Genomic DNA, 114,510 nt, shown 5'->3' with positions numbered 1-114,510 from the left:
TGTCAGCGGAGGCCGCCACCGCACTGCCGCAGGCAAAGATCAACAAGCCGGCAATGATCACCGGTTTGCGGCCGATGCGATCGGAGAGCATACCGAAGGGGATCTGCAGCACTGCCTGGGTCAGACCGTAGACGCCGATCGCCGCCCCCACCAGCATCGGCGTCACTCCAGCCACGCCCTCCGCATAGAGGGCGAACACTGGTAGGATCAGAAAAAGTCCCATCATGCGCAGCGAGAAAATCCCCGCCAGAGAAAACGCGGCGCGCCGCTCCAGAGGGTTTAGGCCCTGCCCCTCTCCGCTACTCTTTGCCATCTCAGATCCGCTTTGCCTCTACAAATAAAGAGCGCGTATAGTAGCAGGTTCGCCTGAATCGTTGTTGCAAAAGACCGGCTGGAATCGGGGGTAATAGGCGCCGCGCGCCGCCTCCCAGATCGACCGGAAGCCTAACCAGAGAGCTATGGATACCATCCAAATCCGCGGCGCGCGGACCCACAACCTGAAGAATATCGACCTGACCCTGCCGCGCAACAAGCTGATCGTGATCACCGGGCTCTCCGGCTCCGGCAAATCCTCGCTGGCTTTCGACACCATCTATGCGGAGGGGCAGCGACGCTACGTGGAATCGCTCTCCGCCTATGCCCGGCAGTTTCTTTCACTGATGGAGAAGCCCGATGTGGACCACATCGAGGGGCTCTCACCGGCGATCTCCATCGAGCAGAAGACCACCTCCCACAACCCGCGTTCCACCGTCGGCACCATCACCGAGATCCACGACTACCTGCGGCTGCTATTCGCCCGCGCCGGCACGCCACGCTGCCCGGAGCACGACACTCCGCTGGAGGCCCAGACCATCAGTCAGATGGTCGATCTGGTGCTGGCGCTGCCCGAGGGGAGCCGGCTAATGCTGCTGGCGCCGGTGATCTCGGAGCGCAAGGGCGAGCACCATAAACTGCTCACCGAGATGCATGCCCAGGGGTTTATCCGCGCCCGCATCGACGGCGAACTGTTCGAGCTGGATGAGGCCCCCGAGCTTGAGCTGCACAAAAAACACAACATCGAGGTGGTGGTCGACCGTTTCAAGGTACGCCCCGATCTGCAGAGCCGTCTGGCCGAGTCCTTCGAGACCGCGCTCAATCTCGCTGGCGGCCTGGTACGGGTCGCAGCGCTGGATGGCGGCGGCGAGGAGCTTATCTTCTCCTCCCGCTTTGCCTGCCCGCAGTGCGGTTATAGCCTAAGCGAGCTGGAACCCCGGCTGTTCTCCTTCAACAATCCGGTGGGGGCCTGCCCCACCTGCGACGGGCTCGGCGTGGAGCAGTTTTTCGACCCAGACAAGGTAGTCGCGCACCCCGAGCTGTCACTGGCCGGCGGCGCGGTGCGCAGCTGGGACCGGCGCAATACCTACTACTATCAAATGATCAGCTCGCTGGGCAGACACTACGCATTCGATCCCGAAACGCCGTGGCAGGAGCTGCCGCGGCCGGTGCAGAAAAAGATCCTCTACGGCAGTGGCAACGAGTCGATCGAGTTCAGCTACTTTAATGAGCGCGGGCGTTCGACCCGCAAGACACACCCCTTTGAGGGGATCATCCACAACATGTCGCGCCGCTATCGGGAGACCGATTCGAATGCAGTCCGCGAGGAGCTGGCGCACTACATCTCCAGCCAGCCCTGCCCGGAGTGCAAAGGCACCCGCCTCAACCAGGCGGCACGCCATGTGTTTGTCGCGCACAACACCCTGCCTGAGATCAGCGCAATGCCGATCGGCCAGGCGCTGAGTTTTTTTCAGCAGCTAGCGCTGCCCGGCAAACGCGGCAAGATCGCGGACAAAATCGTCAAGGAGATCGATCAGCGTCTCAGCTTTCTGGTCAATGTCGGGCTCGACTACCTCACCCTCGACCGCAGCGCCGAAACCCTCTCCGGCGGCGAGGCGCAGCGCATCCGCCTGGCAAGCCAGATCGGCGCCGGCCTGGTCGGCGTCATGTACGTGCTGGATGAGCCCTCCATCGGGCTGCATCAGCGGGACAACGCGCGACTGCTCAACACCCTCACCTATCTGCGAGATCTGGGCAATACGGTGATCGTGGTGGAGCATGATGAGGATGCGATCCGCAGCGCTGACCATGTGGTCGACATCGGCCCCGGCGCCGGCGAGCATGGCGGCCAGATCATCGCCCAGGGTACCGCCGAAGAGATCACCGCAGTCGAGCACTCGCTCACCGGCCAATATCTCTCCGGTCAGCGCAGCATCGCCGTTCCCACCGAACGCTATGCCGGACGTGACGGCGAGTTTCTGCAGGTAACCGGGGCCTGCGGCCACAACCTGAAGCAGGTGACGCTCAGCATTCCGGTTGGCACCTTCTGTTGTGTTACCGGCGTTTCAGGATCCGGCAAGTCGACCCTGATCAACGACACCCTCTACCCTATCTGCGCCGCCGAACTGAATGGCGCCAATAGCTCACCGGCAGCCTATGAGTCGATCGAAGGGCTGGAGCACTTCGACAAGGTGGTCGATATCGACCAGAGCCCGATCGGTCGCACACCGCGCTCCAACCCGGCCACCTATACCGGGCTGTTCACGCCGATCCGCGAACTGTTTGCCGGCACCCAGGAGTCCCGCACCCGCGGCTACACCCCGGGGCGCTTCTCCTTCAACGTCAAGGGCGGCCGGTGCGAGGCCTGCCGTGGCGATGGCGTGATCAAGGTGGAGATGCACTTTCTGCCCGACGTCTATGTGCAGTGCGATGTCTGCAAGGGCAAGCGTTACAACCGCGAGACCCTGGAGGTGAAGTACAAGGGCAAGTCGATTGACGAGGTACTGGCGATGACGGTGGAGGAGGGGCTGGCCTTTTTCGATGCGGTGCCAGTGATCAAACGCAAGCTACAGACCCTGATGGATGTGGGGCTCTCCTATATCTCCCTCGGGCAAAACGCTACCACCCTCTCCGGCGGCGAGGCGCAGCGAGTCAAGCTCTCCCGGGAACTCTCCAAGCGCGATACCGGCAACACTCTCTACATCCTCGATGAACCGACCACCGGGCTGCACTTCCACGACGTGAATCATCTGCTTGCGGTGCTGCACCGGCTGCGTGACCACGGCAATACGGTGGTGGTGATCGAGCACAATCTCGACGTCATCAAGACAGCTGACTGGATCATCGACCTGGGCCCGGAGGGTGGTAACCGAGGGGGCGAGATTCTGGTAGAGGGCACCCCAGAAACCGTCGCCGCCCACCCCGATTCCTATACTGGGAAGTTTCTTGCCAGCTATTTGTGACACCCCTAGTAATTAGGGGAATCTCGGGCTTCAAATTTCAAGCGCTTAGCCTGACAATGCTGGACTGGAGTCCGCTTTGATCTAGCCTTCACCAACAAGAGTCGAAAGCCGATGCGTGTAGCCCTAATCTGGATGATTGTCGCTTTTTTCAGCGTCTACGCTTGGCGCGACTGGTTCAAGACCCTCTGTTTTCTGGTTGTACTGATGGCCTTTGTCGAGCGTCCGGACATGCCAAAGGCCGTGGCTGGCATCCCCGGCCTCAACCCCTGGAATCTGCTCTTCGCATCGACCTTTCTCGCCTGGTTTTCCGCCCGCGCCAGGGAATGGAAGGCCCCTAAACTTCCCATATCGATCCGTTTCTATCTAGTCTGGTACCTGGCCATCATCGTCGCCTCTTATCTGAGGGGCGCCGGGGATTCCGCCATCCTCAACGAATATTCTTTACTGGTTGGCCGCCGCGACTTTTTCACTGGGCAGAGCCTATTTATCGATGACATCATCAATGTACTCAAATATGTCGCTCCAGGCATAATGTTTTACTATGGCACCAACGACAAGACCCGCATGCAGTGGGCGCTCGCATCCGTTCTGATAATGAATCTATTGCTTGCCTTGCAGGTAATCCGCTGGATGCCGGTAAGCACCCTCGTCGATGGTGATCTACTGCAGAAGCGCGCCGTGCGCGTCATTGACCGTGAGATCGGTTACTTTCGCAGTGATGTAGCTGTGCTGCTCTCCGGTGCTGCTTGGGCCTTTTTCGCCTTGATCCAGCTCTCTAAAAGTTCACTCAACAAGACATTTCTGGTGCTCTCCAGCATGGCTTGCGCACTTGCTATCGCACTGACCGGCAGCCGCATCGGCATGGGTAGCTGGATGGGGGTGGCATTCATTCTGGCCTGGTACCGCTGGCGAAAATTCTTTTTCATCACGCCGCTGGTGGTTATGACCATTGCCGTCACTATTCCGTCGGTGACCGAACGCTTCACAGAGGGCTTCACCCAGGATACCGCGGATAACCGCAACGCTGAACTCGACAGCGGCGGACCAGTTAAAGCGGACGACATGGACCTCTATACGGTCACCTCCGGTCGCACCGAGATCTGGCCCTTTGTCATCGAAAAGATCGCCGAGCAGCCGATCTGGGGACATGGACGACACGCCATGATCCGCAGCGGTATTGCACCCTTCCTCTGGAATTCCTATCACGAGTCATTCCCTCACCCACACAACGCCTATCTTGAGCTGACCCTCGATAACGGCCTGCTATTCTCGATCCCCATCTTTATCTTCTTTCTGATTATCGTGATAAAAAGTCTCACCCTGTTCAGGGACAAGACAGACTCCTTCAATATGGCAATAGGCGGCGGCAGCCTGGCGTTTACAGTCAGCCAGCTGTTTGGCGCTGTTGCTGGTCAGTCTTTCTACCCAATGATCAGTCAGGTCAGCATGTGGGTGATGATCTTTCTTATGTTGCGGGTCTCTCTGGAGCGAAAAAACCGGAACCTTTCTGACGCCAACCTGAATACTGAAGCGCCACCAAGTAACTCTGAGAGGCACATTCCCGTTGGTCGCAAACGACGTTACAACATCCACAACCCTCCCTGGTAGGCTATCAGACCCGCATAAGCATCATCTCGATAGCTTGATGCCCTCAGCGTGCCTGACCATCTTTACGTATCGATATGCCCCATCACAACATGGGTCATAAAACATCTCAATCAGCGGCTCAAAGCACAGGATAAGTCGCACATTGATTAATCTTACCCAGGGAGTCTGAACGAATCGTGGACTCACACCTTAGGTCCAGAATCCACCGCTTTGTCGTCGTATTCATCCATGTAGGCGAGGAGCGTGCGCTGGAACAGAAGTTTTGCCAATCTCAGCAACCGCTCCTGCGTTACTATTGACAGACTGTTCCCGCCGTCTGCCCCCCCCCACTCTTGGGTCATACCTCCTGCACCCCAAGGGCCCTTCCTTCTGGGCGCATCCTTGCAGTCGCTCACAATAGCCTGCAATTACACCGCACAAGGATATGCGAGTGTCGCCGCGACAGGAGTCATTGAGCGACCCTGTGATCAGCGCATTAAATCGATGAATTCTCCATCCCAATCTGCTTCGTCCAGATTCATTCCGAGGCTACCCACTCGGTGATGCACAGGAAGCAGTTCGCTCAAGATCTCCCTCTCCATCTTCAACTGCTAGGTTGGCAGTTTTTTAGCATACCCATAAAAACAAAGCCCCCACCAAACGGTGAGGGCTTTATCAGCAGCCGGGATACTAAAGCTGCTCTTGACCGGCTCTTGGCTGGAGCAGGAGCAAAACTTAGCGAAGACTTTACTCTTCAGTCGCTTCCATCTCTTCAGCCTCATCCACCTCAGGACGATCGACCAGCTCGACATAGGCCATAGGCGCCTTATCTCCGCTACGATAGCCGCATTTTAGGATGCGCAGATAGCCACCTGCGCGCTCCTTGTAACGCGGCCCCAGCTCGGCAAACAGCTTGCCAACAGCCGCATCATCACGCAGTCGTGAGAATGCGAGACGACGCTTCGCAACAGAGTCGGTTTTTGACATGGTGATCAGCGGTTCTGCCACGCGGCGAAGCTCTTTCGCCTTCGGCAAAGTTGTCTTAATCAGCTCATGATTGATCAGCGACACTGCCATATTGCGGAACATCGCCTTGCGATGGCTGCTGTTTCGGTTCAGTTGCCGCCCTGATTTGCGATGACGCATGGATCGACTTCCTTCAATTCTTCGTTTAACAAATAGGTAGATCAGTGAGCGAAATGCTCATCAATGCTCTCGGGTGGCCAATGCTCCAAGCGCATGCCAAGAGAGAGGCCCCTGCGGGCCAGCACATCCTTGATCTCGGTGAGTGACTTCTTGCCCAGATTCGGGGTCTTGAGCAACTCAACCTCGGTGCGCTGAATCAGATCACCGATAAGAAAAATGTTCTCGGCCTTCAGACAGTTTGCAGAACGAACCGTCAGCTCCAGATCATCAACCGGACGCAACAAGATCGGATCGATCATCGGCTCTTCCGGTTCAGCAGTCGCTTCAGCTGCCTCCGCCTCAAGATCAACAAAGACAGAGAGCTGATCTCTGAGAATGCCTGCCGAGCGTCGGATCGCTTCTTCCGGATCAATAGTGCCATCGGTCTGCAATTCGATAACCAGACGATCCATATTGGTGCGCTGCTCAACACGCGCAGATTCGATCGAATAAGCCACACGTCTCACTGGACTAAACGACGCGTCAAGCTGCAACATACCGATCGGTCGATCTTCACCCGCCGAACTCTGTCGAGCAGTCGACGGCTGATAACCGCGCCCACGCTTGACCGTGAGAGTCATATTGATCTCGCCACTCTTGGTAAGAGTAGCAATATGCAGATCCGGGTTTGCGATCTCAATGTCATGATCAAGGGTAATATCCCCAGCACTGACAACTCCTGGTCCCTTCTTCTGCAGCCGCAAGACCGCTTCGTCCCGGGAGTGCATCACCAATGCAACCTGCTTCAGATTGAGCAGGATCTCCAGCACATCCTCCTGAACACCCTCTATCGCGGTGTATTCATGCAGGACGTCCTGAATCTCCACCTCAGTAATCGCACTGCCTGGCATAGAGGAGAGCAAGATACGACGCAAGGCATTCCCGAGCGTGTGCCCAAAGCCTCGCTCAAGCGGTTCCAGGATAACTTTTGCGTGAGTTTCACTGAGCGCCTGCACATTCACTATGCGTGGCTTCAGGAACTCCATAACGTTATCTACCATGAATAAACCTCTCGATTGGGCTTACTTCGAGTACAACTCGACAACGAGTTGTTCATTAATCTCTGCGGGAAGGTCAGCCCGATCCGGCACACGCTTAAAAACGCCCTTCATCGCCTTGGGATCAACCTCAACCCAATCCACAAACCCATATTGCTCTGCCAATGACAAGGCACCCTGTATGCGGACTTGCTTCTTGGCTTTCTCGCGAATGCTGACCTCGTCCTCAGCCTTGATCTTGTAAGATGCAACGTTAACGACACTGCCGTTGACTTCAATCGCCTTATGACTAACGAGCTGACGCGCTTCAGCACGAGTTGAGCCAAAACCCATCCGGTAAACGACATTGTCGAGACGGGTCTCAAGCGCCTGCAGGAGGTTTTCGCCAGTCGCACCTTTAGCCTGCGCCGCAGCCTTATAGTAGTTGCGGAACTGATTCTCCATCACGCCGTAGATACGACGAACTTTCTGCTTCTCGCGGAGCTGAAGCCCATAATCGGAGATACGGCGACGACGATCACCTGACTGCCCAGGAACCTTCTCCATGTTGCACTTGGAGTCGAGAGAGCGCATGCGACTTTTGAGGAATAGGTCAGTTCCCTCGCGACGACTCAGCTTACATTTTGGACCGATATACCTTGCCATGTTTAGACTCCAGTGCTCAGACCCGACGCTTCTTCGGTGGACGGCAACCATTGTGAGGGATGGGGGTCACATCAGAGATGCTGGTGATCTTGAACCCTGCATTATTAAGCGCACGTACCGCAGACTCGCGTCCCGGACCGGGGCCTTTCACGTTTACATCAAGGTTTTTAACACCATACTCTTTGACCATCTGACCAACCCGATCAGCCGCCACCTGAGCAGCAAAAGGGGTGCTCTTTCGGGACCCGCGAAAGCCTGATCCACCAGCAGTTGCCCATGCCAGTGCATTGCCCTGACGATCGGTAATCGTGATGATTGTATTATTGAACGAAGCGTGAACGTGCGCTACGCCATCGCTCACTGTCTTCTTGACTTTCTTTCGGGAACGGCCGCTTGCTTTTGCCATCATCTGTTCCTGCGAGTTCTAAATCGACTTATCGTTTGATCGGACGACGCGGCCCCTTACGGGTGCGTGCATTTGTCTTGGTACGCTGACCACGCAACGGCAGACCACGGCGGTGACGGATGCCGCGATTACAGCCTAAGTCCATCAGACGCTTGATGTTCATTGAGACTTCACGACGAAGATCACCCTCGACTGTGAATTTTGCGACTTCAGAACGAATCGCCTCCAACTGAGCCTCGCTCAACTCGAGGATCTTTGTGCTGGGCGCAATACCCGTTGCTTCACAAATACCAGCTGCGCGAGTACGGCCAACGCCATAAATTGAAGTCAGCGCGATTATCGCGTGCTTGCGATCAGGTATATTGACTCCTGCGATTCGAGCCATTTTTCTCGTCTCCTGCTTTTCTCAAGCAAATTTCGTTTGGCGGAAACGCGCAATTATGCCAATTTAATGAGACCCAGTCAAGAGCCTTATGGCTGCGCGTGGCTCAGATTTAGCCTTGGCGTTGTTTGTGCCGGCCTTCCTTACAGATCACACGCACTACACCGTTGCGGCGAACAATCTTGCAATTGCGACACATCTTTTTTACTGATGCACGAACTTTCATATCTTTGCTCCAAAAAACTTGACTGAACCGATTCAGCTCAATCGATCACTTCTTTCTGCCGCCTTTGAGGTTAGCCTTCTTCATCAACCCCTCGTACTGATGCGACATCAAATGGGCCTGAATCTGAGCCATAAAATCCATCACTACGACAACAATGATCAACAGAGATGTACCGCCAAAATAGAATGGGACATTCCATCCGACGATTAAAAATTCCGGCAACAAGCAAACAGCAGTAATGTAGATTGCACCAGCAAAGGTCAGCCGGGACATTACGCCGTCGATGTATTTTGCAGTCTGCTCGCCTGGTCGGATGCCCGGGATAAACGCACCAGAGCGCTTCAGATTATCGGCCGTCTCTTTTGAATTAAAGACCAGCGCTGTATAGAAGAAGCAGAAGAAAATAATCGCTGCTGCATAGGCCATCACGTAGACCGGCTCACCTGGCGACAGCTTTGAAAAAATATCCTGTAGCCAGCGCGTCTCCTCGGAATTCCCGAACCACTGCCCAAGCGTCGCTGGAAACAGGATGATGCTTGAAGCAAAGATCGGCGGAATCACGCCAGCCATATTCAGCTTAAGCGGCAGATGAGAACTCTGCGCCTGCATCAGGCGCCGTCCCTGCTGTCGTTTCGCATAGTTGACGGTAATCCTTCGTTGCCCTCGCTCGACGAACACAACGAAGCCGGTGACGGCAATTGCCAATGCGAATAACACCAGGATCGTCAAAACGTTCAATTCACCGGTACGTGCCAACTCAAGCGTGCCACCGATGGCGGACGGCAACCCGGCCACGATACCGGCAAAGATGATCATTGAGATGCCATTACCAATTCCGCGCTCCGTGATCTGCTCACCAAGCCACATCAGGAACATGGTTCCAGTCACAAGCGAGACAGCCGCCGTAACGACAAAACCCACACCCTGTTGGGCCACCACCGACTGACCACCAATCGACTGACTCTGCAGTGCGATCGAAATACCAACCGCCTGAAAGCTAGCAAGCACAACTGTTCCATAGCGCGTGTACTGCGTGATCTTACGGCGGCCCGCCTCACCCTCTTTTTTCAATTGCTCCAGTTTTGGAAGCACCGAGGTCATCAACTGCATGATGATAGAGGCAGAGATGTACGGCATGATGCCAAGCGCAAACAGACTGGCGCGCTCAAGCGCACCACCCGAGAACATATTAAACATGTCGAGGATCGAACCCTGCGCCTGCTCAAACAGGGCAGCAAGTGCAACCGGATTCACACCAGGCACCGGAATAAAGGTACCGATCCTAAATACCAGCAACGCACCGGCAACGAAAAGCAGCCGCTGACGCAATTCGGTCAGTCGCCCCATACCGCCAAGCGAGTTTAACATTGCCGATCCTTGCTTTGACATTTACGCCTCGATCTTTCCGCCTGCAGCCTCGATAGCCGCTGCGGCTCCTTTGGTGGCCTTAATGCCAACAATGGTCACGGGACGCTCAACATTGCCGGATGCAATAATCTTCACCCGCTTAACGGAACGATTGATGAGATTCGCTTTTTCCAAAGACTCGAGAGTGACGACATCGCCCTCGACCTTGGCCAGTTCACTCAGCCGAATCTCAGCGGTAGTCATGCCGACACGGGAACGAAAACCAACCTTCGGCAGGCGCCGTTGCAGCGGCATCTGACCACCCTCAAAACCAACCTTATGAAACCCACCGGAGCGGGACTTCTGCCCCTTATGGCCGCGGCCACACGTCTTACCAAGACCGCAGCCGATGCCACGACCCACACGCTTCCGGTCACGCTTTTGCCCACTATCTGGGCGCAAATCGTTGAGACGCATCTCAGGACTCCTCAACCTTTACCATGTAAGACACCTTGCCCGCCATACCACGCGTACAGGGAGTATCCTCGACCTCTACCGTATGGTGCATGCGACGCAGGCCTAAACCACGCACACAGGCCTGGTGGCTAGCAAGACGCCCATTCATGCTCCGCACCAAGGTAACGCGCATCATCTTCTTATCTGACATGACTTACCCCAGAATCTCTTCAACTTTCTTGCCACGCTTGGCCGCCACAGATTCAGCATCCGTCATATCGGCCAGACCATTGATGGTTGCACGCACTACGTTGATCGGATTGTTGGTGCCAATACACTTGGCCAGCACATTGTGAACACCAAGCACCTCAAAAACCGCACGCATCGCGCCACCGGCGATGATGCCAGTACCTTCAGAAGCGGGCTTCATGAAGACATTGGCAGCGCCATGACGCCCAACCAGCGGATACTGAAGCGTATCGCCACTAAGCCTGACCTTGACCATGTTTTTGCGTGCCGATTCCATCGCCTTCTGAATCGCAATCGGAACCTCGCGAGCCTTGCCGGTACCAAAACCGACGCGACCCTGACCATCGCCGACAACAGTCAGCGCGGAGAAACCGAACTGACGCCCACCCTTTACCACCTTGGCAACACGATTGACGTTGATCAGCTTTTCGAGGAGCTCATCACTCTCAGGCTTTGTATTGAAATTTGCCATCTTTCAGCTCCGTTAAATCTTCAGGCCAGCTTCGCGTGCCGCATCGGCCAGCGCCTTGACCCGACCGTGGTAGCGAAAACCGGAACGATCAAAAGCAACCTGATCAATGCCAGCCGCTCTAGCTCGCTCGGCAATGAGCTTTCCGACGACGGCGGCCGCATTTGTATTACTGGTCGCCCCATCAATCTGCTCAGCAACCACTTTGTCCAGGGTCGAAGCGCTCGCCAGGGTCTCACCACCACTCGGCGCGATCACCTGTGCATACATGTGACGAGGTGTCCGGTGGATTGTGAGGCGATGAACACCCAGTTCGCGAATTTTCGCGCGAGTGCGGCGACCACGTCGAATACGTGCTTGTTTCTTGTCCATCGATCTACCCTACTATTTCTTCTTGGCTTCTTTACGAACCACGAGCTCATCCGAATAACGAACGCCCTTACCCTTGTAGGGCTCTGGCGGACGAAAAGCACGAATCTCCGCAGCTACCTGCCCAACTCGCTGCTTATCAAATCCAGTAAGGATGATTTCAGTTGGAGAAGGAGTTGCAGCATCCACCCCATCAGGCAAGGAATAGTCGATGGGGTGTGAGAAACCGAGACTGAGATTCAGGCTTTTGCCTTTGGCCTGGGCACGATAACCCACACCAACCAGCTCTAGCTTACGCTCGAAGCCCTGACTCACCCCAACCACCATATTGTTAAGCAACGCCCGCATGGTTCCGGCCATTGCCCATGAGTCTTTATCTTCTACCTTCGGCGACACCCGCAGCTCACTATCTTCCTGGGAGATCGCAACCAGATCGTGCACTGTCAGCTCCAGAGCGCCTTTTGCGCCTTTCACCGAAACAACCTGATCCGCAACTTTCAGCTCCACACCAGACGGAATAGCAATCGGACTCTTTGCAATTCGAGACATTTTCCAATCCTCCGCTAGGCAACAAAGGCAATCACTTCACCGCCCTGCCCAGAAGCCCGGGCCGCACGATCGGTCATAATGCCTTTCGATGTGGAGATGATTGCAATGCCCAAGCCACCACGAACATTCGGCAACTCGCCGCGCCCCTTGTAAACTCGAAGGCCCGGACGACTGACACGTTTGATAAGATCAATAACCGGACGGCCCTCAAAGTAGCGCAACTCAAGCACTAACTGGGGCTTGCCGTCGTTCTCTTCGACTCTGGCATTCTGGATGAAACCTTCATCCTGGAGGAGATTGGCGATCGCCAACTTCATCTTGGAGGCGGGCAGCTTAACATCAGATTTGTTCGCTGCTTGACCATTACGGATACGCGTAAGCATATCCGCGATGGGATCTGACATACTCATTTTGTGCTCCTCGGGTCAGCCCGCCTTTAGGGCGCGATACCCGCGTGCAAAACAGTTAACGGGCCCTAGATGGGCCCGCAAATAAAGACGCGCAGTCTATACTTACCAGCTTGCTTTTACAAGCCCAGGCACATCGCCACGCATAGCCGCTTCACGAAGTTTGTTGCGAGCCAGACCGAACTTGCGATAGTAGCCGTGCGGACGGCCAGTTACCCGGCAGCGGTTGTGCTGACGACTCGGGCTTGCGTCACGTGGCAGCCTCTGCAGCTTGACCACTGCCTCTTCCACCTGCTCATAGCTGCTACTGGGATCATCGATGATCTTCTTCAGCGCAGCTCGCTTGGCGGCATACTTTGCTACCGTACGTGCACGCTTATTTTCGCGTGCGATCATGCTCTTCTTTGCCATATCCGTACTCAGTTCTTAAACGGAAATTTAAACGCTTCCAACAAGGCACGCCCCTCTTCATCAGTGCGCGCTGTTGTTGTGATAGTGACATCCAAGCCACGCAGGGTATCAACCTTGTCGTAGTCGATCTCAGGGAAGATGATCTGTTCCTTTACGCCCATGCTGTAGTTACCACGACCGTCAAAAGACTTGGCACTCAGCCCGCGGAAGTCACGAATACGTGGAATCGCAATGCTGATCAGTCGGTCGAGAAACTCATACATACGCTCACGCCGCAGAGTCACCTTGCAGCCGATGGGCCAGCCTTCACGAACTTTGAAGCCAGCAATCGACTTACGCGCGTGAGTAATGATCGCCTTCTGGCCAGCGATCTTTTCCATATCACCCACGGCAAACTCGAGAACCTTTTTATCACCAATCGCCTCACCGACACCCATGTTCAGGGTGATCTTGGTAATGCGCGGAACCTGCATGACACTGTTGTATTTGAACTTGTCCATCAACTGCTGGACAACAGCGTCGCTGTAATGTTGCTGTAATCTTGACATCGCCAGTTACGCCTCAGATATCCACAACTTCGTTGTTGGACTTGAACACCCGCACCTTGCGGCCATCATCCAGGGTCTTGAACCCAACCCGGTCACCCTTGCCGGTTTCCGGATTGTAGAGCGCGACATTGGAGATATGCAGGGGCATCTCTTTATCGAGAATACCGCCAGGCTCTCCTTTCGCTGGATTCGGCTTAGTGTGCTTTTTAACCATGTTGATGTTCTCTACAACAACACGATCCCGATCGAGCATGCGGATCACAGTTCCGCGCTTGCCCTTGTCTTTTCCGGTAACAACGATGACCTCGTCGCCCTTTTTGATCTTGCTAGCCATTGTTATCGCCTCACAGCACCTCGGGAGCGAGCGAAATGATCTTCATAAAACGCTCACTTCGCAATTCACGGGTAACAGGGCCAAAGATACGTGTACCGATTGGCTGATACTGGTTGTTAAGTAATACAGCCGCGTTGGTATCAAAGCGGATGATTGAACCATCCGGACGACGAACACCCTTTTTGGTGCGCACCACGACGGCGTTGTAAACGTCGCCCTTTTTAACCTTACCGCGTGGAATTGCATCCTTAACGCTTACTTTGATGATGTCACCGATCCCCGCATAACGGCGATGCGAGCCACCCAGTACCTTGATGCACTGGACGCGTTTGGCCCCGCTGTTATCGGCAACATTCAGGCTTGTCTGCATCTGAATCATGTTTCTGCCCTATGCTTTGTATTCGTTCGGCAAAAAATTGCAGCCGATCAGCTGGCACGCTCGATGATCTTCACCAGGCGCCAACGCTTGGTCTTCGACAGCGGACGACATTGCTCCACCATCACAGTATCACCGGAGTTGCACTCGTTACTCTCATCATGCGCATGCACCTTAGTGGAACGGCGCACGAACTTACCGTAGATCGGGTGTTTCACTCGACGCTCAACAACGACAGTGATGGACTTATCCATCCCGCTGCTGACCACTTGCCCGACCAAGGTGCGGTTGCTGGCTTCTTGTTCGCTCATGATGCGCTGCCTGCCTTCTGCTCGTTCATTACCGTTTTAATTCGTGCGATCTCCTTGCGGACCGCATTCATGCGGGAGGGACGCGAAAGCTGCCCGGTTCCCTTCTGCATGCGCAGATTGAATTGCTCTTTCAGCAGTTCCTCAAGAGTTGACTGCAACTCTTCGGAACCCTTTCCTCGCAGTTCACTTGCCTTCATCACATCACCGTCCGTTTTACGAAAGTGGTGGACACAGGCAGCTTCGCAGATGCCAGCGCAAATGCCTCACGAGCCAGCTCTTCCGAGACACCTTCGATCTCGTAGAGCATGCGCCCTGGCTGAATCTGAGCAACCCAGTACTCCACATTACCCTTACCTTTACCCTGACGTACCTCGAGAGGTTTTTTGGTAATAGGCTTATCAGGAAAAACCCGAATCCACAGCTGTCCACCACGTTTCACATGGCGGGTAATTGTGCGTCGGGCTGCCTCAATCTGGCGAGCAGTAATACGGCCACGCCCAGTGGATTTCAAGCCAAACTCGCCAAACGAGACACTGCTACCTGTGTTGGCAAGGCCGCGGTTGCGACCCTTGTGCTGCTTTCGGAATTTGGTACGTTTTGGTTGTAGCATTTCTTACGACCTCTTTCCTGCGGATTTGGTCTTAGGCTCTGCTTGCGCCACCTCTCCATCAGCAAAGACTTCACCCTTAAAAATCCAAACTTTTACGCCGATGATGCCATAAGTGGTGTTGGCCTCGGCAAAACCGTAATCGATATCGGCACGCAAAGTGTGCAGCGGCACACGACCTTCACGGTACCACTCGCTACGGGCAATCTCAGCACCGTTCAGACGACCACCGATATTGATCTTGATGCCCTGCGCTCCCAAGCGCATGGCATTCTGCACCGAACGCTTCATGGCCCGACGAAACATCACACGACGCTCAAGCTGCTGAGCAACGCCCTCTGCGACAAGCTGTGCATCCAGCTCAGGCTTGCGAATCTCCTCAATGCTAATGTGCACGGGGATCCCCATCATCTTGGAGACCTCGTTGCGCAAGGCATCAATGTCGCCGCCCTTCTTGCCGATAACAAGGCCGGGCCGTGCCGTATGCACAGTGATATGTGCATTTTTTGCAGGGCGGTCGATCTGAATCCGGCTTACGGATGCCTGATAGAGGCGCTTCTTCAGAAAATCCCGGACACTGAGATCATTGTTCAGCAGATCAGCATAGTGCTTGGAATCTGCGTACCATTTCGACGTCCAGTCTTTTACGATACCCAGTCGGATACCGGTTGGATGTACTTTCTGACCCATATCGGCCTCTCTTGCCTGTTACTTGTCTGCGACAGTCACATTGATGTGACTGGTCCGCTTGAGGATACGGGCTGCGCGCCCCTTTGCACGAGCACGGATTCGCTTCATAGTCGGCCCCTCGTCAACGCTGATCGCTGAGACCTTAAGCTCATCGATATCCGCACCTTCGTTGTGCTCTGCATTGGCAATCGCCGACTCAAGAACCTTCTTTACCAGAACCGCGCCTTTCTTCTTGCTGAATGCGAGAACATTCAACGCCTGTTCAACCGGCAGACCGCGAATCTGGTCTGCGACCAGCCGAGCCTTCTGGGCCGACATGCGCGCATGTCGCAATTTTGCTGATGCCTGCATCTTACGCCCCCTTACCTGGACTTCCTGTCCGCTGCATGACCCCGATAGGTGCGGGTCAGCGCGAACTCGCCGAGCTTATGGCCAACCATGTTCTCAGAGATGAGAACCGGCACATGCTGACGACCGTTGTAGACCGCAATGGTCAGACCGACCATTTCGGGCAGGATCATCGAGCGCCGAGACCATGTCTTAATGGGCCGCTTGTTGTTTTGCGCGACCGCATCTTCCACCTTCTTGGCCAGGTGGTGATCGATAAACGGCCCTTTTCGGATTGAACGTGGCACGACTCTAACCCCTACTCAAGTTACTTACGATTGCGGCGGCGTACGATCATCTTATCGGTACGCTTGTTGGTGCGGGTTTTATAACCCTTAGTTGGCATACCCCAAGGGGATACCGGATGACGCCCGCCCGAGGTCCGACCCTCACCACCACCATGTGGATGATCCACCGGGTTCATGGCGACACCACGGACGGTGGGACGTACGCCCCGCCAGCGTGTGGCGCCCGCCTTGCCGAGAGATCGCAGATTGTGCTCCGAGTTGGAGACCTCACCGATTACTGCACGGCAATCGGATGGAATCTTGCGCATCTCACCGGAACGCAGACGCAGGGTTGCGTAGTCACCTTCACGAGCGACCAGCTGAACCGATGCACCCGCAGAACGTGCGATCTGGGCGCCTTTGCCAGGCTTCATCTCGATGCAGTGCACCACAGAACCCAGCGGCATATTGCGCAGCGGCAGGCAGTTACCCACCGCGATTGCGGCATCACTGCCGGAGCATACTTCATCTCCAGCTTTCAGACCGCTCGGCGCAATAATGTAGGCACGCTCACCATCCTCATAGCGGATCAGTGCAATGTGCGCGGTCCGGTTTGGATCGTATTCCAAACGCTCTACCACTGCGGCCTCTTCACGATTTCGCTTGAAATCGATGATGCGGTAGCGCTGTTTGTGACCACCACCGCGATGGCGGGTAGTGATACGACCAGTATTGTTGCGACCACCACTCTTGGTCTTCTTCGCGACCAACGGTGCGTAAGGGCCGCCCTTGTGCAGCTCTTTATTCACTACCTTGACCACAAAACGGCGGCCAGCAGAGGTCGGGTTTGTCTTTACGATAGCCATTATTCCAATCCCGTTAGATTCGCTCAGGCACCGCCGGCGAAATCGATATCATTGCCTTCTTTGAGGCGAACGTAGGCCTTTCTCCAATCAGAGCGGCGACCCTGGATCTGACCAAAGCGCTTCTTCTTGCCCTTTACATTCACTACCTGCACCCGCTCGACCTCAACATCGAACAGCTTCTCCACAGCAGCGGCAATCTCTTGCTTAGTCGCATCTTTCACAACGCGAAAAGTAAACTGCCGGTTTGCATCAGCGACAATACTGCTCTTCTCCGAAATAAGCGGGCTGAGCAGTACCTTCATCAGACGTTCGTTATTCATGCCAAACGCTCCTCAATCTGCTTAACCGCGCCTTCGGTCATCAAGACCTTTTCGTAGGCGATCAGGCTTACCGGGTCGATCTCCTGCACATCGCGCACATCGACACCATAGAGGTTGCGTGCTGCGAGATAGAGATTCTCATCCGGGTTGTTTGTCACAACCAGCACATCGCTCAAATCCATCTCTTTCAGCTTGCCGACCAGCTCTTTGGTCTTCGGCGCAGAGACGTTGAACTCCTTCACCGCGACCAACCGCTCCTGACGGATCAACTCGGAGAGAATCGAGCGAATCGCACCCCGGTACATCTTACGATTGACCTTCTGCGCGTAACTACGTGGCTGCGCAGCAAAGGTCACGCCGCCACTACGCCAGATCGGGCTGCGGCTAGTGCCGGAACGGGCACGACCGGTACCTTTCTGACGCCAGGGCTTGATGCCACCACCGTTGACCGCGGAACGACTTTTCTGCGCCTTGGTGCCGGAACGGGCAGCCGCCATATGGGCGGTCACGACCTGATGGATCAGGCCTTGCTTGTACTCTGCACCGAACACGGCGTCGGAGACCTGGATGGCATCTCCACCTTGTACATTCAAATCCATCGGTTTCACCCTTTGTTCTTCATCTTGATCGCAGGCAGCACGATCACATCACCGCCAGTAGCGCCAGGGACTGCCCCCTTTACCAACAGCAGGTTGCGCTCAGTGTCGACCCGCACCACTTCCAGGTTCTGCTGGCAACGCTGAACATCGCCCATGTGACCAGCCATCTTCTTACCCTTGAAGACACGACCTGGGGTCTGGCACTGACCGATCGAACCCGGCGCACGATGCGACAGCGAGTTACCATGAGTGGCGTCCTGGGTACGAAAGTGGTGGCGCTTCACACCACCCTGAAAACCTTTACCCTTGCTCTGGCCACGCACGTCGATCTTCTGCCCAACCTCAAAGAGGTCGGCCTTGATCTCGGCACCGACCTCGATGCCTTCGCCCTCACCATCTTCCAGGCGGAACTCCCACAGACCACGCCCCGCCTCAATACCGCCCTTCGCCAGGTGACCGGCGGCAGCCTTGTTAACGCGAGAAGCCTTGCGTGCACCAGTGGTCACCTGGATCGCACGATAACCATCTGTGTCCTCGCTTTTCAGCTGAGAGACACGATTCGGCGCGACCTCGATCACGGTAACCGGCACTGACGCACCCTCTTCGGTGAAGACGCGTGTCATACCGATCTTGCGTCCAATAACTCCAATAGCCATTGTTCTTAACCTCAGTTCAGCTTGATCTGAACGTCCACGCCGGCGGCCAGATCGAGCTTCATCAGCGCATCAACGGTCTTGTCAGTTGGGTCGACAATATCCATCAGACGTTTGTGGGTACGAATTTCATACTGGTCGCGTGCGTCCTTATTGACGTGCGGGGAGATCAGTACGGTAAACCGCTCTTTCTTAGTCGGCAGCGGAATCGGGCCGAGTACCTGCGCGCCAGTGCGCTTGGCAGTCTCAACGATCTCACGGGCCGATTGATCGATCAGTCGATGATCGAAAGCCTTCAGGCGGATGCGAATTCTCTGGTTAGCCATTGTCTATCACTCGATGATCTTGGAAACCACGCCGGCACCCACGGTACGGCCACCCTCTCGGATAGCGAAACGCAGGCCCTCTTCCATTGCGATCGGCGCGATCAATTTTACCGTCATCTTGACGTTGTCACCCGGCATCACCATCTCCACACCCTCGGGCAGGTCACAGGCGCCGGTCACGTCGGTAGTACGGAAGTAGAACTGCGGACGGTAGTTTGCAAAGAAGGGGGTGTGACGACCACCTTCATCCTTGCTCAGCACGTACACCTCACACTCGAAGTGGGTGTGCGGGGTGATGGTACCCGGGTGCGCCAGCACCTGGCCGCGCTCAACATCTTCACGCTTGGTGCCACGCAGCAGCACACCCACGTTGTCGCCGGCCTCTCCCTGATCCAGCAGCTTACGGAACATCTCAACGCCGGTGCAGGTAGTCTTCGCGGTCTCTTTGATTCCGACGATCTCAACCTCTTCACCCACCTTGATCACGCCGCGCTCAACACGACCGGTTACCACGGTGCCTCGACCAGAGATGGAGAAGACGTCTTCGATGGGCATCAGAAAGGCGCCGTCAATCGCACGCTCCGGCTCAGGGATGTAAGTATCCAGCGCCTCGACCAGCTTGGCAATGGAGCCAGCGCCGATATCGGACTCGTCACCTTCCAGCGCCTTCAGCGCGGAACCAATGATCACAGGAGTGTCATCGCCGGGGAAATCGTAGCTGTCCAGCAGCTCACGAATCTCCATCTCAACTAGCTCTAGCAGCTCTTCATCGTCGACCATATCGGCCTTGTTCATATAGACGATGATGTAGGGCACACCAACCTGACGAGAGAGCAGGATGTGCTCGCGGGTCTGCGGCATCGGGCCATCAGCGGCCGAGACCACCAGGATCGCGCCATCCATCTGCGCCGCACCGGTGATCATATTCTTTACATAGTCAGCATGGCCGGGGCAGTCCACATGGGCGTAGTGGCGATTCTCAGACTCGTACTCCACATGCGAGGTAGCAATGGTGATACCACGCTCACGCTCTTCCGGGGCGTTGTCGATCTGATCGAAGGCGCGCTGCTCGCCACCAAACTTCTTCGCCTGCACCAGCGTGATCGCTGCAGTCAAGGTGGTCTTACCGTGGTCAACGTGACCAATGGTGCCCACATTAACGTGCGGCTTTGTGCGTTCGAATTTTTCCTTGGACACAGTTCTTACCCCTATACCCGGTTACTGTTTCTTAATCACGGCGTCGGCGACGTTAGCCGGCACCTCTGCATACTTGGCGAATTCCATACTGTAGGTCGCCCGCCCCTGGGTGGCTGAGCGCAGGTCGGTCGCATAACCGAACATCTCGCCCAACGGCACCTCGGCCTTGATCTGTTTGCCGGCGCCCCCATCCTCCATGCCATGAACGATGCCACGACGACTATTGAGATCGCCCATCACATCACCCATGTACTCTTCCGGCGTCACCACCTCGACCTGCATGACAGGCTCTAGCAGTACAGGCTTGGCATTTTGCACCGCCTCACGCAGGCACATCGAGCCGGCAATCTTAAACGCCATCTCGCTGGAGTCAACGTCGTGGTAGGATCCGTCATACAAGGTGACTTTGATGTCGACCATCGGATAGCCGGCTATTACACCATTCTCCATCGCCTCTTGCACGCCTTTATCGACGGCCGGAATGTATTCACGCGGCACCGAACCACCGACGATCTCGTTTACAAACTCGTAGCCAGCACCAGACTCACGCGGCTCGACACGCAGATAGACATGACCATATTGCCCACGTCCGCCCGACTGCCGCACGAACTTGCCCTCCTGCTCGACCGCACTGCGAATGGTTTCGCGATAAGCGACCTGCGGCGCACCAACATTCGCTTCGACCTTGAACTCGCGCTTCATGCGATCGACGATGATATCGAGGTGCAGCTCACCCATCCCGGCAATAATCGTCTGGCCCGACTCTTCATCAGTGGAGACGCGAAACGAGGGATCTTCCTGCGCCAGCTTCGACAGCGCGACACCCATTTTCTCTTGGTCTGCCTTGGTGCGGGGCTCCACGGCCACCGCGATCACCGGTTCAGGAAATTCCATGCACTCGAGAGTGACCACCTGCTTGAGATCACACAGGGTATCGCCCGTGGTAACCTGCTTGAGGCCGACTGCTGCCGCAATATCGCCGGCGCGCACCTCTTTTATCTCCTCACGGGAGTTGGCGTGCATCTGCAGGATGCGGCCGATGCGTTCCTTCTTTCCCTTTACCGGATTAAAGACACTATCACCAGACTTCAGCACCCCAGAATAGACCCGGAAAAAGGTCAGCGATCCAACAAAGGGATCGGTTGCAATTTTGAAGGCCAGCGCCGCAAACGGCTCATCATCCGATGCGTGGCGCTCTTCCTCGGTCTCGCCATCATCCAACACGCCACGAATGGCTGGCACGTCGAGCGGCGAGGGCATCAACTCGATTACTTTATCGAGCACCGCCTGAACACCTTTGTTCTTGAATGCGGACCCCAGCGTGACTGGAACGATCTCCAGACTTAGGGTGCGCAGTCGCAGCCCTTCAATGACATCCGCTTCAGAGAGATCACCCTGCTCCAGGTATCTCTCCGTCAACTCTTCGTTGGCCTCGGCAGCCGCCTCAACCATCCGCTCGCGACACTCATTGCAGGTATCGATGAGATCATCCGGAATCGCCGCATAGGTGAAATCCACACCCATGTTATCCTCGCTCCAGACGATCGACTTCATCTTGATCAGGTCGACCAGACCTTCGAAGCCCTCTTCCACCCCGATCGGCACCTGGATCGGCACCGGATTCGCGCCAAGACGCTTTCCAAGCTGCCCGACGACACGAAAGAAGTCTGCCCCCATGCGATCCATCTTGTTGACGAACGCCATCCGGGGTACGTGGTATTTATTCGCCTGCCGCCAGACCGTCTCTGACTGCGGCTCCACCCCACCGACCGCGCAGAGCACAAACACCGCGCCGTCCAGCACCCTTAAAGAGCGCTCCACCTCAATGGTAAAATCAACGTGCCCAGGGGTATCAATAATGTTAATGCGGTGCTCATCAAACTGCCGAGCCATACCGCGCCAGAAGCAGGTAGTGGCTGCAGAGGTAATGGTTATCCCGCGCTCCTGCTCCTGCTCCATCCAGTCCATTGTGGCCGCGCCATCATGCACTTCACCGATCTTGTGCGAAACACCGGTGTAGTATAGGACGCGCTCGGTCGTCGTCGTCTTACCAGCATCAATGTGCGCCATGATGCCAATATTGCGATAACGCTCGATTGGAGTTTTCCGTGCCACAATAAGACCTGTTTGTAAAAGAGCGAGCAGAAAAAGTTCTGCTTACCAGCGATAGTGCGAGAACGCCTTGTTTGCCTCAGCCATACGATGAGTGTCATCGCGCTTCTTCACCGCGGCACCCTTATTTTCAGAAGCATCCACCAACTCCCCCGCGAGACGCCGAGCCATCGACTTCTCAGAGCGTTTGCGTGCCGCATCGATCAGCCAACGCATCGCCAGCGAATTACGTCGACTCGGACGCACTTCCACCGGAACCTGATAGGTCGCACCACCAACGCGGCGGGACTTAACCTCAACCGCAGGACGAACATTCTCCAGCGCCATCTCCAGCACATCCAGAGGCTCACCACCACGCTTCTCAGACATCTGATCGAGCGCGCCGTAGAGAATCTTCTCGGCGACCGATTTCTTGCCATCAACCATCACCATGTTGATGAACTTCGCCAGCAGTTCACTTCCGAACTTCGGATCAGGAAGGGTCTCGCGCTTGGCTGCTACTCGTCTTCTTGGCATTGCTCTATCTCAACTCAAAATTCAGCTGTTTAGCTTTTGGGCCGCTTGGCACCATACTTGGAACGACCCTGACGTCGACTCTCAACACCGGAGGTATCGAGACTGCCGCGCACCACGTGATAACGCACACCGGGAAGGTCCTTAACACGACCACCACGAATCAGCACCACCGAGTGCTCCTGCAGGTTGTGACCCTCACCACCGATGTAGGTAGTTACCTCGTAGCCATTGGTGAGGCGTACGCGAGCCACCTTACGCAACGCCGAGTTCGGCTTTTTTGGCGTAGTGGTATAAACACGCGTACACACACCACGGCGCTGCGGACACGCCTCCAGGGCCGGCACATTACTCTTCTGGACTTTCCGTTTTCTGGGCTTACGCACCAGCTGGTTAATCGTCGCCATCTACTCCGTCTCCAAGGACGTTGACACTTGCATATCACAAAAACAAAGGAGAAGCCGACACCCACCGGCCGCATTCACAGCACCGGAACGATCGAATTCTCTGGCAATTAACTTTGCCCCAACCACCGCATCCGCGATGAGTTAGCGCGTCAGAAGCGACAGGCCGGCAGAGGCCGACCTGTCACAAAGACGGCGCATTTTATGCACCGTTAGCACGCTTGTCAAGCTTCAGCAAAGAAAGCCTGCTCAAGCCGGCCAAAAGAGGTGCTGATTACTCCACTTCCGGGGTGTTCAGCGCCTCCTTAAAGGCCTGCTCCACCTCTTCCACCACCAGCTCAGGCTTACTCTCCTCCTCCATCGTCGCCTCCATCCGCTTACGACGGCGATCCTTGTGATAGGAGAGGCCGGTACCTGCCGGAATCAAACGACCAACAATGACGTTCTCCTTAAGCCCATTAAGGCTATCGCTGGAGCCACGCACCGCCGCCTCAGTCAGCACTCGCGTGGTCTCCTGGAAGGAGGCCGCCGAGATGAAGGACTCGGTTGCCAGCGAAGCCTTGGTGATGCCCAGCAGGAGCGGCTCATAGAGCGCTGGATGCTTGCCATCTTTACGCAGCTGCTCCGCCTCCTCCAACAGAGAAGCCTTTTCCACCTGCTCGCCCTTGAGGTATTTGCTGTCGCCCGAACTGACGACCTCGACCTTACGCAGCATCTGGCGGATGATCACTTCGATGTGCTTGTCGTTGATCTTCACGCCCTGCAGCCGGTAGACGTCCTGAATCTCCTTGACCAGATATTCGGCAAGGTCAGTTACGCCCTTCAAGCGCAGGATGTCGTGCGAATTGAGCTCGCCGTCGGAGATCACATCGCCCTTCACCACATGCTCACCTTCAAACACGTTGACGTGCCGCCATTTCGGAATCAGCTCTTCATGCTGTTCGCCTTCCGAATCGGTCACCACCAAACGCTGCTTGCCCTTGGTGTCCTTACCAAAACTGACGGTACCGGTAGCTTCGGCGAGGATCGCCTGATCCTTCGGCTTGCGCGCCTCGAACAGATCTGCAACACGCGGCAAACCACCCGTGATATCACGGGTCTTGGATGACTCCTGCGGAATACGCGCCAACACGTCACCAACGCCCACTGCGGCACCATCCTGCACACCGATAATCGCCTCAGACGGCAGAAAGTAGTGGGCAGGGATGTCGGTGCCAGCGATATTCAGGTCATTGCCTTCGGCATCAACCAGTTTCACCATCGGACGGATATCCTTGCCCGCCGCAGGCCGCTGCTTTGGATCTATGACCACCAGCGAGCTAAGGCCCGTGACATCGTCCACCTGACTCTGCACGGTGACGCCGTCGACGAAGTCGACAAACACCAGGGTGCCCTCCACCTCGGTAATAACCGGGTGAGTATGCGGATCCCAGTTGGCGACGATCTGACCGCCTTCCACCGGCGACTCGTCGGCCACCTGCAGGGTTGCACCGTAGGGCACCTTGTAGCGCTCGCGCTCACGCCCTACCTCATCAACCACGGTCAGCTCACCGGAGCGTGATGTCGCCACCAAGTGCCCTGCCGCATGCTTGACCGTCTTGATGTTGTGCAGCCGTACAGTACCGCCGGTCTTCACCTGAACATTGTTGACTGCCGCAGAACGTGACGCGGCGCCACCGATATGGAAGGTACGCATGGTTAGCTGGGTGCCGGGCTCGCCGATCGACTGGGCAGCGATAACACCAACCGCCTCACCCTGATTCACCCGGTGACCTCGCGCCAGATCTCGACCATAACACTGGGCACAGACACCGACCCGGGCCTTGCAGGTGATGGCAGAACGCACCACTACCTGGTCAATACCAACCCGCTCCAGGGTATCAACCCACTCCTCATCGAGCAGTGTGCCAGCTTCGCAGACCAGCTCATCGCTGCCGGGGCGGTAGAGATCGACGGCGGTTACGCGTCCGAGGATACGCTCGCGCAACGGTTCGACCACATCACCGCCTTCGATGATCGGCTGCATCACCAGCCCCTCTTCGGTGCCGCAATCTTCCTCCAACACCACCATGTCCTGCGCCACATCGACCAGTCGACGCGTCAGGTAACCGGAGTTAGCCGTCTTCAGCGCGGTGTCGGCCAGACCCTTACGTGCGCCATGGGTGGAGATGAAGTACTGCAGTACGTCGAGCCCCTCACGGAAGTTGGCGGTGATCGGCGTCTCAATGATCGAGCCGTCGGGCTTGGCCATCAGGCCTCGCATACCCGCCAGCTGGCGAATCTGGGCAGCGGAACCACGCGCGCCAGAGTCCGCCATCATGTAGACCGAGTTGAAGGAGTCCTGCTCAACCTCGTTGCCCTCATGATCGGTGACCTTCCGCTTGCCGAGCTTGGCCATCATCGCCTTGGCCACCTGGTCATTGGTGTGGGACCAGATATCCACCACCTTGTTGTAGCGCTCGCCGTTGGTCACCAGACCGGAGATGTACTGATTCTCGATCTCCTTGACCTCCTCCTCCGCCCGCGCCAGGATCTCGCTCTTCTCCTCCGGCACCACCATATCATTGGCGCAGAAAGAGACCGCGGCCCGAGTTGCGAAACGGAAACCCATGTACATCAACTGGTCGGCGAACACCACGGTGTCTTTCAGACCGAGGCGACGATAGGAGGCATTGATCAGGTTAGAGATCGCCTTCTTACCCATCGGCTGATCCACCAGCGAGAAGGGCAGCCCGTCGGGCACGATCTCAAATACGATAGCCCGACCAACCGTGCTATCGACGATCGAATATTTTTCACGACGACTGCCATCCTCGCCGATCTCGACCTCACGGATACGCACCTTGACCCGCGCCTGCAGGTCGGCCTGACCAGCATCGTAGGCACGCTTGGCCTCTTCGATATCGGCGAAGGCCATGCCCTCGCCCTTGGCGTTGACCCGCTCGCGGGTCATGAAGTAGAGCCCCAGTACCACGTCCTGAGAAGGCACGATGATCGGGTCGCCGTTGGCCGGAGAGAGGATGTTGTTGGTCGCCATCATCAGGCTGCGCGCCTCGAGCTGCGCCTCCAGCGAGAGTGGCACATGCACCGCCATCTGGTCGCCATCGAAGTCAGCATTGAAGGCGGTACAAACCAGCGGATGCAGGTTGATCGCCTTACCCTCCACCAGCACCGGCTCAAACGCCTGGATGCCGAGACGGTGCAAGGTTGGTGCGCGATTAAGCATCACCGGGTGCTCGCGGATCACCTCTTCGAGGATATCCCAGACCTCGGTGGTGCCGCGCTCTACCAGCTTCTTCGCTGCCTTGATGGTGGTAGCCAGGCCACGCAGCTGCAGCTTGGAGAAGATAAACGGCTTGAATAGTTCCAGCGCCATCTTCTTCGGCAGGCCGCACTGATGCAGCTTGAGGGTCGGGCCGACCACGATGACCGAACGCCCGGAATAGTCGACACGTTTACCCAACAGATTCTGACGAAAGCGCCCCTGCTTGCCCTTGATCATGTCGGCCAGCGACTTCAGCGGACGGCGGTTGGTGCCGGTAATGGCGCGTCCGCGGCGACCGTTGTCGAGCAGCGCATCCACCGACTCCTGCAACATGCGCTTCTCGTTGCGCACGATGATATCGGGGGCATTCAGATCAAGCAGCCGCTTCAGACGATTGTTGCGGTTGATCACCCGACGGTAGAGATCGTTTAGATCGGAGGTGGCAAACCGACCACCATCCAGCGGCACCAGCGGACGCAGCTCCGGCGGCAACACTGGCAGCACGGTCATCACCATCCACTCGGGGCGATTGCCAGACTGATTGAGCGACTCCAGCAGCTTCAGCCGCTTGGTAAACTTCTTGATCTTGGTCTCGGAATTGGTGCCCTCGATATCCTCCCGCAGACGCTTGATCTCCTCCGGGATGTCGATGGTCTTGAGCAGCTCATAGACCGCCTCGGCGCCCATGCGCGCATCAAATTCATCGCCGTTCTCCTCAAGCGCCTCCAGATACTGCTCATCGGTTAGCAGCTGACTGCGCTCCAGCGGCGTCATGCCGGGGTCAACCACGACGAACGACTCAAAGTAGAGCACCCGCTCGATATCGCGTAGCGTCATGTCCATCAGCAGGCCGATACGCGACGGCAACGACTTGAGGAACCAGATGTGCGCCACCGGACTGGCCAGCTCGATGTGGCCCATGCGCTCGCGGCGCACCTTGGCCAGGGTCACTTCAACGCCGCACTTCTCACACACCACGCCACGGTGCTTGAGACGCTTGTACTTGCCGCACAGGCACTCATAGTCACTCACCGGGCCGAAGATCTTGGCGCAAAACAGGCCATCGCGCTCCGGCTTGAAGGTGCGGTAGTTGATGGTCTCTGGCTTCTTTACTTCGCCATAGGACCAGGACCGGATCATGTCAGGGGAGGCCAAACCGATGCGAATTGCATCGAATTCCTCAGTCTGCCCCTGCTGCTTCAGAATGTTCAGAAGATCTTTCAAGGTAGTGACTCCGTATTAGTCCTGTTCCAGTTCAATGTTAATGGCGAGGGAGCGGATCTCCTTGACCAACACATTGAACGATTCCGGCATTCCCGCTTCCATCTGATGATTGCCGTCGACAATATTCTTATACATGCGGGTACGGCCATTGACGTCGTCGGACTTGACCGTGAGCATCTCTTGCAGGGTGTAGGCGGCGCCATAGGCTTCCAACGCCCAGACCTCCATCTCACCGAAGCGCTGACCACCGAACTGCGCCTTACCACCCAGCGGCTGCTGAGTAACCAGGCTGTAGGGACCAGTGGAGCGGGCATGCATCTTGTCGTCCACCAGATGGTTGAGCTTCAGCATGTACATGTAACCAACCGTGACCTGACGCTCGAAGGCGTCGCCGGTACGACCATCGAACAGGGTCAGCTGACCGCTCTGCGGCAGTCCGCCCAGCTCCAGCATGTGGTGGATCTCAGACTCGTGGGCACCATCGAAGACCGGTGTGGCCATCGGCACGCCTTCGCGGAGGTTGCCACATAGCGTCACCACCTCTTCATCGGTGAGGGAGTCGAGATCTTCACGCTTGCCGCTGGTGTTGTAGACCTTATCGAGGAACTCACGCAGCTCGGCGACCTTCGCCTGGGCCTGCAGCATCGCGCCGATCTTGCGCCCGACCCCTTTGGCGGCGAAGCCGAGATGGGTCTCCAGCACCTGACCAACGTTCATGCGCGAGGGCACACCCAGCGGATTGAGCACGATATCGACCGGCTCGCCGTGCTCATCGAACGGCATATCCTCCACCGGCACCACGTTAGAGATAACACCCTTGTTACCATGGCGCCCCGCCATCTTGTCACCGGGCTGAATGCGGCGCTTCAGTGCCACATAGACCTTGACCATCTTCAGCACGCCGGGAGCGAGATCATCGCCGGAAGTGAGCTTGCGCTTCTTCTCCTCGAATTTTTCACGGAACAGCTCACGCTGCGCCTTGATCTGTTCTGCGATCGCTTCAAGCTGCGCCACCGCCTCTTCATTGCGCAGACGGATCTCCAACCACTTATCGCGATCCAGATCAGCGAGGTAGGACTTGGTGACCTTGGCCCCCGCCTTGAGCTGGTTCGGGCCACCCTCGGCGATCTTGCCAAGCAGCATCCGCTCAACACGCTGGAAGGTATCCTCCTCCATGATACGCAGCTGGTCGTCAAGATCCTTGCGCACACTCGCCATTTCCATCTCTTCGATAGACAGGGCGCGGGCGTCCTTCTCCACTCCGTCACGGGTGAAGACCTGCACATCGATAACCGTACCAACCACGCCGGAAGAGACGCGCAGGGAGGTGTCCTTCACGTCTGAGGCCTTCTCGCCAAAGATCGCCCGCAACAGCTTCTCTTCCGGGGTCAGCTGGCTCTCGCCCTTGGGCGTGACCTTGCCGACCAGGATGTCACCCTCTTTCACCTCGGCGCCGATGTAGACGATGCCCGACTCATCCAGCTTGGAGAGTGCCGCCTCGCCCACATTGGGGATATCACCAGTGATCTCCTCCGGGCCCAGTTTGGTGTCGCGGGCCATGCAGGTGAGCTCTTCAATATGGATCGAGGTAAAGCGATCCTCTTCGACAACCCGCTCGGAGATCAAGATCGAGTCCTCGAAGTTGTAGCCGTTCCAGGGCATGAAGGCGACGCGCAGGTTCTGGCCCAGAGCCAGCTCGCCCATGTCGGTGGAGGGGCCGTCGGCCAACACGTCACCGCGGGCGATCGTGTTGCCCACTTTCACCAATGGCCGTTGGTTGATGCAGGTGTTCTGGTTGGAGCGGGTGTACTTGGTAAGGTTGTAAATGTCGACACCCGACTCACCCGCCTCAGTCTCGTCATCATTGACCCGCACCACGATGCGCGCTGCATCGACAGTCTCAATCTCACCGCCACGCTTGGCCACCACGGTCACACCGGAATCAACCGCCACAGTGCGCTCCATACCGGTACCCACCAAGGGCTTTTCTGCACGCAGGGTCGGCACCGCCTGGCGCTGCATGTTGGACCCCATCAAGGCGCGGTTGGCATCATCGTGCTCCAGAAACGGAATCATCGAGGCCGCCACCGAGACGATCTGCTTGGGCGAGACGTCGATGTACTGCACCTTGTCCGCAACGGAGAGGGTGAACTCATTCTGATGACGGGAAGAGACCAAATCATCGGTCAGATTGCCCTCTGCATCGGTCGATGCGCTGGCCTGAGCGATGACATAACGCCCCTCTTCGATAGCCGAGAGATAGTCGATCTGATCAGTCACCTTGCCGCCCACCACCTTGCGGTAAGGGGTCTCGAGAAAACCGTATTTATTGGTTCGGGCATAGACCGCCAACGAGTTGATCAAACCGATGTTGGGGCCTTCCGGGGTCTCGATCGGGCAGACTCGGCCGTAGTGGGTCGGGTGCACGTCGCGAACTTCGAAGCCGGCACGCTCGCGGGCCAAGCCGCCCGGACCCAGTGCCGAGACACGCCTTTTGTGGGTGACCTCGGAGAGCGGGTTATTCTGGTCCATAAACTGGGAGAGCTGGCTGGAACCGAAGAACTCTTTGACCGCTGCCGAGACCGGCTTGGCATTGATCAGCTCCTGCGGCATCAAGCCTTCCGACTCCGCCTGGGTCAGGCGCTCCTTGACTGCACGTTCAACGCGCACCAGGCCAACACGAAACTGGTTCTCCGCCATCTCGCCAACACAACGAATACGGCGGTTGCCGAGGTGATCAATGTCATCCACCACACCATTACCGTTGCGGATGTTGATCAGCTCCTTCAGCACATCGCTGATATCTTCTTTCGACAACACGCCTTCACCCACCGACTCCTCGCGGCCCAGGCGACGGTTAAATTTCATGCGGCCTACTGCGGAGAGATCGTAGCGTTCGGCAGTGAAAAAGAGATTATTGAACAGATTCTGCGCCGCCTCTTTGGTCGGCGGCTCACCCGGACGCATCATCCGGTAGATCTCCACCTGTGCCTCCAGTTCGTTACTGGTGGAATCAATACGCAAAGTATCGGAGATGAAAGGGCCGTGATCGAGGTCGTTGGTGAAGATGGTCTGGATCTTCTTCACGCCCTTCTCAACCAGCAGATCCATCATCTCATCGGTGATCTCAGTATTGGCGTCGGCGAGCAGCTCACCTGTCTCCTTGTCGACCACATTATGGGCCAGGGTGCGCCCGACCATGTATTCGCGAGTCACATCGAGCTTGCTGACACCAGCCTTATCTAGCTGGCGGATATGACGTGCAGTGATACGACGCCCCGCTTCCACGATGACCTCATCACCCACCTTGATGTCGAAGGAGACAGTCTCACCGCGCAGCCGTTCGGGCACCAGATTAACTTTCACTGTGCGCTTGGTCAGGCTGAAGGTGTCGGTCTCGAAAAACATCCCGAGTATCTGCTCGGTATCGTAACCGAGCGCGCGCAACAGAACAGTCGCAGGCAGCTTGCGACGGCGATCGATGCGCACAAACACGTTATCCTTTGGATCGAACTCGAAGTCGAGCCAGGAGCCACGGTAGGGAATCACCCGCGCGGAAAACAGCAGCTTGCCCGAGGAGTGGGTCTTGCCCTTGTCATGGTCGAAGAAGACACCCGGGGAACGATGCAACTGGGAGACGATAACCCGCTCGGTTCCGTTGATGACAAAGGTGCCCGTGTCGGTCATCAGGGGCATTTCACCCATGTAGACCTCTTGCTCGCGGATATCCTTGACCACATTGGAACCCGCCGGTGCCTCCTTATCGTAGATCACCAGCCGAACCAGAACCCGAAGAGGGGCAGCATAGGTGGTGCCGCGCAGTTGACACTCGCGGACATCGAAGACCGGCTCACCCAAACGGTAGTTCACATACTCCAGCACTGCATTGCCAGAGTAACTGACAATCGGTAATACTGATTTAAAAGCGGCATGCAAGCCAACATCCTTACGCTTTTCCAGCGGTACACCCTGCTGGAGAAAGTCACGGAAGGATTCGATCTGCGTCGCAAGCAGAAACGGGACGTCGAGAATACTAGTGCGCTTACCGAAGTCTTTGCGGATACGCTTTTTCTCGGTGAAAGAATAGGCCATGCTGCCGCCCTCAGTGTCTTAGGCTAAATGAATGATGCGATACCGGGCTCATGATCCGACTGAGCTCATATTGGCATTCGCCTGTTTGACTTCCTGTCGACCCTGCGTTGAGGATCACGCCGACAAGCGGGAAAAGGCCGGTGGCATTACACCACCAGCCCTTGCCCGGCTCGTTGCAGACTAATACAAGCAGAATTATTTAATCTCTGCCGTGGCGCCTGCCTCTTCAATCTGCTTAACTGCTTCTTCAGCCTCCTCCTTGGAGACGGCTTCCTTCAGCGTGGTAGGCACGCCTTCTACAGCTGCTTTTGCTTCCTTCAGACCCAGACCGGTCATAGCACGCACAGCCTTGATCACAGCGATTTTGTTGCCGCCGAAGTCGGTCAGCACCACGTCGAACTCGGTCTTCTCTTCGGCTGCGGCAGCTTCACCAGCTGCAGCGGGGGCAGCTGCAACAGCGGCAGCAGCAGTCACGCCGAACTTCTCTTCCATCGCTTCGATCAGCGAAACGACGTCCATCACGGACATCTCGGCAATAGCCTCTAGGATCTCTTCTTTAGAAACGGCCATTGGTTAACTCCTAAAATTGAATAGCACAAAAGTTGTAATAACGATAAGTCGATCAGGCCGCCTCTTTGGCGTCCTTGATTGCCGCAACAGTCCGGACCAGCTTGCCGGGCACCTCTTTCATGGTGCGGGCCAGCTTCTCTACCGGAGCCTTCATGACCGCCATCAGCATGCTGATAGCCTGGTCGTAGGTCGGCATCTTGGCGAGGGTCTCCAGCTCAGAGGCAGCCAACAACTGACCACCGATGGAAACCAGCTTCACCTCAAGACGCGCATGCTCCTTGGCAAAGTCCTTAATGACGCGAGCTGCAGCACCCGGATCCTCCTGCGAGAAGGCAAGGACTAACGGACCCGTCAGACCTTCCTGCATGCATTCGAATTCGGTACCTTCCACTGCACGCTTTGCGAGACTGTTCTTGACCACGCGAAGGTAAACACCATTGTCGCGCGCCTGTTTGCGCAACTCGGTCATCTCTTCGACGGTCAGGCCCCGGTACTCTGCGGCAACAGCGGACAAGGCACTGTTTGCTACGTCATTGACCTCGGCGACGATGACTTTTTTCTGCTCGAGATTGAGTGCCAAAGTCGTCACCTCCTGACAACTAGGAGCGGCTAACCGCTCCTGTTTACACATAAACGATGCTTAACACATCGCACTTAAACGCGCACCGTCATCAGGAGAAATCCTGATTCGGGGTGCTCCGCCTGCGCAGGCTTTGATTAAGCACCTTGCGGCACACCTGCGGTCTTTGACGGCACCGCTTTCGCGGCACCCCAAAGCTTGCTGTGAGGCGTCCGCACTGCGAACGCCCCGCCAAACCAATTAGAAAGTCAGACTGGCCTGGTCCACCGTCACCCCCGGACCCATGGTCGAGGAGACGGTAATCTTCTTCATGTAGACACCCTTGGCGGCGCTTGGCTTAGCTTTCACCAAGTCACCCAGCAGTGCCTCAAGGTTCTGCTTCAGCTTATCGCCATCAAAATCTACCTTGCCGATCGTGCAGTGGATGATTCCCGCTTTATCGGTGCGGTAACGCACCTGACCCGCCTTGGCATTGTTCACAGCCTCAGCAACATTGGGGGTCACGGTTCCAACCTTCGGGTTTGGCATCAGACCGCGCGGACCGAGGATCTGACCCAACTGACCGACCACGCGCATCGCGTCGGGACTGGCCACCACCACATCGAAATCCATCATGCCGCCCTTAATCTGCTCTGCCAGGTCTTCCATACCGACAATATCGGCGCCCGCCTCTTTGGCGGCATCTGCATTGGCGCCCTGGGTAAATACAGCAACCCGCACTGTCTTACCGGTACCATGGGGCAACACTGTGGAACCACGCACTACCTGGTCGGACTTACGCGGATCGACACCCAGATTGACGCTGACATCGACGGCCTCTTTAAACTTGACCGAGGAGACCTCTTGCAGCAGGGAGAACGCCTCATCTGCAGCATAGAGCCTGCCGGCCTCGACCTTCTCACGAATCATCTTCGCGCGCTTGCTTAACTTTGCCATGAGTTAGACCCCCTCCACATCAAGACCCATCGCACGGGCACTACCGGCGATGGTACGCACGGCCGCATCCATATCCGCTGCGGTCAGATCGGGCATCTTGGTCTTGGCGATCTCTTCAAGCTGCTCGCGATTCACCTTACCAACCTTGACGCTATTCGGGGTGGCGCTGCCTTTGGCGAGCCCTGCAGCCTTCTTCAACAGCACGGATGCCGGTGGCGTTTTGGTGATAAAGGTAAAGGAACGATCATTATAGACCGTGATCACCACGGGGATCGGCATCCCCTTTTCCATGGACTGAGTCTTGGCGTTAAACGCCTTACAGAACTCCATGATGTTAACGCCGTGCTGGCCCAGAGCCGGACCAACCGGAGGACTCGGGTTTGCCTCACCTGCGGCAACCTGAAGCTTGATATAAGCTTCGATTTTTTTAGCCATGATTTACCTCACTATGGGTGCAAGCGCCCGGAACTCTCATCCAGGCTCCCCTACATAAATTTGAGTAGTGAATTTCGCGCGCGGAGTTGTCATGAGTCGCAGCGAAGTTGCCATCCAACTCACAACCATGCCCCACAACACAAAACCCAAAAAGACGTCAGCCCTTTTCGACCTGCCCGAACTCCAAATCCACAGGAGTGGAGCGCCCAAAGATCAGAACAGAAACCTTGAGGCGGCTTTTTTCGTAGTCGACTTCCTCAACCACGCCACTGAAATCATTGAAGGGACCATCAACAACACGCACCACCTCACCCGGCTCAAACAGCACCTTCGGACGCGGCTTCTCGACCCCCTCCTGCACACGCTGCAGAATCGCATCGGCTTCCTTGTCGGTAATTGGCGCCGGGCGATCGCCGGTACCGCCAATAAACCCAAGCACCTTGGGCACATCTTTGACCAGATGCCAGGTCTCGTCGGTCATCTCCATCTGTACCAACACATAACCCGGGAAGAACTTCCGCTCACTCTTGCGCTGCTGCCCGGCGCGCATCTCCACCACCTCTTCGGTGGGCACGAGAACCTCGCCAAACTTGTCTTCCATTCCAAAACGAGCGACGCGCTCCTTCAGCGAACGCTGAACCTGCGCTTCGAACCCGGAATAGGCATGCACCACATACCAACGCATCGCCATGATCAGCCTCCGGTAAGGGTGCGCAACACCCAACCCAGCATCATGTCAAACATCCAGAGCACAAAACCCATAATCAGCACCATTACGAAGACGATCAGGGTTGTCTGCACTGTCTCCTGACGACTTGGCCAGACCACCCTGCGAACCTCGACCTTGGAATCTGAGGCGAACTGCCAGACAGTGCGCCCCACCGTAGTCTGATAGGCGATCGCTACCGCAACCCCCACCACGAGCAGCATCCCAAGCACACGCAGCAACTGAGAATGGGCATCGAAATAGTAAAAACCAAGGATCGCCGCAACGATAAGACCAGCCGCCAGCAGCAGCTTGACCGTATCTAACGAAGAACCTTCAGCAGGAGAACTGGCGTTCGTATTCAACAGGTAAGACCCACAAGATATGCCATAAAAATGGCAGGCCAGGAGGGACTCGAACCCCCAACCTGCGGTTTTGGAGACCGCTGCTCTACCAATTGAGCCACTGGCCTAGAAACAGATGACCGGACGACCCTGCCCAGCCCTCCTAAAGACCAAAGCGATTACTCGATGATCTTGGAAACCACGCCGGCACCCACGGTACGGCCACCCTCTCGGATAGCGAAACGCAGGCCCTCTTCCATTGCGATCGGCGCGATCAATTTTACCGTCATCTTGACGTTGTCACCCGGCATCACCATCTCCACACCCTCGGGCAGGTCACAGGCGCCGGTCACGTCGGTAGTACGGAAGTAGAACTGCGGACGGTAGTTTGCAAAGAAGGGGGTGTGACGACCACCTTCATCCTTGCTCAGCACGTACACCTCACACTCGAAGTGGGTGTGCGGGGTGATGGTACCCGGGTGCGCCAGCACCTGGCCGCGCTCAACATCTTCACGCTTGGTGCCACGCAGCAGCACACCCACGTTGTCGCCGGCCTCTCCCTGATCCAGCAGCTTACGGAACATCTCAACGCCGGTGCAGGTAGTTTTCGCGGTCTCTTTGATTCCGACGATCTCAACCTCCTCACCCACCTTGATCACGCCGCGCTCAACACGACCGGTTACCACGGTGCCTCGACCAGAGATGGAGAAGACGTCTTCGATGGGCATCAGAAAGGCGCCGTCAATCGCACGCTCCGGCTCAGGGATGTAAGTATCCAGCGCCTCGACCAGCTTGGCAATGGAGCCAGCGCCGATATCGGACTCGTCACCTTCCAGCGCCTTCAGCGCGGAACCAATGATCACAGGAGTGTCATCGCCGGGGAAATCGTAGCTGTCCAGCAGCTCACGAATCTCCATCTCAACCAGCTCTAGCAGCTCTTCATCGTCGACCATATCGGCCTTGTTCATATAGACGATGATGTAGGGCACACCAACCTGACGAGAGAGCAGGATGTGCTCGCGGGTCTGCGGCATCGGGCCATCAGCGGCCGAGACCACCAGGATCGCGCCATCCATCTGCGCCGCACCGGTGATCATATTCTTTACATAGTCAGCATGGCCGGGGCAGTCCACATGGGCGTAGTGGCGATTCTCAGACTCGTACTCCACATGCGAGGTAGCAATGGTGATACCACGCTCACGCTCTTCCGGGGCGTTGTCGATCTGATCGAAGGCGCGCTGCTCGCCACCAAACTTCTTCGCCTGCACCAGCGTGATCGCTGCAGTCAAGGTGGTCTTACCGTGATCAACGTGACCAATGGTGCCCACATTAACGTGCGGCTTTGTGCGTTCGAATTTTTCCTTGGACATGGGCTCTCTCCACGCTCTACTTTCTTAAAGACAAATTCGCGCGCTTACGCACGCCGTTACCAAATATGGAGCCCAGAAGCAGATTTGAACTGCCGACCTCACCCTTACCAAGGGTGTGCTCTACCAACTGAGCTATCTGGGCAAATTGATCGATCTGCCACACCGAGCAGACCAGCTCACACTTGGAGCGGGCGATGGGAATCGAACCCACGTAGTCAGCTTGGAAGGCTGAAGTTCTACCATTGAACTACACCCGCACTGCCAACCGGGCATGACGTCCGCCAAGCCGATTCAACATCAAAAAATCTGGTGGAGGGGGGAGGATTCGAACCTCCGAAGGCGGAGCCGTCAGATTTACAGTCTGATCCCTTTGGCCACTCGGGAACCCCTCCAAACGCGAGCCGGGCATCCTATTCCGCAAAAAACGCAATGTCAAGCTGACCTGCAGCGACAGATCGAATCCCAGCAAACGAGCCGCGCATTATAATGGATATTTCCTCCCTGTCACCCTATTTTTTTGTCAGTTTAAAAAAACCTTTGTCAAGCCCCATACAAGCTGAGCCCCCACTTCGATTTTTTTCACTTGCAGCAAGCGGCCAATCCCTATTTACTAGTTTGAAATAGGCGCTCAAGGAATCTGCAAAAACCGATGTCGATTCGTGTAACCAGCATAGTGCTGACACTCATCCTGACTGGCTGCGCAAGCGGCCCCGTGCCGCCGACCGGCGCGGCCACCACCACGCCCAGCGAACCCCCCACCCCTTCCGCCCCAGCCCCCCAGCCCGGCGCGGCGAGACTCACTCCTGACCTCATTTACGACACCCTGGTAGGAGAGATCGCCAACCAACGCGGTGACAGCCAGACTGCATTCCAGCATGCCTACCGGGCGGCACTTCAGTCTCGAAACCCGGGAATGGCCCAACGCGCCAGCCGGCTTGCTCTGCTATCGAATCAACACCAGAACACTGAGAAGGCCCTGACGCTCTGGATCGAACTCGAACCCAACTCACTCAAGGCGCATCAGATCGCCGCTCTGCTGCATGCAAAACACAACGCTGACTCGAAAACCTTGTTTCACCTGAAGCGCGTTGCCGAACTGGCCAACCAACAGGGCAAATCCGGCTATCTGCAGGCCGCCGCAATCGCAGAGAAGAGCAACACCCCCGGCAAGGCGCTTGCACTGATGCAGCAGATCACCGCCGGACAACAACAGAATCCTGCAGCACTCTACGCCCTCGCAGTGACCGCGAACCACGCTAAACGCCACGACATCGCCGAACAGCAGGTCCGCACCGCACTCAATCTCAAGCCCGGCTGGCCACAGGCTCGGCTGCTACTGGCTCGCACCCTGATCCTGCAAGGCAATCCAGATGCAGGGTTAGATGAACTCAAGGCAGCCGTTGCCGACAACCCATCGGACAAAAAGCTACGCACCACGCTGGCCCGCACCCTGCTGGAACAGAATCAGACCGAACAGGCCCGTGCACACTTCATCAAGCTCCATCAGCAGTCACCGGAGAACGCCGACATCGGCTACGCCTTGGGCGTGCTTTCGACCCAGCTCAAACACTACGACGAGGCCAAGGAGTATTTCACCAGCCTCATCGAGCACGGCCAGAAAAAAGACGACGCCCATTACTATCTGGGTTTGATCAACGAGATCCAGGAACAGCACGACAACGCCATCAGCCACTATCAACAGGTCAGCGGCGGCGGCAACCAAATTGACGCCCGCCTCCGCACCGCACGACTGCTGACCAACAAGGGCGAGATCAAACGCGCCCGCGAGCTACTGCAACGACTGCGCCTGCGCACCCCGCAACATCAACTTCGGATCAACCTGATCGAGGCGGAGCTGCTACGCAGCACCGGCGACTTTGCATCCGCGATGGGAATCTACGACAGCGCACTGAAAGCGGATCCTGATAACCTCGATCTACTCTACGCACGCGGCATCAATGCTGCCGATCTGGGTGCGATCGAACAGATGGAACAGGATCTGCGACGCATTCTCGACAAGGATCCCAATCACGCCGACGCCCTCAATGCGCTGGGCTATACCCTAGCTGACAAAACCAAACGCCTGCACGAGGCCAAGCGCTACATCGAACGCGCACTGGCGCTGCAGCCGGACAATCCGGCGATCCTCGACAGTATCGGCTGGGTCGAGTACCGCATGGGCAATGTCGAGCAGGCGCGCCACCATCTCGAACATGCCGCGCAACAGAGTAAGGACGCCGAGATAGCCGCCCACCTCGGCGAAGTACTCTGGCAGCTTGGCCTGCATCGCGAAGCATTGCAGATCTGGCAGGAGGCAATGCAGCGGGAGCCCCGCAACCGCTTCATCCGCCCAGTACGCAAGCGCCTTACCGGCAGCGAACAGGGACGCCTCCCGCAGAGCAAATGAGCGCCAATGATTCCCAGGGCCTCTGGCCGGCGCCGGCCAAGCTGAACCTGATGCTGCGCGTGGTGGGCCGGCGCGCCGATGGCTACCACGAACTGCAGACAGTATTTCAGTTTCTCGACCTGGCCGACCAGCTGCACTTCACCCCCACCGATGACAGCGCCATCCGCCTGCGCACCCCTCTCCCCGGCGTCGCTCCCGAGCACGACCTGACAGTCCGCGCCGCTCACCTGCTACAACAAACCAGTCAGTGCCGGCTTGGAGCAGAGATCCACATCGACAAGCGACTGCCGATGGGCGGCGGCCTAGGCGGCGGCAGCTCCGATGCCGCCACCACCCTGGTTGCGCTCAACCGGCTATGGAACACCAACCTGTCACAACAGGAGCTGGCCCAGCTCGGCCTCTCGCTGGGGGCCGATGTCCCCATCTTCATCCACGGCCACGCCGCCTGGGCCGAGGGCATTGGCGAAACTCTCAGCAACATGGAACTCAACTGCCCCTGGTATCTGATCGTGCATCCTGGGTGCCATGTCTCCACCGCCGACGTCTTCAGTGCCGCCGATTTGACACGCAACTCACCCCACATCAAAATAGCCGACTTCCTGGGGGGCGACAGAGCGAACGACTGCCTCCCGGTGGTGGCAAAACGCCATCCACAGGTCGCCGATGCGCTGGCCTGGCTGGGTGAGATCACAACCGCCCGCATGACAGGAACCGGCGCCTGCATCTATGGCGAGTTTAACAGCCAGGCCGAGGCAGAGAGCGCATGCTCGCGGCTGCCGGAACGATTTCAGGGTTTTGTCGCGCGGGGGCTCAACCGCTCCCCGCTGTTCGACAGGATCGATTCGAGTTAATTGGGGCGTCGCCAAGTGGCTAGGCACCGGGTTTTGATCCCGGCATACGTAGGTTCGAGTCCTACCGCCCCAGCCAAATCTAATGGGGCTGCCTGTCAGAGTCGATTCTCACAGACGCCCAGGGCGCCGGCTCCACCCGGTTAACCACACTAGCAACAGACCGATATCGGGGGTCCGCTGTGCCTACCAGTGCCATGATGGTTTTTTCCGGAAACGCCAACCCAAGCCTCTCCAGCGAGATCGCCAGCCACCTGAACATGCCGCTCGGCAAGGCCCAAATTGGGCGTTTCAGTGACGGCGAGGTAATGGCCGAGATCCAGGAGAACGTGCGCGGTCGGGACGTGTTTATCGTCCAGCCCACCTCAGCGCCAACCAACGAAAACCTGATGGAACTGCTGGTGATGATCGACGCAATGCGTCTCTCATCGGCCAATCGCATCACCGCTGTCATCCCCTACTTCGGCTACGCCCGCCAGGATCGCCGCCCCCGCTCCTCCCGGGTCCCGATCACCGCCCGCCTTGCCGCCAAGATGATCAGCACAGCCGGTGCCGATCGGGTGCTCACGGTCGATCTGCACGCAGATCAGATTCAGGGCTTTTTCGACATCCCGGTAGACAACGTCTACGCCTCACCGATCCTGCTCAGCGATGTCTGGCGCCAGCGCCACCCGGACCTGATGGTAGTCTCCCCCGATGTCGGCGGCGTGGTGCGCGCCCGGGCGCTGGCCAAGCGACTCGACGACGCCGATCTGGCGATCATCGACAAACGCCGCCCACGCCCCAACGAGGCCAAGGTGATGAACATCATCGGTGAAGTGGAGGGGCGCAGCTGTGTGCTGATCGACGACCTGGTCGACACCGCCGGCACCCTCTGCCAAGCTGCCCAAGCCCTCAAGGAGCATGGTGCCGCTAAGGTCGTCGCCTACTGCACACACCCGGTACTCTCCGGCCCGGCGGTAGACAACATCAGCAACTCGGTACTCGACGAGCTGGTGGTGACCAACACCATTCCGCTCTCGGATGCGGCCGCGGCCTGCGACAGGATCCGTCAGGTCAGCATCGGCGAGCTGCTGGCCGAGACTATGCGCCGCATCAGCGGCGAGGAGTCGGTCAGCTCACTGTTTGTCGACTGATCCACACCTCAAGTCACCAGCACGACCACTGGTAAATCCCTGCAATCCTGATAGAATCGCGCGTTCGCCGGAATTCCGGCGTGACAGGCGCCGCCTTGGTCGCGGGGCAGCGCAATCCAATCAAAATGATTAATCAGGAGATTGACATGTCCGTCAGTTTTGAAATTACTGCACAGCCCAGGAGCGATACAGGGAAAGGTGCGAGCCGCCGCCTGCGCCGCACCGGCATGGTCCCCGGCATCATCTACGGTGGCCACCAGGAACCCTCCATGATCTCGCTGGCCCACAACGAGCTGATCCTGCACCTGGATCATGAGGCCTTCTACTCCCACATCCTCAACCTGAAGGTTGGTGACGCCACTGAGCAGGTGGTGCTGAAGGATCTGCAGCGCCACCCAGCCAAGCCGTTCATCATGCACATCGACTTCCAGCGCATCAGCGCCGGCGAGAAGATCCGCATGCAAGTGCCGCTGCACTTCACCAACCAAGAAACCGCACCCGGCACCAAGGCGGGTGGCCAGGCCTCCCACATGCTCAGTGATGTGGAGATCACCTGCCTGCCGAAGGATCTGCCCGAGTTCATCGAAGTCGACATGGGCGAGATGAACGTTGGCGATGCCATCCACCTCTCCGAGCTGAAACTGCCCGCAGGTGTGGAGCTGCCCTCCAGTGAGCATGAGGACACCATCGTGGTCAACATCCATAGCGGCCACGCCGCAGCTGACGAGGATGAGACTGAAGAGGGCGCTGCAGAGTAAACCTGCCGCCCTGCGGGGCAGGCTCTGCCTGCCCCGCTCCAACCGTTTATGCCACCCATCAACGCCCACCCCATCAAACTCATCGCCGGACTCGGAAACCCGGGTGGCGACTACGCTGAGACCCGTCACAACGCCGGCTTCTGGTTCGTCGAACAACTCGCCAGGCGCTACAACGGCAGCTTTCGCGCTGAATCGCGCCACCATGGCCAGCTCTGCCGCATCAGCGTCAGCGGACGTGACTGCCGGCTGTTGATGCCATCTACCTTCATGAATCGCAGCGGTCAGTCGGTGTCGAGCCTTGCCAGCTATTTCAAGATCGCTCCTGAAGAGATCCTGGTCGCCCATGACGAACTCGATCTACCCACCGGCCAGGCCCGCCTCAAGCGCGGCGGCGGCCACGCCGGGCATAACGGTCTACGCGACATCATGAGCGCCATCGGCAGCCGTGACTTCCTGCGCCTACGCATCGGCATCGACCGCCCCCAGCAGAAGGGACCGGTCACTAACTATGTGCTGGGGCGCCCCTCCAAACAGCAGCGTAGCGAGATCGAGGATGCCATCGACAAGGCCGCTGACTGCCTCGAGCTCCTGATTCAGGGCGAGTTGCCACAGGCGATGAACCGCCTCCACAGCAGCCGCTAGCGGCAGGATCATAAAGTCGGCTTATAATAGCCAAGCAGACTATTCTTATATTGCGCGGCCAAGCGGCCACACAACCGTTCTGATCTGGAGACCTGGCGATGACCTACAGCCGCATCCTGCTAACTGCACTTCTACTCCTTCTCTGCTGGCCGCTAGCTGCAGAACAGAGCGACCCGGAGGCGATCGCGCTGCTGCAGAAGAGCGAGACACTGATGCGCTCCAGCGGCACTATCGCCCAATATAAGCTCGAGATCATCCGCCCCGATTGGCAGCGCACCATGGAGTTTGTCAGCCACGACGACTATCCCAACAACCGTTTCCGCATGGAGATACTCTCGCCACGCAAGACCAAGGGCACGGTATTTTTAAAGATCGGCGACCAGCTCTCGATGTTTCTCCCTAAGTTACGCCGTCAGATCGCCATCTCCCCGGCGATGATGCACGATGCCTGGATGGGTTCTGACTTCAACAACCAGGATCTGCTCGAAGCCAACTCGTTGATCGATGACTACACCCACCACATCACCGCACGCCAGGGTGAAGGCAAAACTGCGCTCATCACCATCACCTCCCAGCCCAAACCCAACGCCAAGGTCAGCTGGAGCAAGCTGCAGCAGCAGATCCGCGGCGACGGCATCCCGCTCTCCATCACCTACGGCTGCAATGACCCCACAGGCGGTCGGCAGCTAAAGTTTGAAGCGGTGCAGAAACTTGGTGGCCGCAACATCCCCACCCGCATGATCATGCAGCCACAAGGCCAGCCTGGCAGGCGCACCGTCATCACCATCAAATCAGCATCCTTCAACCAACCCCTGGATGAGGCGTTGTTTGCCCCACAGGCAAAGAAAAAATAGTCGATACTCCTGCTCATGGGGAACACTGCAAGCTCGGCCAACCGACTGATTCTTGCTGTCGCACTGCGCAGCCTGAGCGACAATCTGCGCCGCACCCTGCTCACGGTGGGAGCGATCGCAACCGGCCTCGCCTCGTTGATCTTCCTCTGGGGCTTTAACGATGGCCTGCACCACAACATGTTGAAGAACTTTCAGGAGTCGATCATCGGCAGCCTGCAGATCCACCGCCAAGGATTCTTTGAAAACCCCAAGCTCTCACTCCATCTGCGCCATCCCGATCAGGTAACTCAAACCCTCAACCGACTCGGTGCGAACACATGGAGCCCACGTCTAGAGAGCTTCGCCCTAGCCGCCTCCGACACCACCACCGAAGGGGTGATGCTGATCGGCATGGACCCAGTGCACGAACCCCGCGTCACCAAGCTGAAAGAGCGCATCGGCGAGGGGCGTTTCCTACAGCCCGGCGATACGTTTGTCTGCATCCTCGGCGCCACCACCGCGCGCAATCTCAAGATCGGGCTTGGCGACTCCCTGGTGCTGCTCGGCTATGACCGCTTTGGTGCGCTGGTGGCGGAGGAGTTCCGTCTGATTGGCATCATCACCAGCGGTGAGATGGGGCTCGACCGTGGCATGGCGCTCACCAGCCTAAGCGCACTGCAGGAGATGCTCGACTTCCCCGGTGGCGTTACAGACCTGGTGGTCAGGGTTCCGGAAGAGCGCCTCAATTCGCTGAAGGCGGATCTTCTGCTGACACTAGCCGATCAGGACCTGGAGGTGATGGCCTGGAGCGACATGTTTCCGGTGATGCAGGAGTGGATCACCCTGCACAACGGCTTCCTCTACCTGTTCCTCGGCGTTGTGTTGTTCATTGTGCTGGCCGGTGAACTCAATACCCTGTTGCTGTCGATGCTTGAACGCACCCGCGAATTTGGTATATTCATGGCGATCGGCACCCAGCCCCGTCAACTCACCCTGATGATCCTCAGCGAGGCGCTGGCGATCGGCCTGCTTGGCATCTTCTGCGGCATTCTGCTCGGTATTGCAATTGTGCTGCTCACCCAACACACCGGCATCGATCTGTCGCTGCTGCTGGGCTCCACCACCCGCTTCTATGTCGACCCGCTGATCTACCCGAATCTCAACCTGCAACATCTCGGCATCACCACCCTGGCAATCCTGCTCACCTCCCTGCTGGCGGGCATCTACCCCGCGCGGCGAGTCAGCCGGCTGCAACCCGCCGAGGCGCTGCGCCATGTCTGACGCAACCAGGCTCCCCGCCCGCCTCTATCTGCAGCTGAGTCTGCGTAATCTCTGGCGCAATCCGCGGCGCACCCTCATCACCCTCTCCGTGATGATCTTCGGTATCGCCACCCTGACCCTGCTCGGCGCGCTCAACGATGGCTGGCTCGAGCAGATGCGCACCAACTTCATCCTTAGTTTCACCGGCCATGTGCAGGTGCATGCACAGGGTTTCGAGGCATCGCAGAACCTGGCTGATCACATCGAGCTGCCCGAGGAGGTGACTAGCCTGATGTCGAGCATCATCGAGATCCAGAGCTGGACCCAGCGCATCCGCAGCTCCGGGCTAATCTCACGCGGCGGCAACAGTGCCGGCGTGCAGATCATGGCCATCGACCCCGAACAGGAGACCTGGGTCACCCACATGCACGAATCTGTGGTGCAGGGGCGCTGGCTCAATCCAGGTATGGCCCACGATCTACTGCTTGGCGCAACCGTGGCACAGAATATCGGCGCAAAACTGGGCGATCGGGTGGTGCTGATGTCACAGACTGCCAGCGGCAAGATGGTCTCAGAGATCTTCTTCCTGCGTGGCGTCATCGAGTCGGGCGCACCGCAAATCGACCGCACCCTGGCACTGATCCCGCTCGATTCGACGCAACTCTGGCTCGGCATGCCGGGAGTGGTCACCGACATCGTTATCCGCGCCCAGCAACACCAGGATACCGACCGCATCCGGCGCATCCTACGCCAGCTTCTCTCGGAGCAGGACTACGAAATCCTCACCTGGAAGGCTCTCGATCCAATGGTCCGCCAGTGGCTCGACTTTAGTGATGCCTACGGGCTGGTAATCATCCTGGTCGTGGCACTGCTGGTGCTGGTGGAGATCCTCAACACCATGCTGATCGCCTTGCATGAGCGGCAGAAGGAGCTGGCGATCATGCTTGCAGTGGGCACCCGTCGCCGGCAGATCTTTGCCATGCTGCTGTTGGAGGCGGTAATGCTGATCCTGTTCGGTAGTCTGCTCGGTTATCTGGTCGGTGGCGCGGTGGTGTTTGCACTGGCCGATCAGGGAGTCGACCTCTCCGCCTATGCCAATGCCTTCCAGTTTTTCTATATGGACCCGGTCATCGTGCCGAACCTGAGCGCCGAGAGCACCCGGCGTATCCTCGGCACCACCCTGATTGCTTCGCTGGTGGCCGGTATCTATCCCGCCTGGCAGGCCACTCGCATCCAGCTCAGCCAATCTCTAAGAATCCAGTAAGCCCATGCAAGAAAACAAAAGCAACAACATCATCGAGGCCAAAGATATCTACAAGTGCTACTGGGTCGGCACCATGCCCTATCCCGCCCTCAACGGTATCAACCTACACATCAAGCCCGGCGAGTTTACGGTGCTGGCGGGACGCTCCGGTTCGGGCAAGAGCACCCTGCTCAACCTGATCGGCGCACTGGAGTCTGCAGACCGGGGGCAGATTCTCATCGACGGAAAGAACATCCTTGCCCAACCCGAACAGCAGCGCAGCCAGTTCCGGCTGCGAAACATCGGCTTTGTGTTCCAGTCTTACAATCTGGTGCGGGTGCTCAGCGCGCGGGAGAATGTCGCCTATGTCTGTCAGCTGCAGGGCAAGAGCCGCAAGCAGAGCGAGGCGATCGCCAACCACTGGCTGAACGAGGTCGGTATAGAGCATCTTGGCTATCGCCGCCCGGACCAGCTCTCCGGCGGCCAACAACAGCGGGTTGCAGTTGCCCGGGCGCTGGCCAGCGAACCTCGCATCGTACTGGCGGATGAGCCCACCGCGAATCTCGACTCCAGCACCGGGCGGGATCTGATCCAGTTAATGCAGGGGCTGAATCAGAAGTTGGGTACGACCTTCCTGATCTCCTCCCACGATCCGGACGTAATACAGGCCGCCGGACGCCTGATTAAGCTGGCCGATGGGCGGGTGGTGAATGCCGACCAACCACAGTCGAGCCAGCCTGTCAGTATCACCAGCGCCTGCCCGATGCAAAACTTGCCGCTGCGGGAGCGCCTGCGCGGCTTCTTCCGCAAAAAAAACAACCGGGCAACAAAAAAACGGCAGCGCCCAATTGGACGCCGCCGTTCCTGATAGCCTCACCGTCAAATCCACTGGCGGCGCAACCGCTCCGCTCAGAGGCGCTGCTCGGCGAAGGCGATCCGCTTCGACTCCTTCAGGTGTTTGGGAAGAAAATCGAGCTTCTTCTTAGGATATTGGGGGTCAGTGTAAAAACTCATAGTGGGATGATGTGATTTTTACTCTGATCCCAAATTTGCAAATTTTAGACGGAACAACTTCTCCGTGTTACCTGCACACTTGCTGCAGGATTGCCTTGATATCTAGAAACTCTATCTTCTTTGTATGGTTTCGAATAATGCCGTCACTCTGGAGCTTGGTCAGCACCCGGCTAAGGGATTCAGGTCGCAAACCCAGATAACTGGCGATATCTCCTTTTGACATGGGCAGATCCACGCTGCCTGTATTGTCATTTTTCTTAATAATCTTCTTTTCGCAAAGCATCTGCAGAAAAAATAGCAGACGCTTTTCACCACTCACATAGCGCCCATGCACGATGGTCTCGTTCGTGTAGCGAATCTTCTGCCCCAGAATGATCAATAGCTTCCGTTGTAGCCTCGGCACAAACGAACAAAGCGACTCAAGCTGATTAAAAGGGAGTTCACAAACCAGAGTCCGCTCCAATGCGATGGCATCGTGGCCATATTGCTGGGCACCGATCGACTCCAGGCCCACCAGGTCGCCCCGAAAAAAGAAACCATCCACCAATTTCGCACCCTCGAAAGAAGCGGTTTCGATCTTGGCAGCACCCGACTGAATGACAAACAAGGACTTGAATTTGCCCTCTACCCTGAAGATGGCCTCTCCGGGCTGGAAAGGACCCAGGGTACGAGTAATCTTACGTAGCCCCAGCAGCTGCTCTTCACTGAGTCCCTCCCCCAGGCAGCGATACCTTGCTTCACACTTAGAACAATCCAATTCAGATTGATGCTGAGCGGCTTGTCCTTGCGGCGATGCTGCCTGACCATCCCCGCCTCCTTCACTGGTCGTTATGTTTTTTTTCATTTTTTCTGAGGATGCAATTTAAAATAAAAGGGGTCGGAGTCAAACCGGATAACACGCGCCACCTAGCCGTAACGCCGTAGTACGGTTTGACTCCGACCCCTTGGGTCTTCCTTGGTGCCTTGGTGAGGAGGCGTGGGTCAGATCTCTTTATATATCTCGCTGCCCTGCTGCTTAAACTCCACCGACTTCTCATTCATACCCTGCTTCAACGCGTCGATCTCTGAAATCCCCTGTTTGGCGGCGAATTCGCGCACCTCCTGGGTGATCTTCATAGAGCAGAAATGGGGGCCGCACATGGAGCAGAAATGCGCCACCTTGTGGGAGTCGTGGGGCATGGTCTCGTCATGGAAGTCGCGAGCCTTTTCCGGATCGAGGCCGAGGGCGAACTGATCCTCCCAGCGGAACTCGAAGCGCGCCTTGGACATAGCGTTGTCCTGTAGCTGGACGCCGGGAAAACCCTTAGCCAGGTCGGCGGCGTGGGCCGCAACCTTGTAGGTAATGATGCCTTCCCGCACGTCTTCTTTATTCGGCAGGCCCAGATGTTCCTTGGGCGTGACGTAGCAGAGCATAGCGGTGCCATACCAACCGATCTGTGCCGCACCGATGCCTGAGCTGAAGTGATCGTAGCCGGGGGAGATATCGGTGACCAGTGGGCCGAGGGTATAAAACGGCGCCTCGAAACAGTCGGCCAACTCCTTGTCCATGTTTTTTTTGATCATCTGCATCGGCACATGGCCAGGGCCTTCGATCATCACCTGCACGTCATGTTTCCAGGCGATCTTTGTGAGCTCCCCCAGGGCCTCCAGCTCACCGAACTGGGCGGCGTCGTTAGCATCAGCCAGGCAGCCGGGTCGCAGGCCGTCACCCAGAGAGAAGGCGACGTCGTAGGCCTTCATGATCTCGCAGATATCTTCGAAGTGGGTGTAGAGAAAATTCTCCTCATGATGGGCCAGACACCACTTGGCGAGGATCGAGCCGCCACGGGAGACGATACCGGTGACGCGATCAGCCGTCAGCGGCACGTGACGCAACAGCACGCCAGCATGAATGGTGAAGTAGTCGACGCCCTGCTCTGCCTGCTCGATCAGGGTATCGCGCATGATCTCCCAGGTGAGATCCTCGGACTTGCCGTTGACCTTCTCCAGTGCCTGATAGATGGGCACGGTGCCGATCGGCATGGGGCTATTGCGCAGGATCCACTCACGGGTCTCGTGGATGTTTTTGCCAGTGGAAAGGTCCATCAGGGTATCGCCGCCCCAACGGGCGGACCAGGCCATCTTCTCCACCTCCTCGTCGATGGACGAGCTGACGGCGCTGTTACCGATGTTGGTATTGATCTTCACCCGGAAGTTGCGACCAATGATCATCGGCTCCATCTCCGGGTGGTTGATGTTGGCGGGAATGATGGCACGCCCGGCGGCGATCTCAGAGCGCACAAACTCCGGGGTAATCTCATCAGGGATCTGCGCGCCCATCGGCTCACCGGCATGCTGGCGTAGCAGTTTGGCGTAGCGTGGATCGGCCTTCATCTCCTGCAGACGGCAGTTCTCGCGGATCGACACGAACTCCATCTCCGGAGTGATGATGCCCTGGCGGGCGTAGTGCATCTGGGTGACGTTCTGGCCCGGCTTGGCACGACGCGGGGCGCGAATGTGCTCGAAGCGCAGACCGGCCAGTTCCGGGTCGCCCTGGCGGGCACGACCGTATTCAGAGCTGGGGCCCTTCAGCTGTTCGGTGTCATTCCGCTCATCGATCCAGCCAGAGCGCAGGTCGGGCATGCCCTTCATCAGGTCGATCTTCTGCTCCGGGTCGGTAAAAGGACCAGAGGTGTCGTAGACGGTGATCGGCGGGTTCTCTTCCGCACCGAAACTGGCGGCGGTGGGATCCTGCTCGATCTCGCGCATCGGCACGCGGATATCGGGGCGCGAACCCTCGACATAGATCTTCTTCGACTTGAAGAAGGGACGGGTCACCTCTTCGGAGAGGTTGGCGGTCTTTTTGATGAAATCTTCTGGGATGGCGCTCATGGTGGCTGCTCTCAAGATACAGAGGGAAGCGAGCGCTGTCGGTGCGTTCAGCTTCCCTACGCCGGCATTAACCGGATCAGGTGGTAAGGGTCTCTCTCAGCCTGAAAATCAGGCGCCCCTAGCTGGTTGTCTCACTGTGTGGGGGTTGTTTACTGCGCCGACCATGGCGCCACGTTGATTGGGGCTTATCACCCCTCCGCTGCAATCCCGGAACAGTATATAGATGGCGCCATGCAATGCAATTCCGTCCCAACTTAAAGCCAATAAACATCACGGGGTTATCAACCGCCACGATCATCATGCAGGGAAAACGTCCAACAGTTATTCAGATCCACAGCCCCCAGCTCCAGCACCTCGGAGTCTAGCCTCCTCTCTACCACCGCACCCCTCCGCCTTGCCTGAAAGAGGCAAAATCCGTAGGCTTGTTTGGCAAAGTCAATTCAATATTAGGCACAAGGTTTTACCAATGATCGAGAGCAGTATCGAACGGGCCCGCTTCAATATGATCGAGCAGCAGATCCGGCCCTGGGAGGTCCTCTCCCCGGCGGCACTGGAGACCCTGCAGACGCTACCCCGCGAGGCTTTTGCGCCGGCGGCCTACCGCGGCCTGGCATTTGCCGATTGCGAGATCCCGCTCGGCCACGGCGAGACGATGCTCTTCCCGCGCATCGAAGGCAAGGCGCTGCAGTCGCTCGATATCCAGCCCTCTGATCTGGTCTATGAGGTCGGCACCGGCAGCGGTTTTCTCACCGCCTGTCTGGCGAAGCTCGCGCGGCAGGTGGTCAGCATCGACATCCATCCCGACTTCACCGAGCAGGCAGCCGCCCGCCTCGACGAGATGGGCATCCACAACGTCTCGCTGAGCACCGGCAATGCGCTGCAGACCCCGTCGATCAAAGGTCCGTTTGACGCCATCCTGGTCTCCGGCTCGGTCCCCACCAGTGAGCAGGCAGAGATCTTCCGCTCCCAGCTGAAGCCCGGCGGACGTTTGTTTATCGCGGTCGGTGAGGCACCGGTAATGGAGCTGCTGCTAATTACCCGAGAATCGGAGCGCGCGTTCCGTGAAGAGGCTATCCTCGAGACTGAACTGAAGGCGTTGCAGGGAGCCGCGCCAGCGAAGTCATTTGAGTTCTGAAGCCAAGCGCCGGGAGCCGATTCTCTGCGCATTGCGCCTGACCCTTTCGACAAAACGAGATGCGCGATGAATCTGCACAAAGTAAGACTACCGCTTGCCCATGCAAAAAGCTCCCAGTTGCTGATCATCAATGTGCAGGAGAAGCTGGCGAAGGCGATGTACACGCCGCATCGCGAGCAGATGCTAATCAACATCAACCGCCTGAGCCAGGCGGCCCGGATACTGGAGATCCCAGTGGTGCTCTCGGAGCACTACGCCAAGGGCCTTGGACGCACCCTGCCTGAGATCACCCAGCACCTTGCCCCCGAGGTGGATGCCAAAGACAGGCTCGCCTTCTCCTGCTGCACCGCCCCCGGCTTCGAGGAAGAGCTTGAGCGCGCCGAAGAGCGTAAGCAGATCATCATCGTTGGCCTGGAATCCCACATCTGTGTGCTGCAGACGGCATCCGGCCTGCAGCAGTGGGGGTATCAGGTATTTGTGGTGGAAGACGCTATCGCCTCCCGCTCATCCAATAACCGCCGCAACGCCATCGAACGCTTGCGTGGCGGCGAGGTCATCATCAGCAATGCGGAATCGGTCGCCTATGAGTGGCTAAGTGACGCCGGCCACGCCCACTTCAAAGAGGTCACACAACTTTTTCGTTAGCGCCGCCCGCCGGCTAACAGCTGATCGACCTGCTGCAGCAGCCGCTGCAGCGCACCACGGTTGGCCTCCACCAGCTCCCGGCCCCGCTCACCCACCACGCTACGCTGACTGGCATCTCCCAGCCAGCTCAGCAACAGGGCGACCAGCCCGGCGACATCCTGCACTTGGCGGGCCGCACCCTGGACCAGAAACAGCTCACTGATCTCGGCAAAGTTGAACACATGCGGGCCAAACACCACCGGCACCCCCTGGGCCGCCGCCTCGAGGATGTTATGCCCACCCACCGGCACCAGACTGCCCCCGATGAAGGCCAGATCGGCAGCACCGAGAAACAACGGCAGCTCCCCCATGCTGTCGCCGAGAAACACCGCAGTGCTCCCGCTGCAGGGACGCTGCTGCGAGCGGCGCACCATCGCCATCCGACTGACACTCACCAGCTCGGCGACCCGCTCGAAACGTTCCGGATGACGCGGCACCAGCACCAGCAGCGCATTCGGCAGACGCTCACGAACCTGCGCGTGGGCCTCAAGGATCGGTCCCTCCTCACCCTCGTGGGTGCTGGCAGCGATCCATACCGGTCGCTCCTGCCCCCACTCGCGGCGCAGCACATCGACCTGCTCACGCAGGCTCGCCGGCAGGCGCAGATCAAACTTGACACTGCCGCTCACCAGCAACCGCTCGGAGATAGCACCCAGGCCGATGAAGCGTTCTGCGTCCCGCTCACCCTGGGCGGCAATCAGATCGATCCGCTGCAGGGTCTGCCGAGTCAGACCAGCCAGCCGCTGATAGCGGCGCGCCGAACGAGCCGAGAGACGCGCATTCGCCAGCAGTGAAGGCACTCCCCGCCGCTGACACTCATGCAGCAGATTGGGCCAAATCTCGGTCTCCATCAGGATCAGGATACGCGGTCGCAGGGCACGGAAAAAACGCCGCACCACCAGCGGCACATCCAGTGGGGCATAGAGGTGGTGCACCTCACCGCCAAACAGCTCATCAACCCGCCTGGCACCGGTGGGGGTGGTGGTAGTGACCACCAGCGGCATCTGCGGATAGCGCAGCAGCAGCTCACGGATCAGCGGCTGGGCGGCCTGCACCTCGCCCACCGAGACCGCATGCAGCCAGATCGAATCCTGCTGCAGGGCCAGCGGCAGTGAACCAAACCGCTCCAGCCAGCGCTGCCGGTAGGCCGGCGCGCGCAGGCTGCGCCAGAAGAGCCGCAGCACCACCAGCGGCAGCAGCAGATAGACCAGCAAGGTGTAGAGGCCGCGCATCAGCGACCAGCCAGGACGGCCTCAATCGCCGTCACGTTTGAACGCAGATGTGCCGGATTGATGGTGCCGATGATCATGCTGCTGACGCCGGGCTGGTCGAAGATGAACGCCATCGAGCGGAGAACGCCCTCGGCCCCCTGCAGATGGCCACTCATCAGTCCCTTTTTCACCAACACCCCCTTGCCCGCATCCGCCGCCGCCTGCAGCACCGGCAGCTCTTCGTTGTAATCAAGATTACAGGTCACCATCACCAGATCGCACTTCTGCACCACCTGCAGCCCACCCTCAATGGTCTTGCTCGACATACCGATGGCCCGCAGCTTGCCCTCTTGTTTGAGTTGACGCAGGGTATCCAGCACTGGCTCCTGTTCAAGGATTCGCAGATCCTTACCCTGGGAGTGGATCAGCACCAGATCCAGATAGTCGGTTCTCAAGCGCCGCAGACTGCGCTCCACGCTGGCGCGGGTATGCTCGGCGGAAAAATCGAAGCGCGACTCGCCCGCCTCGAAGATCTCCCCCACCTTGGTGGCAATCACCCAGTCGTGACGACTGCCAGGCAGCAGCTCGCCGAGGCGCTGCTCGCTATTGCCGTAGGCGGGGGCGGTATCGATCAGGTTGATGCCCAGATCGCGGCTCAGCGTCAGCAGCTCCCGCACCGCCCGGTCATCCGGGATCTCGAACCGACTCGGGTACTTCACCTGTTGGTTGCGGCCAAACTTCACCGTGCCCAGCCCCAGCGGGCTGACCTGGATGCCGGTCGTGCCAAGCGGTCTCAGCTCCATTGTGCGTGTTCCCAGGGCAGTGCTGCCCGTTGTGGGGCGGGCCAGTCAGGCACCACCTCTGGTAGATTTGGTTCGATGCCAGCGCTGCGCAACTGCGCCTCCACCTGGCGCGCCAGCAGCGGCGCAAAGGCCAGCTTGGTGGGCCAACCGACCAGCACACCATCCCGTTCCTCCAGATAAGGATTATCGGGGCGCTTGCCGTCAGGCTGGCGGGGTTCGGCGCGATCCACGTTCAGCGTCGCCCACTGCACGCCTCTCAGATCGACCCAAGGCAGCAGCGCCTGCAGCTCTTGTTGCGCCGCGGCTATCTGCGCATCGGCATCGCGGCCAACGCCATTTTCGGCGATCTCGCCTCCCAGGTACCAGACCTGCGTGCCATCCGCCACTGGGTAGCTGGTGATCGTTAGGCGCGGATTGGCGCTGGCGCCGAGACAGTGGGCATAGAGCGGCGGCAGTGCACCACGCAGCATCACCATCTGCAGCGGGCGACGCTGCATCGCCGGGGTGTCGCGGCCGAGCCGGCGCAGCAGTGTCTGGTTACCGGCACCGGCACTGAGCAGGATGCGCCGGGAGCGGATCTCCAGCTGACGGCCATCCTCGCCCTGCAGCCTTAGATGGTTTTCAGAACAGAACTCGACCACTTCTGGCCCCGCCAGCTGCAGACAACAGTCGCCGTGTTGACGTTGCAGTTCCATAATTAAGGAAGCGATGTCGAGCACCGGCTCATCGAGCTGGTAGACGCTGCCGTGGAACGCTGGGTCACGAAACAGTGCGGGACGATCTTCCCCCTGCACCTCGCTGATCCGGCTCTGCATCACCTTACCGGCGAAGAAACCCGCCATCCGCGAGAGCATGCCATTCGACCAGAGGTGCTGATGCGAGGCGAGTAGCCGTACCCGGCTCAGATCGATCTCGCCACGGCCAGCTAGGCAGTCACGCCAGATCTGTGGCATCTCGCGAATCGCCTGGGAGGAGCCAGTCAGCTTGCCGGCCAGTGCGTACTTTGTGCCACCATGGATGATCCCCTGGGAGGCCATCGTCTGCACCCCGCCGAGGTACCCCGACTCCAGCAACAGACAGGCGTAACCGGCCTGGCGCAGGCGGGTCAGGGTCCAGAGACCGGCGATGCCGCCGCCGAAGATGACGATGTCGGTTTCGACTGTTTTCACTTTGATTTTCACCGCGTCGCAACAACTGGCTTGCAGTCGCAGAGCGCTAGTGTCCGTCCGGAAACGCGCATGCTAAACGCAAAGGTCGCAAAGAATTAATTACCTATTAATTCAATCGATTAGGTTATTTTCAACCCCTGTGCCTCCGGGTGCTCCGCGTCTATTCCCGAGTTTCTGGATGCAGACTAGCTCTCCCGGATCGACTCCACTATCCGTGTCGTCGAGACACCTTCCACATAGCTCAGCACCCGCACCTCGCCCCCCGCCTCACGGGTGCAGGCTGCGCCGGGGATCTTGTCCGGATCGTTGTCGCCGCCTTTTACCAAAAAATCGGGCTTGAGGCGGCAGATCAACCGCTCTGGGGTCTCTTCACTGAACGGCACCACCCAATCGACACAGGCCAGCGCTGCCAGCACATGCATGCGGTGCTCGAGGCCGTTCACCGGCCGATTCTCGCCCTTCAGCTGGCGCACCGTTTCGTCCACGTTGACCGCCACCACCAATCGGTCGCCGAGGCGGCTCGCCTCCTCCAGATAGGTGACATGACCGGGGTGGAGGATGTCGAAACAACCGTTAGTGACAACGATGCTCTCGCCCTGGATGCGGGCTAGGCCGATCAGCCGCAGCAACCCATCTTCGTTGACCACGCCGCGGTGAGTCGCCTGATGCTCGAGCATCGCCGCCTTAAGTTCGTCCACCGTCACCGAGGCGGTGCCAAGTTTCCCGACCACCACCCCGGCGGCCACGTTGGAGATGTGGGTGGCCAACTCCAGGCTGAGCCCGGCCCCCAAGCCCGCCGCCAGCACTGAGATCACGGTATCGCCGGCACCGGTGACATCGAACACCTCGCGGGCATGGGTCGGCATGTGTCGGGGTTCCAGGTCGCGCTGCAGTAGGCTCATCCCCTGCTCACCACGGGTGATCAGTAGCGCCTGCAGATCATGCTGCCGGATCAGCGCCTGGCCCTTGCTGACGAGCTCCTCCTGATCCCGGCAAGGACCGACCACCGACTCGAACTCGGCCAGGTTGGGGGTCAGCAGGGTGGCGCCACGGTAGAGTGAGAAATCCTGCTGTTTTGGGTCCACCAGCACCGGCTTGCCGTGCTGCCTGGCCAGCTCGATCAGCCCCTGAATATCCTGCAGGGTGCCCTTGGCGTAATCGGAGAGCAGCAGCAGATCGACCTCTTCGATCACTGCGCGGCAGGCCTCCAGCAGCAGCTCGCTGCCGGCGGCCGGGAAGTCATCCTCAAAGTCGAGGCGAATCAACTGCTGGTGACGGCTGACCACCCGCAGCTTGGTAATGGTGGGAAGGCCATCCAGATATTCGAAACGGCAGTCGACCCCGGCGGCATCAAGGATATCCCCCAGCATCCGACCCGGCTCGTCATCACCGATGATCCCCGCCAGCATGGCGTTGCTTCCCAACGCGGCGACATTCAGCGCCACATTGCCGGCGCCACCGGGGCGCTGTTCCTCTTCGCCCACCCGCACCACCGGCACTGGCGCCTCCGGCGAGATGCGCACCGCCTCGCCGTGCCAGTAGCGGTCGAGCATCACATCCCCCACCACCAGGATGCGGGCCTGCTCAAAGCTGGGAATTTCGATCGACATCGCTCTCGTCCGGGTCACAGGAAAAGCGCGATCATAGCATGAGCACCGCACCAACTGGTGATCACTGAGCCGCCCCGGTAGAATTGCCGACGGATTTCTTTACACCCCGCCAGGACCGAGCCCGCATGCCCAAACTCACCAGCAAGACCCTCTATCTGCGGCTGCTCGGCTACGTCAAACCCTACCGCCGGCTGTTTGCGCTCTCGATCTTCTTCACCGTGCTGCTGGCGCTCACCGAACCGATGCTGCCGGCACTGCTCAAGCCACTGCTCGACGGCAGTTTCGTGGAGAAGGATCCGCAGACGATCCGCCTGATGCCGTTCGCCCTGGTCGGCGTGTTCCTGCTGCGCGCCCTCACCAGCTATGCCAGTACCATGACCATCAACGCGGTCTCGACCCGGGTGGTGATGGACCTGCGCAACCAGATCTTCGACAAGCTACTGTGCCTGCCCAACCGCTTCTATGATGACAACCCCACCGGCACAGTGCTCTCCAAGGTCACCTTCAACGTCGAGCAGGTGGCCGCCGCCTCCACCGAGGTACTGATCGTGCTGGTGCGCGACTCGGTGGCGGTGCTCGGGCTGGTCAGCTACATGCTCTGGCTCAACTGGCGACTGACCCTGGTGGTGTTCCTGCTGGCGCCGATCATCGTGCTCATCGTGCGCCTGATCAGCAAGCGTCTACGCCGCCTCAGCCACTCGATCCAGAGCTCGATGGGAGAGATGACCCATGTACTGGAGGAGGCGATCCAGGGCAACCAGGTGATCAAACTGTTCGGTGGCCAGGCCTACGAGTCGGGCCGTTTCCGCGAGATCAGCAACTGGGTGCGGCGCTACCACATGAAACGCGTCGCCGCCGCCTCGATCAGCTCACCCGCCGGCCAGATGGTAATGGTGCTGGGACTCGCCGGGATGCTCTATTTTGCCTCGATCCAATCGCTCAACGACCAGCTCAGCGTCGGCTCCTTTGTCTCCTTCATCGCCGCCATTGTGATGCTGCTGTCACCGCTGAAAAAGCTGATCCGCATCAACGAGCAACTACAGCAGGGGCTGGCGGCGGCAGAGAGTGTGTTTGACCTGGTCGATGAGCCGAGCGAGGCAGACCAGGGGCAGCGACCGATCGAACGCCTCAGCGGCCAGATCCACTTCGAGAGGATCCACTTCAGCTACCAGGGCGCAAGTGAGCCGGCCCTGCGCGACATCGACCTGAAGATCGCGACCGGCGAGACCGTTGCCCTGGTCGGCCCCTCCGGCAGTGGCAAGAGCACCCTAGCGAGCCTGCTGCCGCGCTTCTATGAGCAGAATCAGGGCCGGATTCTGCTCGACGGCATCGACTGCCGCGAGATGCCACTGGCACAGCTGCGCAACAACATCGCCCTGGTGAGCCAGGATGTCACTCTGTTCAACGACACGGTAGAGGCCAACATCGCCTACGGGTTGATGCGCGGCACCCCCCGCGACAAGGTGCTGGAGGCGGCTCGCGCCGCCCACGCCATCGAGTTCATCGAACAGATGCCAGACGGCATCGAGACCCTGATCGGCGAAGATGGCACCCGCCTCTCCGGCGGCCAGCGCCAACGCCTTGCCATCGCCCGCGCGCTGCTCAAGGATGCGCCTATCCTGATCCTCGACGAGGCCACCTCGGCACTCGACAACGAATCGGAGCGCTACATCCAGGAGGCACTGCAGACCCTCACACAGAACCGCACCACTCTGATCATCGCCCACCGCCTCTCTACCATCGAGAGCGCCGACCGGATCCTGGTGATGGAGCAGGGCCGCATCATCGAGCAGGGCGACCACACCAGCCTGATGGCCCGCAACGGGGTCTATCGCACACTCTACGACACCCAGTTCGCCAGTTAGTCGAGGATCAACTCACCAACCAGCAGCGCATCCACTGCGACGATAACCCGCTGCGCCGACAGCTGATCAAGGCAAAGGCTAGCACTGCCCTTGTGGCGCTCGCACCCCTCCTCCCGGCAGGGCACGCAGGCCTCCGCATAGTGCGGCTGCAGCAGGCTCACATTGGCCACCCGCTGCGCTGTTTCGGAATACATCTTGAATGGCGGCTGAGTATCGGCATAACCGCTCGGCCAGGGGCCCCACTTGACCGGGTTGCTCGGACCGAACAGCGCCAGAGTTGGCGTACCGCAGGCGGCAGCCAAGTGGGTCAGGGCGGTATCCGGGCCGACGAACAATGATGCGTGACGCATCAATGCCGCCAGCTCGCCGAAGCCAAAGCGCGCCGGGATTGCCAGCGCCGACTCCGGCAGCGTTGCCGCCAGTCGCTCGCAGAAGCTACGCTCCTCCGGGTCTGGCCCGCCGGTGATCAGCAGTTTCAGACCACGCCCAGCAAGATGCGTGAGCAGCGCCTGCCAGCCCGCCTCAGTCCAGCGCTTGTAGCGCCACATGGGAAAGGGGTGGAGCAGCACAAACGCATGTCGGCCAAGGAATCCGCCCAGCTCACCGAAGGGGTCACTCGCAGCGACGGGCGGTACCAGCTGGTGCAGCGGCGCGATGCCCAGCACCCGCGCCAGCATCAGATTCTGCTCAACGGTGTGGGTCTGGACATTATCGAGCAGGGTCCAGCCCTGGTTGATCCAGCGTTTCCAACGGCTCTTGGGCAGCAGGTCAGGGATTAGGCTGACCCGCCTGGGCGCCGCCAGGAACGCATAGACATTCGGTCGATCCCCCGCCAGCGTCGAGACTGCCAGCTCGTAGCGGCGAAAGATACGCCGCCACAGCACCCGGTACTGGGCGAAGTCGGGGTGCTCCTCGATCTCGATCACCTGATTCAGATCGGGATTGCCCTGCAGCATCTGGCCCTTATTTTTATAGACCAAGACATCGATCACCGTCTCCGGCCAGGCACGGCACATCGAACGCAACAGCGGCGTCGCCAGCAGCACATCGCCGATCTGCCGGGTAGCGATCAGCAGCACTCGCTTAGGTGGTTTAGTGAGAGGCCGCTGCAGCGGCTTGAACGCAGGCAGTTCAGCCACCACCCGCCTCCAGCGTCGGATTCAGGTAACGACTCACCCCCTGCTCGGCATAGGCACTGCGCTCACCCAAAAGGGTTGCCTCCAGCCGCTGGCGATTCTCCGCCTCCATCGCACGGGGATTCTCTGCATGCCAGAGATGCAACACTGGCAGGGCAAAACGGCCATCCTTGTGATAGCGGCCACTGACGATCAGTCGTGCCGCCAGATCAGCATCCTCATGTCCCCAGCCCTGGAACGATTCATCGAAACCGTTCACCGCAAGAAAATCCTCCCGCCAGAGCGCCAGATTACAGCTCCGCGCCCCCTGCCAGCGCCGTGCCCGGCGTTTGCGGAAGCGCGCCTCACCGATCCGCAGCAGCGGTAACAGGCGATTGACCCCGCCGCTAAGGCGGGCGGTGAGCCACTGCCTGGCGCTCCAGTCCGGCGGCCAGAGCTCGCCGTCGAGCACCCGCCGACTGAGGCTGGGATTCAGCAGCAGGCGGTTGCCGGCGACAAACCAGCCCGGCTCGGCGAGGTCCAGCTGGCGCTCGACAAAATGGGGGAAGGCGATGCAGTCGTGGTCGAGAAAGATCAGATAGTCGCCGCTGGCTCGGGCCACCGCCTGGTTACGGATCGCCGCCGCACGAAACCCCTGATCCGGCTGCCAGACGTGATGCAGCGGACAGGGCGCGCTCACTGCCAGCTGCGCGATCCGCTCACGGGTCTGAGGCCCTGAGCCATCATCGGCGACGATGATCTCATCCGGCAGCCGGCTCTGCCGGAACAGGCTCTGCACAACACAGGCGAGCGCCTCCGGCCACTGGTAGCTGGTGACGATCAGACTCACTCTCACCGACGCCGTCCCAGGTAATAGAGTTTGAGGTATTTGTAGTAGACCCCCTCGGCATTGGAGATCGCCAGCATCAACCCCTCGCTGCCATCGAGAAAGCCGGCGCGCAAGATATAACCGCGCAGGAAGCTCCAGAGACCACGCAGCAATGCCTTGCCGACCCCACCCCGCTTGCCCTGTTGCAGCATCCGCTCGGCGCTGGCGCTGGAGTAACGGTTGACCTTCTCCAGCACCTGCTCCAGGTTGTCGAAACTCTGGTGGGTGAGCGGGTTCTCCAGACGCCCCGCCGGTGGCACGAACAGCAGTCGTTCATGGACCAGATCATCGCTGAAGCGCGCCTTGCCGCGACGGAACAGCCGTGCCACATGGTCGGGCCACCAGCCACCGTGGCGCATCTGCCGGCCACAGTAGGAGGAGAGCCGAGGAATCTTGTAGACTGCCGGGGCCTCATCAGCCAACACCAGCAGTTGGTGGATCTCCGCCTGCAGCGCCTCGGGCACCTGCTCATCCGCATCAATCGACAGCACCCAGTCGCCTCTGGCCTTGTCGAGCACCCGGTTTTTCTGCACGCCGAAGCCTTGCCAGTCGCGGTTCACAAACACCTTGTCGGTGTATTCTCGACAGATCGCCAGAGTCTCGTCACTACTGCCGGAGTCGAGCACTAGGATCTCGTCGGCCCAGCTCACCGACTCCAGGCAGGCACGGATCCGCGCCGCCTCGTTACGGGTGATGACGATCACGCTGAGGGAGGCGGGCGTGCCCTCGCGCAGCGCCTGGGCGGTGGCCTCTCTGGTCCTGGCAAACAGGATCCCGGCGAGGATCACATAGAACTTGCCCTCACCGTGGTCCATCAGGAAGGAGTTAAAGAGGCAGCCCAACGCCATCGCCAACACCAGCGCCTGAGCCAGTCTCCGCTGTTCCGGCCGCATCAAACCGGCAAAACGCCACTGCAACAGGAAGAAGAGCAACAGTGCGCCCATACCGAGCAGCCCCAGCTGCACCCCCAGATTGAGATATTCGTTATGGGGATTATCGGTCAGCGGCACTCCCTTGGCGTTGGCGTGCTGCTGGTACTCGTGGATAAAGCTGCCGGTACCGGTACCGATCAGGGGATGCTTCAGGATCAGTTCGATGGAGTTTTCATAGTAGGAGAGACGCAGACCGGTGGAGCTCTCTGCTGCCCCTCCCTCAAAGTAACTGCTGGCATTATCCAGTAGCGCCTGCATCCGCGGCCGGAAACCGTCGGAAAACTGCATCGCCGCAGCTCCCAGCGCCAGTGTCAACAGCGCTCCGACCAGCAGGCCGCGCCAGCGCCAATGGTGCCAGGTGGCCAACACCACCATCACAAACAACACCAGCTGCCCGGTGCGCCCCGGCACCATCACCAGGATGTTGTAGAGCATCAGCAGCAGGATGCCAGCCCACAACAGACGCCGGGCTGGCTGACGCATAAACAGATCGAACACCAGATAGGCAGCGAAGGCCATAAAGAAATTGTGCGCGATACGCCCCTTGAATGGCGCAAACTCCTGCTCTGGCTTGCCCTCCGGCCAGAACCCCAGCAGCTGCGCATAGGAGAGCAGCAGCACCAACAGCATCGCCAGCACAAAGGCCATCAACGCCCGCTGCTGCCATTTCGGCTCATTCAGCACCGACACCAGCAGCGCGATATAGATCAGCTTGTGATAGGCCCCCCAACCTTCAAGCGCCTCACTAAGACCCACACTCGAATAGCTCACCCCCAGACCCAACAGAGCAAACAGCCCCAGCGCCATCAGCGCCACCGGATTCTGCCGAACCCGCTGCCACTTGTTGGCAAAGTCGCCGCTAGCGATCCAGAACAGCAGGAACAACCCCATCGTGATACCCACCCAGGCGGTGGGCAGCGGGATGGCAAAGGCCGCCGCCACCGCCATCCCGCGGGCCAGCTCATCGCTCTGCTGCTGCCATTGGGGGCGTGCGCTCATCTGCCTCAATCCCGGACCAGCTTGTAGTGCTTCTTGCTCAACTCCAGCCCGAACCAGCGCTCCAGACGCATCGCCCGACGGTGTTTCAGTTCGCGGCGGGTTGGCAGGTAGTCAGGATCAGGGACAAAGCTCTGCTGCGCATCTCGCGCCAGCCAGTCGACCATCACCGACGGGTGAGTTCCCTGAAACCGCGCCAGCGCCTGAGGGTCGATGGCGTAGCCTTCAAACTTAGGCGGCTGATGGCCCCAGTAGCGACTCACCTGATTGATCTTCTCGCGCATCCGCTCGCTGCTGCGCACATGGCCGTAGTGGTAGATCGGCGCATTCGCCAACGCAGCCCGCGGATAGCGGCCCTGCTTGTTTCGATCCATCACCACAAAAAACAGCCCATCGGGGGAGTAGCTGCGAATCGAGTTGCGGATGATCCGCGGTGCGCGCCGATACCAGCCTGGACTGACTGCCAGCCACTCCGGGCTACCGTAGAAATGGTGGTAGTCGAACACCAGCGCCTCCACCTGCGGGTCATCCAGGTGACGCTGCATACTGGCGAGGATGCTATCCAGATCATCCTCATGCAGCACCTCATCCCCCTCCAGATAGAAGGCCCAGTCGCCGCTGCAGTTGAAGTGGGCGATCATCTTCTGCTGGGCATAGACATAGCCGCGGTCCTGCATCGCCTCGTTCCACTGAGTATCGATGATACGGATCTTGTCGCTGCCGATCGCCTCGATCTGTTTACGGGTACCGTCGTCACTCTGCCCCACCGCCACCACAAACTCGTCGCAGATCGGCAACACTGAACGGATGCTCTCGATGAAGGGATAGCCCAACAGCACGCCGTTGCGCAGAAAGGTAAAGCCGCTGACTCGCATGGTCACTCTTCGCTCACTCTGGATCAGGAAGCGACTGTGCCATGTTCGCCTGCAGTTGCGCAAAGACCTGCGGCGGCGACAGGGTTTGAAAGCAGAGCGGCTCGCCCAGATCCGACAGCGGGCAGCGCCGCCTCAGACAGGGTGCACACTTCATCGCCGCCTGGAGATTCTGTTGGCGCGCGCCAATCAACCCGGTCAGGCCCGCTGCGGTGGGACCAAACAGCACGACGCTTGGCACCCCCAATGCCCCAGCCAGATGGGCTAGGCCGGTATCGACCGAGACCACCCCGGCCGCTCCGGCGAGCAGCGCCGCCAATTCACTCAGCTGTAGGCGCGGCATCAGCTTGGCGCTGGCGCTACTCTTGACCAGGCGCAGGCCACGCTCCCGCTCCGCCGGGCTGCCCCAAGAGAGCTGCACCTTAAAACCCGCCTCGGCGGCCAACCCGATCAGCTCCCGCCACTGGGACTCGGGGTAGTGTTTGCTCTGCCAGGTGGTGCCATGCAAAAAGAAGAGGTAGGGCGGTGCTGCAGGATCGGCCTGCTGAAAGCGAGAGGCGATGCCAAAATCGGCCGCGCTCTCTGGCAGAGGATAGCCAAGGGCGGCAGCAAATAGCTGGCGCAGCCGGGCTACCGCGTGTTGCCCCTTGGCTACGCTGAAACAGCGGTCGTAGCCGAGGAAGGCGAGAGGCTCCCGCGCCGAATCGACATCCAGGCCGACCACCTCACCCCGCGCCTGCACTGCCAGCAGAGCGCTCTTCAGCAACCCCTGAGCATCGATCACCAGATCATACTCGCGCTCACGCAAGAGCGTGCGGAAGCACCGCCACTCGCCACTGCGCCAGGCCTGCAGCGGCGCTTTACGCCAGCGCCGCAGTGCTACCGGGATCACCCGCTCCACCGCCGGGTGCCAGGCGGGGATCTCGCCGAAGCCCTCCTCCACCAGCCAGTCGAAGCGGATACCGGGGATCGCCCGCTGCGCATCGCTGAGCGCCGGCAAGCTGTGGATCAGATCTCCCAGGGAGGAGGTCTTGACCAACAGCACTCTCATCGGGGTAGCGCCTCCAGCGCATCGATCACCGACTCTACCGGCAGCCTGTTGAGGCAGTCGAGATGGCCTTTCGGGCATTCACGCTGAAAGCAGGGGCTACAGTCGAGGCCCAACCGCACCACCTTGGAACGGGAATTCAGCGGCGGCGTGAAACCGGGGTCGGTGGAGCCATATACCGCCACCAGACGGCGATCCAACGCGGCTGCGACGTGCATCAACCCAGAGTCGTTGCTGACCACCGCATCGGCCAGGGAGAGCAGATCCACCGCCTGCGCCAGGGTGGTACGCCCGGCCAGATCGACACAGGCCCCGTCGCTCAACCGATCGATCTCGGCGCAAGCAGGCTGATCCTTGTCGGCCCCAAACAGCCAGACCTGCCAGCCCTGGGAGAGATAGTGGTTGGCCAGCTCCGCATAGTGGGCCTCGGGCCAGCGCTTGGAGGGACCAAACTCGGCACCAGGGCAGAGCGCCAGCAGTGGCCGTTCGCCTTTCTTCAGTCCCAGCGCCTGCAGCGCCCGCTGGCGCTCGGCGGGGTCAACCTGCAGCGCCGGGGGCTCAATCTCCGGCAGCTCACGCTCCCCGGCGGGCTGGGCCAGCGCCACGAAGCGCTGCACCGTCATACGCCAGCGCTGTTTGTCGAGCCGGCGGGCATCGTTGAGCAGACCGTAGCGCAGCTCACCGATCCAACCGGTACGTAGAGGGATCCTAGCCCAGAAGGGGACCAGCGCCGATTTGAGGGAGTTGGGGAGGAGGATCGCCTGAGAGTAACCACGATTGCGCAGCGAATGGCCGAGCCGCCAACGCTCAGCCAGACCGAGGCGGCCATGGCCGAGCGGCATCTCGATCGCCGCATCCACCTCTGGCATACGCGCCAGCAGTGGCTTGCTCCAACCGGGGGCGAGAACCTCGACAGATGCTTCGGGGTCGCGCCGTTTCAGCGCCTTGAACAGGCTCTGAGCCATCACCATATCACCGGCCCAGGAGGGGCCGACCACCAGAATGGGGGAAGCGGAGCCCAAACCGATGGCGCTGATCAGTCGTCCAGCTGGTAGCTTGCGCCACAGTAGGGACAGACCGCGCTGCCCGTCTTCTCGATCGGCAGGTAGACCCGCGGATGCATAGCCGCCAGCGGCGCGTCTTGGGGCGGGCAGCTCAGCGGCAACTCGCTACGCTTGACCTTGATCACTTCCTGCCCGACAGGGCGTGCGTTGGATTCAGACATGGGATCTTCCTCTGGAAAAGCAGCGGGTTAGACGTACGCCAGCCACTCGGGGCGGGTCTCGCGGCGGCCGTGGACCTGGTCGAAGTACATCTTCTGCAGCCGCTCGGTGATCGGGCCGCGACTACCGGAACCGATCTGGCGGTTGTCGACCTCGCGGATCGGTGTCACCTCGGCGGCTGTGCCGGTGAAGAAGGCCTCGTCGGCGATGTAGATCTCGTCGCGGGTAATGCGACGCTCCACCACCGGCACGCCGATCTCGCCGGCCAGCTCGATCACCGTCTTGCGGGTGATGCCATCCAGTGCGGAGGTCAGATCGGGGGTGTGCAGAACGCCGTCGCGGACGATGAAGATGTTCTCGCCGGAGCCCTCCATGACAAAACCGTTGGCATCCAGCAGCAGCGCCTCGTCGTAGCCATCGTGCAGCGCCTCCTGCAGCGCCATCATCGAGTTCATGTAGTTGCCATTGGCCTTGGCCCGGCACATGGTGGCGTTGACGTGGTGACGGGTAAAAGAACTGACGCGGATGCGGATGCCCTTGTTGATGCCGTCATCGCCCAGATAAGCGCCCCACTCCCAGGCGGCGACCATCACATGCACCTTGAGATTGTCGGCGCGCAGCCCCATGCCCTCGGAGCCATAAAAACACATCGGACGGATATAGGCGGAATCCAGGTTATTTTCGCGCACCGCCGCCCGCTGCGCCGCGTTAAGGGTGTCGCGATCGAAGGGCATCTGCATCCCCAGGATATGGGCGGAGTTGAACAGCCGTTCGGTGTGCTCCTCAAGCCGGAAGATGGCGGTGCCCTGTTCAGCGTGGTAGGCCCGCACTCCTTCGAACACGCCCATGCCGTAGTGCAGGGTGTGGGTCAGTACGTGGGTCTTTGCCTCGCGCCAAGGCACCATCTCACCGTCAAGCCAGATGACCCCATCGCGATCCGCCATTGTTCCTATCATCAACTACGCCTCGAATGCTTCTACTCTGCCATCAGGTCGGCCCACGCCTCCCTGACCATGGCGCGCTCTTCTGTCAGCTGATCATCGGCGATCAGCGCCGCTTGATCCTGGAGCGCGTTGCGGTGATAGACCGCACGGAAAACCTTGTAGGCGCCAGTCATCAACTCCGCGGTGTCGCCGGCCAGCAGACCAAGCCGCGACAACGTCTCCAGCAACCGGACATTGTCGGTCCACTCCAGCAGTTCGGGGTGTTGATGCGCCCACCGAAGGACCGCGTATTGAACCATAAATTCAATATCGACGATACCGCCCCGCCCCTGCTTCAGATCGAACTGGGCGGCACTGCTTTTATCCAGGCTCTGGCGCATCTTCTCGCGCATTTCCAGCACCTCGGCGCGCAGCCGCTGCGCCTCCCGCGGCTGGCCGAGGATATGCCGGCGAACCGCCTCAAAGCGTGCCTTCGCCTTCGGGTCACCTGCCACCGGGCGGGCACGAATCAGCGCTTGGTGCTCCCAGGTCCAGGCCTTCTCCTGCTGATAACTCTCGAAGGTCCGCATCGAGCTGACCATCATCCCGGAATTGCCGTTGGGCCGCAGCCGCATATCCACCTCGTAGAGGATGCCGGAGGGGGTGCGGGTGGTGAAGAGGTGGATCATGCGCTGCGCCAGGCGCGCATAGAAAACCTCCACCGGGATCGACTTTGCGCCGTCTGTCTCGGCAAACTGATCGTCAATGGCGTGCAGAAAGACCATATCGAGATCGGAACTGTAGCCCAACTCGATGCCGCCGAGCTTGCCGTAGCCGATCACCACGAAGCTGCTCTCGCCGACCGCCAGCCCCTTCGGTGCTCCGTAGCGTTGCACCATCGCAGCCCAGGCCTGCTCGACCACCCGCACGATGCTGGTCTCGGCGATCTCGGTCAGATAGTCGCTGACCACCATCAGCGGAACCTGTCCAGTGATATCCGCCGCCGCCACCCGCAGCATGTTGCTCTGGGTGAACTGGCGCAGCCGCTCCATCTGCTGCTCCAAATCGTCCTTCTCGATCCCGGCGAGCTGGACCTCCAGCTCCTGCTCCAATTCCCGGCGATTGAGCGGCGAGTAGAGCCGACGCGGATCGAGCAGCTCATCCAGCAGGATCGGATGCCGCGACAACAGCCGGGTGATCCAGGGACTGACGCCACTCAGCCGCACCAGCTGCGACAGCCCCAGCGGGCTCTCCACCAACAGCGCCAGATAGGCGGTGCGGCGCACGATCGACTCGAGCAGATCAAGCAGCCGTTGCAGGGTCTGATCCGGATTCTCCTGCTGCCCCGCCGCTTCCAGCAGCAACGGCATCAGCTCACCGAGGCGGGCGCGACCGCGCGCGCCCAGGCCACGGCAGGCGGCGCAGCCGTGAAACTGCTGCAGCCGCCGGTGGGTCTCGGCCACCGCATTAAAGCCAGCCTCGGCCAGCGCCGCCTGGGCCTCCTCCGGCTCCATACTCTCATCCCAGACGCCACTCAGCGGCTGGCTGTCACTCTCTACCTCGGCCTGTGGCGCGGCAAATACCTTGTCAAAATGCCCCTGCACCCGCTGCCGATGGCGCGCCAGCGCCGCGGCAAACGGCTCCCAGCTGCCGAAGCCCATGGCCCGGGCCAGACGCAGCCGCAATCCTTCATCCGTTGGCAGCAGGTGGGTCTGGCGGTCCGCCCAAGCCTGGATACGGTTCTCCACCAGACGCAGGAACTCATAGGCCTCAGCCAGCTCACGCACCACATATTCGGGCAGGTACTCTTTCTGCTGCAGCCGCTTCAGCACCGGTAGGATTGGCCGGATCTGCAGCTCGGAATCCCGCCCGCCGCGGATCAGCTGAAACGCCTGGCCGATGAACTCGATCTCGCGGATGCCGCCGGCCCCCAGTTTGATATTGGCGTCCATACCCTTCTTGTGCAGCTCAGCGCTGATCATGCGCTTCATCTTGCGCAGCGATTCGATGGCGCCAAAGTCGAGGTAGCGACGGTAAACAAACGGGCGCAGTAGCGCCATCAATACCTCACCCGCCGCCGGATCACCCGCCACCAAGCGCGCCTTGATCATGGCATAGCGCTCCCACTCCCGCGCCTGGGAGTGGTAGTAGTTCTCCAGGGCATCGAAGTGCATCGCCAGCGGACCAACACTGCCAAAGGGACGCAGGCGGGTGTCGACGCGAAATACAAAACCGTCTGGGTTGACGGTATCGAGCGCCTGCACCAGACGCTGGCAGAGGCGAATGAAGAACCGCTCATTGCTGCGCGGCCGCGGGCCATCGGTCTCGCCTGGCTCCGGGTACGCAAAGATCAGGTCGATATCGGAGGAGAGATTGAGTTCGCGTGCGCCCAGCTTGCCCATGCCGAGCACCAGCAAGGACTGGGCCTCGCCTGCGGCGTTGCGCGGCGTACCCATCTCCCGGCAGGTCCAGTCATAGAGCAGCACCAGACTCTGCTGGATGGTGATGTCGGCCAGTTCGGAGAGGTCTTCCAGGGTCTCACCCAGCGGCGCCCAGCCGGCAATGTCGCGGCAGATGATGCGCACCATCTGCTGGCGGCGGAACTGGCGCAGAATCTTGTGCAGGGCGGTTTCGTCGCTGGCATCCGCCAGTCGCTCTGCTAGCTGACCTGCCATCTCGCCAGCGGTGTAGCTCGACTGCAGCTGACCACTGTTAAGCAGCCCCGGCAGCAGCCCCGGATCCCGCTTGCAACTCTGCGCCACATAACCGCTCGCCTCCCAGGCCCGCTTCAGGTCTGCCACCAGGGCTGCAGTATCGGGCACCCGCTCGCCGGCATCGGCCAGCGTCTCGCACCAGGCGGACCACTCCACCTCCACACTCTCGGCAATTGCGTCGGACATACCAGTCCCTAATTTGGCCACTCTGGGGAAAGAGGGAACAGCTTACTGCCCTACCATGCGCGACTCAATCAGACTGATGATCGGTTATGGAACGAGCTGCACCCCATGCTGCATCAGCCAGTCTCGGTCGAGTTCCCAGCTCACCCGTTCGACCGCCGGGTCGGCCAGCACCATGTCTCGGGCTTTGGTCTGGATTCGCGCCAGCTCACGCTGTGCCTGCTGAAAGCGCGGGCCGCTGGTCTGGCGGGATGTGAGATCGTCAAACAGCAGGTGCAGAATCCGCTCCACCGGAACCTCAGTGGAGCGCGGCGTACTCATCACCGCCTTGCGCCCATCGAGCCGCACCACCCGGAAACGGTAGCTGAAGCTGTTCAGCTCCGGATCAGCTGCGAGACGCTGGTTCAATTCGCTGACTTTCGGGCTTTCATAGCCGAACAGCAGCGCCAGACCGAGCACCAGCAAAACCAAAAAGACCACGTAGTTGCGAGTTCCTCTGTCCATCTCTCTTCACCAACAGGTAATACGGGTTACTAATGGTAACAACGCCATAGCCACCACGACTTTGCGAATCCGCAAACACCGCCATTCAACGCCGCACAATCCCCCTCGTGGCGGACCGGGTTCCCACCCAGGCCGAAAGCGGTTCACATTTTGTAAGATTTCCCGACTGTCAGGCGCTCCTGCCCACCAGGATTGCGAAGCAGGCAAGGACTTTGTTTCCCGCAACCTCCTATTCTAGCCCGCAACATCAGCAATCTCAGAAAGGCCGTTCATGAACAACCGCAACCTGCTACTTCTGCTTCTCTCCACTTCGCTTTCAGGGCTACTGCTCTCCGCCTGTGACGACAGCAGTACAGTGGTAAGCAGCACCACTGCCAACACCAGTAGCAGCTCAGGCGGCAGCTCTAGCGGTAGTTCGATCGCCATCAGCACTACCACAGGTTTCACCTCTGGTACTGGCAGCAGCGATTCAAGTTCAACCACCACATCGACCACAACCGCCAACCGGGCACCCGAGATCTCCGGCACCCCGCCGAGCCGCATCGAGGAGAACAGCAGCTACAGCTTTACTCCGGCGGCCAGCGATCCGGATGGCGATCCCCTGACCTTCAGCGTCAGCGGCCTGCCGGCTTGGGCCCGCTTCGATGCCGTCACCGGCACCATCAGCGGCTCCCCGCATGCAGGTGATCTCGGCCATCATAGCGGCATTCGGGTGCATGTCAGCGACGGCACCCACCAGGTCTCACTGCCGGCGTTTGAGATTACCGTGGATCAGGCCGCAGTCATCGCTACCGGTAACCGCCTCTTCGTCGACAACCAGATCAGCAGCTCAAGCTGCAACGACTACGCTCCCGAGAGCCGCAGCTGTGGCGGCGGCAGCGACACCGCCTACAACACTTTCGACGGCGCGACCGCTGTGGCCCAGGCTGGCGACACCGTCTATGTGCGCGAGGGCCGCTTTAAAGAGCAGCTGAAGGTGCGCAACTCCGGCACTGAAGGCAACTTTGTCACCTTCCGCAACTACCAGTCGGAGACGGTCACCATCACCGGCGCCACACTGGCCCCGGCGATCGACCTGACCGACCGGGAGTATGTGGTGATCCAGGGCTTTAATGTGGACAAGGTCGGACGCTGGCTCTACTTCCTCGAGGCACACAACAACATCGTGCGCGACAACCACTTCAGCCAGGCCTATGACTCGGCCGGCTCCAAGGCGGGCATCTTCTTCTTCCACGCCAGCCACAACCGATTCATCAACAACACCCTGGAAGATAACGAGGACGATGCACTCTCGCTGGTCGATTCGGAGCGCAATCTGGTGGAGGGCAACAGTATCATCAACGCCTTCCACTCCCTGTGGGATATCCGCTGCGGCAACTACAACGTGCTGCGCAACAACTACTTCTACAACGAACGGCAGAAGGATGGCGAAGTCTACGACTGCGACGGCCAAGTCAAAACCTACAAATACAACGCCACCAAGCACAACCTGATCGAGGGCAACGAGTTTGACTACACCGCCAACTCCGGCAACAAGTCGCCCTTTTCTGGCATCCAGTATGGCGGCCAGGACGGCATCATCCGCCATAACCGCTTCCACGACACCACCGGCCCCGCCCTTCGCCTGGCACTCTACGGCACCGAGGCCAACCATGTCACCGGCAACCGGGTCTATCAGAACGTTATGCACAACTCCGACTTCGCCGGCGTCTGGATCCAACCAAAGCACAGCGTGAGCGACAACATCTTCAAGAACAACATTCTCGGCGGCAGCAGCTTCGTCAACAACGACAACCGCTGGAGCTGGTGGAACAATGAATTGAAAGGCGAACCGGTGCAGCTCTACCTGAGCCGCGACTCAGGCTACCTGTTCGACACCAACGCCTTCGCCCACGCCAACCCCGACCAGCCCTACCTGATCACCTACGGCAACGGCTTTCGCGAATCCGGCATCGATCCACAACGTTCTGTCGCTTGGTGGAACAGCAACGAACCCGGCAAGTTCCGCAATAACATGGTTGCGCAGCCGGCGTTTGTTGACGAAGGGGGGCGTGACTTCCACCTCAAGGCAGGCAGTCCGATGATCGATGCCGGTACTTTTCTCACCCAGACCGCCAGCGCTGGCAGCGGCACCACCCTGCCGGTAAAAGATGCCGCCTACTTCTACGACGGATTCGGCATTCCCGGCGAACAGGGCGACGAGATCCAGCTGGAGGGGAACAGCGCCACCGCCATCGTGGTCGCAGTGGACTACGCAAACAACACCCTGACCCTCGACCGCTCTCTGAGCTGGAGCAGCGGTCAGGGGGTGAGCCTAAAGTACAACGGCAATGCACCGGATATCGGCGCCTTCGAGTCCGAAGGCTAGATCCTGTCAATGAGGGGGGGGCCAATCCAATGCTGACGGCGGGCATGGCCCGCCTTATACAGCTGCCAAACAGTCGGCCACTCCACCAGGCTTACGAACAAAACAAGGATTTCCTTTCCCTCCAAGCCCTACAATAGAGTGCCACCTCAGCACTCTCAGAAAGGGCATTCATGGACAACCGCAACCTGCTTCCTCTGCTTCTCTCCATTTCGCTTTCGGGGCTAACGCCCTCCGCCTATAGCGGAAGCCCCAGCCCGGCCACACCACCCACACTTGGGATCAGCGCGGATCAGACAACGGCCATCAGCAACGGCAACCGCCTGTTCGTCGACAACCAGATCGGCAAGTCGAGCTGCACCAACTACACCCCGGAGAGCCGCAGCTGTAGCGGCGGCAGCGACACCGCCTATAACTCCTTCGACGAGGCAAGCAGAGCGGCCCATGCCGGCGACACCGTCTATGTTCGCGAGGGCCGCTTCAAGGCGCAGCTGAAGGTGCGCAACTCCGGCACTGAGGGCAACTTTGTCACCTTCCGCAACTACCAGTCGGAGACGGTCATCATCACCGGTAAAAAGCTAAAACCAGCGATCGACCTGAGCAACCGGGAATATGTAGTGATCCAAGGCTTCAATGTCGAGAAGGTAGGGCGCTGGCTCTACTTCCTGGAGGCCCACAACAACATCGTGCGCGACAACCACTTCAGCCAGGCCTACGACAGAGCCGGTTCCAAGTCGGGCATCTTCTTCTTCCACGCCAGCCACAACCGCTTCATCAACAACACCCTGAAAGGCAACGCGGACGACGCGCTCTCGCTGGTCGACTCAGAGCGCAACCTGGTGGAGGGCAACTCCATCCGCAACGCCCACCACGCGCTGTGGGATATCCGCTGTGGCAACTACAACGTGCTGCGCAACAACTACTTCTACAATGAGCGACAGAAGGGCGGCGAGGTCTACGACTGCGATGGTCAGGTGAAGACCCGCAAATACAACGCCACCCGGCGCAACCTGATCGAGGCCAACGAGTTCGACTACACCGCCAACTCCGGCAACAAGTCCCCCTTCTCCGGCATCCAGTACGCCGGTCAGCAGGGGATCATCCGCCACAACCGCTTCCACGACACCACCGGCCCCGGCCTGCGCATGGCGCTCTACGGTAAGGAGGCGCGGCACAACTGGGGCAACCGGGTCTACAACAACCTCTTCTACGCCTCCCAGTTCGCCGGCATCTGGCTGCAACGCAGCCGCAAGGGTGGCCAGTTTGAGGATAACCGCTTCACCAACAACCTGCTCAGCGGCAGCCGTTTCGTCAACAATGACAGCCGCTGGGCCTGGTGGAACCAGATCCTCAAGGGCAAGCCGGTGCAGCTCTACCTCGACCGCCGCGACGGCTACCGGTTCGACCACACCGCCATCATCAGCGCCAGCGGCGATGGTCCCTACCTGGCGATCTACGGTAACGGCAACCGCGGCCCGGAGCGCCCCCAGCTGACCATCACCCAGATGAACCGGCAAGACCCCAACTTTCAGCACGGCCTGGTGATCGCCGCCCCCCACTTCATCGACCCAGCCAACCACGACTACCGCCTGCGGGACGACAGCCCGCTGATCGACGCCGGTACTTTTCTCACCCAGACCAGCAGCGCCGGCAGCGGCACCGAGATGAAGGTAAAAGATGCCGCCTATTTCTACGACGGCTTCGGCATCCCCGGCGAACAGGGCGACCAGATCCAGCTCGATGGCGATACCCAAAGCACACGGATCATCAGCATCGACTACGCGACAAACACCCTGCGCCTCGACCACCCCCTCAGTTGGCGCAAGGGTCAAGGGGTGAGCCTGAAATACAACGGCAAGGCACCGGATATCGGCGCATACGAATAGGGCCCCCATAGGCGCCAAACCAACGCTGCCGGCGGGCCGCATGCTCGCCCTATTGGCAGCCACGTTTCTGGCCACCACATCGATAATGGAATCGACTACGCTCGGCATTTCGATTACGTCCACATAAACCCGCTCAAACATGGGCTGGTAGAACGCGTAGTCGATTGGCCCTGGTCTACCTTTCATCGCCACGTAGGGGAATGGTGGTTACCCAGCGATTGGGGTGGAGATTTGAAACTACCCACCGACATTGGCAATGAATAATCGGCGGGCGCGTGTCTGTTACATAGGGCGCCCCATGGGCGCCAACCCAATGCTGCCAGCGGGCATGGCCCGCCCTATAATCTGCCATTTGTGGCATGAGCGGTGCTACAGGCACAAAAAAAGCCCCGCAACTTTCGCTGCGGGGCTTCTCCAGGCTAAGGCTGGATGGGGGAGGATGATTACATCATGCCGCCCATGCCACCCATTCCGCCCATACCACCCATGCCGCCCATATCGGGTGCAGCAGCTGGCTCATCCTTTGCCTCTTCGGCCACCATGCACTCGGTGGTGATCATCAGACCGGCCACAGAGGCGGCATTCTGCAGCGCGAAACGAGTCACCTTGGTGGGATCGAGGATACCCATCTCGATCATGTCACCGTAGGTGTCGTTAGCGGCGTTGAAGCCGAAGTTACCTTCGCCCTCGCCCACCTTGTTCAGCACCACTGACGGCTCGCCACCAGCGTTGGCAACGATCTGGCGCAGCGGCTCTTCCATGGAGCGGCAGGCGATGGTGATGCCCACATCCTGATCATGGTTGTCGCCCTTGAGCGCCTTGACCGCCTGCAGGGCACGCACCAGGGCAACACCGCCGCCGGGTACCACACCCTCTTCCACCGCAGCACGGGTGGCGTGCAGGGCGTCTTCGACGCGAGCCTTCTTCTCTTTCATCTCGACCTCGGTGGCGGCACCAACCTTGATCACGGCCACACCGCCGGCCAGCTTAGCGACACGCTCCTGCAGCTTCTCGCGGTCGTAGTCGGAGCTGGTCTCTTCGATCTGAGCGCGGATCTGCTCGACCCGGGCCTTGATGTCGTTCTCGGCGCCGGCGCCATCGATGAGGGTGGTCTCGTCCTTAGTAATGACGATTTTCTTAGCGGTGCCCAGCTCGCTCAGGCCAGCCTTCTCCAGGCTCAGACCCACCTCTTCAGAGATCACGGTGCCGCCGGTGAGGATCGCAATATCCTGCAGCATCGCCTTGCGGCGATCACCGAAACCGGGGGCTTTGACGGCGGCAACCTTGACGATGCCGCGGAGGTTGTTGACGACCAGGGTCGCCAGTGCCTCGCCATCCACGTCTTCGGCGACGATCAACAGCGGCTTGCCCGCTTTGGCCACACCTTCCAGCACCGGGAGCAGGTCGCGAATGTTGGAGATCTTCTTGTCGTGCAGCAGCACGTAGGGGTCTTCCAACTCGGCGGTCATGCTTTGCTGGTTGTTGACGAAGTAGGGGGAGAGGTAGCCGCGGTCGAACTGCATGCCTTCTACCACATCCAGCTCGTTGTCGAGGGCGGAACCCTCTTCCACAGTGATCACGCCTTCCTTGCCCACCTTCTGCATCGCCTCGGCGATGATGTTGCCGATGTTCTCATCGGAGTTGGCGGAGATGGTACCGACCTGGGCGATCTCCTTGTCGTCAGAGCAGGGTCTGGAAATCGACTTCAGTTCCTTGACTGCGGCAGAGACAGCGCTATCGACACCGCGCTTCAGGTCCATCGGGTTCATCCCGGCGGCAACCGCCTTCAGACCTTCGCGAACGATCGCCTGGGCCAGTACGGTGGCAGTGGTAGTGCCGTCACCGGCCACGTCGGAGGTCTGGGAGGAGACCTCTTTCACCATCTGTGCACCCATGTTTTCGAACTTGTCGGAGAGTTCGATCTCTTTGGCGACAGAAACGCCATCTTTGGTCACGGTGGGGGCACCGTAGGACTTCTCAAGCACCACGTTGCGGCCTTTGGGGCCGAGGGTGGTCTTGACGGCATTGGCGAGGATATTGACGCCATTCATCATACGAACGCGGGCATCATCACCGAACTTAACTTCTTTTGCGGACATTGAGTAGTTCCTTGATTAAAGATTGATAGGGGAGCGTGGAGCGGCCGCCAGCGGCGCTCGACACGTGCCTGATAGCTGGCTTTAGCCTTCGATGACACCCATGATGTCTTCTTCGCGCATCACCAGTACTTCTTCACCATCGACCTTGACCTCGGTGCCGGAGTATTTACCAAACAGCACCTTGTCGCCGACCTTCACATCCAGCGGGGTGACCTCGCCGTTGTTGTTGATCTTGCCTTTGCCAACCGCAAGAATCTCGCCCTGCATGGGCTTTTCGGTGGCAGCATCGGGCAGCACGATACCGCCAGGGCTGGTGCGCTCTTCTTCCATACGACGAACGATCACACGATCGTGCAACGGACGAATATTCATCGAGTGTATTCTCCTGATTGGGTTTATAATGGTTGGTTTTCTAATTATCCGAGGCAAGCGCTGTTAGCACTCGCCTCGACTGAGTGCTAATAATAGGGACAAAAAACGGAGAGTCAAGGGAACAAGTCTAGCATTGGCCGCGACTGGCAAAACCACTCATCCGGCGGGCGGGAGCCGTGGATGGATCTGGGCACTTGGACAAACAATACAGCGGCTCAAGGGCGATCGGTTATGATACCAGCCTCACCCGCTTGCGCGGCACTCGGCAGAATTCTCTGACTCCCTAACGACCGATATCCATTGCACCAATCAGCTCCCTTCACCACCCTGCTCTGGCTGCTGCTGACAGTCTGTACCTACGCCTTTGGCGCAGCGCCCGAGCGGGTGGTTTCAATCAATCTCTGCAGCGACCAGCTGCTGGTGCTGCTGGCCGAGCCGGAGCAGATCGCCTCGGTGAGCCACCTGGCCAGTCGCCCGGAAAACTCCTTTGTCGCCGAGGCAGCCAAGCAACTGCCGCAAAACCATGCACGCATCGAAGAACTGCTCACGCTACGCCCCGATCTACTCCTCGCCAGCCCCTACAGCGATCCGCGCCTGCTACAGGCGCTGCGCCGCTTCGGTCTGCGGGTGGAGGTGATCCCGACAGCCAATGACCTAGCGGCGATCCAACAGAACATTCAGAAGATGGGGCAACTGCTCGGCCAGCAGGCACGCGCGCAGCAGATGATCGACGAGATGCAGCAACGGCTGGCGAACCTCGATATCAGTCACGATGGCGAACCACCCGGCGCCATCTTCTATCAACCCCGCGGATACACCGCCGGACTCGGCACTCTGCAGCACAGCGCCCTGCTGCTGGCGGGCTGGCGCAACCTGGCAGCGGAAGCGGACATTGAAGGCTTTCAGCCCATCGATCTGGAGCGCCTGCTGCTGGCACAGCCCAAACGCATCTTCACCTCACCGGTCTCCAGCGAGCATGCATCCCGTGCCGAACGCCTGTTGCAGCACCCCGCGCTCCGCGCCCTGCGCCCGGAGGAGCCGTTCACGGTGGTCGATTTCAAACACTGGATCTGTGGTGGGCCGATGTTTGTCGATGCGGTAGAGGCTCTCCACCGGGAGCGACAACTGTGAACACCAATCTCCAACCAGAGAAACGCTGGCTGCTGCCACTGCTGGCGGCCAGCAGCGGGCTGCTGTTTCTGCTCTCCCTCACCATCGGCGCACAATCGATCCCCCTCAGCCAAGCCCTCGCCGAGATGGTCACGGATCAGGGCGGAGTCTATGGCCTGATCCTCACCGAGGTGCGCCTGCCACGCAGCCTGATCGCGCTGGTCACCGGCGCCACTCTGGGGCTCTGCGGCGCCGCCATGCAGGGGCTGCTGCGCAATCCGCTGGCTAGCCCCGGCCTGATCGGTAGCGCCAGTGGCGCGGCGCTCGGCGCGGTAGTGCTGCTCTATTTCGGCCTCTCCAGCATCTTCCCGCTGGGCGGCATCGTTGGGGCGCTGGCGGCGACCGGGCTGGTCTGGCTGCTGGCCGGGCGTAGCGCCAGCATCCTCACCCTGATCCTCGCCGGGATGGCGGTCAACGCGCTGGCACTGGCGCTGATCTCGCTGCTGCTCAACCTCGCCCCCAGCCCCTATGCGGTGCAGGAGATCGTGCTCTGGATGATGGGCTCGCTGGCCAACACCAGCCTTGACGACCTCTGGCTGCTGTTGCCCGGCACGCTGCTCGGCTGGCTGCTGCTGGCGGGCAGCGGGCGCGGCCTGGATGCGCTGACCCTGGGCGAGGAGACCGCCCACTCCCTCGGCATCGACCTCCAGCGACTGCGCTGGCGGCTGTTCACCGCGGTGGCGCTGGCGGTGGGCTCAGCGGTCTCGATCACCGGCAGCATCGGCTTTGTGGGGCTGGTGGTACCACACTTGCTGCGACCCCTGGTTAGCCATCAGCCGGGGCGCCTGCTCGCTGCCAGCGCCTTTGGCGGCGCAATCCTGCTGCTACTAGCCGACATCGCGGTGCGGTTACTGCCGACCCAGACGGAGCTGAAGGTCGGGGTGGTCACCTCCTTGGTCGGCGCCCCCTTCTTTCTGCACCTGATCCTGAAGAGCCGGAGCGAGCAGCCATGAGCCAGCTGACAGCCAAGGGGGTGGGATTTCGGCGGGGTGAGCGACAGATCCTGGCGGGGGTCGATTGCCGGCTCGAGGCGGGAGAACTGATCGGCATCATCGGCCCCAACGGCGCCGGCAAGAGTACCCTGCTCAGGCTGTTGGCCGGGCTGCTGCCGGCCGATGCCGGGCAGGTTTGGATCGACCATGAGGTGCTGAGCCAGATCGCCCCCCGGCAGCGAGCCCGGGCGGTTGGCTATCTCCCCCAGGAGAGCCCGACCCACTGGCCGATCAGCGTTGAGCGGTTGGTCACCCTCGGCCGCCTGCCCCACCTGGCACCTTGGCAGCCCCCCGCCGAGGCCGACCGGCTGGCGGTGGAGCGGGCGCTACGCCAGACCGGGCTGCTTGAACTGCGTCATCGGCCGGTGGACCAGCTCTCCGGCGGCGAACGGGCGCGGGTGATGATCGCCCGCATGCTCGCCGGCGAGCCACCGATCCTACTCGCCGACGAGCCGGTCGCCTCCCTCGACCCGGCCCACCAACTCGACATCATGCAACTGTTCGCCGACCACTGCAGCAATGGAGGCAGCGCCGCCCTGGTGCTGCACGACCTGCGCCTCGCCGCCCACTACTGCCAGCGGCTGCTGCTGATCGATGGGGGCAGATTGGTCGCCGAGGGAACGCCGGAGCAGGTGTTGAGCAAGGCGAATCTATTACGAGTATTTCAACTCAGGCCACTGACTGGGAAGACGGCCTTCTCAATCGGCTGGACCAAGGCCAGTGCCCTTGGTCCAGACCGATAGGTAAGATCAGGCCGCCTCCCAAGCAGCTGCAATCACAGGCTGCAGCTGATCCTCCCTCTGCCCTGCGCATCTCAACTCAGATCCAGCCGGCGGGGAAAATACCGCCATCGCCTGCACCAGTTGCTCCACCCGCGTGTGTTCAAGTACACCATCTGCCGTCTCGATTCGACCGACATGGTAGGCCTCACCTCGGTACCAATTGCTGACTCTGATAGAGCCTGAGTCTCCAAACATGTCGATCAGCAGGTCGTTGCCAGAACGGCTGAACCAGAGATCTTGTTGGGAGATAGAGTCGGCAAATTGAATGTGGTCCGAACGACCGGCGCGGGTGATGGTGTCTCTACCATCACCACGGTCCCAGCGATACCGATCCACGCCCCCGTTGCCACACAGACGATCATCTCCCTCTCCTCCAATGAGGATGTCATCGCCAGCCCCCCCGTAAATCTGATCATTGCCAAGCCCGCCATCGAGAAGGTCATCACCCCCCTCTCCATATATCCAATCACCACTCGCAAAGCCAAACATGTGATCATTGAACTCTCTTCCTTTCAGATAATCGCGGCCTCCACCACCAGCGACTACGACTTCCTCGAACATCTGTTGTGCGCTGATGGATGAACCATCAGCAAATTTGATGCTGCCCAGGGCATAACGGTCACGGCCATTTCCACGAAAATGTTCATTAATCTGAATAGACCCCGCATGATCAGCAAACGAAATTACCAGATTGCCATGCTCACGGTGCAACCTAATGTCCGATGCATTGATGCCTGCCCCAAGCTCCAGGATGTCGATTGATGAGGCTCTTTCGATAACATCATCTCCATCACCAAGACTCCATCGGTAGGTATCAACACCACGGTCACCCTTCAGCCAATCGTTGCCTTTGCCGCCGGTAAGGATGTCATCTCCGTCACCACCAAACAGGCAATCATTACCATCTCCACCCTCAAGGACATCCGCTTCTGCACTGCCATTGAGGACATCCCGTCCATCAAGTCCACGGACCAATGCTGCCGAAGAGGATTTTAGCCAGTCATTACCACTATTCCCATCGAGCAGATAGCCTGTCTGTCGAATGCGCTCGATCGATGCGTCATCCATCTCATGATCTGTCAACAATCCACTCAGAAAGTTTGGAATATTCCATCCGGCCTGTTGCAACTCCTTTCCATAGGCCCTTGTGAAGTCATAGAAGTCCCAACTGCCTGCTTGCGCATTTTTATCGAAGGCGTCTTCCAGCTGAGATTCAAGCACACCAAAGTCAAGCGCGAGCTCCCCATCCTTGAGTGCTATTTCAATGTTGTCCAGGTAATGACTCAGCCTGGTTTGCGTGGCCAACCCAAAATAGACCGACTCTTTGAGTGCCTCATAACCCTTTTCCAATTGTTCCAGCTGCTGCGCCCTGAGATTGATCTCAGTGATTATGGTGTTGTAGTTCAGCCGACCTGTACTTCCCGCCTGTCCAAAACGGTCTATCTTCCCTCCAGATGCCGTTAGACTGAGCGGCGTTTGATTGCTTCTGGGTGGCCGAGAAAAACCAATGAACTCCTCACCATTAAAACGCTCCATGACGCCAATCATGCGAAACCAGCGTTGGTATTCGGCACGAGTCTCTGACGAGTAGGCTTCGGCGAGAAAGTCACTCAAACCTTTTGGGGTTTTTGGAAGCTGGGAATTAGAGGCGCTGGCAAGTCCAATTAGATCAGGAACCTCATCCAAATTTCCGAGCTTGTAGATAACCGCAAAACCCTCACTGCGAGCCCGCTCAAACATCGTGGCCATGGTGCTGGTTTCACTCCATTTGAGCAGCAGTTCATCCAGCATCGCCATCTGTTCATCACGGGTAGTGGCTTCGCTGTAGCGTTCAAGCATCTGCGCCAACTCGGGTGAGAGGCTTGCCGCCTCACGCAAGCTGCGCACAAGACCGGAACCCCGCATCTCAGGCAGCGCCTTGGCCTGATCAGTCAACTCAATCTTATCCACGAATTCAGTAAGGAAATTAGAGTGCGCAAGATTGAGATCCGCCAACTGGCCATTGCTGCCATCACTTCGAGTGAATTCGCCATCTGCAATCAGATGATTCAGATTACCCAGCGGGATATCGGTCTTCTTGCCATTTGTACCCAGCGAGTCGATCCCCAACTCTTCCAGGGATTTCAGCTCGTTATCCTGGGACACACCATCCTGGTTGAGATCCTGCCAGACGCGCAGCTTTGAATAGACTGAGTCTGAGGCATCGATATTGCCATCACCGTTTGAATCCTGTTGCGCCAACGCCTCAAATCCATCACGGGCTTTTGAGCCATCACTCAGGAGTGTATTGTCGCCAAACAACTCACGGCCTGAATCGATCAGGCCATTTCCGTTCCTGTCCAACACCAGCCAGCCATCATCGGCATCCAACCAGCCGGTCCCTGTTTTGATGCGATCGGCATCGTGATCAAAGGTGACCAGATTATTCCAGCCCCAGAAGCGACTTGTTTCGAGGCCATCGCCATCAAGATCAAGGGCTAATGGATCGTTGTTACGGACACCTTTTCCACGAAGAAAGTTATGGGCAACATCATTATCAATATCTGGCCAATAGGCATCAATCAGCTCTCCTACTGCAAGAGAACCCACCCATATAGCTCCCGCAACTGCATATGCAGGCCACGCTCCCGCTAAAGACATGGTAACCAATGCCCCTATCACTATTCCGGAACCGATTTTCGCGAGCTCCTTTAGCACCTCATTGCTTTTCCCATCCTGATATGCCTCAGCAAGTGAAGCAGCATTCAGCGCAAGTCCATAAGCCCCCATCTTTCCTACGAATGGTTTTAATGCCGAATCCATCTTCTTCCAAAAAGCATCCACCGAACCCGAGTTTCTGGCCTCGTCCGCCCAGCCTCCTGCCTGCTTTGCAGCAGCATCCCATACAGCCCTTTTTGCACCTGCCCCGCTTCCTGAACGATTTGCCATATTTTTAGCTGATCGTTCAAACGCCCTCGCTGTAGCCTCTGCATCTAGATGTGCAGAATCAATCCCATTTCGCAGATCCTTTTGAGACATATATCCCATCATATATGTCGTAGCATCCTTCATATATGCCGCCAAATCATTCACATATTCTCCATATGCATACCCTTGATCATCATTCATCATTCTCACTCCTTGACTTCATCTCATTACGAATCTTTTGATGGGCCAAAATTCCAGCAATAAAAGTGCAAAGTAACGCCTGACAAAAACCCACATGCACAGCAAGCCCAAGTTTTGTTCGCGTCATCAATCGCCCCACCACATCATTGACTCCACGCCCCTTAAAAACCCCACCTGGACCAGGATCACCTAATAACCACACCCCTAAATACACCATTAAAATTACACCCAAGAATAAAATCCATTGAAGCGAAACAACCTTTTTTTCAAGACTTTTTCGCCGCACCTCATTACACAGGAACAATTCATTTCTATATTTCACAAACATCAGGAGACAGAACGGAAAGCAAAGCCACATAATTGAAGACGCAACCAGACTCACATTGGGAAACAATGAATACTGAGCTGTAATCCATACTGATCTATTCCAACTCGTTACAAATTGAGTCAATCCATTAATAACAACGCCTTCTGGATTAACCGAATTTGGCACAGAATAGACGACAGCCACACAAAACAGGATCCATATCAGAGCTAACACTGACCCGTCCCAACGCAGGCATCGCAGACCTTCTCTTCCTAATGCCGACACACCACCAAACAATATAAAATCAATCCACTTTTTTATTTTATGCTTCATTGCTAACCTCGACAGTCATATCAAATATGCTGACCTTCTATATCCCTCGCCCAAAAACGCACCTAACCTCACCGCTATAGCCCTTCCACATAAAATTCTTCATCAGCCCACAGAAAGTCCGTGAATCTTTGTCATTCAGCCCCCAGACAATCATTCGACCATCTCTCTCAAAGCGGGAACCGCGATTGAAGCTGACATAGCTGGTGTAGGTTGAACGATTATCGAACAGCTTTTCGAGAATAGGGGACAGACCACGGTTTTCTTGGCTGACAACCGTGGTCTGTCCCCTGTTTCTCACACACCTATTGCCGACTTTATTTGCGCAACAAATTCAGGCTCTAGCTTTGCAGTCATTTTTTATCTCCTTGAAACTCATTAGCACCATGTGTTTTGCATCGAGCTGCCATGAAATACTCCCAACCGATCTTTATTAACGGCGACACGCCAACCAGTGTAACAACCAACAAAAACCACGGATCCCAATATTTCTTCATTGAAATCCTACGTTTTTTTGTAGGCCCATAATTAATTACTAGCCTTTTATCCATCTGTAGCTGATAGATATGATCCAGATACCCAAACATTGACTGTTTTCTTTGACTCCATACTGTCACCGGCCGGCTGGCAACTTCACTGCCCTCTGTTTTATCTAGACACACATCATATTTAACCTCCTCTCCATCCTCGGTTTGCAAAACCAATACATCACCACAACCTGTTCGCAACGCCTGCCTTACTTCCTTTACAACACCAGACCGAACATCCATCTCCTCAAGATCCAGAACTGGTGTCAGGTAATCCAGAAACTGGTTCAGCGCAACTGACAAGAATGCACATGAAAATATCAATTCCACCCGTCTCCTTTTGTCTTTCGATAACTTTGATTTACCCATTACGATCTCCACATATATTTCACCGCCATTAATATCGACCATTTATTACCGCTCGCGAACACTCTCTTGTTTGTATTTCAACAAAGGCGCCAGAAAATATTCAATCAACCGTCGCCGGCCAGTCTTGGCCTCCACCGTGACACTCATCCCCGGCGTGAGCCTGACCAACCGCTTGCCCACCTGAATTGTCGTCTTTTCCAGCACTACCCTGGCCTTGAACACCAGGCCTTTGGTCTCATCCATCACCGCATCGTTGGAGATGTCGGTCAATTCGGCATCGATGGTGCCGTATTTAGTGAAGGGGAAGGCGTCGATCTTGACCTCAGCCCGTTGGCCCTCCTCGACAAAGCCAATATCTTTGTTCTCGATCAGAGCCTCGACTTCGAGCTGCTCAGCAGAGGGCACAATGCGCATCAACTCCTGAGCTGGGGTCACGATGGCGCCGATGGTATGGATGGCGAGTTGCTGCACGACACCGTCCACCGGTGCCGTGAGGGTCTGTGCATAATTGCGGACCTGGGCCTTGATGATCTCTTGGGTAATCGCATTGGCTTGCCGGGTGATTTCGCTCAACTGGTCGAGGGTCTGGCGCTGGAATTCACTACGGGCCTGGCGGATCTTCGCCTGCCACTCCGCCACCGCCTGTTGCAACTCCCTTCTGCGGCTGCGCTGAGTGGCCAGATCATGTTGGGCACTGATCCGCTCCTGTTCCACCTCAAGCACCTTGTGGCGGGCCACCGCGTTGGTCTTGAGCAGGGTCTGCATGTCGTCGGCACGCTGGCTGATCAGAGGCAGGGTGGCGGCGAGCTTGGCGATCTGCTGCTCCAGGGTGTCACGTTCGGCCCTGTACCGGGCCAGTTCGCTCTTGAGGGTTGCGAGATGCTCCCGATACTCGCGCCATTGGCTCTGCAGCAGGTTACTTTCGAGGCTAGAGAGCCCCGCAGTCACCGGGTCTTGGTGCGCCTTGGGGGCGGCAATCCATTCGCTCAACAGTTGCAGGCGGCGTTGACGCTGTTTGAGTTGCGCGGCCTCCTGCCTCAGCCTGGCCAGCTCCGCCTGGGTGGTGGTGAGGTCGAGTTCGATCAGCCGCTCACCCGCTTTGACGGTCTGGCCCTCTGTCACATGGATCTGGATCACCCGGCCACTCTCCAGGGGCTGGATCAGCTTGCTGTGGCCACTGGGGATGATCCGCCCCTGGGCCACCGCGACGATATCGACCCGACCGATCAGCGCCCAGATCACCGCCAGCAGGAAGAACAGCATCAGGCTCCAGCTGATCGCTCGACCAATAGGGGATGGCGGTGTATCGCGCACCTCCAGCGCCGCCGGCAGGAAGGCCTGTTCATCCGACCGGCGATAGTGCTGCGTATCGCTCATCAGGCCTGCACCTCGCGCTGACGGCCACTCTGATGGGCGTGAAGTTGGGCGTAGATGCCGGCCTGCTGGAGCAGTTGTTGATGGCTGCCCTGCTCCACGATCCGCCCCTTGTCGATGACGATGATGCGGTTGGCATCCCGCACGGCACTGAGCCGATGGGCGATGATGAAGACGGTTCGCTCTTTGCAGATCTGACGCATGTTCTGCTGGATGATGTGTTCCGACTCGTAATCCAGCGCACTGGTCGCCTCGTCGAAGATCAGGATACGAGGATTGGTGACCAAAGCACGGGCGATAGCGATGCGCTGACGCTGGCCACCGGAGAGGCTACTGCCCTGCTCGCCCACCAGGGTGTCGTAGCCTTCCGGTAGTTCGAGGATGAAGGCATGGGCTCCCGCCTCTTGCGCGGCGGCCACCACCCGCTCCATCGGCATCGCCGGATCGGCCAGGGCGATGTTCTCCCGCACCGTGCGATTGAACAGGCGGTTCTCCTGTAACACCACCCCCACCTGTCGGCGCAGCCAAGCCGGCTCCACCAGGGCCAAATCGACTCCATCGATCAGCAGCCGGCCGGCCTCAGGCACATAGAGCCGTTGGATCAGTTTGGTGAGGGTACTCTTGCCGGAACCAGAGCGGCCGACAATGCCGATCACCTCTCCTGGCTCTATCTGCAGCTCGATGCCATCCAGCACCCTGGGACGATCCGGGCCGTAGCGGAAGGCGACCTGTTCGAAATGGACCGCCCCCTTGAGAGCCGGCAGGGTGGCGCGCCCCGGATTGTAGCCCGGCTCCGGTGGGGTATTGAGGATGTCCCCCAAGATGCCGGCCTGCTGGAAATCCTGCCAGAGCTGCACCAGCCGCAGGATCGGCCCGCTGACACGCCCGGCGAGCATGTTGAAGGCAATCAGCTGGCCCACGCTGAGCTCGTTCTTCATCACCAGAGTGGCACCAATCCAGAGGATCAACACGGTGGTGACCTTGTTGATCAGGCCAGCGCTCTGACCAGCGATATTGCCCAGGTTGGCCGCCCGGAAGCTGGCGCTGACATAGGCGGCAAGCTGCTCCTCCCAGCGGCGTTGCATCTGCGGCTCTACCGCCATCGCCTTGAGCGTCTCAACACTGCTCACCGACTCCACCAGAAAGGCCTGGTTCTCTGCACCCCGGGCGAACTTCTCGTTGAGCCGGCTGCGCAGTATTGGGGTGACAAAGAGCGACAGCAGCAGATAGAAAGGGATCGCCCCCAGCACCACCCAGATCAGGGTCGGGCTGTAGCTGTACATCACCACAAAGAAGACCAGGGTGAAAAAGAGGTCGATCACCACCGTCAAGCCCGATCCGGTAATGAAGTCACGGATCGTCTCCAACTCCCGTACCCGGGCCACCGAATCCCCCACCCGACGGGCCTGGAAATAGCCCAGCGGCAGACGCAGCAGGTGGTCAAAGAGGCGGGCGTCGAGGCTCACGTCGATGCGGTTGGTTGTATGCGAAAAGAGGCAGGTGCGCAAACCACCCAACACTACCTCGAAGACCGACACCGCCAGCAGGCCGATGGCGAGCACATCCAGGGTGGTCATGCCCCGATGCACCAGCACCTTGTCGATCACCACCTGAAAAAAGAGCGGCGTGATCAGGGCGAAAAGCTGCAGGAAGAAGGAGGCCAGCAGCACCTCGCTCAGCAGCCGGCGGTATTTAACGATGGCGGGGATGAACCAGCTGAAATCAAAGCGGCTGCCCTGGCCCGGCAACAGCGAGCGTTTAGTGATGAGAATCAGCTCACCGCACCAGGCGGCCTCGAAGATCTCTCTGGGCAGGGTCAGCGGGCGGCTCTCCAGTGGATCCTGGATCAGCAGCCTCTCCGTCTCTCCCTCATAGCCGGCGATGATGAAATAGTGGCCGTCGTTGTGACGGGCGATGGCGGGCAGTGCGGTCTTGGCCAGCCGCTGCCAATTACTCTGGATCGCCCGTGATTTGAGCCCAAGTCGCCTGGCGGCCCGCAGGATATCGTCACTAGAGAAGGGTTCGCCCGGCTTGCCTGACTGGTGAGCGATCTGCTCGGGGTTGGCGGGCAGACCATGAAAACGGGCGACCAGGGCGAGGCAGGCAAGGCCAGTATCTGGCTCTGTTTCCGTATCGATACTGTGGGGCATGGAATCCTTTCCATTAAGACTTTAATTCCTGTAAAAGCTATAAATACATCACACAACAGATATCAATTCTTCCAGGATCGTCCTTGACAGGGCTTCAGCATCCCCCAGTTACAAACATCCGGGATCAGGCAACCATGGCCACTTGCAGACACATGAAGCCTAGACTTGTTAGGGCCAACCTCACCTTTTTTGGCGAACCCCCTCACCCCTGCTAACATGCCGCGGATAACCCGGTCCACCAAAATAATCTGTCGCAACTATGGCTAAAAGAAAAAAGAAGGGTTTCCGTTTTCCGTTTGGTCTGCTGTTTCTGCTGCTATTGCTGGCGATCCCGCTGCTGATGCTCGGCAGCCTCAGCTCGATCAGCGAAGATCTGCCGCTGGTGGGCGAAACCCAGCGCATGAACACCGATGCGGCGGTGCGGGCCAAAACCAAGCTAAGCGACCTGCGCAAGAAGCTCAAGTCCGAGGCGCAGACTGAGACCATCGTCCTCAGCGAGAAGGATCTCAACGGCATGCTGGCGGTGGCAGCTCGCGCTATTCACCGGCTGCACGGCGAGGCCAATGTGACCCCAGTAGAGGCGCAGCTGCGCTTCACCCTGGATCTGCCGGAGAATCCTTTTGGCAGGTTCATCAACATCCGGGCGGGGGTGGTGCCATCAGACTACGGTCTGCACCTGGCACCGGTCTATGTAGGCCAGACCGAGATTCCCGGCCCCCTCGCCCTGAAGCTGGTCGAGACCCTGCTGCAGGCGATGATGAAGGACGAACAGAGCAGCGCGATCCTGCAGGCGATCCAGTCGGTGGACATCCAGGGCGATCGCGTCACCGCAGTGTTCCAGCCCCTGCCCAATCTGAAGCAGTGGCTCAAGCCGACCTTCCGCCAGGTCGCCCAGCAGCGCGCCGGCGTCAGCCCGGAGCGACTGCGCTTCTACTTCGCCAAGCTCTGCGAACTCGACCAACTCTATCCCCACGCCATCGACACCTCCGCCACCGCCTACATCGCACCGCTGTTTGAGATTGCCAACAAACGCACTGCTGCTGGCGCCAGTGCAGTGAAGGAGAACCGAGCGGCGCTGCAGGCGCTGGGGATCTTTCTCGGCAGCCCGAGATTTGAGCGGGCCCTCGGCCACTACCGCACCGGCGAGCTGACCGAGTGCCGTGAGCGCAGCAAAAATGTGGTACTGGCCGGCCGTCACGACATGGTGCAGCACGTTTTCATCTCCTCTACCATGCAGATGCTGGGCGACAGCGAGATCAGCTTCGCCATCGGTGAGTTCAAGGAGGTCTACGACACCCGCGGCAAGGACTACGGCCTGAGCTTCAGCGACATCGCCGCCAACCGGGCTGGCGTGCGACTGGCGGAGCAGCTGCTCAACCCCGCCAGTGCGGCACGGGCGCAGGCGGTGCTGGCCCGGGCCGAGCAGGAGGCGGCGTTCTTCCTCAAGGTCTCTGATCTGCCGGACGAGATGCCGCAACGGGAGTTCGAACGCCGCTTCGGCAGCGTCGATGACCCGCGTTACCACGCCATGCTGAAGAAGATCGACGAGCGGCTGGATCGACTACCGGCGTTTCAGTAGCAGTCAGACAGAACAGCAGCCTGCTCAGTCATCCTCCCGGTCATCCTCGCGCCGGCATTCGCCTTCGATGGTGCGTTGATGACCGGGTGGGGAGTGGGGTTTGCGCTGCACCGGCCGCATCACCCCGGCCCCTTGCAGCCCACTGCTGATCAACCAGCGGCGCAACTGCGGCACCAGAAAGATGAAGCCGACAAAGTCGGTGACAAAACCAGGCAACAGCAGCAGTACACCGCACACCAGCAGCACCGCCCCCTCCATCATCTCGATCGCGGGCACCTCGCCACGCTCCATCGCCCCACGCACCCGCATCAGCGTCGAAAAGCCCTGCAGACGCACCATCGCACCGCCGATCAGGGCGGTCAGCAGGGTGAGAAAGATGGTGGCAAAGGCGCCTATCTGCGAGCCGACCTGGATCAGAAAGTAGAGCTCGACCAGTGGGATGCCAACAAACAGCAGTAGGAATATGAGTAACGGATTCATGCCGCAGCAGGGTACGCTCGAGCTGAACTCAGGACAAGCCCGCGCCACCCGCCAGCAGCCCCGCGGACGCTGTCACCCCGCCCCTTTTTAGAGTATCTTTCCCCGATGTCGACATCGGTGCTTCTCAGCCTCTGCAGCGTACCCGACCGGGAGACCGGCCTGCGTCTAGCGCAACAGCTGGTGGAGCAGCGGCTTGCCGCCTGCGTCAGCCTCAGCGCGCCAGTCACCTCCATCTATCGATGGCAGGGCAAACTGGAAACGGCAGAGGAGCTGCAGATGTTGATCAAAACAACAACCAAGCAGTACCCAGCAATGGAAGCTGCAATCCGGGCATCACATCCCTATGAACTTCCAGAGATCATCGCAGTCCCTGTAGAAAGCGGGCTCGATGACTATCTCAACTGGGTGGAGCAATGCACAACAATAGAATAACGACCTTCCTCATCATCACCCTGCTGGGGCTGCTGCTCGCCCCCTTTGCTTGGGCTGAAGACGAACTACTGATGCCGGATCAGGCATTTCAGATCAGCGCCCGCAGCGACGGCCCCGACACCCTGCTGGTAGAGTGGCAGATCGCCGACGGCTACTACATGTACCGCGACAAGCTCCGCTTCAGCAGCGACGCGGTGGGCATCGAGCTGGGCGAGCCGGAACTCTCCGAAGCGAAGATTAAGCAGGACGAATTCTTCGGCGAGGTGGCGATCTACCGGGGCCACGCTAGCGCACGCATCCCGATCAAGCGCGACCCAGGCGCCCCTGAAACCATCACCCTGGAGGCCCGCTCCCAGGGCTGCGCCGATCTCGGCATCTGTTTCCCGCCCCATTCCCAGGAGATCAAGCTGGCGCTGGCGCCACAGCCTGCCGTAGCGCAGCAGGCTTCACCCGCGCCGCTTCCCCTACTCGGCGAAACTGCCGCCACTGCCCCCCTGTTTGCCAACGATGAGGGTGGCGAACTGCTGCCGCCCGAAGAGGCCTACAAACTCGCAGCCATCGTCGAGGATGGCCGCCGGCTGCGCCTTCGCTGGGAGATCGCCCCAGGCACCTATCTCTACCACGACAAGATCAAACTGGCGCTGATCGAGGCGGACGGTGTCGCCCTCGGCGACTATCAGCTGCCCGAGCCTGAGATCAAGAAAGACTCACCCACCCCAGACGGGACGATCGGCGATGTAGCGGTCTATCACGACCAGATCGAACTGCTGCTGCCGCTCACGCGCAGCAACACCGAGGCCACCGAGATCGTGCTGGAAGCGAGCTACCAGGGCTGCGCCGAGATCGGCGTCTGCTATCCGCCGCAGCGTCGCGAATTCACCCTGGCCCTGCCGGGAATAAGCAAGGCTGCAGCAGCGGAGACCGCACCTGCAGAGGTCACGCCTGCCGCGACACCGGCAGCTGCCGAGAGCAGCATCCCACTCTCTGAGGTCGATCAGATCACCGCCACCCTGGCTGGCGGCAGCTCCCTGCTGGTGATCGGGCTCTTTTTCGTGATGGGGCTGGGGCTGGCGTTTACCCCCTGCATCTTCCCGATGATCCCGATCCTCTCTGGCATTATCGCCGGCCATGGCGGCACGATCACCACCCGCAAGGCCTTCACCCTCTCTCTGGTCTATGTGCTGGCAATGGCCCTCACTTACACCCTAGCCGGGGTACTGGCCGGGCTGTTCGGCGAGAACCTGCAGGTCGCCTTCCAAAACCCCTGGGTCCTCGCCACCTTCGCCCTGGTGTTCGTCCTGCTGGCGCTCTCCATGTTCGGCTTTTACGAACTGCAGCTGCCCAGCAGCCTGCAGAGCCGCCTTTCAGAGATCAGCAACAAGCAGCGGGGGGGCTCACTGGCCGGGGTCGCGATAATGGGCTTTCTCTCCGCACTAATTGTCGGGCCCTGCGTGGCGCCGCCGCTGGCCGGCGCGCTGATCTACATCGGTCAGACCGGCGATGCCCTGCTTGGCGGTCTGGCCCTATTTGCCCTGAGCATGGGCATGGGCGCACCGCTGATCGCCATCGGCACCTCCGCCGGCAAGCTGCTGCCCAGGGCCGGCCGCTGGATGGATACGGTCAAGGCGGTGTTCGGCGTCGCCATGTTGGGTGTTGCCATCTTCATGCTGGAGCGCATCATCCCCGCTGACATCGCGATGTTCCTGTGGGGCATGCTGCTGGTGGTCTCTGCCATCTACATGGGTGCACTGCGCCATCTGGAGATCGAGGCCGGCGGCTGGCAGAAATTATGGAAGGGGCTTGGCATGGTGCTGCTGATCTACGGCGCACTGCTGCTGATAGGTGCCGCGGCGGGTGGTAAAGATACCCTGCAGCCACTGCGTGGACTGGTAGCGTCCGGTGGCGCGGCTGCCGGCCATACCGAGGAGCTCAGATTTAAGCGCATCAAGAGCCTGGCCGACCTGCAGCGAGAGGTGGCCCAGGCAAGTGCCGCAGGCAGGCCGGTGATGCTCGATTTCTACGCCGACTGGTGCATCTCCTGCAAGGAGATGGAGAAGTACACCTTCGCCGACCCCAAGGTCATCGCCGCGCTCGACGGTGTGCTGCTGCTACAGGCTGACGTCACCGCCAACGACGCGACGGACCAGGCACTGCTGCAGGGCCACTTCGGCCTGCCCGGACCGCCGGCAATCATCTTCTACGGCAGCAATGGCACAGAGCGCAAACGCTTCCGAGTCGTCGGATTCAAAAGCGCCGATGAGTTCGCCACCCACGTCGCCGAGGCGATCCGCTGAGCACACCCGGCCGCGCCCTGCAGACCCTGCTGATCGCGGCCCTGCTGCTGGCTGGCTGGTGGGGGCTGCGGACACTGCAGCAGCCAACCAGGCTGGCCATTGAACCCAATCCACACCAGGGACCGATCACCATCCACCAGCTGCCGGCACTGCAACTGGCGAACCTGCAGGGAGAACCCATCGCCAGCAGCGACTGGTCAGGCAAGGTGGTCGTACTGCACTTCTGGGCGGCATGGAATCCGATCTGCCGGCGGGAGATCCCGGGGCTGGTCCGGCTGCAACGCGAGTTGGGCGAGCGTGGCCTACAAATGGTTGGCATCACCCTCGACCTGCCTCAGCCGGCCAGGGAGCGCGCCCAGGAGCTGGCGATCAACTATCCGCTGCTGCTCGGCGGCAGGTCAGAGATCGCCCTGGCACGCGGGCTCGGCAACCGTTTTCAGGGGCTGCCCTTCACCGCATTGTTCGACCGTGCCGGTAGGCTAGTCTTCTCTCACTATGGCGAGCTGGCAGAAGAGCGACTGCATGAAGTGATCATGCCACTACTCTAGCGTGCTGATCAGGCATATAATTCGGCGCCATACGGCAACAGGCTTTGGATCCTCCAAGCGCCGTCGTGAGGCCAAAAAGCGTCCAAATCTTGCAACGATCTGGTGTGGAACTGCGCATAAAACTGGACAAAACCACTGGACTTTTGCAAAATCCGCATGAATTCGGCAATTCCGTCCAACCACTGGAGACCCAGTGGTTTTTGCATTGTTATGGGACGTTCCGCCGGGCATCACACAAACTCCTATGGATGACTCGAGACGATGGCGACCATTCTGGTACTGAACGGCCCTAACCTGAACCTTCTCGGCACCCGCGAGCCGGAGATCTATGGTCACGATACCCTGGAAGATATCCGCCAGCACCTGGAGCAACTGACCGAGGCCCAGGGCCATCGGCTGCGCTTCCATCAGAGCAACGCCGAGCACGAACTGATAGAGTTGATCCACCAGGCGCGTAGCGCGGGGGTCGGCTTCATTATCATCAACCCGGGCGCCTTCACCCATACCAGCATCGCGCTGCGGGATGCCTTTGCCGGGGTCGCAATCCCCTTCATCGAAGTGCATCTCTCCAACGTCCATGCGCGGGAACCCTTCCGTGCACACTCCTACCTATCCGATATCGCCGTCGGCGTGATTACCGGGCTTGGCGCCCAGGGCTACGAACTTGCCCTGCAGGCAGCCAGCCGATTGCTTGCGGCAGACAACAACTGAACGAGTATCAACACTATGGATATCCGCAAAGTCAAAAAACTGATCGAACTGCTCGAAGAGTCCGATATCGCCGAGATCGAGATCCACGAAGGCGAGGAGTCGGTGCGTATCAGCCGCAACAGCTCGATGCCGACTCAGATGGTTGCCGCAGCCCCAGTGGCCGCACCCGCCGCGGCGCCGGCGCCGGCGCAGGCCCCGGTCGCAGAGGCAGCTCCTGCAGCCGCAGCGGAGATCCAAGGACACGCAGTCAAATCCCCGATGGTCGGTACCTTCTACCGTGCCCCCTCGCCGGGCAGCAAATCGTTCGTCGAGGAGGGCCAGAGCGTTGCCGTTGGTGACACCCTCTGCATCATCGAGGCGATGAAGATCCTCAACCAGATCGAATCCGACAAGGCGGGCGTGGTGAAGAAGATCCTGGTGGATAACGGCCAGCCGGTCGAATACAACGAACCCCTGTTCATCATCGACTGAGAAGCGCCATGATAGACAAGATCGTTATCGCCAACCGGGGGGAGATCGCGCTGCGAATCCTGCGCGCCTGCAAAGAGCTCGGCATCAAGACTGTCGCCGTCCACTCTGAAGCCGACCGGGACCTGAAACACGTGCTACTGGCGGATGAGTCGGTCTGCATCGGCCCGGCCCCATCGGCCGACAGCTATCTCAACATCCCCGCCCTGATCAGCGCCGCCGAAGTCACCGACTCGATGGCGATTCACCCCGGCTACGGCTTCCTCTCGGAGAACGCTGACTTTGCCGAGCGGGTGGAGAACTCCGGCTTCATCTTCATCGGCCCGAAGGCGGAGACCATCCGCACCATGGGCGACAAGGTGGCCGCCATCGAGGCGATGAAGAAGGCCGGTGTGCCTACAGTACCCGGCTCCGACGGCCCAATCGATGGTAACGCCAAGCGCACCAAAGAGATCGCCCAGCGGATCGGCTATCCGGTGATCATCAAGGCCGCTGGCGGCGGCGGTGGTCGCGGCATGCGGGTGGTTCACTCCGAAGCCAGCCTGCTCAACTCGGTGGCGATGACCAAGGCCGAGGCGGAAGCGGCCTTCGGCAACGGCACGGTCTACATGGAGAAGTACCTGGAGAACCCGCGTCACGTAGAGTTCCAGGTACTGGCCGACACTCACGGCAACGCAGTGCACCTGGGCGAACGCGACTGTTCCATGCAGCGGCGCCATCAGAAGGTGGTGGAAGAGGCCCCAGCCCCCGGCATCACCCCGGAACAGCGCGCCAAAGTGGGTGGACGCTGCGCCGAGGCCTGCCGCCAGATCGGTTATCGCGGTGCCGGCACCTTTGAGTTTCTCTACGAGAACGACGAGTTCTATTTCATCGAAATGAACACTCGCGTACAGGTTGAACACCCGGTCACCGAAATGGTCACCGGTATCGACATCCTGCGAGAACAGATCATGATCGCCGCCGGTGAGCCCCTCAGCTTCACGCAGGAGGATGTGACCCTGCGCGGCCACGCGGTGGAATGCCGTATCAACGCCGAAGATCCGAAAAACTTCATGCCCAGCCCCGGCACCATCACCCAGCTGCATGTTCCGGGCGGCATGGGGGTGCGCGTCGAGAGCCACATCTACAATGGCTACCGGGTGCCGCCCCACTACGACTCGATGATCGGCAAGCTGATCACCCACGGTGACACTCGTGAATCCGCCATCGCGCGGATGCGCATCGCCCTGGCCGAGATGGTGATTGGCGGCATCAAGTGCAACATCCCGCTGCAGCAGGAGATCATGAAGGACGCCGCCTTCCAGGCTGGCGGCGCCAACATCCACTACCTGGAAGAAAAACTGGGACTCTGACGAGCCACTGTTGAACTTTCACCTTGAATTAGGGTGCACGCATTGCGTGCAGCCTAATTCAACATTCACAATTCAAGATTGATTCCATGCCCTGGCTGCAACTCTCCATCGAGACTGACGAGGATCGCGCACCGCTGCTGGAGCTGGTTTTCGAGGGCCTCGGTGCGCTCTCCGTCACGCTGGGTGACGCCGGCAACCAACCGCTGCTGGAACCCAAACCCGGCGAGGAGCAGCTCTGGCATGCTACCCGCGTCACCGCCCTGTTTGAGGCCGAGCGGAACATCGACGAACTACGCGCCGCCCTCAACCAAGCACTCGCCGCTGATGTCAGCCTCAACTTGAACATCGAGCGCCTCGAAGACCAGGTCTGGGAGCGGACCTGGCTGGAGCACTTCAAGCCGATGCAATTCGGCCAGCGACTATGGATCTGTCCGGATGGACAGCAGGTGACGGCAAGCGATGCCGTGCTGGTCAAGCTCGACCCCGGCCTCGCCTTCGGCACCGGCACCCACCCCACCACCGCGCTCTGCCTGGAATGGCTGGAGGGGCAGGATCTGCGCGGCAAACGCATCATCGACTATGGCTGCGGCTCGGGCATTCTGGCCATCGCCGCGCTGCTGCTGGGGGCGGAACGCGCCATCGCGGTGGACTACGATCCCCAAGCGCTGGAGGCAACCCAGGCCAACGCCGAGAAAAACGGCGTCGCCGGGCGGCTGGAGATCTGCCTACCAGAACAGACCCCGCAAACCGAAAACGACCTGTTGCTGGCCAACATCCTTGCCGGACCGCTGATCGAACTCGCATCCACACTGATGCAACTGATCCAGCCCGGCGCACCCTTTGCCCTCTCCGGCATACTGCAGGAGCAGGCGGAACAGGTTAGCGCCGCCTATCGCCCATTCGCCGAGATGCAACCAGCGCAGCAACAGGCGGAGTGGATACGCCTGGGTGGCACTAAAATCTAAATGGTATTGCCACATCCGGCATCACCATGGAGGAGAGCAGGATGAAGCAACCAACACGTGTTTGTGATCTCCAGCAACTGTGTGAGGGCGAGGGCCACCGGGTGGTGGTCAACGGCCGTCCACTGGCGCTGTTTCTCGATCAGGGCCGGATCTACGCCCTCGACGACCGCTGTCCGCACCGGGAGGGGCAGATGTCCCGTGGTCGGGTGCAGAACGGCGAGGCGATCTGCCCACTGCATCAGTGGAACTTTGACCTGGAAACCGGCGTATCCCCTTACAACCCCCACGACCGCATCGCCACCTTTCCCGCCGAACTGCGCGACGACGGGGTCTATGTAGATGCCACTGCAGTTCCGCCTCTGCCGACGGCCAGCTTCTCCGGCTATCAGGGTGAGTGGCGACGCTGGCAACAGGATGCCCGCGGCCATGCCCTGATCAAACGCCTCGCCAAGGGAGGCAGACCCACCGTCGAGGCGATGGGCGCGCCACCCCAGCAGCTCTCCGAGCTCGTCGACTTTAGCCATTTCCACCTCAAGGCGGGGCAGCTGCAGCAACTCCCCAGGCTCGCAGAGGAGACGGTGCAGACCGCCGTCAGCATCGGCCAAGGCGCAGGCAGACCACTCAGACTGGCGCTGCCCGTCTACATCTCCCACATGTCCTTTGGCGCACTCTCCAAGGAGGCGAAGATCGCCCTGGCACAGGGCTCGACAGCGGCCGACAGCCTGATCGGTTCCGGCGAGGGCGGCCTGCTGCCGCAGGAGCGGCAGGCGGCGAAACGTTATATCCTCGAGATGGCGAGCGGCTACTTCGGCTGGAATGAGCAGAATATCCTCCTCGCCGATGCGCTGGAGATCAAACTGGGGCAGTCGGCCAAACCCGGCCTGGGTGGCGAACTGCCCGGCGGCAAGGTCACGGGAGAGATCGCCCAGGTTAGAGGGCTCGCACCAGGCACCAGCGCCCACTCGCCGGCCCGCTTTCCCGATATCGACAGCCTCACAGGGCTCGCCCGGCGAATCGAAGAGATTCGTGCCCTGGATGGCGGCGAGCGCCCCATTGGTATCAAGTTTGCCGCCAACGATGTCACGGCAGACACCCAGGCGGCGCTCTCGCTGCAACCCGACTTCATCACCATCGACGGTTTTGGCGGCGGCACCGGTGCCGCCCCTGTGCATGTGCGGGATCAATTCGGCATGCCACTGGTGAAAGCGCTGCCGATTGCGCGGCAGCTGATCGATGCACACAATCGGCAACACCTGGAGCGCCCGGTCAGTCTGATCGCCACTGGCGGCATCCGCACCCCCGATGAGATGTTCAAGGCGCTGGCGCTGGGCGCCGATGCCTGTGCCCTAGCCACCGCGGCGCTGTTTGCTTTGGGCTGCGAATACTACCGCGCTTGCGGCTCCAACGAGTGTCCGGTAGGCATCACCTCGCAGCAGACCGAACTGCGTCGTCGTATCGATATCGACAAGGGGGCACAGCGGGTTGGCAACTTTCTCAATGGCAGCCGGGAGATCCTCGCCGGCTACCTGCGAATCATGGGCTATGACTCACTCCCGCAGCTGAGCCCGCACGACCTTATCCCTCTCTCCCTGGAAGCAGAGGCCATCCTCAACACCGACCGCGGCTAACCGACTGCGACAACAGACCCGGCCCAGCGGCTATTCTTCAAGCGAGGCGTGACTGCCATCGCAGTAGGGCGGGGTCTTCGTCTGTTTGCACATACAGAGCCAGGCTTTGCCGCTCTTGTCGGCCTTGAAACCCAGCGGATTTATGCCCGTTCCCTGGTGGGAACCGTCGCAAAACGGCTGGGTTTGGGAGCGCCCGCAGGCACACCACCAGTATTCTCTGCCCTCGTCCAACTCGACACTCACCGGCTGGGAAGCTGCGACTTTGGCTTTCTCCATAACACACTCCTTCTGATCTCAAACATCAACCAACTCTACCCGGCATATTGGTTGGATTCACAGTTCCCAACCCGCCTGCCGCCAATAACAAAGTAGCGAACACAAAAGGCACTATAGTCTGTAAACAAGAGAGCTTCACCACGCCCCATCATGTCCCAAACCGCTTCACTCAATCTGATCAGTCTGCTCGGACGACGCTCCCTCAACTACCTGCTCTATATCATCGATCTGGTAGTTTTCGTGATGGCGGTGATGCGCAGCTGGCGCAACCGCGGCGGGCTGTTCAACCGCGCCAGCCGCGCCGCCTCGATCACCCAGCTGATCTTCTCCGGCATCGATGCCCTACCCACCATCACCATCCTCGCTCTGGCGGTGGGGCTGAGCGTCACCACCCAGCTGATCTTCGCCGCGCAGGTGTTTGGCCAGGAGGCCGATGTGGCCAGCCTGCTGGCGAATCTGGTAGCGCTGGAGTTCGGCTCTCTGCTCACTGCCATCGTGATGATCGGCCGCTCCGGCTCGGCCATCGCGGTCGACTTGGGCAACATGAGCCTCAACCGGGAGGTGGAGGGGCTGGAGCTGCTTGGCATCGACGTGCACGCCTTTTTTGTCTCACCACGCCTGATCGGCATGGTAATCGCACAGCTGGTGCTGGCGATCTACTTCTCCGCCTTCTCTCTGGTCACTGGCATCACCCTAGCAGCACTACTGGAGTCGACCTCCAACTTCAAATACCTGTTTGCTGTGGTATCCGCCTTTGAACCCCTTGATCTGTTGTTGTTCTTCATCAAAAACCTGCTGTTCGGTCTGGTGATCGGCGCCAATGCCTGCCTGAAAGGGCTGAGTGTCGGCCAGTCGGTCACCCAGGTCCCACAGGTGACGCAGAAGGCGATCGTCAACTCCCTGGTGATGGTATTTGTGCTCGACGGAGTGTTTGTGCTGATTCTGATATGAGCGACCAAGAGCCCTCAATAAGCGCCGACGAGCATCTGCTGATCAAGGCCCAGGCCGCCTGTCCGAAGCATCAGCCGAACGGCGAACCCTGCCTGCCGCTGGATCTGCACATTCATCGCGGCGAACTGATCTTTCTGCTCGGCGAAGAGCCTGAGGCGCTGCGCGCCTATCTACGCATTCTGGCCGCGGTCGAGCCCATAAGCCGTGGCGAAATCCTGTTGGGAGATGCCATCGGCGATGCGCCATTCTCCCTGCCCTGGCAGCAACTGCGCCAGAGCCTAGGCTATGTAGATCACGCCATCCCGCTGCTCTCGGTGCTCAGCGGCCTGGACAACCTGAAGCTGGCAGCCCACTACCACCAGCAGGACGACGAGCAAACCATCGCCCTGCGTGAGCAGGCCCTGCTCGGTGCCATGCAGGGACAGATGGACCACAGCCTGCTGCCAGCCTATATGACACCGCTGCAGCAGCGTCATCTGAGCATCGCCCGGGCGCTGATGCTGTGCCCCAAGGCGCTCTTCGCCCACAACCCCTTCTTCGGCCTGAGCCGGCCAGCCCGCCAGCGTTTGGCTGATTTCCTGCTGCAACGGGTGCCGCAGCTGTTCCCTGAAATCTCCCTGATCATCTCCACCGACGACCCGGAACTGGTGCACCATTACGCCGGGCAGGTACTGTTTCACAGTCGCTCAGGATGGTTCTCATTTCACAACTGGGAGGATTTTGTCTCCAGTCCTGAAGATGTCGTCCGCTATTACATTCATCAGCAGAGAGCACAGCGCGACATCTTTAGTGAGGCTCAATGACCCCGGCACCGCAACATCAGCAGATACACTACATCCACCGCCTCAATTACACTCTGCGGGAGCGGCTGGCCGGTCTGTTTGTGATGGTGGCGCTGGCCCTGTTGATCGGTCTGGTGGTGGTACAGGGCAAGACCACCCACCTATTCGAGAACCGCATCACTTACCACACTTACCTGCGTAACGCCCAGGGCATCGCCACCGACTCGCTGGTCAAGGTCTCTGGGATCGAGGTCGGCCGGGTACAGTCGATCGGCATCGCCGCTGACAACCGCATCCACATCAGTTTTTTCGTCTACGAGGGGTTCCAGAACCTGATCCGGCAGGACTCCCGCGGTGCGCTGAGCAAGCTGGCCATCATCGGTACTGCGGTGATCGAGATCAGTGCCGGCTCGCCGCAACTACCGATGCTGCGCGACGGTTCCACCATCCTAATCGAGGAACCGATGAGCGCCGATGAACTGCTCAACGAGCTGACACCGATCATGGAGAAGGTGCGCCAGACCCTGGACGGCATCGCGCGGGTGGTCAGCGCCATCGACCCGGCACAGATCGCCGCCACGGCTGAGGGGATCAACACCACCGTTGCCAACCTGCGAGACCTCACCAATCAGGTCAACTCTGGCAAGGGGGTGCTCGGCCGTGCCATCTACGACCAGCAGCTGGAGCACAGCTTTACCCGCACCGTGACGCACATGGAGCAGACCATGGCGCAGACCCGTGATCGCGTCAGCGAACTCAAGCCAGTGCTAGAGAGCATGGTCGCCCTCTCCCAGGAGACCCAGAACATGACCCATCAGATGGATGGATTGATCGCCGACTCCCGCCAGCTGGTCGGCCAGATGAACAGTTCCATGCAGACCATCAACATGGAGATCCAGCAACTGCCCGACCTGGTCACCCACCTGCAGCTGATGTTGCAGTCTACCGACCGCACCCTAGAGGGACTGCAGCGGGTTTGGCCCGTCTCCTCGGCGATCCGTCCCACCGAGGAGGAGAAGATGATCGATGTCCATCCCATCATCGATTAGCCTCTTCTGGCTCATTCTGCTCCTACTTGGGCTGGGCGGCTGCGTCGGCACCCCCGACCTGCGCCCGGAAACGCAGATTCAGGGTGAACGTGAACTGCAACGCGGCACTCGCGCCTACAATAACAATGACTACCGCACCGCCGCCCGCCAGTTCTCTCAGGCACTCAAGCTCTACCGCAGCGTGGATGACCTGGATGGCATCGCCCAGAGTTCGATCAACCTGATCGAAACTGCACTAGCAATCGGCAACTACCAGGCGGTCGAACAACGGCTGCTGGAGCTAACCCGTCTGGTCGAGGCCGCCAACCTGCATCGCTACCGCGCACGCATCAACCTGCTACGCGCCTCCCTCGCCTTCAAACAACAGCATCATGCCGACGCCATCGCGGCCCTCGAACCGATCCTGCCCAGCTTCAACGACAAACAACTGCTGAGCCAAAAACTCACAGACGAGTCGATGAGCGCACTCGCCAGCCGTGCCAGTATTGCCTGCGAGATCGACGCAGCCGACGCCCCGCTGTGGCTGGAGCGGCTCGACAATGCGCTGGATGAGGAGTTCTTCAGGCGCCGCCCAGCCTTGGAAGGGTTGTTGCACCGGCTGCGCGGAAAACTACAGCAGAGCGCCGGCCGCGAGACAGAGGCACTGCTCCAGTATGGGCTTGCCCTCGACTTCTACCGCAAGGCCGGCGACCGGCGCGGCATCGCCACCACACTGCACAGCCAAGCCCGTATCCACATCACCCAAGCCGCCTGGAACAAGACAGAGAGCCTGCTGCAGCGTGCGCTCTCGATACGGCTGTGGCTGACAGATCGCAGCGGCACCCTGGCTGTGGTGGAGGATCTAATACGGCTCTACCAGCACACCGATCAGCAGGCGAAGCTTGATGAGATGGAGGCCTGGCGCGGGCGCTTGCAGGCAGAGTAAAAATAGGTCGGCCAGAAACGAAAAAGGCCCGCAGCCGATAAGCTGCGGGCCTTTATCTTATGGTGGCCAGGGACAGAATCGAACTGCCGACACGGGGATTTTCAGTCCCCTGCTCTACCGACTGAGCTACCTGGCCGCGTTTGAGAGCGCGTATTACAGCGATCTTGCAGCAGTTAGTCAAGAGGCCAGCCGCGATTTTCTTCTGCTACCACCAGCTCACTTTTGGGGAACAAATTCGGGCGGCAGCTCGGTCCCTTCACCAAAGAAAAAATTCTCCATCTGCTGTTCGAGAAATTTGCGCGCCTTGGGGTCGACCGGGCTCAGGCGGTTTTCATTGATCAGCATGGTCTGAAAGCGCAGCCACTCCTGCCAGGCCTCTTTGGAGACGTTGTCGAAGATCCGTTGCCCTAGCTCACCCGGATAGGTTGGACGCTCGAGCCCTTCCGCTTCCCGCTTCAATTTAACGCATTGCACTATACGACTCATCGGCTCTCTCCTCTCGCTTGGCTGGACTCTTCGATGATTCGGGCTACCGGCGCAGCCAGTCCCCGTTCATCAGGCATCGCGGGGTTATACCAGACCCGCGCGGCAGCATCCATGACACAATTGTCAGGGGATTTGAGCTGCAGTTCGAGTGGCGTGATGTCGAGATGGAAGTGGGAGAAGCTGTGGCGACGCGCAGGCAACTCGCGGATCTGTTTCAGCTCGGCGCGAAAATGCGCCTCACACCAGGCCGACAAATCAGTATCCGGCGGGCACTCAGGAAGACTCCAGAGACCGCCCCAGATACCCACTGGCGGACGCCGCTCCAGCAACACAAGCCCAGCACCATTCTGCACCAGCAGCATACGGGTCGAGCGGACCGGCAGGGTCTTTGTGGGGCGTGGTTCGGGAAACTCCAGCTGGCGTCCCTGCTCACGAGCCTGACAGCTGTCGCCCAGCGGGCAGAGATCACAACGGGGAATGCCACGGGTGCAGATGGTCGCCCCCAGATCCATCATGCCCTGATTGTAGGCCGCCGCCTCCTGCTGAGGGGTGAGCTGCCGGGTCAGCTCCCAGAGCCGTTTTGCCACCGCACTGCGACCAGGCCACCCCTCCACCATGAAGTGACGCGCCAGCACCCGTTTGACATTGCCATCGAGAATCGGCTGGCTCTGTCCCAGGGCCAGTGAGAGGATCGCCCCAGCGGTGGAGCGGCCGATCCCCGGCAGACTCTCCAGCGCCTCGATAGCCTCAGGAAAACGGCCCGAGAAATGCCCCTGCAACACCTCGGCCGCCTTACGCAGATTACGTGCCCGAGCGTAATAGCCCAGCCCGGACCAGAGGTGCAACACTTCATCTTCGGCAGCAGCAGCCAGGCTGGCTAGATCGGGAAAACGCGCCATAAAACGATTGAAATAGGGGATCACCTTGGCCACCTGAGTCTGCTGCAGCATGATCTCAGAGATCCAGACCCGGTAGGGATCGCCACTGCCCTGCCAGGGCAGATCATTGCGCCCACAACGCTGTTGCCAGTCGATGACTTGCTTGGAAAATTCAGAAGGATTCATTCAGAGAGATCAGTCGGGAGTTTGGAAGGCCGCCCTGCAAACTCCCGACCCTGGATTTAGAATAGGCCTTTCAGCCCCCCTTTAAGTTTATCCTGCAGCCCACCCGGCAGCTTATCCTTGAGCTGGCCGTCAAGTTTCTTGTTCAGCGTCTCTTTCAGCTTCGCCTTCTGGCTTTCGGCCAGCACCTTGCCCAGATCGATATTCCAATCAAGCTTGGACCAGGGCCCCTTGAGGTGGACCGGCACTGGAATTCCCTTCAGATCATCCAGCCCCTCGCCGCCCTGCCCCTTGGTGGTGCTGACAATTACCGGCCTGACCACATAATCGAGGCTCTCTCCGACCAGATCGACCCGTCCGGAGCCGTTTACCCGCAGGAAGGGGGATTTGGCCAGCAGATCCTTGTTAGTGAGCAGACCATTGCGGATCACCGCGCTGGCGGTCAGCTCAGAGAAGTCGGTCTGCTCCGGCTCGACTGAGTTCGCCGGTTTCTTGCCGGAGAGTCGCGCCTTGGCATCCCGCAACATCTTTGCCAGGTTGACCCCCTTCACCGCACCATTGAGGAACTCCATTTTGAGATTGCCGTTGAGGCCACGCTTGAGCTGTGTCAGGGTCTGGCCACGACTACTGAGATTAGCGCTGAAGCCGCCGACACCATCGAAACGATCCTGCCCCGTCAAATCTTTCACCAGAGGCCCGGCCTGGATCTTGCTGGCGCTCTGTTTGATCTTCAGCGTCGGTTGCTTGCCCTTCACATTCAGATCCAGCACACCTTTCAGTTGACCGTTGTAGAAACGCCCCACCTGTTGGTCGATATGCAGCTGACCGCCTTTGCTCTTGATCACCACCTTGATTGCCTCAGCCTGGATATTGTTGGCCTTGATGCTGCCGACCCGCAGGGTGCCATCCAACTTGAGATTGCGCAGCAGCTCCACCGGAAACAGCGGCTTATCACCACTGTCTTTGCTGCTCGCAACCGGCTTTTTCTCTGGCTTGTCTACGGCCGGCGGCAGGTAGCGGTCAACATCGATCTTATCCAGGTCAAGGTGGAATCGATAGGCCGGCGAGGCTGGATCGATCAAAGTAAAATTACCCTTGATCTGGCTCTCATCGAGCTGCATCTCAAAGTTTTTCAGGTCGATCCGCTGCGGCTGAGTCTCGAACACAAGCGCCATCGCCAGCTTGCCCAGCACGCTAGGATCCGCCGTCTGTGGCAGTGGCAGCTCAAACTTCTGCATCCAGTTGCGGGGGCTGAACTGCGCCAGTTTCAGTTGGCCATCAAAGCGTGGAGCACTGCTGATGGCCTGGCCATTGATCGCACCACTGAGGCGCAGATCTTCAGAGCTCAGCAGCAGATTTTTCACCTCCAGCAGATCTTGTGCCTGATTGAAGTAGAGATCGGCACTGAGCTTTGCCTTCACCCCCGCTTTGGGCAGACCTTCGCCGCTCACCTTCAGCAGTACCTCAAGCGCCTCCATCGAGAAGCTGCCCTGCGCCGGGTCGGCCATCAGTCTGCCACGCAGATCAAACTCACTACGCAGGGCCGGCTGGGCACGGTCGAGACCAAGCGCGAGGCGCATATCCACCGCCCGGCCGGGAGCCATGGCGCCAGTCTCCAGCAACAGCTGCTTGACTTCAAAATGTTCGCCGGTGGACTGATCGTCCCACACTATATGCGCATCAGAGATCGCCACACCACCGATCGACAGCCCCTGCAGACCGCCACCGGCGGTGGTATCAGCAGGCCCCTCACCCGCCGATTCAGCAGAGGTCAAGGCCTCTTCGGACTGCCCCCCGGTCATATCATCCCAGTTGCTGACACCCTGACTGTTTTTTGCCAGGTTCAGCTTAAGTCCGGCAAGCTTTACTTTGTCGATCTCCAATGACTGGGTAAAGATGAGTGGTATCAGATTGACCCGCACCTGGAGATGCCTGACCTCGGCAAAGGGAGTATCACCGAATCCCTTGGCGTTACTGAGATGCAGCCCGTTAATCTCGACCCCAAGCCAGGGAAAGATCGACAGGCCGATATCACCATCGATCTTCAGGTCTCTGCCGGTGGCGGACTTCGTCTGGCTGATGATCTCCTGTTTATAGTCATTAGGATCCACAACCATCGGTATCACCAGCACTGCAGCGATGATCAACACCACCACTAGGCCAATTAGTCCGCCAACAATCTTCAAGACCTTCCCCATTTCAATCTCCCTCTAAAAATTTCTGGTCGAAAATCTGGCCCGCGTTTTCCACCATCCTCACTCAGCTCTGTCTGGAGGTGTAGCACAATTCCACCACAGGTCGAGCCTTGCTTTACCCTGCTTGAGCTGGTGCAGAATGGTTGGATGTTCAGGTGAAAACGGATCGTTGCACTGCAGAGGCTTGCAGCCGAGGATTGGAGCGGGTGATGGGAATCGAACCCACGTAGTCAGCTTGGGAAGCTGAAGTTCTACCATTGAACTACACCCGCTGAGGTGCCCATTCTAGGTAGCCAATCGATGACACGCAACATTAAAAAGCGACAAGCGCCGTTAGTGCTCTGAGCTATAGAGCGCTGCCATCTGTTCCGCATAGCGCTCCAGCACCTTGGGCCGCTTGACCTTGAGCGTCGGCGTGAGCAGACCATTCTCGACGCTCCAGGGCTCCAGCAGCAACGCCACCCGGCGAATCTTGGCGTAGCCCGGAAAGTCCTTCAGCGCACTGCGGATGCGCTGGATGAAGGCCTGTTGCAGGGCAGCGTCATCCAGACTTTGTGGCTGCTCCGGGTCGAGCCCGAACTCCCGGGCCAGCCCCTCCCACAGATCGGCATTCACTACCAACAGCGCGGCCAGATAGGGCTTGCCCTCACCCACCACCAACACCTGTTCGATCAGCGGATCGAGGGCGATCGCCATCTCCATATCGCTGGGTGGGATCTTCTCGCCGTTGGAGAGCACCAGAATATCCTTGAGACGGCCAGTGATGTAGATGTGGCGCTGTTCGTCGATGCGCACCTGATCACCGGTATGCAGCCAACCTTCAGCATCGATCATTTCCGCAGTAGCGGCATGGTTGTTCCAGTAGCCGAGCATCCTGCCCGGAGTCTTCACCAGCAACTCGTCATTCTCACCAATGCGTACCTCAACCCCCCGTAACGGTACACCAACGCTGTCAACCTTGACGTTATCCATCGGATTAACACTGATCACCGGACTGGTTTCGGTCAGGCCGTACCCCTGCAGGATCGGCAGACCAAGACTCAGCATGAAACGCGACACATCGGGGGAGAGCGCGGCGCCACCGCTGATCGCCCCGCGCAGCCGTCCGCCCAGACGCGCCAGCACCTTGTCGGCCACCAGACGCCGCAACAATGGCATCAGCAGCAACTTCGGTGACCAGCCCTGCCGTCCCATCTGATGTTCGAACTGGATGAAGCCGCAGTGCAGGGTCAGCCGGAATAGCCCCCGAGCCAGCAGCGAACGCTGTTTTAACTGCTCCTGCAGGCGTGCATAGATCCGCTCGAAGATGCGTGGCACGGCGATGATCACGGTGGGACGGATGCACTGCATATCTTCTGCCAGTTGCGTCACCGAGCGGGCGTAGGCTACCGTCGCACCGGCCATCAGCGGCAGATAGTAACCCGCGGTCCGTTCCAGGGTGTGGGAGAGTGGCAGAAAGGAGAGAAACAGATCCTGCCGGTAGCAGTCGACCACCGTCAGCGAAGCATGTGCCACCGACAACATATTCCAGTGGCTCAGCATCACCCCTTTCGGTCGCCCGGTGGTGCCGGAGGTGTAGACGATCGAGGCAAGGCTATGGGGGTCTGCACTACGCGGCTGCAATGCTGGCCCACTCTCAGGCAGCCAGGTCCCGGCGGCTCGAACCCGTTGATGCTGGGACGACTCAGGGAGTTGCTCAGCGCCCTCCAACACCACCACCCGTTGCAGCGTCTCCACCCCCTGCAATGCCGATACCATGCGCCGCCAGCGTCCGGCATCCTGTACCAGCAGCAGCTTGACCACCGCATCCTGCAGGATGTAAGCGACCGCATCGGCCCGGTCGTCAGTGTAGAGCGGCACCGTCACCAAACCCAGGGAGAGCGCCGCCTGATCAAACATCACCCATTCGGGGCAGTTGCGCAGCTGGATCGCCACCCGATCTCCAGGCTCCAATCCCTCCTGCAGCAGCGCCTGGCGCCAACGGGCGATCTCCCTGCCCATCTCAGCCCATGTCAAACCCCACCACTCTTTCGCCTCTCGATCGAAAGCCTGATAGGCTATTCCCTCCGGGCTGCGCCGCACCCGCTGCAGAAACAGGCCGTCCAGGGTGCCCGCCCCCTCGGGTGAAATAAGATCCTCACTCCATTGCTGCAACACACTCCCCCCCGCAGAAAACATACCGGTATGTCGCGATATGGCCCGCTTGTTCTAGTTTTGGTGGATTAGTGTAAACTTCTCCCTTTTAACCCACCCCGCAACCTGCGTTTTATTCATCTGAGACAAACGAGATGCAGATTTACGTAAACGGCGAGGAAAAGCAAATCCCCGACCAGACAGATATGGCGAACCTGGTTGAACTACTCTCACTGACCGGTCAGCGGATCGCGGTCGAGGTCAACGAAGAACTGGTACCTCGCTCCGCTTTCGACGGCCACACCCTCAATGAGCAAGACCGTATCGAGATCATCCACGCCGTCGGCGGGGGGTGAGGAGCGACCGTTTGTCCAGCGGACAAACGCGGCGCAACGAACGCCCGACAGGGATCGTGGGCCGGACTAGCCCACCAAGGAAGGTTGCTCGTGACGCCTTGATTCAAGCAGCACGCCAGCCTAAAAGCCAATACACAGTTAGATCAAAACCTGATGTCAAACGATACCCCAAAAGACAGCTTCAGCGTCGCCGGACGCGAATTCACCTCGCGCCTGCTGGTCGGCACCGGCAAATACAAGGACATGGCGGAGACCCGTGCCGCCATCGACGCCAGTGGCGCCGAGATCGTCACCATCGCGGTGCGTCGCACCAACCTCGGCCAGAACAAAGACGAGCCCAACATCCTCGAGGTGCTGCCGCCGAGCGAGTTCACCTATCTGCCCAACACCGCCGGCTGCTACGATGCCAAGACCGCGGTACGCACCTGCCGTCTGGCACGCGAGCTGCTCGATGGCCACAACCTGGTCAAACTGGAGGTGCTGGGTGACGAAAAGACCCTCTTCCCCGACGTGGTGCAGACCCTCAGCGCCGCCGAGGAGTTGATCAAGGACGGCTTCGACGTGATGGTCTACACCAACGACGACCCGATCATGGCCAAGCGGCTGGAGGAGCTGGGCTGCTGCGCGGTGATGCCGCTGGCCGCACCGATCGGTTCCGGGCTGGGCATCCGCAACCGCCTCAACATCCGCACCATTGTCGAGAACGCAAGGGTGCCAATCCTGGTAGACGCTGGCGTTGGCACCGCTTCCGATGCCGCAGTGGCGATGGAGCTGGGCTGCGACGGGGTGCTGATGAACACAGCCATCGCCGCTGCGCAGGATCCGCTACTGATGGCCTCGGCGATGAAGAAGGGCATAGCAGCGGGCCGCGAGGCCTATCTAGCTGGGCGTATGCCAGCCAAACGCTTCGCCTCTGCCTCCTCACCGCTGGACGGCCTGTTCTTCTAACCCAAGCCACTCCGGCTGCAAAGCGGCCGGAGTCCCATCCCGATGTCCGAAACCAACGCCTTAAAGCACCGGCCGATTCGCAGCTATATCCTGCGTCAGGGACGCATGACCCAGGCCCAGCAACGCGCCTTCGATGAGCTGTGGCCGCACTACGGCTGCCAAGCCCCTGATGGATTATTCGATTTCGACAAGCTGTTCGGCAACCAGCGACCGGTGATCCTTGAGATCGGTTTCGGCAATGGCGATGCGCTGGCGCAAAATGCTGACCGAGAACCAGAGAACAACTTCCTTGGTGTTGAGGTACATGGCCCAGGTGTCGGCAGCCTGATGCTGAAGCTGGCTGAGCAGGAGTCGCACAACGCCCGCATCCTGCGGGGCGACGCCATGCAGCTGCTGCGCCAGCATATCCCTGCCGGTTCACTGACCGGAGTGCTGCTCTTCTTTCCCGACCCCTGGCCGAAGAGGCGGCACCACAAGCGGCGCATCGTGCAGCCCGAGTTCGCCGAGTTAGTGCACAGGGCACTGCGTCCCGGCGGCTATCTGCATATGGCCACCGACTGGCAGAAATATGCTGAGCATATGATGAGCGTACTCTCCTCCACTGCGGGTTTTGCAAATGCTGCCGGCCCTGGCAACTTTTCCCCACGCCCGGAGAATCGCACCCTGACCCGTTTCGAGCAACGTGGCCAGCGCCTCGGCCATGGCGTCTGGGATCTGATCTTCACACGCTGCGTCTGAGATGTCGCTGCTCTCCCTGCACCGCTTCAGCACACCGCTGCTGCAGCCGTTCGATCTGCAGCTGCAGGCCGGCGAGTGTGTCACCCTCAACGGACCTTCCGGCTGCGGCAAATCGATGCTGCTGCGGGCCATCGCCGATCTCGATCCACATCAGGGCGAGATGGTTTTGGATGGATGCTCCAGTAAATCGATGGAACCAACCGAGTGGCGCCGCCAAGTCGCCCTGCTACCGGCAGAGAGTGCCTGGTGGGGCGAGCGGGTTCGCGATCATTTCGAATCACCTGGCCGTGCAACCCTCGACGCCCTGCAACTCCCCGCCGACTCTCCCGACTGGGGCGTATCACGCCTCTCCAGCGGTGAACGCCAGCGTCTGGCGCTGCTGCGCCTACTAGCCAATCACCCCAAAATCCTGCTGCTCGACGAGCCCACAGCAAACCTCGATCGAGAGAACACCCGACGGGTCGAGCGGCTGCTGGGCGAGTGGCGTCAACAGCACCAGTGCAGCACCATCTGGATCACCCATGATCCTGAACAGCAGCAGCGGGTGGGCAATCGCCACTATCAGATCAAACAGGGCTGCCTGGAGCTATTCACATGGAACTGATCAGCCTCACCCCTCTCGACCTCTCCATCGCCACAATCCTGGTGCTGCTCACTGCACTGCTTTCGCAGCGGCTTGCGCTGGGGATTGAGAGGCGGCTGCTGATTGCGGCAGCTCGCACGGTGGTGCAGCTGTTGCTGCTCGGGCTGGTACTAAAGAGCCTGTTTGCCCAGTCGGATCCACTCTTCATCGCTGCGCTGGCACTATTCATGCTGCTGGTGGCGGGATACGAGGTGATGGCGCGCCAGCATCGCGGCTTTACCGGCATCTGGGGTATCGGCATCGGCACCCTGTCGATGTTCATTTCCTCATTCAGCGTCACCCTGCTAGCGCTGACAGTGATCATCGGTGTCGAGCCCTGGTACTCGGTGCAGTATCTGATCCCACTGCTCGGCATGCAGCTGGGCAACACCATGTCGGGGATTGCAGTCAGCCTCGACCGGCTGACCCAGACTGCTTGGGAGCAGCGCAGTCAGATCGAGGCACGGCTGATGCTTGGCCACTCCTGGCAGGAGGCGATCGGAGAGATCCGCCGTAACGCCTTGCGCGCCGGCATGATTCCGATTATCAATGCGATGGCGGCGGCCGGGGTGGTGAGCCTGCCGGGGATGATGACCGGCCAGATCCTTGCTGGCAGTCCGCCGCTAGAGGCGGCCAAGTATCAGATCCTGATCATGCTGCTGATCTCATCGGGGACCGGCTTCGGCGCGACCCTGGCGGTATGGGCTGGCTCCCGGCGGCTGTTCGATGAGCGCCAGCGGCTGCGCCTTGGACGGCTCAGGGAGAGGATTTCGGAGAAGCACTAACGGACTGTCGGATTGGCAGCCGAACAGTGTTCGATCAGCCCTGCAACTAAACCATCTTCTCTTGGGCGATGTGTTTCTGGATCAGGCCGCTCAGCTCATCAAGCTGCGGCTGCAGCTCCTCGACCAGTTGTTTGAAGGGATTCGTCCAGCCAGCAGGCAGCTCAAAACCCAGCTCCCAATCCGTTTTTGCGATCGCCTGCATCAGCATCTTGTCAATCGCGATGAACAGCTCTTTCAGATCGTTGCCGAGAAAAATGCTGTTTTTTTGCACATACTCATGGAATTCTCTGACCGCAGCGAAAGCCAGCTCCACACGTCTGTTCCTACGTAGTTCGAGATATGTCTCCCGCTTGTCATCGGAGGCCATCAACAACTTCCTGGAACGATCGCTGAAACCCTGCCCATCCATCAACTCGGCCAGCTTGTCATTGCTGATCCCGTCAAAATCAATACTGGTCTCTGACTTCTCCATGGTCAGCTCGGCGCTGCTCATAGCGTTGATAAGCCGTCCCCAGGCCCCGGAAAGTGCGTCCAGCTCCCGCTCATGGATTCGGGTGGCTTGGCGAAACAGCGCATCGACCTTTCTTTTATGGTCATTCATCTCCTGCTGCTGCTGCCGCCACAGACGAGTCTTGTGCGAGGCCAGGTTTCTCGCCAGGGCAGACCTGATAAGAATTTTTGCGATTACAAAGGCACCGGCAGCCAGCGCCGCAAGGTAACCGACAAACTGGAAAATGGTGTTCATTGCCTCATTCATAGCTGGCCCGCCGTTGATCCTGAGTGTTGATCTTTCACGGATCCCCGACCGCTGACAGTAGCATTGCTACTGCGCCATGAGTGGTCTGACCCCCGTCAGCGCAAGACTACCCCATCCTTATCAGACAGAACCGCGTGATAGCCCACATTTTTGCACCTATCCCAGCATACCAACATACCAGCGCTCCTACCCGCTCCCGCGCAATTGCGACGGCTCCTAAAGAAGAGAAAAGAGCAGTCGCTAGTTTCCAATAGGCACAAAAACCCTGACCCAGAATTGCACGATTATGATCTCTAAACAGTTTCAGAAATTTACCATCAGCCAGAAGCTGTGGGGTGGCTCAGCGATCGTCATCGCTGTGCTAATCGCACTTGGTAGCATCACCTACCTGAATGTAAACAAACTGGGCGCTGAGATTGACAGTGTAGTGAAAAAGAATCAGCCCGCCGCGCTGATCTCAAAGGAGCTGCAGACTCAACTGAAGCAGAGCTACGCCAACCTCGGCCTCTACCTGTTGAGCTCCGAACCTCACTATAAGGCAGCCTATCAACGCGACATCAGCCAGGCCAACAATCTGTTGGCACAGCTGGCGAAACTCTCTACGGCCGACTCCAATCAAGAGGCGATTCAATGGGTAACCGACGCTGAGGCCACCATCGACAAGCTCATCAAGCTCAACAAGGTCCTGTTTCACATCGCAGACAATACCGAGCTGAAGATCCCTGGCTACGCCCATGCGCGACAAAACATCTCCCCGATCACCAGCCAGGCCAGCGCAGTACTCGCCAATCTTCGACTCAGCCTGACTAACTATAGTGATGAGATCGATAGTCAGGAGGAGATGGAGCGCTACCACCACATTCTCCATGAGACAGCCAAAATCGAGTCACTCTGGCTGAGAGTCGCCAATGAGATACGTGCCTATCTTACGTTTCGCCAGAGCACCCAGATCGAGAACATCCACGACTACCTGGAATCCCTCAAGGGCAGTCAACAGGGGCTCGCAAAAATGGAGGAGCTGGAACTCGAGGTAGAGGAAGCACTGCTTGAGCTAGAGGCCGCAAGAGAGGCAATCGAAAGCCCGCTGCAGAGCCTGATCGGGTTACACAGCGGAGAACACTGGCGGCGTGATGTGCAGCTGATCCGCACCAAGGTCGCACCACTACAACAGCAGCTCGACTCCATCATTGAGGCACTGGTCAAATACAACAGCGACCAGATATCCCAAACCAGCGAGAATCTGCTGCAAAACTCCGCCGCGGTCATCACCATGACCATAACCCTGATTCCTGGCGGCATCCTGATCACCCTGCTAGTAGTCTGGTTCATCAGCCGGCTGATCACTGATCCGGTCAACCAGGCAGTCCATGCGATGCTCGATGTCGCCAGGAGTGGCAACCTGGCACAACGTCTGGACGATAGCGGCAAGGACGAGATCGCCGCACTCGCAGGCGGATTTAACCAATTTGTCGAAAAGATCAAGTGTGTGATCGACCTGGTTATCGTCTCATCAAACTCCCTCGCCGAGGAGTCGAAGCGGATGAATCTCGCCACCCAACGGAGCAAGACACAGGCATCCGAACAGCAGAGCAATATCAGCGATGTCAGCAGCGCCATCAACGAACTCTCCGCCGCCGCAGAGCAGGTGGCAACCAATGCTGCTGCTGCAGCCCAGGCCGCCCACCAAGCAAGTGAAGATGCAAACGCCGGCTGGGAGATCGTGGAAAAGGCCGTCGCCTCAATCCAGGAGCTGGCCAGCGAAGTCAATGGCGCCACCACCGTGATCCAACGAGTCGAGGCGGACAGCGAGTCGATAGGTACCGTCATCGCCATCATCAGAACCGTCTCTGAGCAGACCAACCTACTGGCACTGAATGCCGCCATCGAGGCCGCCCGTGCCGGCGAGCATGGTCGTGGATTCGCGGTGGTGGCCGACGAGGTGCGCACCCTTTCTGAGCGAATTCATGCCGAAACCGATGAGATCCAGCGCAAGGTTGAATCCCTGCAACGCGGATCAAGAGAGGCGGTGGAGACGATGAAGCGCGGCGCCGAGAAATCCCAGGAGAGTGTTGAAATGGCCGTTACCGCCGGTGAAGCGCTGCAGTCGATCACCAAATCAGTGACCACCATCACCGAGATGAACGAAGGGATCGCCCACCTCACCGAAGACCAGACACGCAACTCCGACTCGATCCGCAACCGAGCCGCCAACATCAATCAGATCGCCCAGCAGACCGCAGACACCGCCAACACAGCCTCGCTATCGAGCAACGAATTCACCATCATGGCCGCTCAACTGCAGGACTTGGTAAAGCAG

Annotated in this window: 110 protein-coding genes, 7 tRNA genes and 1 riboswitch (2 of these 118 only partly in view); of the genes, 39 read left to right on the top strand and 78 right to left on the bottom strand. The window is 59.2% G+C overall.

What is annotated here, in order from left to right:
* Positions 1-313: the beginning of an MFS transporter gene (locus L0Y14_RS01915; protein ID WP_005960937.1), read on the bottom strand. The gene continues 1,073 nt to the left of window position 1, outside the view; the window shows 313 of its 1,386 coding nt (coding positions 1-313); its start codon is at positions 311-313; the stop codon falls past the left edge of the window.
* Positions 314-458: 145 nt separating this feature from the next.
* Here L0Y14_RS01915 and uvrA point away from each other — a divergent pair, with 145 nt between their 5' ends.
* Both uvrA and L0Y14_RS01905 read left to right on the top strand, forming a co-directional pair.
* Positions 459-3,275, top strand: a complete 2,817-nt coding sequence (uvrA, locus tag L0Y14_RS01910; protein WP_005960938.1) for an excinuclease ABC subunit UvrA — start codon at positions 459-461, stop codon at positions 3,273-3,275.
* Positions 3,276-3,386: 111 nt separating this feature from the next.
* A complete protein-coding gene (locus L0Y14_RS01905; protein WP_005960939.1) occupies positions 3,387-4,883 on the top strand; it encodes an O-antigen ligase family protein in 1,497 nt (498 codons plus the stop codon).
* A gap of 726 nt (positions 4,884-5,609) precedes the next feature.
* Here L0Y14_RS01905 and rplQ read toward each other — a convergent pair.
* The 45 genes from rplQ to L0Y14_RS01680 form a co-directional block, all read right to left on the bottom strand.
* Entirely contained in the window at positions 5,610-6,008 is a 399-nt protein-coding gene (rplQ, locus tag L0Y14_RS01900) for a 50S ribosomal protein L17 (protein ID WP_005960940.1), read from the bottom strand.
* Positions 6,009-6,049: 41 nt separating this feature from the next.
* Positions 6,050-7,048 (bottom strand): DNA-directed RNA polymerase subunit alpha, encoded by a 999-nt coding sequence (locus L0Y14_RS01895; RefSeq protein WP_005960941.1) that lies wholly within the window; start codon positions 7,046-7,048, stop codon positions 6,050-6,052.
* 21 nt (positions 7,049-7,069) lie between these two features.
* On the bottom strand, positions 7,070-7,690 hold the full coding sequence (gene rpsD, locus L0Y14_RS01890) for a 30S ribosomal protein S4 (RefSeq protein ID WP_039959877.1): 621 nt from the start codon (positions 7,688-7,690) through the stop codon (positions 7,070-7,072).
* A 16-nt stretch (positions 7,691-7,706) separates the two neighbouring features.
* Positions 7,707-8,096 (bottom strand): 30S ribosomal protein S11, encoded by a 390-nt coding sequence (rpsK, locus tag L0Y14_RS01885; RefSeq protein WP_039959886.1) that lies wholly within the window; start codon positions 8,094-8,096, stop codon positions 7,707-7,709.
* Positions 8,097-8,124: 28 nt separating this feature from the next.
* Complete coding sequence (gene rpsM, locus L0Y14_RS01880; RefSeq protein ID WP_005960944.1) at positions 8,125-8,481, bottom strand: 30S ribosomal protein S13; 357 nt, start codon at positions 8,479-8,481, stop codon at positions 8,125-8,127.
* Positions 8,482-8,590: 109 nt separating this feature from the next.
* Entirely contained in the window at positions 8,591-8,704 is a 114-nt protein-coding gene (gene rpmJ, locus L0Y14_RS01875; protein WP_005960945.1) for a 50S ribosomal protein L36, read from the bottom strand.
* 45 nt (positions 8,705-8,749) lie between these two features.
* Entirely contained in the window at positions 8,750-10,072 is a 1,323-nt protein-coding gene (gene secY, locus L0Y14_RS01870; protein ID WP_006473518.1) for a preprotein translocase subunit SecY, read from the bottom strand.
* 21 nt (positions 10,073-10,093) lie between these two features.
* Positions 10,094-10,528, bottom strand: a complete 435-nt coding sequence (gene rplO, locus L0Y14_RS01865) for a 50S ribosomal protein L15 (RefSeq protein ID WP_006473517.1) — start codon at positions 10,526-10,528, stop codon at positions 10,094-10,096.
* A gap of 1 nt (position 10,529) precedes the next feature.
* Entirely contained in the window at positions 10,530-10,718 is a 189-nt protein-coding gene (rpmD, locus tag L0Y14_RS01860) for a 50S ribosomal protein L30 (RefSeq protein WP_005960948.1), read from the bottom strand.
* A 3-nt stretch (positions 10,719-10,721) separates the two neighbouring features.
* Positions 10,722-11,228 carry a 30S ribosomal protein S5 gene (gene rpsE, locus L0Y14_RS01855; protein ID WP_005960949.1) on the bottom strand — a complete coding sequence of 169 codons (507 nt, stop codon included), beginning with the start codon at positions 11,226-11,228 and terminating at the stop codon, positions 10,722-10,724.
* A 12-nt stretch (positions 11,229-11,240) separates the two neighbouring features.
* A complete protein-coding gene (gene rplR / locus L0Y14_RS01850) occupies positions 11,241-11,597 on the bottom strand; it encodes a 50S ribosomal protein L18 (RefSeq protein WP_005960950.1) in 357 nt (118 codons plus the stop codon).
* A gap of 12 nt (positions 11,598-11,609) precedes the next feature.
* Positions 11,610-12,143, bottom strand: coding sequence for a 50S ribosomal protein L6 (gene rplF, locus L0Y14_RS01845; RefSeq protein WP_005960951.1), 534 nt, complete (start codon positions 12,141-12,143; stop codon positions 11,610-11,612).
* A 14-nt stretch (positions 12,144-12,157) separates the two neighbouring features.
* The gene (rpsH, locus tag L0Y14_RS01840; RefSeq protein ID WP_005960952.1) at positions 12,158-12,553 is read right to left on the bottom strand and encodes a 30S ribosomal protein S8; all 396 of its coding nucleotides are present in this window, start codon (positions 12,551-12,553) and stop codon (positions 12,158-12,160) included.
* Positions 12,554-12,655: 102 nt separating this feature from the next.
* Positions 12,656-12,961 (bottom strand): 30S ribosomal protein S14, encoded by a 306-nt coding sequence (rpsN, locus tag L0Y14_RS01835; RefSeq protein WP_005960953.1) that lies wholly within the window; start codon positions 12,959-12,961, stop codon positions 12,656-12,658.
* A gap of 8 nt (positions 12,962-12,969) precedes the next feature.
* On the bottom strand, positions 12,970-13,509 hold the full coding sequence (rplE, locus tag L0Y14_RS01830) for a 50S ribosomal protein L5 (protein WP_005960954.1): 540 nt from the start codon (positions 13,507-13,509) through the stop codon (positions 12,970-12,972).
* A gap of 13 nt (positions 13,510-13,522) precedes the next feature.
* A complete protein-coding gene (rplX, locus tag L0Y14_RS01825; RefSeq protein WP_005960955.1) occupies positions 13,523-13,843 on the bottom strand; it encodes a 50S ribosomal protein L24 in 321 nt (106 codons plus the stop codon).
* A 10-nt stretch (positions 13,844-13,853) separates the two neighbouring features.
* Positions 13,854-14,222: a 50S ribosomal protein L14 gene (gene rplN, locus L0Y14_RS01820; protein ID WP_005960956.1), complete on the bottom strand. Its 369-nt coding sequence runs from the start codon at positions 14,220-14,222 to the stop codon at positions 13,854-13,856.
* Positions 14,223-14,269: 47 nt separating this feature from the next.
* Positions 14,270-14,530 (bottom strand): 30S ribosomal protein S17, encoded by a 261-nt coding sequence (rpsQ, locus tag L0Y14_RS01815; protein WP_005960957.1) that lies wholly within the window; start codon positions 14,528-14,530, stop codon positions 14,270-14,272.
* On the bottom strand, positions 14,527-14,727 hold the full coding sequence (gene rpmC / locus L0Y14_RS01810) for a 50S ribosomal protein L29 (RefSeq protein WP_006473512.1): 201 nt from the start codon (positions 14,725-14,727) through the stop codon (positions 14,527-14,529). Before rpmC ends, rpsQ begins: the two co-directional genes overlap by 4 nt.
* A complete protein-coding gene (gene rplP / locus L0Y14_RS01805; protein WP_006473511.1) occupies positions 14,727-15,140 on the bottom strand; it encodes a 50S ribosomal protein L16 in 414 nt (137 codons plus the stop codon). Before rplP ends, rpmC begins: the two co-directional genes overlap by 1 nt.
* A gap of 3 nt (positions 15,141-15,143) precedes the next feature.
* Positions 15,144-15,827 carry a 30S ribosomal protein S3 gene (gene rpsC, locus L0Y14_RS01800; RefSeq protein ID WP_005960960.1) on the bottom strand — a complete coding sequence of 228 codons (684 nt, stop codon included), beginning with the start codon at positions 15,825-15,827 and terminating at the stop codon, positions 15,144-15,146.
* An 18-nt stretch (positions 15,828-15,845) separates the two neighbouring features.
* Positions 15,846-16,178 carry a 50S ribosomal protein L22 gene (rplV, locus tag L0Y14_RS01795; RefSeq protein ID WP_005960961.1) on the bottom strand — a complete coding sequence of 111 codons (333 nt, stop codon included), beginning with the start codon at positions 16,176-16,178 and terminating at the stop codon, positions 15,846-15,848.
* An 11-nt stretch (positions 16,179-16,189) separates the two neighbouring features.
* Positions 16,190-16,462: a 30S ribosomal protein S19 gene (gene rpsS / locus L0Y14_RS01790; protein WP_005960962.1), complete on the bottom strand. Its 273-nt coding sequence runs from the start codon at positions 16,460-16,462 to the stop codon at positions 16,190-16,192.
* Between the two features lie 20 nt (positions 16,463-16,482).
* Entirely contained in the window at positions 16,483-17,307 is an 825-nt protein-coding gene (gene rplB, locus L0Y14_RS01785; protein WP_005960963.1) for a 50S ribosomal protein L2, read from the bottom strand.
* Positions 17,308-17,330: 23 nt separating this feature from the next.
* The gene (gene rplW / locus L0Y14_RS01780; RefSeq protein ID WP_005960964.1) at positions 17,331-17,627 is read right to left on the bottom strand and encodes a 50S ribosomal protein L23; all 297 of its coding nucleotides are present in this window, start codon (positions 17,625-17,627) and stop codon (positions 17,331-17,333) included.
* Entirely contained in the window at positions 17,624-18,226 is a 603-nt protein-coding gene (gene rplD, locus L0Y14_RS01775) for a 50S ribosomal protein L4 (RefSeq protein ID WP_039959878.1), read from the bottom strand. Before rplD ends, rplW begins: the two co-directional genes overlap by 4 nt.
* 5 nt (positions 18,227-18,231) lie before the next feature.
* Entirely contained in the window at positions 18,232-18,882 is a 651-nt protein-coding gene (gene rplC / locus L0Y14_RS01770; protein ID WP_005960966.1) for a 50S ribosomal protein L3, read from the bottom strand.
* Between the two features lie 11 nt (positions 18,883-18,893).
* Positions 18,894-19,205 carry a 30S ribosomal protein S10 gene (rpsJ, locus tag L0Y14_RS01765; RefSeq protein WP_005960967.1) on the bottom strand — a complete coding sequence of 104 codons (312 nt, stop codon included), beginning with the start codon at positions 19,203-19,205 and terminating at the stop codon, positions 18,894-18,896.
* A 6-nt stretch (positions 19,206-19,211) separates the two neighbouring features.
* A complete protein-coding gene (gene tuf / locus L0Y14_RS01760) occupies positions 19,212-20,402 on the bottom strand; it encodes an elongation factor Tu (RefSeq protein ID WP_251859242.1) in 1,191 nt (396 codons plus the stop codon).
* A 21-nt stretch (positions 20,403-20,423) separates the two neighbouring features.
* Entirely contained in the window at positions 20,424-22,517 is a 2,094-nt protein-coding gene (fusA, locus tag L0Y14_RS01755) for an elongation factor G (RefSeq protein WP_040820199.1), read from the bottom strand.
* A gap of 42 nt (positions 22,518-22,559) precedes the next feature.
* Positions 22,560-23,030: a 30S ribosomal protein S7 gene (gene rpsG, locus L0Y14_RS01750; protein WP_005965390.1), complete on the bottom strand. Its 471-nt coding sequence runs from the start codon at positions 23,028-23,030 to the stop codon at positions 22,560-22,562.
* Between the two features lie 29 nt (positions 23,031-23,059).
* Entirely contained in the window at positions 23,060-23,434 is a 375-nt protein-coding gene (gene rpsL, locus L0Y14_RS01745; RefSeq protein ID WP_005965391.1) for a 30S ribosomal protein S12, read from the bottom strand.
* A gap of 271 nt (positions 23,435-23,705) precedes the next feature.
* On the bottom strand, positions 23,706-27,920 hold the full coding sequence (rpoC, locus tag L0Y14_RS01740; RefSeq protein ID WP_006475792.1) for a DNA-directed RNA polymerase subunit beta': 4,215 nt from the start codon (positions 27,918-27,920) through the stop codon (positions 23,706-23,708).
* A 15-nt stretch (positions 27,921-27,935) separates the two neighbouring features.
* Entirely contained in the window at positions 27,936-32,012 is a 4,077-nt protein-coding gene (gene rpoB, locus L0Y14_RS01735) for a DNA-directed RNA polymerase subunit beta (protein WP_005965394.1), read from the bottom strand.
* A 195-nt stretch (positions 32,013-32,207) separates the two neighbouring features.
* Positions 32,208-32,582 carry a 50S ribosomal protein L7/L12 gene (gene rplL, locus L0Y14_RS01730; RefSeq protein WP_005965396.1) on the bottom strand — a complete coding sequence of 125 codons (375 nt, stop codon included), beginning with the start codon at positions 32,580-32,582 and terminating at the stop codon, positions 32,208-32,210.
* A gap of 52 nt (positions 32,583-32,634) precedes the next feature.
* Complete coding sequence (gene rplJ / locus L0Y14_RS01725; protein WP_006475793.1) at positions 32,635-33,162, bottom strand: 50S ribosomal protein L10; 528 nt, start codon at positions 33,160-33,162, stop codon at positions 32,635-32,637.
* A 240-nt stretch (positions 33,163-33,402) separates the two neighbouring features.
* Complete coding sequence (rplA, locus tag L0Y14_RS01720; protein ID WP_005965398.1) at positions 33,403-34,098, bottom strand: 50S ribosomal protein L1; 696 nt, start codon at positions 34,096-34,098, stop codon at positions 33,403-33,405.
* Positions 34,099-34,101: 3 nt separating this feature from the next.
* Positions 34,102-34,533 (bottom strand): 50S ribosomal protein L11, encoded by a 432-nt coding sequence (gene rplK / locus L0Y14_RS01715; protein ID WP_005965399.1) that lies wholly within the window; start codon positions 34,531-34,533, stop codon positions 34,102-34,104.
* 157 nt (positions 34,534-34,690) lie between these two features.
* A complete protein-coding gene (gene nusG / locus L0Y14_RS01710) occupies positions 34,691-35,224 on the bottom strand; it encodes a transcription termination/antitermination protein NusG (RefSeq protein ID WP_005965401.1) in 534 nt (177 codons plus the stop codon).
* A gap of 2 nt (positions 35,225-35,226) precedes the next feature.
* Complete coding sequence (gene secE / locus L0Y14_RS01705; RefSeq protein ID WP_005965402.1) at positions 35,227-35,604, bottom strand: preprotein translocase subunit SecE; 378 nt, start codon at positions 35,602-35,604, stop codon at positions 35,227-35,229.
* A 31-nt stretch (positions 35,605-35,635) separates the two neighbouring features.
* Positions 35,636-35,711: transfer RNA gene (locus tag L0Y14_RS01700), tRNA-Trp, on the bottom strand.
* A gap of 51 nt (positions 35,712-35,762) precedes the next feature.
* Positions 35,763-36,953, bottom strand: a complete 1,191-nt coding sequence (gene tuf, locus L0Y14_RS01695) for an elongation factor Tu (protein ID WP_251859242.1) — start codon at positions 36,951-36,953, stop codon at positions 35,763-35,765.
* 66 nt (positions 36,954-37,019) lie between these two features.
* Positions 37,020-37,095, bottom strand: a tRNA-Thr gene (locus L0Y14_RS01690).
* Between the two features lie 41 nt (positions 37,096-37,136).
* Positions 37,137-37,210: transfer RNA gene (locus L0Y14_RS01685), tRNA-Gly, on the bottom strand.
* A gap of 50 nt (positions 37,211-37,260) precedes the next feature.
* A tRNA-Tyr gene (locus L0Y14_RS01680) sits at positions 37,261-37,345 on the bottom strand.
* 257 nt (positions 37,346-37,602) lie between these two features.
* Here L0Y14_RS01680 and L0Y14_RS01675 point away from each other — a divergent pair.
* From L0Y14_RS01675 to L0Y14_RS01630, 10 genes are all read left to right on the top strand, one after another.
* Positions 37,603-39,360 (top strand): tetratricopeptide repeat protein, encoded by a 1,758-nt coding sequence (locus L0Y14_RS01675; RefSeq protein WP_005966637.1) that lies wholly within the window; start codon positions 37,603-37,605, stop codon positions 39,358-39,360.
* Positions 39,357-40,211 (top strand): 4-(cytidine 5'-diphospho)-2-C-methyl-D-erythritol kinase, encoded by an 855-nt coding sequence (ispE, locus tag L0Y14_RS01670; protein WP_006475779.1) that lies wholly within the window; start codon positions 39,357-39,359, stop codon positions 40,209-40,211. The genes L0Y14_RS01675 and ispE overlap by 4 nt, the downstream gene beginning before the upstream one ends.
* Before the next feature lies 1 nt (position 40,212).
* Positions 40,213-40,287, top strand: a tRNA-Gln gene (locus L0Y14_RS01665).
* 103 nt (positions 40,288-40,390) lie between these two features.
* Positions 40,391-41,344: a ribose-phosphate diphosphokinase gene (locus L0Y14_RS01660; RefSeq protein WP_005966635.1), complete on the top strand. Its 954-nt coding sequence runs from the start codon at positions 40,391-40,393 to the stop codon at positions 41,342-41,344.
* A 146-nt stretch (positions 41,345-41,490) separates the two neighbouring features.
* Positions 41,491-42,102, top strand: a complete 612-nt coding sequence (locus tag L0Y14_RS01655) for a 50S ribosomal protein L25/general stress protein Ctc (RefSeq protein WP_040820191.1) — start codon at positions 41,491-41,493, stop codon at positions 42,100-42,102.
* Between the two features lie 48 nt (positions 42,103-42,150).
* Positions 42,151-42,744 (top strand): aminoacyl-tRNA hydrolase, encoded by a 594-nt coding sequence (gene pth, locus L0Y14_RS01650; protein WP_005960822.1) that lies wholly within the window; start codon positions 42,151-42,153, stop codon positions 42,742-42,744.
* Between the two features lie 98 nt (positions 42,745-42,842).
* Positions 42,843-43,598 carry an outer membrane lipoprotein-sorting protein gene (locus L0Y14_RS01645; protein ID WP_006475783.1) on the top strand — a complete coding sequence of 252 codons (756 nt, stop codon included), beginning with the start codon at positions 42,843-42,845 and terminating at the stop codon, positions 43,596-43,598.
* 15 nt (positions 43,599-43,613) lie between these two features.
* Positions 43,614-44,858 carry an ABC transporter permease gene (locus L0Y14_RS01640; protein WP_006475784.1) on the top strand — a complete coding sequence of 415 codons (1,245 nt, stop codon included), beginning with the start codon at positions 43,614-43,616 and terminating at the stop codon, positions 44,856-44,858.
* Positions 44,851-46,101 carry an ABC transporter permease gene (locus L0Y14_RS01635; RefSeq protein WP_005960825.1) on the top strand — a complete coding sequence of 417 codons (1,251 nt, stop codon included), beginning with the start codon at positions 44,851-44,853 and terminating at the stop codon, positions 46,099-46,101. The genes L0Y14_RS01640 and L0Y14_RS01635 overlap by 8 nt, the downstream gene beginning before the upstream one ends.
* 4 nt (positions 46,102-46,105) lie before the next feature.
* On the top strand, positions 46,106-46,948 hold the full coding sequence (locus tag L0Y14_RS01630; protein ID WP_006475785.1) for an ABC transporter ATP-binding protein: 843 nt from the start codon (positions 46,106-46,108) through the stop codon (positions 46,946-46,948).
* A 213-nt stretch (positions 46,949-47,161) separates the two neighbouring features.
* Here L0Y14_RS01630 and L0Y14_RS01625 read toward each other — a convergent pair whose 3' ends face one another.
* The gene (locus L0Y14_RS01625; RefSeq protein ID WP_005960829.1) at positions 47,162-47,938 is read right to left on the bottom strand and encodes a Crp/Fnr family transcriptional regulator; all 777 of its coding nucleotides are present in this window, start codon (positions 47,936-47,938) and stop codon (positions 47,162-47,164) included.
* Between the two features lie 137 nt (positions 47,939-48,075).
* The gene (gene thiC, locus L0Y14_RS01620) at positions 48,076-49,965 is read right to left on the bottom strand and encodes a phosphomethylpyrimidine synthase ThiC (RefSeq protein WP_251859241.1); all 1,890 of its coding nucleotides are present in this window, start codon (positions 49,963-49,965) and stop codon (positions 48,076-48,078) included.
* Between the two features lie 36 nt (positions 49,966-50,001).
* A riboswitch (TPP riboswitch) is annotated at positions 50,002-50,095 on the bottom strand.
* Between the two features lie 336 nt (positions 50,096-50,431).
* Between thiC and L0Y14_RS01615 the strand changes: the two genes are divergently transcribed.
* Both L0Y14_RS01615 and L0Y14_RS01610 read left to right on the top strand, forming a co-directional pair.
* Entirely contained in the window at positions 50,432-51,100 is a 669-nt protein-coding gene (locus L0Y14_RS01615) for a protein-L-isoaspartate O-methyltransferase family protein (protein ID WP_006475789.1), read from the top strand.
* A gap of 66 nt (positions 51,101-51,166) precedes the next feature.
* Positions 51,167-51,745, top strand: a complete 579-nt coding sequence (locus tag L0Y14_RS01610; protein ID WP_005960832.1) for an isochorismatase family protein — start codon at positions 51,167-51,169, stop codon at positions 51,743-51,745.
* On the opposite strand, the gene waaA is transcribed toward L0Y14_RS01610, so the two are convergent.
* The 4 genes from waaA to hldE all read right to left on the bottom strand — a co-directional run bounded on the left by waaA (position 51,742) and on the right by hldE (position 56,577).
* Positions 51,742-53,016, bottom strand: coding sequence for a lipid IV(A) 3-deoxy-D-manno-octulosonic acid transferase (gene waaA / locus L0Y14_RS01605; RefSeq protein WP_005960833.1), 1,275 nt, complete (start codon positions 53,014-53,016; stop codon positions 51,742-51,744). The genes L0Y14_RS01610 and waaA overlap by 4 nt on opposite strands.
* A complete protein-coding gene (locus tag L0Y14_RS01600) occupies positions 53,016-53,798 on the bottom strand; it encodes an aldo/keto reductase (RefSeq protein ID WP_005960834.1) in 783 nt (260 codons plus the stop codon). Before L0Y14_RS01600 ends, waaA begins: the two co-directional genes overlap by 1 nt.
* Entirely contained in the window at positions 53,789-54,967 is a 1,179-nt protein-coding gene (locus L0Y14_RS01595) for an FAD-dependent oxidoreductase (protein WP_006475631.1), read from the bottom strand. Before L0Y14_RS01595 ends, L0Y14_RS01600 begins: the two co-directional genes overlap by 10 nt.
* Before the next feature lie 185 nt (positions 54,968-55,152).
* Positions 55,153-56,577: a bifunctional D-glycero-beta-D-manno-heptose-7-phosphate kinase/D-glycero-beta-D-manno-heptose 1-phosphate adenylyltransferase HldE gene (hldE, locus tag L0Y14_RS01590; protein ID WP_006475632.1), complete on the bottom strand. Its 1,425-nt coding sequence runs from the start codon at positions 56,575-56,577 to the stop codon at positions 55,153-55,155.
* Between the two features lie 125 nt (positions 56,578-56,702).
* Here hldE and msbA point away from each other — a divergent pair, with 125 nt between their 5' ends.
* Positions 56,703-58,442 carry a lipid A export permease/ATP-binding protein MsbA gene (gene msbA, locus L0Y14_RS01585; RefSeq protein WP_006475633.1) on the top strand — a complete coding sequence of 580 codons (1,740 nt, stop codon included), beginning with the start codon at positions 56,703-56,705 and terminating at the stop codon, positions 58,440-58,442.
* On the opposite strand, the gene L0Y14_RS01580 is transcribed toward msbA, so the two are convergent.
* From L0Y14_RS01580 to L0Y14_RS01530, 10 genes are all read right to left on the bottom strand, one after another.
* Positions 58,439-59,581: a glycosyltransferase family 9 protein gene (locus L0Y14_RS01580; protein WP_006475634.1), complete on the bottom strand. Its 1,143-nt coding sequence runs from the start codon at positions 59,579-59,581 to the stop codon at positions 58,439-58,441. The two genes, msbA and L0Y14_RS01580, sit on opposite strands and share 4 nt — an antisense overlap.
* Positions 59,574-60,413 carry a glycosyltransferase family 2 protein gene (locus L0Y14_RS01575; protein ID WP_240991732.1) on the bottom strand — a complete coding sequence of 280 codons (840 nt, stop codon included), beginning with the start codon at positions 60,411-60,413 and terminating at the stop codon, positions 59,574-59,576. The genes L0Y14_RS01580 and L0Y14_RS01575 overlap by 8 nt, the downstream gene beginning before the upstream one ends.
* Positions 60,410-62,377: an O-antigen ligase family protein gene (locus L0Y14_RS16415; RefSeq protein WP_006475636.1), complete on the bottom strand. Its 1,968-nt coding sequence runs from the start codon at positions 62,375-62,377 to the stop codon at positions 60,410-60,412. The genes L0Y14_RS01575 and L0Y14_RS16415 overlap by 4 nt, the downstream gene beginning before the upstream one ends.
* Before the next feature lie 5 nt (positions 62,378-62,382).
* Positions 62,383-63,249 (bottom strand): glycosyltransferase family protein, encoded by an 867-nt coding sequence (locus tag L0Y14_RS01560; RefSeq protein WP_006475637.1) that lies wholly within the window; start codon positions 63,247-63,249, stop codon positions 62,383-62,385.
* Between the two features lie 13 nt (positions 63,250-63,262).
* Positions 63,263-64,297: a lipopolysaccharide heptosyltransferase I gene (gene waaC, locus L0Y14_RS01555; protein ID WP_006475638.1), complete on the bottom strand. Its 1,035-nt coding sequence runs from the start codon at positions 64,295-64,297 to the stop codon at positions 63,263-63,265.
* Positions 64,294-65,265, bottom strand: coding sequence for a lipopolysaccharide heptosyltransferase II (waaF, locus tag L0Y14_RS01550; protein ID WP_305790660.1), 972 nt, complete (start codon positions 65,263-65,265; stop codon positions 64,294-64,296). The genes waaC and waaF overlap by 4 nt, the downstream gene beginning before the upstream one ends.
* A gap of 65 nt (positions 65,266-65,330) precedes the next feature.
* Positions 65,331-65,519, bottom strand: a complete 189-nt coding sequence (locus tag L0Y14_RS01545; protein WP_005960845.1) for a zinc-finger domain-containing protein — start codon at positions 65,517-65,519, stop codon at positions 65,331-65,333.
* Between the two features lie 27 nt (positions 65,520-65,546).
* Entirely contained in the window at positions 65,547-66,473 is a 927-nt protein-coding gene (locus L0Y14_RS01540; RefSeq protein ID WP_006475640.1) for a branched-chain amino acid transaminase, read from the bottom strand.
* 20 nt (positions 66,474-66,493) lie between these two features.
* Entirely contained in the window at positions 66,494-69,340 is a 2,847-nt protein-coding gene (gene glnE, locus L0Y14_RS01535; protein WP_251859240.1) for a bifunctional [glutamate--ammonia ligase]-adenylyl-L-tyrosine phosphorylase/[glutamate--ammonia-ligase] adenylyltransferase, read from the bottom strand.
* An 84-nt stretch (positions 69,341-69,424) separates the two neighbouring features.
* The gene (locus L0Y14_RS01530) at positions 69,425-69,841 is read right to left on the bottom strand and encodes a hypothetical protein (protein ID WP_005960851.1); all 417 of its coding nucleotides are present in this window, start codon (positions 69,839-69,841) and stop codon (positions 69,425-69,427) included.
* A 271-nt stretch (positions 69,842-70,112) separates the two neighbouring features.
* On the opposite strand from L0Y14_RS01530, the gene L0Y14_RS01525 reads away from it, so the two are divergent.
* Both L0Y14_RS01525 and L0Y14_RS01520 read left to right on the top strand, forming a co-directional pair.
* Entirely contained in the window at positions 70,113-72,209 is a 2,097-nt protein-coding gene (locus L0Y14_RS01525; protein WP_006475644.1) for a right-handed parallel beta-helix repeat-containing protein, read from the top strand.
* 170 nt (positions 72,210-72,379) lie between these two features.
* Positions 72,380-74,092 (top strand): right-handed parallel beta-helix repeat-containing protein, encoded by a 1,713-nt coding sequence (locus L0Y14_RS01520; RefSeq protein ID WP_006475645.1) that lies wholly within the window; start codon positions 72,380-72,382, stop codon positions 74,090-74,092.
* 443 nt (positions 74,093-74,535) lie between these two features.
* On the opposite strand, the gene groL is transcribed toward L0Y14_RS01520, so the two are convergent.
* The gene (gene groL, locus L0Y14_RS01510) at positions 74,536-76,191 is read right to left on the bottom strand and encodes a chaperonin GroEL (RefSeq protein ID WP_006475646.1); all 1,656 of its coding nucleotides are present in this window, start codon (positions 76,189-76,191) and stop codon (positions 74,536-74,538) included.
* Positions 76,192-76,272: 81 nt separating this feature from the next.
* Positions 76,273-76,563: a co-chaperone GroES gene (gene groES / locus L0Y14_RS01505; protein ID WP_005960857.1), complete on the bottom strand. Its 291-nt coding sequence runs from the start codon at positions 76,561-76,563 to the stop codon at positions 76,273-76,275.
* 300 nt (positions 76,564-76,863) lie between these two features.
* Here groES and L0Y14_RS01500 point away from each other — a divergent pair, with 300 nt between their 5' ends.
* The 3 genes from L0Y14_RS01500 to L0Y14_RS01490 are packed head-to-tail and all read left to right on the top strand — an operon-like array spanning position 76,864 to position 79,468.
* Positions 76,864-77,694, top strand: coding sequence for an ABC transporter substrate-binding protein (locus tag L0Y14_RS01500; protein ID WP_005960858.1), 831 nt, complete (start codon positions 76,864-76,866; stop codon positions 77,692-77,694).
* The gene (locus tag L0Y14_RS01495) at positions 77,691-78,686 is read left to right on the top strand and encodes a FecCD family ABC transporter permease (protein WP_005960859.1); all 996 of its coding nucleotides are present in this window, start codon (positions 77,691-77,693) and stop codon (positions 78,684-78,686) included. Before L0Y14_RS01500 ends, L0Y14_RS01495 begins: the two co-directional genes overlap by 4 nt.
* Positions 78,683-79,468, top strand: coding sequence for an ABC transporter ATP-binding protein (locus L0Y14_RS01490; RefSeq protein WP_006475647.1), 786 nt, complete (start codon positions 78,683-78,685; stop codon positions 79,466-79,468). Before L0Y14_RS01495 ends, L0Y14_RS01490 begins: the two co-directional genes overlap by 4 nt.
* 6 nt (positions 79,469-79,474) lie before the next feature.
* Here L0Y14_RS01490 and L0Y14_RS01485 read toward each other — a convergent pair whose 3' ends face one another.
* The 5 genes from L0Y14_RS01485 to L0Y14_RS01465 all read right to left on the bottom strand — a co-directional run bounded on the left by L0Y14_RS01485 (position 79,475) and on the right by L0Y14_RS01465 (position 87,672).
* On the bottom strand, positions 79,475-82,618 hold the full coding sequence (locus tag L0Y14_RS01485) for a calcium-binding protein (RefSeq protein WP_006475648.1): 3,144 nt from the start codon (positions 82,616-82,618) through the stop codon (positions 79,475-79,477).
* Positions 82,608-83,255 (bottom strand): hypothetical protein, encoded by a 648-nt coding sequence (locus tag L0Y14_RS01480; RefSeq protein WP_138921922.1) that lies wholly within the window; start codon positions 83,253-83,255, stop codon positions 82,608-82,610. Before L0Y14_RS01480 ends, L0Y14_RS01485 begins: the two co-directional genes overlap by 11 nt.
* Before the next feature lie 350 nt (positions 83,256-83,605).
* Positions 83,606-84,190, bottom strand: a complete 585-nt coding sequence (locus L0Y14_RS01475) for a hypothetical protein (RefSeq protein ID WP_040820055.1) — start codon at positions 84,188-84,190, stop codon at positions 83,606-83,608.
* A 3-nt stretch (positions 84,191-84,193) separates the two neighbouring features.
* A complete protein-coding gene (locus L0Y14_RS01470; RefSeq protein ID WP_006475649.1) occupies positions 84,194-85,525 on the bottom strand; it encodes an HlyD family type I secretion periplasmic adaptor subunit in 1,332 nt (443 codons plus the stop codon).
* On the bottom strand, positions 85,525-87,672 hold the full coding sequence (locus L0Y14_RS01465) for a type I secretion system permease/ATPase (protein ID WP_251859239.1): 2,148 nt from the start codon (positions 87,670-87,672) through the stop codon (positions 85,525-85,527). Before L0Y14_RS01465 ends, L0Y14_RS01470 begins: the two co-directional genes overlap by 1 nt.
* Positions 87,673-87,931: 259 nt before the next feature.
* Here L0Y14_RS01465 and L0Y14_RS01460 point away from each other — a divergent pair, with 259 nt between their 5' ends.
* Positions 87,932-89,251 (top strand): hypothetical protein, encoded by a 1,320-nt coding sequence (locus L0Y14_RS01460; protein ID WP_005961920.1) that lies wholly within the window; start codon positions 87,932-87,934, stop codon positions 89,249-89,251.
* A 24-nt stretch (positions 89,252-89,275) separates the two neighbouring features.
* Here the strand turns inward: L0Y14_RS01460 and L0Y14_RS01455 are convergent, their stop codons facing one another.
* Positions 89,276-89,731 carry an FxsA family protein gene (locus L0Y14_RS01455; protein ID WP_006475830.1) on the bottom strand — a complete coding sequence of 152 codons (456 nt, stop codon included), beginning with the start codon at positions 89,729-89,731 and terminating at the stop codon, positions 89,276-89,278.
* 105 nt (positions 89,732-89,836) lie between these two features.
* Between L0Y14_RS01455 and cutA the strand changes: the two genes are divergently transcribed.
* The 8 genes from cutA to L0Y14_RS01415 all read left to right on the top strand — a co-directional run bounded on the left by cutA (position 89,837) and on the right by L0Y14_RS01415 (position 98,129).
* Positions 89,837-90,163, top strand: a complete 327-nt coding sequence (gene cutA, locus L0Y14_RS01450) for a divalent-cation tolerance protein CutA (RefSeq protein WP_005961916.1) — start codon at positions 89,837-89,839, stop codon at positions 90,161-90,163.
* Entirely contained in the window at positions 90,145-92,457 is a 2,313-nt protein-coding gene (dsbD, locus tag L0Y14_RS01445; RefSeq protein ID WP_006475831.1) for a protein-disulfide reductase DsbD, read from the top strand. Before cutA ends, dsbD begins: the two co-directional genes overlap by 19 nt.
* Complete coding sequence (locus L0Y14_RS01440; protein ID WP_320415590.1) at positions 92,454-93,005, top strand: TlpA family protein disulfide reductase; 552 nt, start codon at positions 92,454-92,456, stop codon at positions 93,003-93,005. The genes dsbD and L0Y14_RS01440 overlap by 4 nt, the downstream gene beginning before the upstream one ends.
* Positions 93,006-93,266: 261 nt before the next feature.
* Positions 93,267-93,716 carry a type II 3-dehydroquinate dehydratase gene (gene aroQ / locus L0Y14_RS01435; protein WP_005961910.1) on the top strand — a complete coding sequence of 150 codons (450 nt, stop codon included), beginning with the start codon at positions 93,267-93,269 and terminating at the stop codon, positions 93,714-93,716.
* 15 nt (positions 93,717-93,731) lie between these two features.
* A complete protein-coding gene (accB, locus tag L0Y14_RS01430) occupies positions 93,732-94,187 on the top strand; it encodes an acetyl-CoA carboxylase biotin carboxyl carrier protein (protein WP_005961908.1) in 456 nt (151 codons plus the stop codon).
* Between the two features lie 8 nt (positions 94,188-94,195).
* Positions 94,196-95,536, top strand: coding sequence for an acetyl-CoA carboxylase biotin carboxylase subunit (gene accC / locus L0Y14_RS01425; protein ID WP_005961906.1), 1,341 nt, complete (start codon positions 94,196-94,198; stop codon positions 95,534-95,536).
* 86 nt (positions 95,537-95,622) lie between these two features.
* The gene (prmA, locus tag L0Y14_RS01420) at positions 95,623-96,501 is read left to right on the top strand and encodes a 50S ribosomal protein L11 methyltransferase (protein ID WP_006475868.1); all 879 of its coding nucleotides are present in this window, start codon (positions 95,623-95,625) and stop codon (positions 96,499-96,501) included.
* A 41-nt stretch (positions 96,502-96,542) separates the two neighbouring features.
* A complete protein-coding gene (locus tag L0Y14_RS01415; protein WP_251859238.1) occupies positions 96,543-98,129 on the top strand; it encodes a glutamate synthase-related protein in 1,587 nt (528 codons plus the stop codon).
* A 30-nt stretch (positions 98,130-98,159) separates the two neighbouring features.
* Here the strand turns inward: L0Y14_RS01415 and L0Y14_RS01410 are convergent, their stop codons facing one another.
* The gene (locus L0Y14_RS01410) at positions 98,160-98,405 is read right to left on the bottom strand and encodes a CDGSH iron-sulfur domain-containing protein (RefSeq protein ID WP_039960082.1); all 246 of its coding nucleotides are present in this window, start codon (positions 98,403-98,405) and stop codon (positions 98,160-98,162) included.
* A gap of 150 nt (positions 98,406-98,555) precedes the next feature.
* Here L0Y14_RS01410 and L0Y14_RS01405 point away from each other — a divergent pair, with 150 nt between their 5' ends.
* From L0Y14_RS01405 to L0Y14_RS01390, 4 genes are read left to right on the top strand one after another with little or no spacing between them, the layout of a single operon-like run.
* Positions 98,556-99,356, top strand: a complete 801-nt coding sequence (locus L0Y14_RS01405) for an MlaE family ABC transporter permease (RefSeq protein ID WP_005961901.1) — start codon at positions 98,556-98,558, stop codon at positions 99,354-99,356.
* Complete coding sequence (locus L0Y14_RS01400; protein ID WP_006475795.1) at positions 99,353-100,159, top strand: P-loop NTPase family protein; 807 nt, start codon at positions 99,353-99,355, stop codon at positions 100,157-100,159. Before L0Y14_RS01405 ends, L0Y14_RS01400 begins: the two co-directional genes overlap by 4 nt.
* Positions 100,156-101,187 carry an MlaD family protein gene (locus L0Y14_RS01395; RefSeq protein ID WP_006475796.1) on the top strand — a complete coding sequence of 344 codons (1,032 nt, stop codon included), beginning with the start codon at positions 100,156-100,158 and terminating at the stop codon, positions 101,185-101,187. The genes L0Y14_RS01400 and L0Y14_RS01395 overlap by 4 nt, the downstream gene beginning before the upstream one ends.
* On the top strand, positions 101,165-102,112 hold the full coding sequence (locus L0Y14_RS01390; protein WP_005961891.1) for a tetratricopeptide repeat protein: 948 nt from the start codon (positions 101,165-101,167) through the stop codon (positions 102,110-102,112). Before L0Y14_RS01395 ends, L0Y14_RS01390 begins: the two co-directional genes overlap by 23 nt.
* Positions 102,113-102,172: 60 nt before the next feature.
* On the opposite strand, the gene L0Y14_RS01385 is transcribed toward L0Y14_RS01390, so the two are convergent.
* The 6 genes from L0Y14_RS01385 to L0Y14_RS01360 form a co-directional block, all read right to left on the bottom strand.
* A tRNA-Phe gene (locus tag L0Y14_RS01385) sits at positions 102,173-102,248 on the bottom strand.
* Between the two features lie 80 nt (positions 102,249-102,328).
* Positions 102,329-102,598 (bottom strand): oxidative damage protection protein, encoded by a 270-nt coding sequence (locus L0Y14_RS01380; protein WP_005961889.1) that lies wholly within the window; start codon positions 102,596-102,598, stop codon positions 102,329-102,331.
* Positions 102,595-103,662 (bottom strand): A/G-specific adenine glycosylase, encoded by a 1,068-nt coding sequence (gene mutY, locus L0Y14_RS01375; RefSeq protein ID WP_005961887.1) that lies wholly within the window; start codon positions 103,660-103,662, stop codon positions 102,595-102,597. The genes L0Y14_RS01380 and mutY overlap by 4 nt, the downstream gene beginning before the upstream one ends.
* Before the next feature lie 56 nt (positions 103,663-103,718).
* The gene (locus tag L0Y14_RS01370; RefSeq protein WP_005961885.1) at positions 103,719-105,857 is read right to left on the bottom strand and encodes an AsmA family protein; all 2,139 of its coding nucleotides are present in this window, start codon (positions 105,855-105,857) and stop codon (positions 103,719-103,721) included.
* Between the two features lie 195 nt (positions 105,858-106,052).
* Positions 106,053-106,126: transfer RNA gene (locus tag L0Y14_RS01365), tRNA-Gly, on the bottom strand.
* Between the two features lie 61 nt (positions 106,127-106,187).
* Positions 106,188-108,008 carry an AMP-dependent synthetase/ligase gene (locus L0Y14_RS01360; protein WP_040820210.1) on the bottom strand — a complete coding sequence of 607 codons (1,821 nt, stop codon included), beginning with the start codon at positions 108,006-108,008 and terminating at the stop codon, positions 106,188-106,190.
* 134 nt (positions 108,009-108,142) lie between these two features.
* Between L0Y14_RS01360 and thiS the strand changes: the two genes are divergently transcribed.
* From thiS to L0Y14_RS01335, 5 genes are all read left to right on the top strand, one after another.
* Positions 108,143-108,343 (top strand): sulfur carrier protein ThiS, encoded by a 201-nt coding sequence (gene thiS / locus L0Y14_RS01355; RefSeq protein WP_005961880.1) that lies wholly within the window; start codon positions 108,143-108,145, stop codon positions 108,341-108,343.
* Positions 108,344-108,496: 153 nt separating this feature from the next.
* Positions 108,497-109,291, top strand: a complete 795-nt coding sequence (locus L0Y14_RS01350) for a thiazole synthase (protein ID WP_005961878.1) — start codon at positions 108,497-108,499, stop codon at positions 109,289-109,291.
* A 42-nt stretch (positions 109,292-109,333) separates the two neighbouring features.
* Positions 109,334-110,029, top strand: a complete 696-nt coding sequence (trmB, locus tag L0Y14_RS01345) for a tRNA (guanosine(46)-N7)-methyltransferase TrmB (protein WP_005961876.1) — start codon at positions 109,334-109,336, stop codon at positions 110,027-110,029.
* Between the two features lies 1 nt (position 110,030).
* Positions 110,031-110,633 carry an ABC transporter ATP-binding protein gene (locus tag L0Y14_RS01340; protein WP_005961874.1) on the top strand — a complete coding sequence of 201 codons (603 nt, stop codon included), beginning with the start codon at positions 110,031-110,033 and terminating at the stop codon, positions 110,631-110,633.
* On the top strand, positions 110,624-111,436 hold the full coding sequence (locus L0Y14_RS01335) for an ABC transporter permease (protein WP_006475799.1): 813 nt from the start codon (positions 110,624-110,626) through the stop codon (positions 111,434-111,436). The genes L0Y14_RS01340 and L0Y14_RS01335 overlap by 10 nt, the downstream gene beginning before the upstream one ends.
* Before the next feature lie 46 nt (positions 111,437-111,482).
* Here the strand turns inward: L0Y14_RS01335 and L0Y14_RS01330 are convergent, their stop codons facing one another.
* Positions 111,483-112,181 (bottom strand): hypothetical protein, encoded by a 699-nt coding sequence (locus tag L0Y14_RS01330; RefSeq protein WP_039960078.1) that lies wholly within the window; start codon positions 112,179-112,181, stop codon positions 111,483-111,485.
* A gap of 298 nt (positions 112,182-112,479) precedes the next feature.
* On the opposite strand from L0Y14_RS01330, the gene L0Y14_RS01325 reads away from it, so the two are divergent.
* Positions 112,480-114,510, top strand: the 5' portion of a protein-coding gene (locus L0Y14_RS01325; protein WP_005961868.1) for a HAMP domain-containing methyl-accepting chemotaxis protein. 123 nt of this gene lie beyond the right edge of the window; 2,031 of the gene's 2,154 nt are visible here — the first part of the coding sequence; the start codon lies at positions 112,480-112,482; its stop codon lies off the right edge, out of view.

Source organism: Candidatus Endoriftia persephonae (genome assembly GCF_023733635.1).
In the GTDB taxonomy this organism is placed as follows: Bacteria; Pseudomonadota; Gammaproteobacteria; order Chromatiales; family Chromatiaceae; genus Endoriftia; species Endoriftia persephonae.
The sequence above is the reverse complement of the archived record's forward strand: the minus strand, read 5'-3'. Positions and strand labels throughout refer to the sequence as shown.

What these genes read in the sequence shown, in the direction of transcription:
- rpsH (WP_005960952.1), bottom strand. Translation starts at nt 12,553, where the DNA reads ATGAGTATGTCAGATCCCATCGCGGATATGCTTACGCGTATCCGTAAT.
- rpsN (WP_005960953.1), bottom strand. Translation starts at nt 12,961, where the DNA reads ATGGCAAAGAAGAGCATGATCGCACGCGAAAATAAGCGTGCACGTACG.
- L0Y14_RS01485 (WP_006475648.1), bottom strand. Translation starts at nt 82,618, where the DNA reads ATGATGAATGATGATCAAGGGTATGCATATGGAGAATATGTGAATGAT.
- msbA (WP_006475633.1), top strand. Translation starts at nt 56,703, where the DNA reads ATGCCCAAACTCACCAGCAAGACCCTCTATCTGCGGCTGCTCGGCTAC.
- accC (WP_005961906.1), top strand. Translation starts at nt 94,196, where the DNA reads ATGATAGACAAGATCGTTATCGCCAACCGGGGGGAGATCGCGCTGCGA.
- uvrA (WP_005960938.1), top strand. Translation starts at nt 459, where the DNA reads ATGGATACCATCCAAATCCGCGGCGCGCGGACCCACAACCTGAAGAAT.
- secY (WP_006473518.1), bottom strand. Translation starts at nt 10,072, where the DNA reads ATGTTAAACTCGCTTGGCGGTATGGGGCGACTGACCGAATTGCGTCAG.
- thiC (WP_251859241.1), bottom strand. Translation starts at nt 49,965, where the DNA reads ATGAGCGCCATCCCAGAAGATTTCATCAAAAAGACCGCCAACCTCTCC.
- rplF (WP_005960951.1), bottom strand. Translation starts at nt 12,143, where the DNA reads ATGTCTCGAATTGCAAAGAGTCCGATTGCTATTCCGTCTGGTGTGGAG.
- L0Y14_RS01390 (WP_005961891.1), top strand. Translation starts at nt 101,165, where the DNA reads ATGTCCATCCCATCATCGATTAGCCTCTTCTGGCTCATTCTGCTCCTA.
- rplB (WP_005960963.1), bottom strand. Translation starts at nt 17,307, where the DNA reads ATGGCTATCGTAAAGACAAACCCGACCTCTGCTGGCCGCCGTTTTGTG.
- rplP (WP_006473511.1), bottom strand. Translation starts at nt 15,140, where the DNA reads ATGCTACAACCAAAACGTACCAAATTCCGAAAGCAGCACAAGGGTCGC.
- rplN (WP_005960956.1), bottom strand. Translation starts at nt 14,222, where the DNA reads ATGATTCAGATGCAGACAAGCCTGAATGTTGCCGATAACAGCGGGGCC.
- L0Y14_RS01600 (WP_005960834.1), bottom strand. Translation starts at nt 53,798, where the DNA reads ATGGAGCTGAGACCGCTTGGCACGACCGGCATCCAGGTCAGCCCGCTG.
- groES (WP_005960857.1), bottom strand. Translation starts at nt 76,563, where the DNA reads ATGAATATTCGTCCGTTGCACGATCGTGTGATCGTTCGTCGTATGGAA.
- aroQ (WP_005961910.1), top strand. Translation starts at nt 93,267, where the DNA reads ATGGCGACCATTCTGGTACTGAACGGCCCTAACCTGAACCTTCTCGGC.
- mutY (WP_005961887.1), bottom strand. Translation starts at nt 103,662, where the DNA reads ATGAATCCTTCTGAATTTTCCAAGCAAGTCATCGACTGGCAACAGCGT.
- rplE (WP_005960954.1), bottom strand. Translation starts at nt 13,509, where the DNA reads ATGTCAAGATTACAGCAACATTACAGCGACGCTGTTGTCCAGCAGTTG.
- L0Y14_RS01905 (WP_005960939.1), top strand. Translation starts at nt 3,387, where the DNA reads ATGCGTGTAGCCCTAATCTGGATGATTGTCGCTTTTTTCAGCGTCTAC.
- rpsJ (WP_005960967.1), bottom strand. Translation starts at nt 19,205, where the DNA reads ATGGCTAACCAGAGAATTCGCATCCGCCTGAAGGCTTTCGATCATCGA.
- rpsG (WP_005965390.1), bottom strand. Translation starts at nt 23,030, where the DNA reads ATGCCAAGAAGACGAGTAGCAGCCAAGCGCGAGACCCTTCCTGATCCG.
- thiS (WP_005961880.1), top strand. Translation starts at nt 108,143, where the DNA reads ATGCAGATTTACGTAAACGGCGAGGAAAAGCAAATCCCCGACCAGACA.
- nusG (WP_005965401.1), bottom strand. Translation starts at nt 35,224, where the DNA reads ATGGCGATGCGTTGGTATGTGGTGCATGCCTATTCCGGGTTCGAAGCG.
- L0Y14_RS16415 (WP_006475636.1), bottom strand. Translation starts at nt 62,377, where the DNA reads ATGAGCGCACGCCCCCAATGGCAGCAGCAGAGCGATGAGCTGGCCCGC.
- rplR (WP_005960950.1), bottom strand. Translation starts at nt 11,597, where the DNA reads ATGGACAAGAAACAAGCACGTATTCGACGTGGTCGCCGCACTCGCGCG.
- trmB (WP_005961876.1), top strand. Translation starts at nt 109,334, where the DNA reads ATGTCCGAAACCAACGCCTTAAAGCACCGGCCGATTCGCAGCTATATC.
- L0Y14_RS01895 (WP_005960941.1), bottom strand. Translation starts at nt 7,048, where the DNA reads ATGGTAGATAACGTTATGGAGTTCCTGAAGCCACGCATAGTGAATGTG.
- L0Y14_RS01340 (WP_005961874.1), top strand. Translation starts at nt 110,031, where the DNA reads ATGTCGCTGCTCTCCCTGCACCGCTTCAGCACACCGCTGCTGCAGCCG.
- rpsM (WP_005960944.1), bottom strand. Translation starts at nt 8,481, where the DNA reads ATGGCTCGAATCGCAGGAGTCAATATACCTGATCGCAAGCACGCGATA.
- L0Y14_RS01635 (WP_005960825.1), top strand. Translation starts at nt 44,851, where the DNA reads ATGTCTGACGCAACCAGGCTCCCCGCCCGCCTCTATCTGCAGCTGAGT.
- L0Y14_RS01640 (WP_006475784.1), top strand. Translation starts at nt 43,614, where the DNA reads ATGGGGAACACTGCAAGCTCGGCCAACCGACTGATTCTTGCTGTCGCA.
- L0Y14_RS01405 (WP_005961901.1), top strand. Translation starts at nt 98,556, where the DNA reads ATGTCCCAAACCGCTTCACTCAATCTGATCAGTCTGCTCGGACGACGC.
- L0Y14_RS01465 (WP_251859239.1), bottom strand. Translation starts at nt 87,672, where the DNA reads ATGCCCCACAGTATCGATACGGAAACAGAGCCAGATACTGGCCTTGCC.
- waaA (WP_005960833.1), bottom strand. Translation starts at nt 53,016, where the DNA reads ATGCGCGGCCTCTACACCTTGCTGGTCTATCTGCTGCTGCCGCTGGTG.
- L0Y14_RS01610 (WP_005960832.1), top strand. Translation starts at nt 51,167, where the DNA reads ATGAATCTGCACAAAGTAAGACTACCGCTTGCCCATGCAAAAAGCTCC.
- hldE (WP_006475632.1), bottom strand. Translation starts at nt 56,577, where the DNA reads ATGTCGATCGAAATTCCCAGCTTTGAGCAGGCCCGCATCCTGGTGGTG.
- rpsL (WP_005965391.1), bottom strand. Translation starts at nt 23,434, where the DNA reads ATGGCGACGATTAACCAGCTGGTGCGTAAGCCCAGAAAACGGAAAGTC.
- tuf (WP_251859242.1), bottom strand. Translation starts at nt 36,953, where the DNA reads ATGTCCAAGGAAAAATTCGAACGCACAAAGCCGCACGTTAATGTGGGC.
- L0Y14_RS01540 (WP_006475640.1), bottom strand. Translation starts at nt 66,473, where the DNA reads ATGATAGGAACAATGGCGGATCGCGATGGGGTCATCTGGCTTGACGGT.
- L0Y14_RS01415 (WP_251859238.1), top strand. Translation starts at nt 96,543, where the DNA reads ATGAAGCAACCAACACGTGTTTGTGATCTCCAGCAACTGTGTGAGGGC.
- L0Y14_RS01350 (WP_005961878.1), top strand. Translation starts at nt 108,497, where the DNA reads ATGTCAAACGATACCCCAAAAGACAGCTTCAGCGTCGCCGGACGCGAA.
- rplA (WP_005965398.1), bottom strand. Translation starts at nt 34,098, where the DNA reads ATGGCAAAGTTAAGCAAGCGCGCGAAGATGATTCGTGAGAAGGTCGAG.
- rpmD (WP_005960948.1), bottom strand. Translation starts at nt 10,718, where the DNA reads ATGTCAGATAAGAAGATGATGCGCGTTACCTTGGTGCGGAGCATGAAT.
- L0Y14_RS01490 (WP_006475647.1), top strand. Translation starts at nt 78,683, where the DNA reads ATGAGCCAGCTGACAGCCAAGGGGGTGGGATTTCGGCGGGGTGAGCGA.
- rplX (WP_005960955.1), bottom strand. Translation starts at nt 13,843, where the DNA reads ATGGCTAGCAAGATCAAAAAGGGCGACGAGGTCATCGTTGTTACCGGA.
- L0Y14_RS01525 (WP_006475644.1), top strand. Translation starts at nt 70,113, where the DNA reads ATGAACAACCGCAACCTGCTACTTCTGCTTCTCTCCACTTCGCTTTCA.
- rpsD (WP_039959877.1), bottom strand. Translation starts at nt 7,690, where the DNA reads ATGGCAAGGTATATCGGTCCAAAATGTAAGCTGAGTCGTCGCGAGGGA.
- rplQ (WP_005960940.1), bottom strand. Translation starts at nt 6,008, where the DNA reads ATGCGTCATCGCAAATCAGGGCGGCAACTGAACCGAAACAGCAGCCAT.
- rplV (WP_005960961.1), bottom strand. Translation starts at nt 16,178, where the DNA reads ATGCAGGCATCAGCAAAATTGCGACATGCGCGCATGTCGGCCCAGAAG.
- waaC (WP_006475638.1), bottom strand. Translation starts at nt 64,297, where the DNA reads ATGAGAGTGCTGTTGGTCAAGACCTCCTCCCTGGGAGATCTGATCCAC.
- rplK (WP_005965399.1), bottom strand. Translation starts at nt 34,533, where the DNA reads ATGGCTAAAAAAATCGAAGCTTATATCAAGCTTCAGGTTGCCGCAGGT.
- L0Y14_RS01615 (WP_006475789.1), top strand. Translation starts at nt 50,432, where the DNA reads ATGATCGAGAGCAGTATCGAACGGGCCCGCTTCAATATGATCGAGCAG.
- L0Y14_RS01655 (WP_040820191.1), top strand. Translation starts at nt 41,491, where the DNA reads ATGTCCGTCAGTTTTGAAATTACTGCACAGCCCAGGAGCGATACAGGG.
- L0Y14_RS01530 (WP_005960851.1), bottom strand. Translation starts at nt 69,841, where the DNA reads ATGGACAGAGGAACTCGCAACTACGTGGTCTTTTTGGTTTTGCTGGTG.
- L0Y14_RS01395 (WP_006475796.1), top strand. Translation starts at nt 100,156, where the DNA reads ATGACCCCGGCACCGCAACATCAGCAGATACACTACATCCACCGCCTC.
- dsbD (WP_006475831.1), top strand. Translation starts at nt 90,145, where the DNA reads ATGCACAACAATAGAATAACGACCTTCCTCATCATCACCCTGCTGGGG.
- L0Y14_RS01560 (WP_006475637.1), bottom strand. Translation starts at nt 63,249, where the DNA reads ATGCGAGTCAGCGGCTTTACCTTTCTGCGCAACGGCGTGCTGTTGGGC.
- L0Y14_RS01645 (WP_006475783.1), top strand. Translation starts at nt 42,843, where the DNA reads ATGACCTACAGCCGCATCCTGCTAACTGCACTTCTACTCCTTCTCTGC.
- L0Y14_RS01370 (WP_005961885.1), bottom strand. Translation starts at nt 105,857, where the DNA reads ATGGGGAAGGTCTTGAAGATTGTTGGCGGACTAATTGGCCTAGTGGTG.
- rplC (WP_005960966.1), bottom strand. Translation starts at nt 18,882, where the DNA reads ATGGCTATTGGAGTTATTGGACGCAAGATCGGTATGACACGCGTCTTC.
- L0Y14_RS01460 (WP_005961920.1), top strand. Translation starts at nt 87,932, where the DNA reads ATGGCTAAAAGAAAAAAGAAGGGTTTCCGTTTTCCGTTTGGTCTGCTG.
- rpmC (WP_006473512.1), bottom strand. Translation starts at nt 14,727, where the DNA reads ATGAAGGCAAGTGAACTGCGAGGAAAGGGTTCCGAAGAGTTGCAGTCA.
- rpsQ (WP_005960957.1), bottom strand. Translation starts at nt 14,530, where the DNA reads ATGAGCGAACAAGAAGCCAGCAACCGCACCTTGGTCGGGCAAGTGGTC.
- L0Y14_RS01470 (WP_006475649.1), bottom strand. Translation starts at nt 85,525, where the DNA reads ATGAGCGATACGCAGCACTATCGCCGGTCGGATGAACAGGCCTTCCTG.
- glnE (WP_251859240.1), bottom strand. Translation starts at nt 69,340, where the DNA reads ATGTCCGACGCAATTGCCGAGAGTGTGGAGGTGGAGTGGTCCGCCTGG.
- L0Y14_RS01480 (WP_138921922.1), bottom strand. Translation starts at nt 83,255, where the DNA reads ATGAAGCATAAAATAAAAAAGTGGATTGATTTTATATTGTTTGGTGGT.
- rplW (WP_005960964.1), bottom strand. Translation starts at nt 17,627, where the DNA reads ATGAATAACGAACGTCTGATGAAGGTACTGCTCAGCCCGCTTATTTCG.
- rplL (WP_005965396.1), bottom strand. Translation starts at nt 32,582, where the DNA reads ATGGCCGTTTCTAAAGAAGAGATCCTAGAGGCTATTGCCGAGATGTCC.
- pth (WP_005960822.1), top strand. Translation starts at nt 42,151, where the DNA reads ATGCCACCCATCAACGCCCACCCCATCAAACTCATCGCCGGACTCGGA.
- groL (WP_006475646.1), bottom strand. Translation starts at nt 76,191, where the DNA reads ATGTCCGCAAAAGAAGTTAAGTTCGGTGATGATGCCCGCGTTCGTATG.
- L0Y14_RS01520 (WP_006475645.1), top strand. Translation starts at nt 72,380, where the DNA reads ATGGACAACCGCAACCTGCTTCCTCTGCTTCTCTCCATTTCGCTTTCG.
- rplO (WP_006473517.1), bottom strand. Translation starts at nt 10,528, where the DNA reads ATGCGTCTCAACGATTTGCGCCCAGATAGTGGGCAAAAGCGTGACCGG.
- L0Y14_RS01400 (WP_006475795.1), top strand. Translation starts at nt 99,353, where the DNA reads ATGAGCGACCAAGAGCCCTCAATAAGCGCCGACGAGCATCTGCTGATC.
- L0Y14_RS01380 (WP_005961889.1), bottom strand. Translation starts at nt 102,598, where the DNA reads ATGAGTCGTATAGTGCAATGCGTTAAATTGAAGCGGGAAGCGGAAGGG.
- rpoB (WP_005965394.1), bottom strand. Translation starts at nt 32,012, where the DNA reads ATGGCCTATTCTTTCACCGAGAAAAAGCGTATCCGCAAAGACTTCGGT.
- L0Y14_RS01330 (WP_039960078.1), bottom strand. Translation starts at nt 112,181, where the DNA reads ATGAACACCATTTTCCAGTTTGTCGGTTACCTTGCGGCGCTGGCTGCC.
- ispE (WP_006475779.1), top strand. Translation starts at nt 39,357, where the DNA reads ATGAGCGCCAATGATTCCCAGGGCCTCTGGCCGGCGCCGGCCAAGCTG.
- accB (WP_005961908.1), top strand. Translation starts at nt 93,732, where the DNA reads ATGGATATCCGCAAAGTCAAAAAACTGATCGAACTGCTCGAAGAGTCC.
- rpmJ (WP_005960945.1), bottom strand. Translation starts at nt 8,704, where the DNA reads ATGAAAGTTCGTGCATCAGTAAAAAAGATGTGTCGCAATTGCAAGATT.
- L0Y14_RS01335 (WP_006475799.1), top strand. Translation starts at nt 110,624, where the DNA reads ATGGAACTGATCAGCCTCACCCCTCTCGACCTCTCCATCGCCACAATC.
- rpsC (WP_005960960.1), bottom strand. Translation starts at nt 15,827, where the DNA reads ATGGGTCAGAAAGTACATCCAACCGGTATCCGACTGGGTATCGTAAAA.
- cutA (WP_005961916.1), top strand. Translation starts at nt 89,837, where the DNA reads ATGTCGACATCGGTGCTTCTCAGCCTCTGCAGCGTACCCGACCGGGAG.
- L0Y14_RS01410 (WP_039960082.1), bottom strand. Translation starts at nt 98,405, where the DNA reads ATGGAGAAAGCCAAAGTCGCAGCTTCCCAGCCGGTGAGTGTCGAGTTG.
- L0Y14_RS01675 (WP_005966637.1), top strand. Translation starts at nt 37,603, where the DNA reads ATGTCGATTCGTGTAACCAGCATAGTGCTGACACTCATCCTGACTGGC.
- waaF (WP_305790660.1), bottom strand. Translation starts at nt 65,265, where the DNA reads ATGGTGATGGCTCAGAGCCTGTTCAAGGCGCTGAAACGGCGCGACCCC.
- prmA (WP_006475868.1), top strand. Translation starts at nt 95,623, where the DNA reads ATGCCCTGGCTGCAACTCTCCATCGAGACTGACGAGGATCGCGCACCG.
- L0Y14_RS01625 (WP_005960829.1), bottom strand. Translation starts at nt 47,938, where the DNA reads ATGAAAAAAAACATAACGACCAGTGAAGGAGGCGGGGATGGTCAGGCA.
- L0Y14_RS01475 (WP_040820055.1), bottom strand. Translation starts at nt 84,190, where the DNA reads ATGGTCGATATTAATGGCGGTGAAATATATGTGGAGATCGTAATGGGT.
- rpsK (WP_039959886.1), bottom strand. Translation starts at nt 8,096, where the DNA reads ATGGCAAAAGCAAGCGGCCGTTCCCGAAAGAAAGTCAAGAAGACAGTG.
- L0Y14_RS01455 (WP_006475830.1), bottom strand. Translation starts at nt 89,731, where the DNA reads ATGAATCCGTTACTCATATTCCTACTGCTGTTTGTTGGCATCCCACTG.
- rplD (WP_039959878.1), bottom strand. Translation starts at nt 18,226, where the DNA reads ATGGATTTGAATGTACAAGGTGGAGATGCCATCCAGGTCTCCGACGCC.
- L0Y14_RS01545 (WP_005960845.1), bottom strand. Translation starts at nt 65,519, where the DNA reads ATGTCTGAATCCAACGCACGCCCTGTCGGGCAGGAAGTGATCAAGGTC.
- rpsE (WP_005960949.1), bottom strand. Translation starts at nt 11,228, where the DNA reads ATGGCAAATTTCAATACAAAGCCTGAGAGTGATGAGCTCCTCGAAAAG.
- L0Y14_RS01630 (WP_006475785.1), top strand. Translation starts at nt 46,106, where the DNA reads ATGCAAGAAAACAAAAGCAACAACATCATCGAGGCCAAAGATATCTAC.